The organism is Streptomyces sp. NPDC005423, from assembly GCF_040606415.1.
In the GTDB taxonomy this organism is placed as follows: Bacteria; Actinomycetota; Actinomycetes; order Streptomycetales; family Streptomycetaceae; genus Streptomyces.
Window position 1 is genome coordinate 57,107 of sequence record NZ_JBEXET010000011.1, and the last position, 113,570, is coordinate 170,676.

98 protein-coding genes, 1 tRNA gene and 3 pseudogenes (2 of these 102 running past the window's edge) are annotated in these 113,570 nt (G+C 71.8%); 48 read left to right on the forward strand and 54 right to left on the reverse strand.

The genetic code is table 11. From position 1 onward, the window contains the following. From ABZT12_RS14890 to ABZT12_RS14910, 5 genes are all read right to left on the reverse strand, one after another. Window positions 1-819 carry the 5' portion of a WYL domain-containing protein gene (locus ABZT12_RS14890; RefSeq protein WP_356382971.1) on the reverse strand. Its footprint begins 135 nt before the window's first position, so only the first 819 of its 954 coding nucleotides appear in the window; its start codon is at window positions 817-819; the stop codon falls past the left edge of the window. Window positions 820-1,015: 196 nt separating this feature from the next. Beyond that, window positions 1,016-1,387, reverse strand: coding sequence for an FKBP-type peptidyl-prolyl cis-trans isomerase (locus ABZT12_RS14895; protein WP_356382974.1), 372 nt, complete (start codon window positions 1,385-1,387; stop codon window positions 1,016-1,018). A gap of 96 nt (window positions 1,388-1,483) precedes the next feature. Continuing rightward, window positions 1,484-2,500, reverse strand: coding sequence for an FKBP-type peptidyl-prolyl cis-trans isomerase (locus tag ABZT12_RS14900; RefSeq protein ID WP_356382977.1), 1,017 nt, complete (start codon window positions 2,498-2,500; stop codon window positions 1,484-1,486). 126 nt (window positions 2,501-2,626) lie between these two features. Continuing rightward, the gene (gene pafA, locus ABZT12_RS14905) at window positions 2,627-3,988 is read right to left on the reverse strand and encodes a Pup--protein ligase (protein WP_356382980.1); all 1,362 of its coding nucleotides are present in this window, start codon (window positions 3,986-3,988) and stop codon (window positions 2,627-2,629) included. Window positions 3,989-3,997: 9 nt separating this feature from the next. Then, window positions 3,998-5,287 (reverse strand): MFS transporter, encoded by a 1,290-nt coding sequence (locus ABZT12_RS14910; protein WP_356382983.1) that lies wholly within the window; start codon window positions 5,285-5,287, stop codon window positions 3,998-4,000. A 78-nt stretch (window positions 5,288-5,365) separates the two neighbouring features. Between ABZT12_RS14910 and ABZT12_RS14915 the strand changes: the two genes are divergently transcribed. After that, on the forward strand, window positions 5,366-6,382 hold the full coding sequence (locus ABZT12_RS14915; protein WP_356382986.1) for a LacI family DNA-binding transcriptional regulator: 1,017 nt from the start codon (window positions 5,366-5,368) through the stop codon (window positions 6,380-6,382). Window positions 6,383-6,439: 57 nt separating this feature from the next. Here the strand turns inward: ABZT12_RS14915 and prcA are convergent, their stop codons facing one another. The 6 genes and pseudogenes from prcA to arc form a co-directional block, all read right to left on the reverse strand. Further along, window positions 6,440-7,225: a proteasome subunit alpha gene (gene prcA, locus ABZT12_RS14920; RefSeq protein ID WP_356382989.1), complete on the reverse strand. Its 786-nt coding sequence runs from the start codon at window positions 7,223-7,225 to the stop codon at window positions 6,440-6,442. 70 nt (window positions 7,226-7,295) lie between these two features. Then, complete coding sequence (gene prcB / locus ABZT12_RS14925; protein WP_356382992.1) at window positions 7,296-8,141, reverse strand: proteasome subunit beta; 846 nt, start codon at window positions 8,139-8,141, stop codon at window positions 7,296-7,298. After that, window positions 8,093-8,272: pseudogene (locus tag ABZT12_RS14930) on the reverse strand (endonuclease VII domain-containing protein); the annotation flags it as partial. The gene prcB and the pseudogene ABZT12_RS14930, both read right to left, overlap by 49 nt. Window positions 8,273-8,451: 179 nt before the next feature. After that, window positions 8,452-8,670, reverse strand: a complete 219-nt coding sequence (locus ABZT12_RS14935; protein WP_019066113.1) for a ubiquitin-like protein Pup — start codon at window positions 8,668-8,670, stop codon at window positions 8,452-8,454. A 155-nt stretch (window positions 8,671-8,825) separates the two neighbouring features. Beyond that, on the reverse strand, window positions 8,826-10,337 hold the full coding sequence (gene dop / locus ABZT12_RS14940; RefSeq protein WP_356382996.1) for a depupylase/deamidase Dop: 1,512 nt from the start codon (window positions 10,335-10,337) through the stop codon (window positions 8,826-8,828). A 234-nt stretch (window positions 10,338-10,571) separates the two neighbouring features. Continuing rightward, window positions 10,572-12,338 carry a proteasome ATPase gene (arc, locus tag ABZT12_RS14945; protein ID WP_356382999.1) on the reverse strand — a complete coding sequence of 589 codons (1,767 nt, stop codon included), beginning with the start codon at window positions 12,336-12,338 and terminating at the stop codon, window positions 10,572-10,574. A 405-nt stretch (window positions 12,339-12,743) separates the two neighbouring features. On the opposite strand from arc, the gene ABZT12_RS14950 reads away from it, so the two are divergent. Beyond that, on the forward strand, window positions 12,744-13,049 hold the full coding sequence (locus ABZT12_RS14950) for a ferredoxin (protein WP_356383277.1): 306 nt from the start codon (window positions 12,744-12,746) through the stop codon (window positions 13,047-13,049). Between the two features lie 3 nt (window positions 13,050-13,052). Here ABZT12_RS14950 and ABZT12_RS14955 read toward each other — a convergent pair whose 3' ends face one another. The 3 genes from ABZT12_RS14955 to ABZT12_RS14965 form a co-directional block, all read right to left on the reverse strand. Further along, complete coding sequence (locus tag ABZT12_RS14955; protein ID WP_356383002.1) at window positions 13,053-13,637, reverse strand: hypothetical protein; 585 nt, start codon at window positions 13,635-13,637, stop codon at window positions 13,053-13,055. A 245-nt stretch (window positions 13,638-13,882) separates the two neighbouring features. Further along, window positions 13,883-14,785, reverse strand: a complete 903-nt coding sequence (locus tag ABZT12_RS14960) for a tRNA (adenine-N1)-methyltransferase (RefSeq protein ID WP_356383005.1) — start codon at window positions 14,783-14,785, stop codon at window positions 13,883-13,885. Window positions 14,786-14,888: 103 nt separating this feature from the next. Further along, window positions 14,889-16,583 carry a site-2 protease family protein gene (locus ABZT12_RS14965; protein WP_356383008.1) on the reverse strand — a complete coding sequence of 565 codons (1,695 nt, stop codon included), beginning with the start codon at window positions 16,581-16,583 and terminating at the stop codon, window positions 14,889-14,891. A gap of 178 nt (window positions 16,584-16,761) precedes the next feature. Here ABZT12_RS14965 and ABZT12_RS14970 point away from each other — a divergent pair, with 178 nt between their 5' ends. Further along, a complete protein-coding gene (locus tag ABZT12_RS14970; RefSeq protein WP_356383011.1) occupies window positions 16,762-17,817 on the forward strand; it encodes a RecB family exonuclease in 1,056 nt (351 codons plus the stop codon). Window positions 17,818-17,831: 14 nt separating this feature from the next. Further along, window positions 17,832-18,503 (forward strand): response regulator transcription factor, encoded by a 672-nt coding sequence (locus tag ABZT12_RS14975; RefSeq protein ID WP_030356234.1) that lies wholly within the window; start codon window positions 17,832-17,834, stop codon window positions 18,501-18,503. 89 nt (window positions 18,504-18,592) lie between these two features. Here the strand turns inward: ABZT12_RS14975 and ABZT12_RS14980 are convergent, their stop codons facing one another. The 3 genes from ABZT12_RS14980 to metH form a co-directional block, all read right to left on the reverse strand. Then, a complete protein-coding gene (locus ABZT12_RS14980; protein ID WP_356383015.1) occupies window positions 18,593-20,197 on the reverse strand; it encodes an ABC transporter substrate-binding protein in 1,605 nt (534 codons plus the stop codon). Window positions 20,198-20,711: 514 nt separating this feature from the next. Further along, window positions 20,712-21,410, reverse strand: coding sequence for an HAD family phosphatase (locus tag ABZT12_RS14985; protein ID WP_356383018.1), 699 nt, complete (start codon window positions 21,408-21,410; stop codon window positions 20,712-20,714). Window positions 21,411-21,524: 114 nt separating this feature from the next. Beyond that, complete coding sequence (metH, locus tag ABZT12_RS14990) at window positions 21,525-25,040, reverse strand: methionine synthase (protein WP_356383021.1); 3,516 nt, start codon at window positions 25,038-25,040, stop codon at window positions 21,525-21,527. A 333-nt stretch (window positions 25,041-25,373) separates the two neighbouring features. On the opposite strand from metH, the gene ABZT12_RS14995 reads away from it, so the two are divergent. The 4 genes from ABZT12_RS14995 to ABZT12_RS15010 all read left to right on the forward strand — a co-directional run bounded on the left by ABZT12_RS14995 (window position 25,374) and on the right by ABZT12_RS15010 (window position 30,591). Continuing rightward, a complete protein-coding gene (locus ABZT12_RS14995; protein ID WP_356383025.1) occupies window positions 25,374-26,138 on the forward strand; it encodes an IclR family transcriptional regulator in 765 nt (254 codons plus the stop codon). Window positions 26,139-26,551: 413 nt separating this feature from the next. After that, window positions 26,552-27,331 (forward strand): MIP/aquaporin family protein, encoded by a 780-nt coding sequence (locus ABZT12_RS15000; protein WP_356383027.1) that lies wholly within the window; start codon window positions 26,552-26,554, stop codon window positions 27,329-27,331. A gap of 82 nt (window positions 27,332-27,413) precedes the next feature. Continuing rightward, window positions 27,414-28,952, forward strand: coding sequence for a glycerol kinase GlpK (gene glpK, locus ABZT12_RS15005; protein ID WP_356383030.1), 1,539 nt, complete (start codon window positions 27,414-27,416; stop codon window positions 28,950-28,952). A gap of 19 nt (window positions 28,953-28,971) precedes the next feature. Continuing rightward, window positions 28,972-30,591 carry a glycerol-3-phosphate dehydrogenase/oxidase gene (locus ABZT12_RS15010; protein WP_356383033.1) on the forward strand — a complete coding sequence of 540 codons (1,620 nt, stop codon included), beginning with the start codon at window positions 28,972-28,974 and terminating at the stop codon, window positions 30,589-30,591. A 108-nt stretch (window positions 30,592-30,699) separates the two neighbouring features. On the opposite strand, the gene mtnK is transcribed toward ABZT12_RS15010, so the two are convergent. Genes mtnK through ABZT12_RS15030 form a run of 4 tightly spaced genes read right to left on the reverse strand, consistent with a single transcriptional unit; the run spans window position 30,700 to window position 35,576 of the window. After that, window positions 30,700-31,860 carry an S-methyl-5-thioribose kinase gene (gene mtnK / locus ABZT12_RS15015; RefSeq protein ID WP_356383036.1) on the reverse strand — a complete coding sequence of 387 codons (1,161 nt, stop codon included), beginning with the start codon at window positions 31,858-31,860 and terminating at the stop codon, window positions 30,700-30,702. A 15-nt stretch (window positions 31,861-31,875) separates the two neighbouring features. Continuing rightward, the gene (locus ABZT12_RS15020) at window positions 31,876-32,925 is read right to left on the reverse strand and encodes an ABC transporter permease (RefSeq protein WP_356383039.1); all 1,050 of its coding nucleotides are present in this window, start codon (window positions 32,923-32,925) and stop codon (window positions 31,876-31,878) included. Between the two features lie 37 nt (window positions 32,926-32,962). After that, entirely contained in the window at window positions 32,963-34,492 is a 1,530-nt protein-coding gene (locus ABZT12_RS15025) for a sugar ABC transporter ATP-binding protein (protein WP_356383042.1), read from the reverse strand. Further along, a complete protein-coding gene (locus ABZT12_RS15030; RefSeq protein ID WP_356383045.1) occupies window positions 34,479-35,576 on the reverse strand; it encodes a substrate-binding domain-containing protein in 1,098 nt (365 codons plus the stop codon). The genes ABZT12_RS15025 and ABZT12_RS15030 overlap by 14 nt, the downstream gene beginning before the upstream one ends. A gap of 455 nt (window positions 35,577-36,031) precedes the next feature. On the opposite strand from ABZT12_RS15030, the gene ABZT12_RS15035 reads away from it, so the two are divergent. Genes ABZT12_RS15035 through mtnB form a run of 3 tightly spaced genes read left to right on the forward strand, consistent with a single transcriptional unit; the run spans window position 36,032 to window position 37,958 of the window. Further along, window positions 36,032-36,631 carry a cupin gene (locus tag ABZT12_RS15035; RefSeq protein WP_356383048.1) on the forward strand — a complete coding sequence of 200 codons (600 nt, stop codon included), beginning with the start codon at window positions 36,032-36,034 and terminating at the stop codon, window positions 36,629-36,631. Continuing rightward, window positions 36,628-37,353, forward strand: a complete 726-nt coding sequence (gene mtnC, locus ABZT12_RS15040) for an acireductone synthase (protein ID WP_356383051.1) — start codon at window positions 36,628-36,630, stop codon at window positions 37,351-37,353. The genes ABZT12_RS15035 and mtnC overlap by 4 nt, the downstream gene beginning before the upstream one ends. Further along, complete coding sequence (gene mtnB, locus ABZT12_RS15045; RefSeq protein ID WP_356383054.1) at window positions 37,350-37,958, forward strand: methylthioribulose 1-phosphate dehydratase; 609 nt, start codon at window positions 37,350-37,352, stop codon at window positions 37,956-37,958. The genes mtnC and mtnB overlap by 4 nt, the downstream gene beginning before the upstream one ends. 75 nt (window positions 37,959-38,033) lie before the next feature. Here the strand turns inward: mtnB and mtnA are convergent, their stop codons facing one another. Next, window positions 38,034-39,065 carry an S-methyl-5-thioribose-1-phosphate isomerase gene (mtnA, locus tag ABZT12_RS15050; protein WP_356383057.1) on the reverse strand — a complete coding sequence of 344 codons (1,032 nt, stop codon included), beginning with the start codon at window positions 39,063-39,065 and terminating at the stop codon, window positions 38,034-38,036. 201 nt (window positions 39,066-39,266) lie between these two features. Between mtnA and ABZT12_RS15055 the strand changes: the two genes are divergently transcribed. After that, a complete protein-coding gene (locus ABZT12_RS15055; protein WP_356383060.1) occupies window positions 39,267-39,938 on the forward strand; it encodes a FadR/GntR family transcriptional regulator in 672 nt (223 codons plus the stop codon). Between the two features lie 196 nt (window positions 39,939-40,134). Beyond that, entirely contained in the window at window positions 40,135-41,166 is a 1,032-nt protein-coding gene (locus ABZT12_RS15060; protein ID WP_356383063.1) for a PAC2 family protein, read from the forward strand. Between the two features lie 79 nt (window positions 41,167-41,245). Here the strand turns inward: ABZT12_RS15060 and mshC are convergent, their stop codons facing one another. The 4 genes from mshC to ABZT12_RS15080 all read right to left on the reverse strand — a co-directional run bounded on the left by mshC (window position 41,246) and on the right by ABZT12_RS15080 (window position 44,772). Then, window positions 41,246-42,475, reverse strand: coding sequence for a cysteine--1-D-myo-inosityl 2-amino-2-deoxy-alpha-D-glucopyranoside ligase (gene mshC / locus ABZT12_RS15065; protein WP_356383066.1), 1,230 nt, complete (start codon window positions 42,473-42,475; stop codon window positions 41,246-41,248). Between the two features lie 94 nt (window positions 42,476-42,569). Next, window positions 42,570-43,400: an SCO1664 family protein gene (locus ABZT12_RS15070; protein WP_356383069.1), complete on the reverse strand. Its 831-nt coding sequence runs from the start codon at window positions 43,398-43,400 to the stop codon at window positions 42,570-42,572. Then, a complete protein-coding gene (locus ABZT12_RS15075) occupies window positions 43,364-43,954 on the reverse strand; it encodes a DUF3090 domain-containing protein (RefSeq protein ID WP_356383072.1) in 591 nt (196 codons plus the stop codon). The genes ABZT12_RS15070 and ABZT12_RS15075 overlap by 37 nt, the downstream gene beginning before the upstream one ends. Window positions 43,955-44,085: 131 nt before the next feature. Further along, entirely contained in the window at window positions 44,086-44,772 is a 687-nt protein-coding gene (locus ABZT12_RS15080; protein ID WP_356383075.1) for a histidine phosphatase family protein, read from the reverse strand. Between the two features lie 61 nt (window positions 44,773-44,833). Here ABZT12_RS15080 and corA point away from each other — a divergent pair, with 61 nt between their 5' ends. Continuing rightward, window positions 44,834-45,832 carry a magnesium/cobalt transporter CorA gene (gene corA / locus ABZT12_RS15085; RefSeq protein WP_356383077.1) on the forward strand — a complete coding sequence of 333 codons (999 nt, stop codon included), beginning with the start codon at window positions 44,834-44,836 and terminating at the stop codon, window positions 45,830-45,832. Window positions 45,833-45,995: 163 nt separating this feature from the next. Here the strand turns inward: corA and ABZT12_RS15090 are convergent, their stop codons facing one another. Then, complete coding sequence (locus ABZT12_RS15090) at window positions 45,996-47,051, reverse strand: LLM class F420-dependent oxidoreductase (RefSeq protein WP_356383081.1); 1,056 nt, start codon at window positions 47,049-47,051, stop codon at window positions 45,996-45,998. A 186-nt stretch (window positions 47,052-47,237) separates the two neighbouring features. Between ABZT12_RS15090 and ABZT12_RS15095 the strand changes: the two genes are divergently transcribed. Then, window positions 47,238-48,221 (forward strand): aldo/keto reductase, encoded by a 984-nt coding sequence (locus tag ABZT12_RS15095; RefSeq protein ID WP_356383084.1) that lies wholly within the window; start codon window positions 47,238-47,240, stop codon window positions 48,219-48,221. Further along, entirely contained in the window at window positions 48,218-50,443 is a 2,226-nt protein-coding gene (locus ABZT12_RS15100; RefSeq protein WP_356383087.1) for a helix-hairpin-helix domain-containing protein, read from the forward strand. The genes ABZT12_RS15095 and ABZT12_RS15100 overlap by 4 nt, the downstream gene beginning before the upstream one ends. Window positions 50,444-50,526: 83 nt before the next feature. Here the strand turns inward: ABZT12_RS15100 and ABZT12_RS15105 are convergent, their stop codons facing one another. Beyond that, window positions 50,527-51,228, reverse strand: coding sequence for a hypothetical protein (locus tag ABZT12_RS15105; RefSeq protein WP_356383090.1), 702 nt, complete (start codon window positions 51,226-51,228; stop codon window positions 50,527-50,529). A gap of 47 nt (window positions 51,229-51,275) precedes the next feature. Between ABZT12_RS15105 and ABZT12_RS15110 the strand changes: the two genes are divergently transcribed. Then, window positions 51,276-51,464: a DUF5703 family protein gene (locus tag ABZT12_RS15110; RefSeq protein WP_005485166.1), complete on the forward strand. Its 189-nt coding sequence runs from the start codon at window positions 51,276-51,278 to the stop codon at window positions 51,462-51,464. Window positions 51,465-51,531: 67 nt separating this feature from the next. Here the strand turns inward: ABZT12_RS15110 and ABZT12_RS15115 are convergent, their stop codons facing one another. The 3 genes from ABZT12_RS15115 to ABZT12_RS15125 all read right to left on the reverse strand — a co-directional run bounded on the left by ABZT12_RS15115 (window position 51,532) and on the right by ABZT12_RS15125 (window position 54,330). Then, entirely contained in the window at window positions 51,532-52,437 is a 906-nt protein-coding gene (locus ABZT12_RS15115) for a chaplin (RefSeq protein WP_356383093.1), read from the reverse strand. Window positions 52,438-52,601: 164 nt separating this feature from the next. Next, complete coding sequence (gene chpH / locus ABZT12_RS15120; protein WP_356383096.1) at window positions 52,602-52,835, reverse strand: chaplin ChpH; 234 nt, start codon at window positions 52,833-52,835, stop codon at window positions 52,602-52,604. A gap of 169 nt (window positions 52,836-53,004) precedes the next feature. Further along, window positions 53,005-54,330: a M20/M25/M40 family metallo-hydrolase gene (locus tag ABZT12_RS15125; protein ID WP_356383098.1), complete on the reverse strand. Its 1,326-nt coding sequence runs from the start codon at window positions 54,328-54,330 to the stop codon at window positions 53,005-53,007. Window positions 54,331-54,602: 272 nt separating this feature from the next. Here ABZT12_RS15125 and ABZT12_RS15130 point away from each other — a divergent pair. From ABZT12_RS15130 to ABZT12_RS15145, 4 genes are all read left to right on the forward strand, one after another. Then, a tRNA-Leu gene (locus ABZT12_RS15130) sits at window positions 54,603-54,687 on the forward strand. 280 nt (window positions 54,688-54,967) lie between these two features. Further along, window positions 54,968-58,834, forward strand: coding sequence for a Pls/PosA family non-ribosomal peptide synthetase (locus ABZT12_RS15135; RefSeq protein WP_356383101.1), 3,867 nt, complete (start codon window positions 54,968-54,970; stop codon window positions 58,832-58,834). An 88-nt stretch (window positions 58,835-58,922) separates the two neighbouring features. Further along, window positions 58,923-60,266: a M1 family metallopeptidase gene (locus tag ABZT12_RS15140; protein ID WP_356383104.1), complete on the forward strand. Its 1,344-nt coding sequence runs from the start codon at window positions 58,923-58,925 to the stop codon at window positions 60,264-60,266. Between the two features lie 31 nt (window positions 60,267-60,297). Next, the gene (locus ABZT12_RS15145; protein ID WP_356383107.1) at window positions 60,298-60,672 is read left to right on the forward strand and encodes a YchJ family metal-binding protein; all 375 of its coding nucleotides are present in this window, start codon (window positions 60,298-60,300) and stop codon (window positions 60,670-60,672) included. 12 nt (window positions 60,673-60,684) lie between these two features. Here ABZT12_RS15145 and ABZT12_RS15150 read toward each other — a convergent pair whose 3' ends face one another. Then, window positions 60,685-61,386: a FadR/GntR family transcriptional regulator gene (locus ABZT12_RS15150; RefSeq protein ID WP_356383110.1), complete on the reverse strand. Its 702-nt coding sequence runs from the start codon at window positions 61,384-61,386 to the stop codon at window positions 60,685-60,687. 158 nt (window positions 61,387-61,544) lie between these two features. On the opposite strand from ABZT12_RS15150, the gene ABZT12_RS15155 reads away from it, so the two are divergent. Continuing rightward, complete coding sequence (locus ABZT12_RS15155; RefSeq protein WP_356383280.1) at window positions 61,545-62,036, forward strand: gluconokinase; 492 nt, start codon at window positions 61,545-61,547, stop codon at window positions 62,034-62,036. A 53-nt stretch (window positions 62,037-62,089) separates the two neighbouring features. Further along, window positions 62,090-63,487 (forward strand): gluconate:H+ symporter, encoded by a 1,398-nt coding sequence (locus tag ABZT12_RS15160; RefSeq protein WP_356383112.1) that lies wholly within the window; start codon window positions 62,090-62,092, stop codon window positions 63,485-63,487. 36 nt (window positions 63,488-63,523) lie between these two features. Here the strand turns inward: ABZT12_RS15160 and ABZT12_RS15165 are convergent, their stop codons facing one another. The 3 genes from ABZT12_RS15165 to ABZT12_RS15175 form a co-directional block, all read right to left on the reverse strand. After that, window positions 63,524-64,150, reverse strand: a complete 627-nt coding sequence (locus tag ABZT12_RS15165) for a cytochrome b/b6 domain-containing protein (RefSeq protein ID WP_356383115.1) — start codon at window positions 64,148-64,150, stop codon at window positions 63,524-63,526. Next, window positions 64,134-64,859: a molybdopterin-dependent oxidoreductase gene (locus tag ABZT12_RS15170; RefSeq protein ID WP_356383118.1), complete on the reverse strand. Its 726-nt coding sequence runs from the start codon at window positions 64,857-64,859 to the stop codon at window positions 64,134-64,136. Before ABZT12_RS15170 ends, ABZT12_RS15165 begins: the two co-directional genes overlap by 17 nt. Before the next feature lie 73 nt (window positions 64,860-64,932). After that, window positions 64,933-65,895: a hypothetical protein gene (locus ABZT12_RS15175; protein WP_356383120.1), complete on the reverse strand. Its 963-nt coding sequence runs from the start codon at window positions 65,893-65,895 to the stop codon at window positions 64,933-64,935. A gap of 432 nt (window positions 65,896-66,327) precedes the next feature. On the opposite strand from ABZT12_RS15175, the gene ABZT12_RS15180 reads away from it, so the two are divergent. The 6 genes from ABZT12_RS15180 (at window position 66,328) to ABZT12_RS15205 (ending at window position 70,917) form a co-directional block, all read left to right on the forward strand. Next, window positions 66,328-67,221, forward strand: a complete 894-nt coding sequence (locus ABZT12_RS15180; protein WP_356383123.1) for a DMT family transporter — start codon at window positions 66,328-66,330, stop codon at window positions 67,219-67,221. Between the two features lie 28 nt (window positions 67,222-67,249). Continuing rightward, entirely contained in the window at window positions 67,250-67,759 is a 510-nt protein-coding gene (locus ABZT12_RS15185; RefSeq protein ID WP_356383126.1) for an NUDIX domain-containing protein, read from the forward strand. A 44-nt stretch (window positions 67,760-67,803) separates the two neighbouring features. After that, window positions 67,804-68,196, forward strand: a complete 393-nt coding sequence (locus ABZT12_RS15190; RefSeq protein WP_356383128.1) for a DUF202 domain-containing protein — start codon at window positions 67,804-67,806, stop codon at window positions 68,194-68,196. Further along, a complete protein-coding gene (locus tag ABZT12_RS15195) occupies window positions 68,193-68,540 on the forward strand; it encodes a DUF202 domain-containing protein (RefSeq protein WP_356383131.1) in 348 nt (115 codons plus the stop codon). The genes ABZT12_RS15190 and ABZT12_RS15195 overlap by 4 nt, the downstream gene beginning before the upstream one ends. A 124-nt stretch (window positions 68,541-68,664) precedes the next feature. Then, window positions 68,665-69,687 (forward strand): phosphotransferase family protein, encoded by a 1,023-nt coding sequence (locus ABZT12_RS15200; protein WP_356383134.1) that lies wholly within the window; start codon window positions 68,665-68,667, stop codon window positions 69,685-69,687. 6 nt (window positions 69,688-69,693) lie between these two features. Next, a complete protein-coding gene (locus tag ABZT12_RS15205; protein ID WP_356383137.1) occupies window positions 69,694-70,917 on the forward strand; it encodes an acyl-CoA dehydrogenase family protein in 1,224 nt (407 codons plus the stop codon). Window positions 70,918-71,049: 132 nt separating this feature from the next. Here the strand turns inward: ABZT12_RS15205 and ABZT12_RS15210 are convergent, their stop codons facing one another. The 3 genes from ABZT12_RS15210 to ABZT12_RS15220 are packed head-to-tail and all read right to left on the reverse strand — an operon-like array spanning window position 71,050 to window position 74,098. Beyond that, window positions 71,050-71,643 carry a TetR/AcrR family transcriptional regulator gene (locus ABZT12_RS15210; protein ID WP_356383140.1) on the reverse strand — a complete coding sequence of 198 codons (594 nt, stop codon included), beginning with the start codon at window positions 71,641-71,643 and terminating at the stop codon, window positions 71,050-71,052. A 26-nt stretch (window positions 71,644-71,669) separates the two neighbouring features. Further along, entirely contained in the window at window positions 71,670-73,337 is a 1,668-nt protein-coding gene (locus ABZT12_RS15215) for an AMP-binding protein (RefSeq protein ID WP_356383143.1), read from the reverse strand. Next, window positions 73,334-74,098: an SDR family oxidoreductase gene (locus ABZT12_RS15220; RefSeq protein WP_356383146.1), complete on the reverse strand. Its 765-nt coding sequence runs from the start codon at window positions 74,096-74,098 to the stop codon at window positions 73,334-73,336. The genes ABZT12_RS15215 and ABZT12_RS15220 overlap by 4 nt, the downstream gene beginning before the upstream one ends. Before the next feature lie 263 nt (window positions 74,099-74,361). On the opposite strand from ABZT12_RS15220, the gene ABZT12_RS15225 reads away from it, so the two are divergent. After that, on the forward strand, window positions 74,362-75,687 hold the full coding sequence (locus tag ABZT12_RS15225) for a serine-threonine protein kinase (protein WP_356383149.1): 1,326 nt from the start codon (window positions 74,362-74,364) through the stop codon (window positions 75,685-75,687). Here ABZT12_RS15225 and ABZT12_RS15230 read toward each other — a convergent pair. Beyond that, window positions 75,676-78,459: a penicillin acylase family protein gene (locus tag ABZT12_RS15230; RefSeq protein ID WP_356383152.1), complete on the reverse strand. Its 2,784-nt coding sequence runs from the start codon at window positions 78,457-78,459 to the stop codon at window positions 75,676-75,678. The genes ABZT12_RS15225 and ABZT12_RS15230 overlap by 12 nt on opposite strands. Window positions 78,460-78,681: 222 nt before the next feature. On the opposite strand from ABZT12_RS15230, the gene ABZT12_RS15235 reads away from it, so the two are divergent. Then, window positions 78,682-79,284: a hypothetical protein gene (locus ABZT12_RS15235; RefSeq protein WP_356383155.1), complete on the forward strand. Its 603-nt coding sequence runs from the start codon at window positions 78,682-78,684 to the stop codon at window positions 79,282-79,284. Window positions 79,285-79,501: 217 nt separating this feature from the next. Then, a complete protein-coding gene (locus ABZT12_RS15240; RefSeq protein WP_356383158.1) occupies window positions 79,502-80,569 on the forward strand; it encodes an RNA ligase (ATP) in 1,068 nt (355 codons plus the stop codon). On the opposite strand, the gene soxR is transcribed toward ABZT12_RS15240, so the two are convergent. After that, complete coding sequence (gene soxR, locus ABZT12_RS15245) at window positions 80,523-81,053, reverse strand: redox-sensitive transcriptional activator SoxR (protein ID WP_356383161.1); 531 nt, start codon at window positions 81,051-81,053, stop codon at window positions 80,523-80,525. The genes ABZT12_RS15240 and soxR overlap by 47 nt on opposite strands. A gap of 125 nt (window positions 81,054-81,178) precedes the next feature. Here soxR and ABZT12_RS15250 point away from each other — a divergent pair, with 125 nt between their 5' ends. Beyond that, entirely contained in the window at window positions 81,179-81,640 is a 462-nt protein-coding gene (locus ABZT12_RS15250; RefSeq protein ID WP_356383164.1) for a MaoC family dehydratase, read from the forward strand. Window positions 81,641-81,666: 26 nt separating this feature from the next. On the opposite strand, the gene ABZT12_RS15255 is transcribed toward ABZT12_RS15250, so the two are convergent. From ABZT12_RS15255 to ABZT12_RS15265, 3 genes are all read right to left on the reverse strand, one after another. Continuing rightward, a complete protein-coding gene (locus tag ABZT12_RS15255; RefSeq protein WP_356383167.1) occupies window positions 81,667-82,290 on the reverse strand; it encodes a TetR/AcrR family transcriptional regulator in 624 nt (207 codons plus the stop codon). A gap of 113 nt (window positions 82,291-82,403) precedes the next feature. Then, on the reverse strand, window positions 82,404-82,691 hold the full coding sequence (locus tag ABZT12_RS15260) for a YiaA/YiaB family inner membrane protein (RefSeq protein WP_356383170.1): 288 nt from the start codon (window positions 82,689-82,691) through the stop codon (window positions 82,404-82,406). A gap of 90 nt (window positions 82,692-82,781) precedes the next feature. Continuing rightward, window positions 82,782-83,933, reverse strand: a complete 1,152-nt coding sequence (locus ABZT12_RS15265; RefSeq protein WP_356383173.1) for an acyl-CoA dehydrogenase family protein — start codon at window positions 83,931-83,933, stop codon at window positions 82,782-82,784. A gap of 94 nt (window positions 83,934-84,027) precedes the next feature. Here ABZT12_RS15265 and ABZT12_RS15270 point away from each other — a divergent pair, with 94 nt between their 5' ends. Together ABZT12_RS15270 and ABZT12_RS15275 are read left to right on the forward strand one after the other, a co-directional pair. Next, window positions 84,028-84,669 carry a TetR/AcrR family transcriptional regulator gene (locus ABZT12_RS15270; RefSeq protein ID WP_356383176.1) on the forward strand — a complete coding sequence of 214 codons (642 nt, stop codon included), beginning with the start codon at window positions 84,028-84,030 and terminating at the stop codon, window positions 84,667-84,669. Between the two features lie 311 nt (window positions 84,670-84,980). Continuing rightward, complete coding sequence (locus ABZT12_RS15275) at window positions 84,981-85,907, forward strand: DMT family transporter (protein ID WP_356383179.1); 927 nt, start codon at window positions 84,981-84,983, stop codon at window positions 85,905-85,907. Window positions 85,908-85,917: 10 nt separating this feature from the next. On the opposite strand, the gene ABZT12_RS15280 is transcribed toward ABZT12_RS15275, so the two are convergent. From ABZT12_RS15280 to ABZT12_RS15310, 7 genes and pseudogenes are all read right to left on the reverse strand, one after another. Beyond that, entirely contained in the window at window positions 85,918-87,000 is a 1,083-nt protein-coding gene (locus ABZT12_RS15280) for a Zn-dependent alcohol dehydrogenase (protein ID WP_356383182.1), read from the reverse strand. 18 nt (window positions 87,001-87,018) lie between these two features. Then, window positions 87,019-88,407, reverse strand: a complete 1,389-nt coding sequence (locus ABZT12_RS15285) for an aldehyde dehydrogenase family protein (protein ID WP_356383185.1) — start codon at window positions 88,405-88,407, stop codon at window positions 87,019-87,021. A 98-nt stretch (window positions 88,408-88,505) separates the two neighbouring features. Next, the gene (locus ABZT12_RS15290) at window positions 88,506-88,970 is read right to left on the reverse strand and encodes a DUF3574 domain-containing protein (protein WP_356383188.1); all 465 of its coding nucleotides are present in this window, start codon (window positions 88,968-88,970) and stop codon (window positions 88,506-88,508) included. Between the two features lie 20 nt (window positions 88,971-88,990). Further along, window positions 88,991-89,935, reverse strand: a pseudogene (locus ABZT12_RS15295) (ABC transporter ATP-binding protein); the annotation flags it as partial. A gap of 210 nt (window positions 89,936-90,145) precedes the next feature. Then, window positions 90,146-92,392, reverse strand: a complete 2,247-nt coding sequence (locus tag ABZT12_RS15300; protein WP_356383191.1) for a molybdopterin oxidoreductase family protein — start codon at window positions 92,390-92,392, stop codon at window positions 90,146-90,148. Window positions 92,393-92,490: 98 nt separating this feature from the next. After that, window positions 92,491-93,108: a TetR/AcrR family transcriptional regulator gene (locus tag ABZT12_RS15305; protein ID WP_356383194.1), complete on the reverse strand. Its 618-nt coding sequence runs from the start codon at window positions 93,106-93,108 to the stop codon at window positions 92,491-92,493. Window positions 93,109-93,172: 64 nt separating this feature from the next. Continuing rightward, window positions 93,173-93,724 (reverse strand): hypothetical protein, encoded by a 552-nt coding sequence (locus ABZT12_RS15310; protein ID WP_356383197.1) that lies wholly within the window; start codon window positions 93,722-93,724, stop codon window positions 93,173-93,175. A gap of 170 nt (window positions 93,725-93,894) precedes the next feature. Between ABZT12_RS15310 and hmgA the strand changes: the two genes are divergently transcribed. The 4 genes and pseudogenes from hmgA to ABZT12_RS15330 form a co-directional block, all read left to right on the forward strand. Next, window positions 93,895-95,280 carry a homogentisate 1,2-dioxygenase gene (gene hmgA, locus ABZT12_RS15315; RefSeq protein WP_356383200.1) on the forward strand — a complete coding sequence of 462 codons (1,386 nt, stop codon included), beginning with the start codon at window positions 93,895-93,897 and terminating at the stop codon, window positions 95,278-95,280. 59 nt (window positions 95,281-95,339) lie between these two features. Further along, the gene (locus ABZT12_RS15320; protein WP_356383203.1) at window positions 95,340-96,092 is read left to right on the forward strand and encodes a GntR family transcriptional regulator; all 753 of its coding nucleotides are present in this window, start codon (window positions 95,340-95,342) and stop codon (window positions 96,090-96,092) included. Window positions 96,093-96,104: 12 nt separating this feature from the next. After that, a complete protein-coding gene (locus ABZT12_RS15325) occupies window positions 96,105-97,280 on the forward strand; it encodes a type ISP restriction/modification enzyme (RefSeq protein ID WP_356383206.1) in 1,176 nt (391 codons plus the stop codon). Between the two features lie 67 nt (window positions 97,281-97,347). Continuing rightward, window positions 97,348-97,606 (forward strand): annotated as a pseudogene (locus ABZT12_RS15330) (CoA transferase); the annotation flags it as partial. Between the two features lie 43 nt (window positions 97,607-97,649). Here the strand turns inward: ABZT12_RS15330 and ABZT12_RS15335 are convergent. The 3 genes from ABZT12_RS15335 to ABZT12_RS15345 all read right to left on the reverse strand — a co-directional run bounded on the left by ABZT12_RS15335 (window position 97,650) and on the right by ABZT12_RS15345 (window position 99,476). After that, a complete protein-coding gene (locus tag ABZT12_RS15335; RefSeq protein ID WP_356383209.1) occupies window positions 97,650-97,916 on the reverse strand; it encodes a hypothetical protein in 267 nt (88 codons plus the stop codon). A gap of 127 nt (window positions 97,917-98,043) precedes the next feature. Further along, window positions 98,044-98,874, reverse strand: coding sequence for an anti-sigma factor (locus ABZT12_RS15340; RefSeq protein ID WP_356383212.1), 831 nt, complete (start codon window positions 98,872-98,874; stop codon window positions 98,044-98,046). Then, the gene (locus ABZT12_RS15345; RefSeq protein ID WP_356383215.1) at window positions 98,871-99,476 is read right to left on the reverse strand and encodes a sigma-70 family RNA polymerase sigma factor; all 606 of its coding nucleotides are present in this window, start codon (window positions 99,474-99,476) and stop codon (window positions 98,871-98,873) included. Before ABZT12_RS15345 ends, ABZT12_RS15340 begins: the two co-directional genes overlap by 4 nt. A gap of 166 nt (window positions 99,477-99,642) precedes the next feature. Here ABZT12_RS15345 and ABZT12_RS15350 point away from each other — a divergent pair, with 166 nt between their 5' ends. The 4 genes from ABZT12_RS15350 (at window position 99,643) to ABZT12_RS15365 (ending at window position 106,232) form a co-directional block, all read left to right on the forward strand. Then, a complete protein-coding gene (locus ABZT12_RS15350) occupies window positions 99,643-101,184 on the forward strand; it encodes a DUF4331 family protein (RefSeq protein WP_356383218.1) in 1,542 nt (513 codons plus the stop codon). A gap of 120 nt (window positions 101,185-101,304) precedes the next feature. After that, a complete protein-coding gene (locus tag ABZT12_RS15355; RefSeq protein ID WP_356383221.1) occupies window positions 101,305-102,930 on the forward strand; it encodes a hypothetical protein in 1,626 nt (541 codons plus the stop codon). Further along, on the forward strand, window positions 102,927-104,573 hold the full coding sequence (locus ABZT12_RS15360) for a sulfite exporter TauE/SafE family protein (protein ID WP_356383224.1): 1,647 nt from the start codon (window positions 102,927-102,929) through the stop codon (window positions 104,571-104,573). Before ABZT12_RS15355 ends, ABZT12_RS15360 begins: the two co-directional genes overlap by 4 nt. Window positions 104,574-104,618: 45 nt before the next feature. Then, window positions 104,619-106,232, forward strand: a complete 1,614-nt coding sequence (locus ABZT12_RS15365; protein WP_356383226.1) for a serine/threonine-protein kinase — start codon at window positions 104,619-104,621, stop codon at window positions 106,230-106,232. Window positions 106,233-106,236: 4 nt separating this feature from the next. Here ABZT12_RS15365 and ABZT12_RS15370 read toward each other — a convergent pair whose 3' ends face one another. After that, complete coding sequence (locus ABZT12_RS15370; RefSeq protein ID WP_356383229.1) at window positions 106,237-107,043, reverse strand: SGNH/GDSL hydrolase family protein; 807 nt, start codon at window positions 107,041-107,043, stop codon at window positions 106,237-106,239. A 330-nt stretch (window positions 107,044-107,373) separates the two neighbouring features. Here ABZT12_RS15370 and ABZT12_RS15375 point away from each other — a divergent pair, with 330 nt between their 5' ends. From ABZT12_RS15375 to ABZT12_RS15395, 5 genes are all read left to right on the forward strand, one after another. Beyond that, complete coding sequence (locus ABZT12_RS15375) at window positions 107,374-107,676, forward strand: hypothetical protein (RefSeq protein ID WP_356383232.1); 303 nt, start codon at window positions 107,374-107,376, stop codon at window positions 107,674-107,676. Window positions 107,677-108,044: 368 nt separating this feature from the next. Further along, complete coding sequence (locus ABZT12_RS15380) at window positions 108,045-108,863, forward strand: glycosyltransferase family 2 protein (RefSeq protein WP_356383235.1); 819 nt, start codon at window positions 108,045-108,047, stop codon at window positions 108,861-108,863. Continuing rightward, window positions 108,860-109,852: a glycosyltransferase family 2 protein gene (locus ABZT12_RS15385; protein WP_356383237.1), complete on the forward strand. Its 993-nt coding sequence runs from the start codon at window positions 108,860-108,862 to the stop codon at window positions 109,850-109,852. The genes ABZT12_RS15380 and ABZT12_RS15385 overlap by 4 nt, the downstream gene beginning before the upstream one ends. Before the next feature lie 19 nt (window positions 109,853-109,871). Beyond that, the gene (locus tag ABZT12_RS15390) at window positions 109,872-110,645 is read left to right on the forward strand and encodes a polysaccharide deacetylase family protein (protein WP_356383283.1); all 774 of its coding nucleotides are present in this window, start codon (window positions 109,872-109,874) and stop codon (window positions 110,643-110,645) included. Next, a protein-coding gene (locus tag ABZT12_RS15395; RefSeq protein WP_356383239.1) for a lipopolysaccharide biosynthesis protein crosses the window boundary here: on the forward strand, window positions 110,638-113,570 show its 5' portion. It continues 808 nt past the right edge of the window; 2,933 of the gene's 3,741 nt are visible here — the first part of the coding sequence; its start codon is at window positions 110,638-110,640; its stop codon lies off the right edge, out of view. Before ABZT12_RS15390 ends, ABZT12_RS15395 begins: the two co-directional genes overlap by 8 nt.

Below are 113,570 nucleotides of genomic sequence, written 5' to 3' on the forward strand. Positions count from 1 at the left end.
CCAGCCGTCGCCGAGTTCCCGGACCGCCGTGGACTTCGCCCGCAGCGGATATCCGGCGCCCTTGCGCAGCCGGATCAGCGCTGAGCGGTCGGCGCTCTCCCCCGCCCAGCCGGCGACGGTCTCGCGCACGGTGACCACGTCGGGCACCTCCGCGGTGAACCGGCCACCGCGGGAGCGCACCTTGCCGGTGATCCGGGAGAGCCGGAAGACCCGCTCGGCGCCCCGGTCGCGGTCCCAGCCGGCGAGGTACCAGTGGCCGCGCCAGCACTCCAGCGCCCACGGCTCGACGGTGCGCGGCTCGGGGCGGACGGCGGCGGCCTTGCGGTAGTCGAAGACGACGGGCCGGCGGTCGCGGCAGGCGAGCATCAGCGGTTCGAACGAGGCCTCGTGCACCGGAATGCGCGGCTCCAGGGCGCCGTGCCACTCGTAGGGGTCGACGTCCTCCGGCATGCCGGCCGCGCGCAGCTTCTGCAGCGCGCCGCTGGCGGCCCCGGCGAGCCGGGCCTGCTGCCAGACCTTGGCGGCGAGACCGAGGGCGGCGGCCTCCTCGGCGTCGAGGGTGACGGGCGGCAGACGGTTGCTGTCGCGGCGGGCGAGATAGCCGACCTCGCCGTCGAGGTTCTCCACCGTCTCGATGACCAGGCCGAGTTCGCGCAGGTCGTCCTTGTCCCGCTCGAACATCCGGTTGAAGGAGTCGTCGGACCCCGCTTCCAGATAGGCCTCGATGGATTCACGCAGCTCGCGCTTGCTGAGCGGCCGCCGGGTCCCCAGCAGACACAGCGCCAGGTTCATCAGCCGCTCAGCCTTGGCAATGGCCATCGACGCCCTTCGCCTTCCCTATGGTGCTTCCGACCGATGACCGTACCGCCCCGCGGCGCGGTGACAAAAGCCGAGGGCCCACGCCTGGACAGGCATGGGCCCCGGATGATCGGGTCCGGTCACGTCCCGTACGCGACCGTACGGCGGCCGGACCCCGGTCGAACCTCTCCGGCGTCCTCCGACGTCGGTACGACGATCAGACGGCGACCAGGTCGCAGACGAAGATCAGCGTCTCACCGGGGCCGATGGTGCCGCCGGCCCCGCGCTCGCCGTAGGCGAGGTGGGAGGGGATGATCAGCTGGCGCCGGCCGCCGACCTTCATCCCCTGCACGCCCTGGTCCCAGCCGGCGATGACCTGGCCGACGCCCAGCTGGAACTTGAGCGGCGTGCCGCGGTTCCAGGACGCGTCGAACTCCTCGCCGGTGGAGAAGGCCACGCCCACGTAGTGGACGGAGACCGTGTCGCCCGCCTTGGCGACCGGTCCGTCACCCTCCCAGATGTCCTTGATGTCAAGGTCCTTCGGGGGCTCGCCGCCGGGGAAGTCGATCTCGGGCTTCTCGATGCTCACGTCTCTAGCTCCTGCGTGTGTACGACAAGGCAACCCCGACAGTCTCGCATCCCGCCCGCACTCGCGCCCGCGCCAGGCCGCTTCCCCCCTCGGGCGTCACATCGCCGCCAGGATGTCGACGGAGAAGACCAGGGTGTCACCCTTCTTGATCGCCCCGCCGGTCGGCGGCTTGTCGCCGTAGGCCAGGGCCGGGGGCGCGACGATCAGGACGCGGCTGCCGACCTTCTTGCCGGTGACGCCCTGCGCCAGCCCCTTGACGATCGACTCCATCTGCGAGATCGCGAACTGGCTCAGCCGCTTCTGGGTGTACGTCGACTCGAACTCCTTGCCGGTGTTCCAGACCACGCCCTTGAACTGGCACAGGATCGTCTGGGACGCCTTGACGACGGCACCGTCGCCCTCCAGGACGTACTCCGACACCAGCTTCTTCGGCGGGTCCGACTTGGGGGGGACCGTGATCTTGGGGGACTTGCCGTCGGTGTTGGTGCCGACCGTGGGCAGCGCGGTGTCGGTCTGCGCGACCTTGCTGCCCTTGGCGGAGCTGCTGGTGTTGAAGGCGGCCTGTACGTCGATGACGAAGACCAACGTGTCGGTGCCCTTGATGCCCGCCTGGCTGTTGCCCGAGGTGCCGTAGCCCCAGGTCGGCGGGATCGCCATCTCGACCCGGCTGCCGACCTTCTTGCCGGCCAGGCCGTAGCGCCATCCATCGATGATGCTGCCCTGGGCGAGCTGGATGAGCAGCGGCGCCTTGCGGTCGTAGGAGTTGTCGAAGACCTTGGCGGAGGACCAGATCTGGCCGAGGTAGTTGGCCTGGATGAAGTCGTTCTCCGCGACGCTCTGGCCGCTGCCCGCGATGACCGTCTTGACGGCGAGGTTCTTGGACGGGTCGCCCGTGCCCTTGGCGACGGTCGGCTTCTGGTCGAACCTGGTACCCGCGGTGATGGCCGGCACCGGACCGTCGACGATCTTCGGCGGTGGCGGCGCGGACGAGGCCGCGGCGGAGGGCGACGCGCTGTCGCTCGGCTTGCTCGACGAGTCGGACGAGCCGTCGCCGCAGCCGGCGATCGTGACCAGTCCTGCGGGAACGGCGAGAAGAAGGGAGCGTCGGCGCACGGTGGGGGCCTCGTATCGGTCGATCTTGATGATGGCGTGCGCGCAACTCTACGGCGTGCGAAGGGCGCCGTACGGGAAACGTACGGCGCCCGTGTTGCGGCCCGAAAGCACCTTCGGGCGCGTCGCTCACATTCCGGCGATCAGTTTCTCCACCCGGTCGTCCACGGAGCGGAACGGGTCCTTGCACAACACCGTGCGCTGGGCCTGGTCGTTGAGCTTGAGGTGGACCCAGTCGACGGTGAAGTCCCGGCGCTGTTCCTGCGCGCGGCGGATGAAGTCGCCGCGCAGCCGGGCCCGAGTGGTCTGCGGGGGCACGGACTTGCCCTCGAAGATCTTCAAGTCGTTGCAGATACGGGCGGCTTGGCCCTTTCTCTCCAGCAGGTAGTAAAGGCCCCTACGGCGGTGGATGTCGTGGTAGGCGAGGTCTATCTGCGCGACCCTCGGGTGGGACATGGTCATGTTGTGCTTGGCCCGGTACCGCTCGATGAGCTGGTACTTCATCACCCAGTCGATCTCGGTGCCGATCCGGTCGAGGTCCTCGGCCTCGATCGCGTCGAGCGTGCGGCCCCACAGCTCCAGGACCTGTTCGACGGTGCCGGTACGGATGCCGCGGCGCTCGCAGAAGTCCACGGCCTTCTCGTAGTACTCGCGCTGCACGTCCAGCGCGGAGGCCTCGCGGCCGCTGGCGAGGCGCACCTTGCGCCGGCCGGTGAGGTCGTGGCTGACCTCGCGGATCGCCCGGATCGGGTTCTCCAGCGTCAGGTCGCGCATCACCGTGCCCGCCTCGATCATGCGCAGCACCAGGTCGGTGGCGCCGACCTTGAGCAGCATGGTCGTCTCGGACATGTTGGAGTCGCCCACGATGACGTGCAGGCGGCGGTAGCGCTCGGCGTCGGCGTGCGGTTCGTCACGGGTGTTGATGATGGGCCGGGAACGCGTCGTCGCCGAGGAGACGCCCTCCCAGATGTGTTCGGCGCGCTGGCTGACGCAGTACACGGCGCCGCGCGGCGTCTGGAGCACCTTGCCCGCGCCGCAGAGCAGCTGACGCGTGACCAGGAACGGGATGAGGATGTCCGCGAGCCGGGAGAACTCGCCGTGCCGTGCCACCAGATAGTTCTCGTGGCAGCCGTACGAGTTGCCCGCAGAGTCGGTGTTGTTCTTGAAGAGGTAGACGTCGCCCGCGATTCCCTCCTCGTGCAGGCGTCGTTCGGCGTCCACCAGGAGTCCTTCGAGAATGCGCTCGCCGGCTTTGTCGTGGGTGACCAGTTCGGTCACGTTGTCACATTCGGGGGTCGCGTATTCCGGATGTGAGCCCACGTCGAGATAGAGCCGGGCGCCGTTTCGCAGAAAGACATTGCTGCTGCGGCCCCATGACACGACACGGCGGAAGAGGTACCGAGCCACCTCGTCGGGAGACAGCCGTCGCTGTCCCCTGAACGTACACGTGACGCCGTACTCGTTCTCCAGCCCGAAAATGCGGCGGTCCATGACTGAACATTACGCCCGATCCCCTGTGCTGAAACGGGGTTCGACGGCACGGTTTGGATCATTTTCCGATGAAGCCGCAATCACCGCGGCCCCGGCGGGAGCTGCGAGGACCCGCCCGGTGGCCAGCAGAACCAGCAGCGAGACGGCGCCCGCGGCGCCCGGTACGGCGAAGCCCCACAGGGCGCCGCCCGCCTGGACGACCGGCCCGGCGAGGCCCGTTCCGACCGACGCGCCGACCGTGAACGTCGTGACGAGCCAGGAGAAGGCCTCGGTGACCGTGCCCTTGGGCGCGTGCCGGTCGACGATGATGAACGCGCAGGCGATGGCGGGCGCGAGGAAGACTCCGGCGAGCACGGTGAGCAGCACCATGGCGACCGCGCCCGGCATGAGGGTCAGGGGCAGGTAACACACCGCCAGCAGCGCGACCAGCAACCGCAGTCGCCGCTCGGGCTCCCCGCTCCACCGGCGTGCCCCGTAGACGGCGCCGCCGATGAGCGCGCCCAGTCCGATGGCCGCCATCAGCCAGCCGTACACCGCGGCGCCGCCGTGGTCGTCCGCGTACGGCACGGAGGCCACCGTGATGGAGCCGAGCGCGATGCCGACGAAGAAGAACGCGCCGAGCAGCGCGAGCAGTCCGGGCGAGCGCAGGGCGCCGAGCCAGTGCGCCTCGCGCGGGGCCGAGCGCCACGCGCGCGAGGGCGGGGAGAGCACCACGGAGAGCGCGCCGAGGACCCCGACGACGTTCAGGACGAGCAGCGCGACCCGGGCGGACCACAGCGCTGCGCACAGGGTCACGAGCAACGGGCCGACGGTGAACATGACTTCCTGGGCGACGGCGTCCATGGCGTAGGCGGTGTGCACCTGTTCCTCACCGCGCAGCACCCCGGGCCACAGGGCGCGCAGTCCGCCCTCCAGGGGCGGGGTGAAGAGCCCGGCGGCGGCCACGGCGGCGTAGGCGAGCGGCAGCGGGCCGGTGCCGCCGAAGGCGAAGACGCTCATCGCGAGGGCCGACAGCAGGGCGGCGGGCAGCTGGACTCGCGGCTGTCCGTGGAGGTCGACGAGCCGCCCGAGCAGGGGCTGTCCGACGGCGTTGGCGACTCCGTAGACGGCCGCCAGGGCTCCGGCGAGGCTGTACGTGCCGCCGTCGGCGCGGATGAACAGGACGATCGCGATGGCGGCGGTGGCGTTCGGCAGCCGCCCCACCAGCGTGCCGACGAGCAGCCGGGCGGCGTGCCTCGCCCTGAGGATCTCCAGGTATCCCACGGCTCTTGTCCCGCCCTCCCCCTCACCGTGACGCATGAGGTTTTACGTATAACTGGTCCGTCCATACGTACCATGTGCGCTGTTCGCGAGTCCATACGAAGGAGCAGGCCGACGGTGGCACCTGGCAGCACCCGCCCCACCAGCCGTGACGTGGCCCAGGCCGCCGGGGTCTCGCAGGCCGCGGTCTCCCTGGTACTGGGCGACAAGTGGCGCGGCCGGGTCTCCGCGCCCACCGCGGAACGCGTCCGCGCAGCCGCCCGCGACCTGGGCTACCGCCCCAACCTGGCCGCCCGCAACCTCCGTCTGGGCCGCACCCGTACCGTCCTGCTCGTCGTCCCGGCACTGACCACCGAGTTCTTCGCGGGCGTCTACACCGGCGCGGCCCGGGTGGCCGCCGAACACGGCTTCGGAGTGGTGCTCTACCCCTCCCCCGAGGGCGTCGGCCCGGCCCGGGATCCCTTCGCGTCGGCCCAGGCGGCCCTGGACGGGGTGCTGGCCTCCTCGATGGCCGCCGACGCCCTCAGCGCGATCCGGGGCGACCAGCTGCCCCTGGTGATGCTGGACAGCGACCCGGCGGGCAGTCTGGGCGCGGCGACGGTGAACCTGGACATCGCGGACGGCGTACGGCAGGTCGCCGACCATCTGCTGGGCCTCGGCCACCGCCGGTTCCTGCACCTCGGGGCGGACGTGCCGTCCTGGACCTTCGAGGTACGCGCGCGTGCTCTGGCCGCACGGGTCGGCGCGGTCGCGGACACCTCGATCCGTACGGTGCGGGCGCCGATCTCGATCGCCGGCGCGGTGGCCGCCGCCGGGGCCGCGCTCGGCGCCCCGGGTCCCCGGCCCACCGCCGTGGTCTGCGACGACGACCAGCTCGCCGCCGGCGCCTGCAAGGCGGCCCGCCGGCTGGGTCTGCGAGTCCCCGACGACCTCTCCGTCACCGGCCTGGACGACCTCGCGCTGGCCACCGCCGTCGACCCCGAGCTGACCACCGTCCGCCTGGACGCCGAGCTCTTCGGCGAGCGCGGGATGCGGGCCCTGCTGGCGGTCCTGGAGGGCCGTACGCCCGAAGGCGGGGACATCCCGGTCGAACTGGTCGTACGGGGCTCCACGGCACCCCCGGGCGCCTCCTGACGCACCTGTGCCCCGGCCGGGGTGCGGCCGGGGCACATCAGGCACGGGACCCGGGGGCTACTCGGGCAGGTCGTTCTCGTCGATCTCGTCGGCCCCGCCGGTCGTCTCCGGTTCCTCGGCGCTCTCCGCCTCGGTGGACGCGCCGTCCGCCGCCAGCAGCCGGGAGAGCTGCGGGCCGAGGATGCGCTTGAACTTGCGGGCCTGGGGGCGCGTGCGGTCCAGCACCGCGACCTCCAGACGCTCCGCGGGGATCTCCCGCTCGGTGCCGTTGGTGTCGCGGGACAGGGCCTGCACGGCCAGCCTGAGCGCCTCGGCCAGCGACATGCCGTCGCGGTGGCGCTGGTCGAGGTAGGTGTTGATCGTCTCGGCGTTGCCGCCGACCGCGACCGACCCGTGTTCGTCCACGATCGACCCGTCGTGCGGCAGCCGGTAGATCTGGTCGCCGTCGGACGTCTCGCCGACCTCCGCGACCACCAGTTCCACCTCGTACGGCTTCTCGGCCGCGCTGGAGAAGATCGTGCCGAGCGTCTGGGCGTAGACGTTGGCGAGACCGCGGGCGGTCACGTCGTCCCGGTCGTAGGTGTAACCGCGCAGGTCGGCGTAGCGCACGCCGCCGATCCGGAGGTTCTCGTACTCGTTGTACTTGCCGGCGGCCGCGAAGCCGATCCGGTCGTAGATCTCGCTGAACTTGTGCAGCGCGCGGGACGGGTTCTCGCCGACGAAGACGATGCCGTCGGCGTACTGGATCACGACCAGGCTGCGGCCGCGGGCGATGCCCTTGCGTGCGTACTCCGCCCGGTCGGCCATGGCCTGCTGGGGTGAGACATAGAACGGCGTCGACACCGGTTATCCGTCCCTCTCTGCTGATTTCCGTCGAATTCCGGGGATCACCTGGATCAAGAGCGGGCCGCCGTTACAGCAGCGCGGCCCGGGGACCGTCCGGCTGCTCCAGGCGGCGGGCCAGGATCGAGCGGGCGATCTCGGCGGACTCCTGGTCGCCCAGCCGGCGGAAGCCGCTGTCGGTGATCACGGTGACGATCGGGTAGATCCGGCGGGCGACGTCGGGACCGCCGGTCGCCGAGTCGTCGTCCGCGGCGTCGTAGAGGGCCTGGATGACGAGGGTCGTGGCCTCGTCCTCGGTCAGGCCGTCGTGGAAGAGCTTCTTCATGGCGCCGCGCGCGAAGATCGAGCCGGAGCCGGTGGCCGCGTAGCCGTGCTCCTCGGAACGGCCGCCCGTCACGTCGTAGGAGAAGATGCGGCCCTTGCCGCGGTCCACGTCGAACCCGGCGAAGAGCGGGACCACGGCCAGGCCCTGCATGGCCATGCCGAGGTTGGAACGGATCATGGTGGAGAGGCGGTTCGCCTTGCCCTCCAGGGAGAGCTGGGCGCCCTCGACCTTCTCGAAGTGCTCCAGCTCCAGTTGGAAGAGCTTGACCATCTCCACGGCCAGGCCCGCGGTGCCGGCGATGCCCACCGCCGAGTACTCGTCGGCCGGGAAGACCTTCTCGATGTCGCGCTGGGCGATCACGTTGCCCATGGTGGCCCGGCGGTCACCGGCGAGCACGACACCGCCGGGGAAGGTGACGGCCACGATGGTGGTGCCGTGCGGCGCCTCGATCACGCCGGTGGTCGGCGGCAACTGACGGTTGCCCGGCAGGATTTCCGGCTGGTGCTCCGACAGGAAGTCCATGAAGGACGACGACCCGGGCGTCAGGAAGGCAGCTGGCAGACGCCCGGTGCTACGAGTATTGGCTTCCACGACGATCCCTCCAAGTAGGCGGCAGCCCGACGAACAGCGTCGGGATCATCTCCCAACTTGCCGATGGCCGAATTGCAGTTGACGCACAGTACGCCACGGACCCTACCCGTCTCATGGCAGTGATCCACATGGAATGCGCGGCACTTTCGGGCCCGCGCTCCCGGCAGGGGCCCGAAGCCCCGCACCCGTCCAACGGTCGGCTGCGAAGGCCGCTCGCGGCTCGTCCCGCCCGGGCCGCGAGCAGCGCTCCACACCGTCCTCGCCGAGTGACCCGCACACCCCTGCCGGCGCCTTCAGCCGACGGGAGAGGTCACTGCCCGCCCTTTTGCACGAAGGAGCGCACGAAGTCCTCGGCGTTCTCCTCCAGGACGTCGTCGATCTCGTCCAGAACGGAGTCCACGTCGTCGCTGAGCTTCTCGTGGCGCTCCTTGAGGTCGTCCGTGGCCTGCGCTTCCTCCGCCTGCTCCTCGACCTCCTCCGTGGAGCGCGTCGCCTTCTGCTGGCCGCCGCCGGTGTCCTTGGTCGCCATAACCCTCACCCCGCTCGGTTCGACGTTCTTGATCAGACCCTACTTGCGGGGACTGACATCGGCCCCGCAGTTCATCCAACGTACGGCGGCCACCTCGATGATTCCCGTTCGCCGCACGATCCACCCGGTCCGGCGGCCGCGGCCGCCGGCCTCCGTCAGCCGCCCGACAAGACCCTGACCAGGTCTTCCGCGGTGCGACAGCGGTCCAGGAGCGCCTTGACGTGATTACGCGTTCCGCGAAGCGGTTCCAGGGTTGGAACCCGCTGCAGGGAGTCCCGGCCCGGCAGATCGAAGATCACCGAGTCCCAGGACGCCGCCGCCACGTCGTCCGCGTACTGCTCAAGACACCGGCCCCGGAAGTACGCCCGGGTGTCCTCCGGCGGCTTCGTACGGGCCCGCTCGACGTCCTCCTCGGCCAGCAGGCGCTTGATGCGACCGCGGGCCACCAGACGGTTGTAGAGGCCCTTCTCGGCCCTGACGTCCGCGTACTGGAGGTCCACCAGGTGCAGCCGGGCCGCGTCCCAGTCGAGGTCGTCGCGGCGCCGGTAGCCCTCCATCAGCTGCCGCTTGGCGACCCAGTCCAGCTCGCCCGCGAGGCTCATCGGGTCGTTCTCCAGCCGGTTGAGAGTGTCCTCCCAGCGGGCCAGGACGTCCTTGGTCTGGTCGTCGGCGTCGGCGCCGTAGCGCTCTTCCACGTACTTGCGCGACAGCTCGAAGTACTCCATCTGCAACTGGACCGCGGTGAGTGTCCGGCCGCTGCGGAGGGTGACCAGGCGCTTGAGCGTCGGGTCGTGGGAGACCTGGTGCAAGGTGCGCACCGGCTGGTCGACGACCAGGTCGACGGCGATGAAGCCGTCCTCGATCATGGACAGGACCAGCGCGGTCGTGCCGAGCTTGAGGTAGGTCGAGATCTCCGAGAGGTTCGCGTCACCGATGATCACGTGCAGCCGGCGGTACTTCTCGGCGTCCGCGTGCGGTTCGTCGCGGGTGTTGATGATGGGGCGCTTGAGCGTGGTCTCCAGGCCGACCTCGACCTCGAAGTAGTCGGCGCGCTGGCTGAGCTGGAAGCCGTGCTCGTGCCCGTCCTGGCCGATACCGACCCGGCCCGCCCCGGTGACGACCTGGCGCGAGACGAAGAACGGCGTCAGATGGCGCACGATGTCCGAGAAGGGGGTCTCCCGCTTCATCAGGTAGTTCTCGTGCGTCCCGTAGGAGGCGCCCTTGTTGTCGGTGTTGTTCTTGTAGAGGTGGATCGGCTGGGCGCCGGGCAGCTGGGCCGCCCGTTCCGCCGCCTCCGCCATGATGCGTTCGCCGGCCTTGTCCCACAGCACCGCGTCCCACGGGTTGGTGACCTCGGGAGAGCTGTACTCCGGGTGCGCGTGGTCGACGTAGAGCCGCGCGCCGTTGGTGAGGATGACGTTGGCCAGGCCGATGTCCTCGTCGGTGAGCTGGGTGGAGTCGGCGACCTCACGGGCCAGGTCGAAGCCGCGCGCGTCCCGGAGCGGATTCTCCTCCTCGAAGTCCCAGCGGGCCCGCCGGGCCCGGTGCATCGCCGCTGCGTAGGCGTTGACGATCTGGGACGAGGTGAGCATGGCATTGGCGTTCGGGTGGCCGGGCACGGAGATCCCGTACTCCGTCTCGATGCCCATTACTCGCCGTACGGTCATGCGGCCCTCCTTGCCCGGCTGCGCCCTCGGTCGGGGACGCTGCTCAAGTACCGCTGGTGCTCCGGTGCGTGTGCGGTGCCCGTCCCCGCACTGCGCGACTCGGCGGTACCGAAGAGCCTAGAACGCCTCTGCGCTGGTGGGGAGATCATTTGCGTCATTGCCTCGCTCCAGCCGTGGCCTGAAAAACAGTCGGCTGCGGGTACCCGTCGAGGGCACCCGCAGCCGCCCCGCCTTTTACAGGTATTGACCGGTGTTCGCCACCGTGTCGATGGAGCGTCCGGTGTCGGCGCCCTGCTTTCCGGTGATGAGCGTACGGATGTAGACGATCCGCTCGCCCTTCTTTCCGGAGATCCGGGCCCAGTCGTCCGGGTTGGTCGTGTTGGGCAGGTCCTCGTTCTCCTTGAACTCGTCCACGCAGGCCTGGAGGAGGTGCGAGACGCGGATGCCCTTCTGCTGGTGGTCGAGGAAGTCCTTGATCGCCATCTTCTTGGCCCGGCCCACGATGTTCTCGATCATGGCGCCGGAGTTGAAGTCCTTGAAATACAGGACTTCCTTGTCACCGTTGGCGTAGGTGACCTCCAGGAAGCGGTTCTCCTCGGATTCCGTGTACATGTGTTCCACGGCCGTCTGGATCATGCTCTGGACGGTGGTGGTCTTGTCGCCGCTGTGCTCGCCGACGTCGTCGGGGTGGAGCGGGAGGCGCTCGGTGAGGTACTTGCCGAAGATGTCCTTCGCGGCCTCCGCGTCCGGACGCTCGATCTTGATCTTCACGTCCAGGCGGCCGGGGCGCAGGATGGCCGGGTCGATCATGTCCTCGCGGTTCGAGGCACCGATCACGACCACGTTCTGCAGGCCCTCCACACCGTCGATCTCGGCGAGCAGCTGGGGGACGATGGTGTTCTCCACGTCCGAGCTGACACCGGAGCCTCGGGTGCGGAAGAGCGACTCCATCTCGTCGAAGAAGACGATGACGGGCGTGCCCTCACTGGCCTTCTCACGGGCCCGCTGGAAGACCAGGCGGATCTGCCGCTCGGTCTCACCGACGTACTTGTTGAGCAGCTCGGGACCCTTGATGTTCAGGAAGAAGCTCTTGCCGGTGGCCTGTCCGGTCACCTCGGCGACCTTCTTGGCCAGGGAGTTGGCCACGGCCTTGGCGATGAGCGTCTTTCCGCATCCGGGCGGCCCGTACAGCAGGACGCCCTTGGGCGGACGGAGTTCGTGCTCCTTGAAGAGGTCCGGGTAGAGGTACGGCAGCTCGACCGCGTCGCGGATCATCTCGATCTGGCCGCCCAGACCGCCGATCTGCTCGTAGCCGATGTCGGGGACCTCTTCGAGGACGAGTTCCTCGACCTCGCTCTTCGGTACGACCTCGTAGACGTAGCCGGAGCGGGGTTCGAGCAGCAGGGCGTCGCCGGGGCGGATGGTGATGTCCAGCAGCGGCTCGGCGAGCCGCACCACCCGCTCCTCGTCGGTGTGCCCCACCACGAGGGCGCGCTCGCCGTCCTCGAGGATCTCCTTGAGGGTGACGATGTCGCCGACGCTCTCGTACTCCATGGCCTCGACCACGTTGAGAGCTTCGTTGAGCATCACTTCCTGGCCACGCCTGAGCTCTTCGAGCTCGACGCTCGGGCTGACGTTCACCCGGAGTTTGCGGCCGCCGGTGAAGATGTCCGCGGTGCCGTCCTCGTTCGCGGTGAGGAAGACACCGAAGCCGGCCGGCGGCTGCGCGAGCCGGTCGACCTCTTCTTTGAGGGCCACGATCTGGTCGCGGGCCTCACGGAGAGTGTTGGCGAGTCGCTCGTTCTGGGTGGACACGCCGGCCAGACTGGTCTGCAGCTCGACAATCCGCTCTTCGAGAATCCTCGTGTGTCGCGGAGAGTCGGCGAGCTTGCGTCGCAGGACGGCGATCTCCTGCTCAAGATAGGCAATCTGCCCGGCGGGGTCTTCGGACCCTCGTCCCGGGCGGATGCCGCGGTTCATGTCGTCGTCGTGGGCTGCCACGGTCCTCACCTCCTCCAAGGGGAGCTGGACGCTTCCAGACCCTACCTGGGTGGGTGTCGATTGAAACCCCTAGATCACAAAGACTGTCAAGGTGTGTCGTCGGTCACCCTGCGCTCTCCCTCACGCCGTGTGGATACCCACTCAACGCGATTCAGAAGCCGACTGTTCCGACGCCGGGTTGGGCAAACACCTCCGCAGGCGACGCGAGTTGTGGGTTCGACCGCCCACCGGGGTGCGGCGGACCGGGTCCGGGCACCCCTGACGGAGCGTATCCACGCACCCCTTGCGCTGTCCGGACTTCGCTCGTGCGCGCTCTCCGAGGACCGGGGGGATACCGGTCGAAGCCGGCGGGAAAACGGACGGAGGTAGGGTCGATGTGTCCAACACCCGGCGGAGGCAGGAGAGATCACCGTGCAGCAAGAGGCCGTGGCCGACGGCGAGGCGCTGGAGGTCTGGATCGACCAGGATCTCTGTACCGGCGACGGCATCTGCGCGCAGTACGCGCCCGAGGTCTTCGAGCTGGACATCGACGGGCTGGCGTACGTGAAGGGCCCCGAGGACGCGCTCCTCCAGGACCCGGGGGCGACGACGCCGGTACCGCTGACGCTCCTGACCGACGTCGTGGACTCCGCCAAGGAGTGTCCCGGCGACTGCATCCATGTGCGCCGGGTCTCCGACCGCGTCGAGGTGTTCGGCCCCGACGCGGACTGAGCCTCAGACGCTCTGCGCCGCCGCGGGTGCGGAGCGGACGAACGCGCCGTTCCGCCACCGCCACTGGGCGCTGTCCTTCACGTCCGGACAGCAACTGGGCACGTCGGTCGTCGAGTAGCCGAGCAGGGTCGCCCGCACCGCGCCGTCGCGCACCGTGAAGTCGGTGACCGTCTCCCGGGCCTTGGGGCCGACCAGGGTGGCGACGACCCGCGGTTTCCTCGCGCCCACCGCCTGGGTCAGCACGTAGACCGCGTCGGGCGGTGTGCCCATGCCCGCGTCGCAGTGGACCACGGCCACCGTCTCCGGTCTGCCGTCACCGTCGAGGTCGCCGGACGCCTGCCGCTGGACCACCGCCTTCACCGGGCCGCAGTCGAGGGGGAAAGCCACGCCCGTGGTGGCGGGTGCCGCGGCGGTCACCGGGGCCGACTTCGTCTCGGGGCCCGTCGCCTGGGCGGCGCGCGCCGAACCCGGTTGCAGGACCGAGGAGAGTGCCACCACGCCGGCCACAGCGGTCGCGGTGGCGACCCAGTGGATGGGGCGGGTGTGCGGAGGTGCCAGTTCCAGTTCCGGGACGGCGGATTGCTGCACTAGGAGTGTCTCCTGTGAGGGCTGTGCCGGGGGGATGGCCTGCATGGTGCCACACGTCACAGGGCGAGGGAACTCCGGGGTCCGGGGTCGTCGCCGGGACCGCGCGGAATGTGCCACTACGTCAGCTGTGACGGCTCGGCCGCGACCACCGGCGCCGCCAACACCCGGAAAGCGTGGCCGAGTTCCCGAGGTTGTCCGGGAACTCGGCCACGCTGTGCGTACGTTGGGTGCGGCACGGGGCCGCGCTAGCGACCGGCGCCGCCGTCGGCGTTGGGGCCGTCGTAGTCCTCGCCGTAGGCGCCCTTGGAGGGGCGGCGGCGGCGCATGGGCGGCTCGACGCCGTCCGCGAGGCGGCGGGCGGTGAGGAGGAAACCGGTGTGGCCGATCATCCGGTGGTCCGGGCGGACGGCCAGGCCCTCGACGTGCCAGTTGCGGACCATCGACTCCCAGGCGGTCGGCTCGTTGAAGCAGCCGATCTCCCGGATGGACTCGACGGTCCGGGCGAGCTGGGTGGTGGTCGCCACGTAGCAGCAGAGGATGCCGCCGGGGACCAGCGCCTTGCGGACGGCCTCCAGGCACTCCCAGGGGGCCAGCATGTCGAGGACGACGCGGTCGACGTCGGCGTCGGCCAGGTTGTCCTGGAGGTCACCGACGGTGAGCTGCCAGGCGGGGTGCGGGCCGCCGAAGTAGCGCTCCACGTTCTGCCGGGCGATCTCGGCGAAGTCCTCGCGGCGCTCGTAGGAGTGCAGCATGCCCTCGTCGCCGACGGCGCGCAGCAGGAAGCTGCTGAGCGAGCCGGAGCCCACGCCCGCCTCCACGACGCGGGCGCCGGGGAAGATGTCGGCGAAGGCCAGGATCTGCCCCGCGTCCTTGGGGTAGACCACGGCGGCGCCGCGGGGCATGGACAGGACGTAGTCGGGGAGCAGGGGGCGCAGCGCGAGATAGGCGACGTTCCCCGTGGTGCGGACAACGCTGCCTTCGGGAGCGCCGATCAGCTCGTCGTGCGGGAAGGAACCCTTGTGGGTGTGGAAGTTCTTCCCCGCTTCGAGCGTGAACGTGTAGTGGCGGCCCTTGGGGTCGGTCAGCTGAACCTGGTCCCCGACCTTGAAGGGCCCGCGCCTGCGGGCGGCACCGGTCGGTTCGGACATGTGACCAGCCTACCGGCAGCCGAGAGGCCCGCCGACCACGCGCGCGTGGTGCGCGAGAGGCCCTGGGTGTGCGGGTCCGCGCCGGTGGGCGGGGTCGCCTCCGCTACGCCGAGGCGGGCCGGGCCATGGCCTTCACGAAGGCGCGTTCCACGTCGGCCGCGGACAGGACCCCGTAGATCTCGCCGGTCTCCTCGACCACCAGGTACTCGGTGGCGGGGGTCGCGCGCAGGACGTCCAGGAGGTCCTCCCCGGCGAGTTCGGCCGAGACGCGCATCCCCTCGGTGAGGTCCTGGGCGAGGCCGCTGACCGCGACCCACGGGCGGCGGTGTTCCGGTACGCCGACGATCGCGGCCTCGCGGACCAGGGAGAGGGGCTCTCCCTCGGCGTCCACCACGACCAGGGCGCGGGCTCCGGCGGCGTTGGCGCGGCGCAGGGCCTCCGACAGGGGGGTGCTGGTCTCGACGGGTACCGCGCGCCGGGTGAGGTTGCGGGCGCGCAGCTCCGGGAGGTGCTCGCGCAGGCGGGCCATGCGCAGGCTGTTGCCGGCGCCGGTCCAGATGATCGCGGCGAGGATCGCCGCCAGCAGGGCGTCCGTGACCGTGTCCATGCCGCTGACGTGCGCGGAGTCGGGGCCGAGGGCGCCGGACTGGGTGAGCAGCGGGAGGCCGATCAGCACGGAGACGGCGAGCGCGCGGCCGACCCAGGCGGCGGCGATGGTGCCGGTCATCGGCCGGCCGGTGATCTTCCAGACGACGGCGCGGAGCATACGGCCGCCGTCGAGGGGCAGGCCGGGCAGGAAATTGAAGACGGCCACGATGAGGTTGGAGATCATCAGGCCGGCGAGCAGCACGCCGGGCACCGTGCCGGGCTCCACGGGCTGCAAGGCGAGGTAGAAGATGCCCGCGAGGATCAGCGAGAGCAGCGGGCCGACGAAGGCGAGCACGAACTCGCGGCCGGGTGTCTCGGCCTCCTTCTCGATCTCGGAGACCCCGCCGAAGAACTGGAGCTGGATGCGCCGCACCGGGAGTTTGAAGCGGAGGGCGGCGACCGTGTGGGCGAGTTCGTGGATCAGTACGGAGGCATAGAAGGCGACCGCGAAGAACAGCGACACCAGGTAGCGGGCGGCGCCGAGTTCGGGCAGCACACGGTCGAGCTGGCCGCCGAACACCCAGGTGATCAGGGCGGCCACGAGGAACCAGCTGGGCGCGACGTAGACGGGCACCCCGAAGGGACGCCCCATCAGGAGACCGCCACCGGGGTCCTTCGGCCGCTTGGGCGGGCGCCCCTTGGCGATGCCGGCATCCGCGTGGGCGCGGTCCGGGGCCCGGTCGCCGTCGGGCGAGGCGTGTGGGTGGGAGGGGGCGGCGGGGGTGGTGTGGGCCGGGGTGCGGTGGTGCGCGGGGGCGTCGGACGGCTGCTGGGCCGGGGAGGGCTCTGCCGCGGGGTTCGGGGCGTCGGCGGGGTCCGAGGCGTCGGCCGCTTCGGGGTGGCCGGCGGCTTTCGGGTGGTCCGCCGGTTCCGGGTTGTTGGCCGACGGTTCCGATCTGCCGTCCGACGGTTCGGGCTTGTCGGCCGACGGTTCGGCGTTGCCGGCCGCCGGTTCCGGGCTGCGCTCCGCCCGCGCGGGGGGCGTCGGCTCGGGGGGCTCGGTCGTCCGCTCGGTGGTGTCGGTGGTGTCGGTGGGCGTTTCGGGGTCGGGGGGCTGGGGGCCGGTGACCGGGGCCGTAGGGCCTGCGGGGTGCTCGGCCGGCTTGTCGTTGCCGGACCGCGGCTGCCCGCTCCCGCCGCTCTCGTCCACGGTGTCCCCTCGTTCGAAGCGTCCCCCGCGCCTGCCGGGCGGAGGGGTCTCGGGTCGATGGTATGCGGCGGTCGGGGCGCGTTCCGCCCCGGCACCCCCCGCGTTTCCCGGGCCGTCGCGCGAGACGGGGGGCGGTGGGCGGGGTCACTGTCAGTGGCGGGCCGTAAGGTCTGTCGTCATGGAGACGAGCACCGAGGGCGTCACGGCGGCCCTGGACGACGCGGGCGCGAGCGCCGGTACGGGGGCACCGGCCACCCCGGGGGCGGAAACGGCCGTTGACGCCGTGGCGGGCCCGGAGGCTGTGGCGGTCGCGGAGCCGGAGGCTGCCGAGGCCGCCGGGGCGGCGCCCCTCGCGGAGAGCGCGGTCGGCGCCGGCCGGGTACCGCGGGCGCCCACCTCCCTGTCGCCCTCGCGGGCCGGGGACTTCATGCAGTGTCCGTTGCTGTACCGGTTCCGGGTGATCGACCGGCTGCCGGAGAAGCCGAGTGAGGCCGCGACCCGGGGGACGCTGGTGCACGCGGTGTTGGAGCGGCTCTTCGACGCTCCGGCGGCGGAGCGCACGCCGCCGCACGCCAAGTCGCTGATCCCCGGGCAGTGGGACCGGCTGCGGGAGAGCCGGCCGGAGGTCGTGGAACTGTTCGCCGACGATCCGGAGGGCGAGCGGCTGACGCGCTGGCTGGGCGAGGCGGAGCGGCTGGTGGAGCGGTGGTTCTCGCTGGAGGACCCGACCCGGCTGGAGCCGGCCGAGCGCGAGCTGTCCGTCGAGACCGAGCTGGACTCCGGGCTGCGGCTGCGCGGGATCATCGACCGGGTCGACGTGGCGCCCACCGGCGAGGTGCGGATCGTCGACTACAAGACCGGCAAGGCGCCGCGCCCCGAGTACGCCGAGGGCGCGCTCTTCCAGATGAAGTTCTACGCGCTGGTGGTCTGGCGGCTGAAGCGGGTCGTTCCCCGGCGGCTCCAGCTCGTGTACCTGGGCAGCGGGGACGTGCTGACGTACGACCCGGTCGTCGCCGATCTGGAGCGGGTCGAGCGCAAACTGCTCGCCCTGTGGGAGGCGATCCGGCTGGCCACCGAGACGGGCGAGTGGCGGCCGCGGCCGACCAAGCTGTGCGGCTGGTGCGATCACCAGGCGGTCTGCCCGGAGTTCGGCGGTACTCCCCCGCCCTATCCGCTGCCGGTCGGGGCGGCCGGGTCCGGCGGCGTCGAGCAGGGCAGAATGGGGCCGGACTAGCGAAGGAGACTTACGTGGCCATCCGCGTCCTACTCGTCGACGACCAGCCGCTGTTGCGTACCGGCTTCCGGATGATTCTGGAGGCCGAGCAGGACATCGCGGTCGTCGGTGAGGCCGGAGACGGCCTGCAGGCGCTCGACCAGGTGCGTGCGTTGCAGCCCGATGTGGTGCTGATGGACATCCGGATGCCTCGGATGGACGGGGTCGAGGCGACCCGGCAGATCACCGGGCCGGGGCGGGACGGGCCGGCCAAGGTGCTGGTGCTGACCACCTTCGACCTCGACGAGTACGTGGTGGAGGCGTTGCGCGCCGGCGCCAGCGGCTTCCTGCTGAAGGACGCCCCGGCCAACGAACTGGTGCAGGCGATCCGCGTGGTGGCCGCCGGTGAGGCCATGCTGGCACCGAGCATCACCCGCCGGCTGCTCGACAAGTACGCCGGGCATCTGCCGTCCGGCGACGAACCCGTGCCGGACACGCTGCACACGCTGACGGATCGCGAGGTGGAGGTGCTCAAGCTGGTGGCGCGCGGGCTGTCCAACGCCGAGATAGCCGCCGACCTCTTCGTCAGCGAGACCACCGTGAAGACACACGTGGGGCATGTCCTCACCAAGCTGGGGCTGCGTGACCGGGTGCAGGCCGCGGTGTACGCGTACGAGAGCGGTCTGGTGCGTCCCGGCGCGCAGTAGCGGCCGCAGCCGAGCGCGCGTACGACAGTGGGGCCCCTTCCGAGCGGAAGGGGCCCCACTGTCGTGCCGGCCGCACGCGGGCCGGTCGGTCAGCTCACGCCGCGGCCGAGCTCCCAGAGCTGGAGCGTCGAGGAGGAGTTGAGCGCGTACGCCGAGCCCGTGATGTCGTCACGCGCGGCCACGTACTGCTTCCCCTGCCAGAGCGGGATCACCGGAACATCGCGGGCGACGAGGTCCTGGATCGCGGTCAGGCTCTTCGCCGCGGCGAGCCGGTCGTCCTCGCGGCGGGACTCGGGGATCAGCGTGTTGCGGATGTCGGAGTTGACGTACGGCAACCCGAGGAAGTTGTTCTTGTCGAGGAAGGGCGCGAGGTAGTTGTCGGCGTCGGGGAAGTCGGGGAACCAGCCCATGCCGTAGACGTCGTACGTGCCCTTCTGCTCGGCCGGGCGGAACGTCGACCAGGCCGTGCCCTTGATGTTGACGTCGAAGAGGCCGCTGGCGTTGAGCTGCTTCTGCAGCTGCTGGAACTCCTGCGCGGTGGCCGAGCCGTAGTGGTCGGTCGTGTAGTGCAGGGTCAGCTTCACCGGGGTGGTGATGCCGGCCTTGCTCATCGTGGTCCTGGCCTTGCTGACGCTCGGGTCCCCGTACTTGTTGAAGAACGAGTTGGAGTGACCGGTGATGGTCGCCGGGACCAGGGAGTACAGCGGCTCGGCCTCGGTGCCGTAGACCTTGGAGACGAGTTCGCCGCGGTTGATGATCTGGGCCATCGCCTGGCGTACCGCCGCGCTCTTCACGCTCGCGGCGTCGGTGTTGAAGGCGAGGTAGCGGATCTCCAGGCCGGGCATCTCGACGAGGTCGATCTTGCCGGTGCCGGAGGAGTCGCTGAGCTTCTGGATCTGCTGCGGCGACATGGTGCGCGTCATCACGTCGATGTCGCCCTTGGTGAGCGCGGCGCCCATGGCGTCCGCGTCCGCGAAGGAGCGCATCACGACCTTGTCGTTGTTCACCTTCAGAATCCCCTTGTAATTGGGGTTCTTGGCGAAGGTGGCCGACGTGAGCTCGTCGTTCTTCACGCTCGACTGGAACGTGTACGGCCCGGACCCGTCGATGTCGAAGCCGTCGCGCAGCTTGTCCTTGGCGTAGTCGCTCGGGTTCACGATGCCCGCGACCGGCGTGGACAGCTTGTACGGGAAGGTCGCGTCGGCCGTCTTCAGATGGAAGATGACCTCGCGGTCGCCCTGCGTCTCGATGGTGTCGACGGTGGACATCAGGGCGAAGACACCACTGTCGGCCTTGATGCGCATGGCGCGGTCGATGGAGTACTTCACATCGGCCGCGGTGATCTTGTCGCCGCTGGCGAACTTCAGTCCGTCGCGCAGGGTGCAGGCGTAGCGCTCTTTGCCGGTGTCGGTGAAACCGCACTTCTCGGCCGCCTCGGGGACCGGGTTGCCCTCGCCCTTGGGCTGGGTCAGCAGCGTCTGCACGGTCTGGCGCAGGATGTTCCAGGTGCCGACGTCGTAGGCGTAGGCGGGGTCGAGCGGCGCCGGAGCTTCCTTCGTGGCCGTGAACCGGTCCGTGGTGCCGACGGTGATCGCATCGCCGCCAGAGCTCCCGCTGCCGGACCCACCGCAGGCGGCGAGCACCGGCGCGAGCAGACCGGCCACGGCCGGCAGCACCAAAGTCTTGCGGTTCATGCTCGAGTTTCTCCAGAGCTGTTTCGAGTCCGTGTATCCCACATGCAGGGGTGTCGCCGGGGATCACGGGGGTAAGGGCGATGTTCTCGCGTTGAGATTAGTCCGCACCCGCTCGGGGGTTCGCAACCCCTGCCGCCCAGTTCCCATCACACAGCGAAACCGGCTGTGGACGGACCGAAAACCCGACAGCGGAAGGATTAGTGCACGCTTTCACCAATCGGGACACAAGGGCACCGCGGAGACCCCCGAAATGGGGTGAACAGCACAGCTTGCCACCGATGTCGACCCCCGTGCGCGTGGCGAACCTCACACACTCAACTCGGGCGGGAAGTACCGGAATTCGGCCATGCGACAGGTTTCCCATTCTTTTCCCGTCGCCTCCCGTCGCTTCCCGTCCGTGAGTTGGCGACGAGTCAGATGACGCGCGGCGAGCAATCCGTGATCGTTCCTCGTCAATGCGTGATCACTCCGCGTCGATCCGCCTTCGATCCGCCTTCGATACGCCTTCGGTCCGTCATCGGTCCGTCACCAGGCCGCGCAGAAAAGCCAGGTCGACGTGGTCCAACGACGGCACGACGGTGCGGCCGGCGGCCGGCGCGATGGACGCCACCGACGGCACCGCCACCACCTGGCAGCCGGCCGCCTCCGCGGCGGCCACTCCGGTCGCGGTGTCCTCGACGACCGCGCACCGGGCCGGGTCCGCCCCCAGCCGGGCGGCGGCCAGCAGATACGGGTCGGGGTGCGGCTTGGTGCGCGCCACCTCGTCACCGGCCACCGACAGCGTGAAGTGGTGGGGACCGAGCACGGAGAGCACCCGGTCGATGATCCGCCGGTGGGAGGCGGAGACCAGCGCCGTGGGGATCCGGTGGGCGGAGAGCTCGGCCAGCAGCCGGGCGGCGCCCGGCATCAGCGGCAGCGAGTGCGCGATGCGCTTCTCGAACCCCGCGTTGAGCAGCACGGACAGTTCGGCGAGGGTGATGGCCGCGCCGGTGGCCTCGATCAGGAACCCCGCGCTGCGGGTCATGGGGCCGCCGACCACGACATGGCGCCATGCCTCGTCCAGGGTGTGCCCGAGGGCGGCGAAGACCTCGGCCTCGACCTCCCACCAGAAGCCCTCGGTGTCCACCAGGGTGCCGTCCATGTCGAGGAGTACGGCCTGGAGGGCGGAGCCTTCGGCCGTACGTGTTCCGAGCGCGGGGACCGTACTGGTCATCCGGGCGCACCTCCTTGAGGGACGATCAGGCCGGCCGCCCCTGCTGCACAGAGGGCGACCGGCCTGCGATGGACCGACAAGTGTACGACTTATCCGATCAGTGTGCTCGTCCGTTCAGCGCGCGTTGAAGTACTTCGCCTCCGGGTGGTGGATCACGATCGCGTCGGTTGACTGCTCGGGGTGCAGCTGGAACTCCTCGGAGAGGTGGACACCGATGCGCTCCGGTTCCAGGAGTGCGGCGATCTTGGCTCGGTCCTCCAGGTCGGGGCAGGCGCCGTAGCCGAGGGAGAAGCGGGCGCCCCGGTACTTGAGGGCGAACATGTCCTCGACCCGGTTCGGGTCCTCGCCGGCGAAGCCCAGCTCGGAGCGGACGCGCGCGTGCCAGTACTCGGCGAGCGCCTCGGCCAACTGCACGGAGAGGCCGTGCAGTTCGAGGTAGTCGCGGTAGGAGTTGGACTCGAAGAGCTTGGCGGTCTCCGTGCCGATCCGGGAACCGACGGTGACGATCTGGAAGCCGACCACGTCGGTCTCGCCGGACTCCTCCGGGCGGAAGAAGTCGGCCAGGCACAGCCGTCGGCCGCGGCGCTGGCGCGGGAAGGTGAAGCGGGTCCGCTCGTTGCCCTGGTCGTCCAGGACGATCAAGTCGTCGTCCTTGGAGACGCAGGGGAAGTAGCCATAGACCACGGCCGCTTCGAGGAGGTTCTCGGTCTGGAGCCGGTCCAGCAGCCCGCGCAGCCGGGGTCGGCCCTCGCGCTCGACGAGCTCCTCGTACGTCGGTCCGTCACCGGCGCGGGCCTGCTTCAGACCCCACTGGCCCTTGAAGAGCGCGCCCTCGTCGAGCCAGCTCGCGTACTCCTTGAGCGGGATGCCCTTGATGACCCGGGTGCCCCGGAAGGGCGGCTCGGGGACCGGGTTGTCGGTCGCGGTGTCGGAGCGGACGTGCCCCTCCTCGGGGCGCTCCTCCGTCTGGACCGCGGCGGCCGGCCGCACCCGGCGCTGCTTGAGGTCGGGCAGCTTCGCGCCGGGCACGCCCCGCTTGACGCCGATCAGCGCGTCCATCAGGCGCAGGCCCTCGAACGCATCGCGGGCGTACCGGACTTCGCCCTCGTAGATCTCGTGCAGGTCCTGCTCGACGTAGGCCCGCGTGAGCGCGGCGCCACCGAGGATGACCGGGTAGTCGGCGGCCAGCTTGCGCTGGTTGAGCTCCTCCAGGTTCTCCTTCATGATCACCGTGGACTTGACCAGGAGGCCGGACATGCCGATGACGTCGGCGCGGTGCTCCGCGGCGGCTTCCAGGATCGCGGAGACCGGCTGCTTGATGCCGAGGTTGACGACGTTGTAGCCGTTGTTGGACAGGATGATGTCGACGAGGTTCTTGCCGATGTCGTGGACGTCGCCGCGCACGGTGGCCAGCACGATGGTGCCCTTGCCCTCCGCGTCCGACTTCTCCATGTGCGGTTCGAGGTAGGCGACCGCGGTCTTCATGACCTCGGCGGACTGGAGCACGAACGGCAGCTGCATCTGGCCGGAACCGAACAGTTCGCCGACGACCTTCATCCCGTCCAGGAGCGTCTCGTTGACGATGTCGAGGGCGGGGCGGGACTCCAACGCCTCGGCGAGGTCGGCCTCCAGGCCGTTCTTCTCGCCGTCGATGATGCGGCGCTTGAGGCGCTCGTCCAGCGGGAGGGCGGCCAACTCCTCGGCCCGGCCCGCCTTCAGGGACTTGGTGGTGGCTCCCTCGAAGAGGGCCATCAGCTTCTGCAGCGGGTCGTAGCCCTCGGCTCGGCGGTCGTAGATGAGGTCGAGGGCGGTGGTGACCTGCTCGTCGTCGAAGCGGGCGATCGGCAGGATCTTCGAGGCGTGCACGATGGCCGAGTCGAGGCCCGCCTTGACGCACTCGTCGAGGAAGACGGAGTTGAGCAGGACGCGGGCGGCCGGGTTGAGGCCGAAAGAGATGTTCGACAGGCCCAGCGTGGTCTGTACGTCGGGGCGGCGGCGCTTGAGTTCGCGGATCGCCTCGATGGTGGCGACGCCGTCCTTGCGGGACTCCTCCTGACCGGTACAGATGGTGAAGGTCAGGGTGTCGATGAGGATGTCCGACTCCAGGACGCCCCAGTTGGCCGTCAGGTCCTCGATGAGCCGTTCGGCGATGGCGACCTTGGTCTCGACGGTGCGGGCCTGGCCCTCCTCGTCGATGGTCAGCGCGATCAGCGCGGCGCCGTGCTCCCGGGCGAGCTCCGTGACCTTGGCGAAGCGGGACTCCGGGCCGTCGCCGTCCTCGTAGTTGACGGAGTTGATGACGGCGCGACCGCCGAGCTTCTCCAACCCGGCCCGGAGTACCGGGACTTCGGTGGAGTCGAGGACGATCGGCAGGGTGGAGGCGGTGGCGAAACGGCCGGCCAGCTCCTCCATGTCGGCGACACCGTCGCGGCCGACGTAGTCCACGCAGAGGTCGAGCATGTGCGCGCCCTCGCGGATCTGGTCGCGGGCCATCTCCACGCAGTCGTCCCAGCGGCCGGCGAGCATGGCGTCGCGGAACTTCTTCGAGCCGTTGGCGTTGGTGCGCTCGCCGATCGCCAGGTACGCGGTGTCCTGCCGGAACGGGACGGTCTGGTAGAGCGAGGCGGCGCCGGGCTCGGGCTGGGGGTGGCGTTCCACGGGGCTCGACTCGCGGACCCGCTCGACGAGCCGGCGCAGGTGTTCGGGGGTGGTGCCGCAGCAGCCGCCGACCAGATTGAGGCCGTAGTCGCGGACGAAGGTCTCCTGCGCGTCCGCCAGGCCCTCGGGGTCGAGCGGGAAGTGGGCGCCGTCCTTGGTGAGGATGGGCAGGCCCGCGTTGGGCATGCACAGCAGCGGGGTGCGGGAGTGGCGGGCCAGATAGCGCAGGTGCTCGCTCATCTCGGCGGGGCCGGTCGAGCAGTTGAGCCCGATCATGTCGATGCCGAGGGGTTCCAGCGCGGTCAGCGCGGCGCCGATCTCCGAGCCGAGCAGCATGGTGCCGGTCGTCTCGAAGGCCATCGAGACCAGCAGCGGTACGTCGGTGCCGGTCGCCTCCATCGCGCGGCGGGCGCCCAGCACGGAGGACTTGGTCTGGAGCAGGTCCTGGGTGGTCTCCACGATCAGGGCGTCCGCGCCGCCGGCGAGGAGGCCCTCGGCGTTCGCCTGGAAGCCGTCGCGCAGGGTGCGGTAGCCGATGTGGCCGAGGGTGGGGAGCTTGGTGCCGGGGCCCATCGAGCCGAGCACCCAGCGCTGGCGGCCGTCGCGGGCGCCGAAGTCGTCGGCGGTCTCGCGGGCGATGCGGGCGCCGGCCTCGGAGAGCGCGTGGACGCGGTCGGCGATGTCGTACTCGGCCAGCGCGGAGTGGTTGGCGCCGAAGGTGTTGGTCTCGACGCAGTCGACGCCCGTGCCGAAGTACTCCTCGTGGACGGAGCGGACGATGTCGGGGCGGGTGAGGTTGAGGATCTCGTTGCAGCCTTCGAGGTCCTCGAAGTCGTCGAGCGTGGGCTCCTGGGCCTGGAGCATGGTGCCCATCGCTCCGTCGGCGACCACCACGCGGGTGGCGAGGGCCTCTCGGAGCGCGGACACTCGGGTCCGGCTGTCGGCGGAAGGGGTCAGTGGCGACGAGGCCATGGAGGGGCTCCCTGGAGTGCGACGGCTGTCGGCTTTGCGGCTACCAGAGGAACCTCTCACGGATACTCCCCTGGAGCACGCCCGTCCGCCAGCGTAACGGGGCGGGGGCCCGGATGCCGGGGACGTCCACGGGACGGACGAGGATGGGGGGCACGGCACGTCCACCGCGGTTTCGCGTCAACTGGGGTAAGAGGTGTCGACCGACTATTAGCGAGAGGTCGGCATCGACCGGTAGTGTTCGACATTGCCGAACGGTGGCAGCGGCGTACCGCGCCGTGGGCCGAAAGACGGCGCTGAGCGTCGTCGATCGAAGGGGACGGAGGCAGCACGGCGATGGCACGGAACATCCAGTCGCTCGAACGGGCGGCCGCGATGCTGCGCCTGCTCGGGGGCGGCGAGCGGCGGCTCGGCCTCTCGGACATCGCCTCCTCTCTGGGCCTCGCCAAGGGCACGGCCCACGGCATCCTGCGCACCCTCCAGGCGGAGGGTTTCGTCGAGCAGGACGACGCCTCGGGGCGCTACCAGCTGGGCGCCGAACTACTGCGGCTGGGCACCACCTACCTCGACGTGCACGAGTTGCGGGCGCGCGCCCTGGTGTGGACGGACGACCTGGCCCGCTCCAGCGGCGAGAGCGTGCACCTGGGGGTGCTGCACCTCCAGGGCGTGCTGATCGTGCACCACGTCTTCCGCCCCGACGACAGCCGGCAGGTCCTGGAGATCGGCGCCATGCAGCCGCTGCACTCCACCGCCCTGGGCAAAGTGCTGTCGGCGTACGACCCGGTCGCGCACAGCGAGGCGCTGGAGGCCGACCGCAAGCCGTTCACGGAGCGGACCGTCTCCGAGCTCGCCGACTTCGAGCACGTGCTGGACGTGACGCGCGCGCGTGGGTACGCCGCCGACGTGGAGGAGACCTGGGAGGGCGTCGCGTCCATCGCCGCGCCGATCCACGACCGGCGGCACATGCCGGTGGGCGCGGTCGACATCACCGGGGCCGTCGAGCGGGTCTGCCGGGACGGCGAACTGCGCCCGGAGCTGATCGCGGCCGTCCGGGACTGTGCCCGAGCCGTCTCGCGGGACCTGGGCGCCGGGCGGTTCTGAGGGACCGCCGAGCCCCGGCGCCGCACTCCCGGGATTCCGGGCCCCCTGCTGTCACGACCGGAACACCGAAGCGGCGTTCCGGGACAAGTCGTATTCTTATGTGACATGACTGGCCAAAGTGTCAGATCACCACAGACCGTGTGTCCGGGTCGACGTCCCGGGCACGGGCCGCGAGATCGACAGCTCACCGCGATCAATAACGATCGAGTTTTCGATAACAGCACTCTTGACGTGCCCGTAACGCCGGAGCGAGACTCGCGTCCATCGGTCGACATTGTCGAACACCTACCGGCAATACGCGTTAGAGTGTGACAACGCCACAGGCCGACCATTCGCTCTCACTCCCGAGAGCGCTCGACCCCCGGTGGGACCCGGGGTTCGGCTTCCCTGGACGAAGGACAAAGGAGTCGCGGGTGTCCAGCTCCGACATCTTCATCGGCGAGACCATCGGTACCGCCATTCTCATCCTGCTCGGCGGTGGCGTCTGCGCCGCCGTCACGCTGAAGGCCTCCAAGGCCCGGAACGCCGGCTGGCTGGCCATCGCCTTCGGGTGGGGTTTTGCCGTACTGACCGCCGTCTACATTTCCGGCCCGCTTTCCGGGGCCCACCTGAACCCGGCCGTGACCCTCGCGCTCACGATCAAGGACGGTGGCTGGGGCAACCTCCCCATCTACTGGGGCGGCCAGCTGCTCGGCGCCATGATCGGCGCGGCACTGGTCTGGGTGGCCTACTACGGCCAGTTCCAGCTCCACCTCACCGACGCGGAGATCATCGGCGAGCCGGTGGCCAAGGCCGTCGTCGCCGAGGAGAAGGGCGCGGGCCCGGTCCTGGGCATCTTCTCCACCGGTCCGGAGATCCGTAACGTGTGGCAGAACCTCGCCACCGAGATCATCGGCACCTTCGTGCTCATCATCGCCGTCCTCACCGAGGGCCTCAACGCCAAGGGCACCGGCCTCGGCGTCCTCGGCGGTCTGATCACCGCCCTGGTGGTCGTCTCCATCGGTCTGTCGCTCGGTGGCCCGACCGGATACGCGATCAACCCGGCCCGTGACCTCGGTCCGCGCATCGTGCACGCGCTCCTGCCTCTGCCCAACAAGGGCGGCTCCGACTGGAGCTACGCCTGGATCCCGGTGGTCGGTCCGCTGATCGGCGGCGCCATCGCGGCAGGCCTCTACAACGTCGCCTTCGCCTGAGCCGACCGGAGCCTCACCGCTCAAGGACTCATGCGCACCGCGCCGTAAGACAGCCCTCCATCCACGGACTCAGGAGCACACAGTGACCGACGCGCACACCGCCGGACCGTTCATCGCGGCCATCGACCAGGGCACGACCTCCAGCCGCTGCATCGTCTTCGACCGGGACGGCCGGATCGTCTCCGTCGACCAGAAGGAGCACGAGCAGATCTTCCCGAAGCCGGGCTGGGTCGAGCACGATGCCAAGGAGATCTGGACCAACGTCGAGGAGGTCGTCGCCTCCGCCATCGAGAAGGCCGGCATCACCCGCGACGACATCAAGGCCATCGGCATCACCAACCAGCGTGAGACCACGCTGCTGTGGGACAAGAACACCGGTGAGCCCGTCCACAACGCCATCGTCTGGCAGGACACCCGCACCGACGCGCTCTGCAAGGAGCTCGGCCGCAACGTCGGCCAGGACCGCTTCCGCCGACAGACCGGGCTGCCGCTCGCGTCGTACTTCGCCGGACCCAAGGCCCGCTGGCTGCTGGACAACGTCGAGGGGCTGCGCGAGCGCGCCGAGGCCGGGGACATCCTCTTCGGCACCATGGACAGCTGGGTCATCTGGAACCTGACGGGCGGTGTGAACGGCGGCAAGCACGTCACCGACGTCACCAACGCCTCCCGCACCATGCTGATGAACCTGCACACCATGGAGTGGGACGAGAGCATCGCCGAGTCCATCGGCGTCCCGATGAACATGCTGCCCGAGATCCGCTCCTCGGCCGAGATCTACGGCGAGGTCACCGGCGGCCGTCTCGGCGACGTGCTCGGCGGCATCCCGGTCGCCTCGGCGCTCGGCGACCAGCAGGCGGCGCTGTTCGGCCAGACCTGTTTCGCCGAGGGCGAGGCGAAGTCGACGTACGGCACCGGCACCTTCCTGCTGATGAACACCGGTGAGAAGCCGGTCAACTCGTACAACGGCCTGCTCACCACGGTCGGTTACCGCATCGGCGACCAGAAGGCGGTCTACGCCCTGGAGGGCTCGATCGCCGTCACCGGTTCGCTGGTGCAGTGGATGCGCGACCAGATGGGCCTGATCTCCACCGCCGCCGAGATCGAGACCCTCGCGCTCTCGGTCGAGGACAACGGCGGCGCCTACTTCGTACCGGCCTTCTCCGGTCTGTTCGCCCCGTACTGGCGCTCCGACGCCCGCGGTGTGATCGCCGGCCTGACCCGGTACGTCACCAAGGCGCACCTCGCGCGCGCCGTCCTGGAGGCCACGGCCTGGCAGACCCGTGAGATCACCGACGCCATGACGAAGGACTCCGGCGTCGAGCTCGCGGCGATCAAGGTCGACGGCGGCATGACCTCCAACAACCTGCTGATGCAGACGCTCTCGGACTTCGTGGACGCCCCCGTGGTGCGCCCGATGGTCGCCGAGACCACCTGCCTCGGCGCCGCCTACGCCGCCGGCCTCGCCGTCGGCTTCTGGACCAGCACCGACGACCTGCGCGCCAACTGGCGCCGGGCCGCCGAGTGGACCCCCAACATGGACGCGGAGAAGCGCGACCGTGAGTACAAGAGCTGGCTCAAGGCCGTGGAGCGGACCATGGGCTGGCTCGAAGACGAAAACTGACGAGGAGTAAGAACCCCACATGACCAGTCAGTCCACCCTGCAGTCCGTACCTGCCCTCGGTACGCACCCGGCCTCCGGCTCGAACCCGAGCCGGGCCGAGACCCGGGAGCAGCTCTCCAAGGCGACGTACGACCTCCTCGTCATCGGCGGCGGCATCCTGGGCATCTCCACCGCCTGGCACGCCGCGCAGTCCGGGCTGCGGGTGGCCCTGGTCGACGCCGGCGACTTCGCCGGCGCCACCTCTTCCGCCTCCTCCAAGCTGCTCCACGGCGGTCTGCGCTATCTGCAGACCGGCGCGGTGAAGCTGGTGGCGGAGAACCACTTCGAGCGCCGTGCGGTCTCCCGTCAGGTGGCTCCCCACCTGGCGAACCCGCTCACCTTCTACCTCCCCGTGTACAAGGGCGGGCCGCACGGCGCGGCGAAGCTCGGGGCGGGCGTCTTCGCCTACTCCGCGCTCTCCGCGTTCGGCGACGGCGTCGGCCACCTCCTCTCCCCGGCCAAGGCCGCGCAGGACGTGCCCGAGCTGCGCACCGAGAACCTCAAGGCCGTGGCCGTCTACGGCGACGACCAGATGAACGACGCGCGCATGGCGCTGATGACGGTCCGCGCGTCCGTCGAGGCGGGCGCGGTCGTCCTCAACCACGCCGAGGTCACCGGCCTGCGCTTCACCAAGGGCCGGGTGACCGGCGCGGAGCTGCGCGACCGCACCTCCGGGGACGAGTTCGGGGTGAGCGCCCGGCTGGTGCTCAACGCGACCGGCCCCTGGGTCGACCACCTGCGCAGGATGGAGGACCCGAACGCGGCCCCCTCGATCCGCCTCTCCAAGGGCGCGCACCTGGTCCTGAAGCGCACCTCCCCCTGGAAGGCCGCGCTCGCCACCCCCATCGACAAGTACCGGATCACCTTCGCCCTCCCGTGGGAGGACATGCTGCTGCTCGGCACCACCGACGAGGAGTTCGAGGGCGACCCGGCGGATGTCGCGGTCACCGAGAAGGACATAGCGCAGATCCTGGACGAGGCCGCGTTCTCGGTCCGGGACCAGCAGCTCTCGCGCGACCTGATCACGTACTCCTTCGCGGGTCTGCGGGTGCTGCCCGGCGGCCCCGGTGACACGGCGAAGGCCAAGCGCGAGACCGTGGTCACGGAAGGCAGCGGCGGAATGCTCTCCGTCGCGGGCGGCAAGTGGACCACCTTCCGGCACATCGGCCGTACGGTCATGCAGAAGCTGGAGGCGCTGCCGGGCCACCCGCTCGGCGAGGGCGTCGAGCCGATCTCCTCGCTGCCGAAGAAGCTGCCGCTGCCGGGTGTCGCCAACCCGCGCGCGGTCGCCCACCGGCTGCTGGTCGACAACCCGGCGACCGGCCCGCGCATGGCGGCGGACACCGCGAAGCACCTGGCGACGCATTACGGTTCGCTCGCCTTCGACATCGCCCGGCTCGCCAACGAGAACGCCGAACTGGGCGAGCGCGTCCACCCCGACGCCCCCGAGATCTGGGCGCAGGTCGTCTACGCCCGCGACCACGAGTGGGCCGAGACCCAGGACGACGTCCTGCGCCGCCGTACGACCCTGACCATCCGCGGCCTGGCCACGGACGAGATCCGGGCGAAGGTCCAGGACGTGCTCGACAAGAAGAAGTAGTCGCCACGACTCCGGTCGTCACGACGACCGAGGGGCGGCTCCACGTCGGTGGAGCCGCCCCTCGGTCGTCGTCCGCGAGGTGGACCCACGGGTCCGCCCCGGTTTCGGTCAGGTCAGCGCCCGTACCGCCTCCGGGGACGCCAACTCCGCGCGCCGCACGATGAGTTCGCGGCCGAGCAGCAGGGAGCGCCGGGAGGCGGGGACCGGGTCGGGGAGGGTGGTCAGGTCGGTGAGGTGGGCGAAGCCGATGACGCGGCGGACGATCTCCGCGCCGGCGAAGCCGAGGGACTCGGTCCAGACGCGGCGCAGGAAGCGGTCGAGGTAGGCGTCGTCGAAGAAGGTGTCGACGCGGGTCGGCCACAGCCGGCGGAACTGGGCCTCGAACGCCCGCCAGGAGAGGCCGAGTTGGTCGGCGTGGTCGGTCAGGGTGCCGAGCGCGCGGGCCCGTTCGGCGGAGACCAGCGTGTTGGCCCAGTAGAGGCCGAGGTCGAAGCCGATCGGCCCGGTGAAGGAGAACTCGGGGTCGAAGACCCGTACCACCGGGGTGCCTTCGCGCTCGCCGACCATGACGCTGCCGGTGTGCAGGTCGCCGTGGAGCAGGGCCTGGGCGCTGGTCATGAAGAGATGGCGGAGGTCGGCCACCTCGGTCCGCAGCCGTGTGTCCGCGCGGAGTTCGGCGGCGAGGTCGGACAGATCGGGGTGCCAGTGGTTGTGTTCGTGCTCGACGTACGGCTCGGAGAGGACCACGTCCTCCGTGATCTTGCACAGCTCCGGGCTCACCGACGCCGCGACCAGGGCCTTGCGGTCGGCGGACTCCATCCCGAAGTCGCTGGTCGCGAAGGCCAGTTGGGCGACGAACTCGCCGATGCGGACCGAGGTGTCCGGACCGTAGGAGGCGCCCTCGTTGAGGACTGTGCGCAGCACCTCCAGGTCGGACATGTCCTCCATGACGAGGGCGTGGTTCTCGCCGTCGTAGCCGTGGATCGCCGGGATCTTGTCGGGGGCGACCCGGGCGACCTGCTCGTACGCGCGGGCCTCCGCGTCGGCGCGCTCGGGGCTCATCGGCCAGGACGGGCCGGCCACCCGTACCCAGGGCAGCGCCTGCTTGACGGCGAGGCTTCGGGTGCCGTCAACGCTCGCGGCCAGGAACACCCGGTTCATGTTGCCGTCGGAGACCTCGCGGACCCGGATCTCGCCGGCGTCGTCCCAGTGTCCGCGCTCGCGCAGGTACGCGGGGATGGAGTCGGTCTCCAGGATGCGGTAACCCATCGGCTCTGAACTCCCTTATGCGGTACGGCGCTTGGACAGCGTGAAACTGAAGACCAGGGCGAGGATGAGGACCGCGCCCTCGACCACGTCCTGGGTGTAGTAGGGCAGGCCCTTGATGGTCAGACCGGTGGTGATGATGCCGATCAGCACGGCGCCCAGGGCCGTGCCCCAGACGTTGGGGCGGCCCCGGCCCAGCACCGAGGTGCCGACCAGTGCGACGGCCACCGCTTCGAGGAGCTGGCTGGTGCCGGCGCTGACGTCGCCCTGGCCGATCCGGGAGGCGAGGATCAGGCCGCCGACGGAGGCCAGGACGCCGGACAGGACGTAGGCGAGGGCCCGGTAGGCGCCGACGCGGATGCCGGCCAGCCGGGAGGCCTCTGGGTTGGCGCCGATGGCGTAGAGGACGCGGCCCCAGCGGGTGCGGGCGAGGAACACCCAGGCGACGACGGTCAGCGCGCCGAAGATCAGCACCGAGACGGGGATGCCGAGGACGGTGCCCCGGTCGATGCGCAGGAAGCCGTCGGTGAACCGGCCGGGCGCGGTGCTGCCGTCGGACTGGGTCATGCCGGCGGAGATGGACTGGCCGTCGACCAGGATGAGTTTGGTGCCCTGGATGACGAACATGGTGCCGAGCGTGGCGAGCATGTCCGGGATCTTCAGGACGACGATCAGCAGCGCGTTCAGCAGTCCGGCGAGCGCGCCCGCCGCGATCACCGCGAGGATCGCGACCGAGCCGACCTGGTTGTACGTCACCATCGTCTTGGCGGCGACGGTGACGCCGAGCCCGGCGACCGCGCCGACGGACATGTCCATTCCGCCGACGGCCATGGTGAGGGTGACGCCGAGGCCGAGGATCGCGGCGACGGAGACGTACCGCAGGGTGTCGAGGAGGGTCGCGGACTCGCGGAAGGACGGCTCGCTCAGCGCGAAGTACGCGAAGAGCGCGACGGTCACGAAGATGAAGCCGTACTTGATGACCGCGTTCTGGACGCGCGGGCCGAGGTCGGCGCCGGGGCGGGGGGCCGCCCCCTGGGTGGGGACCTCGGTGCTCTGGGTGGTGGTCATGGCGTACTTCCTGCCGTGGCGTCGGGCGGGGCGGGCGTCACACGGACGCCGAGATGGTCTGGATGACGCGGTCGCGCTCCGCGTCCTCGCCGTACGCGTCGAGGTGCACCTCGCCGGCCGCCAGGACGACGACCCGGTCGGCGACCTCCAGGACCTCGTCCACGTCGGCGGAGAGGACGAGGACGGCGGCGCCCTCGGTGGCCAGGGCGCGGGCGCGGCGGCCGATGTCGCGCCGGGCGCCGATGTCCACGCCTCGGAACGGTTCGTCCAGGATGAGGACACGGGGTGTCCGGGCGAGCCAGCGGCCCACGACCACCTTCTGCTGGTTGCCGCCGGAGAGCTCCTCGACCGTGCTGTGCTCGTCACGGGCGACGACACCGAGCGCCTCGATGGTGGAGCGGCCGAGGGCGTCCTCCTTGGCGGTGTTCACCAGCCCGGCCGTGGCAAGGGACGTGAGGAACGGCAGCGAGATGTTCTGGGCCACCGACCAGCCGGGGACCAGGGCGTCGGCGTGCCGGTCCTCGGGGACGAGGTGGACGCCGGCGCGGATCGCGTCGGCGGGGCGGCGCGGCCGGTACGGCTCGCCGTCCAGCTCGACCGCGCCGGTCGCGAACGGTTCGGCGCCGAACAGACCGCGCGCCAGCTCGGTCTTGCCGGCACCCACCAGGCCGACGAGGCCGGTGACTTCACCGGCGCGCAGGTCGAGGTCCAGGGGCGCGCGTCCCTCGAAGAGGCGGACGCCGCGCAGGGCGAGGACGGTCGGCCCGTGCTCGCCGGTGTGCTGCGGGCGGGCGCTCGTCGCCTCGTGGGCCTGGGCGAGCATCGCGCGCAGGGCGCTGTCCCAGTCGAACGGCTTGGCCTGGTCCTCGGTGAGACGGCCGTCCCGCAGGACGACCAGCCGGTCGGCGAGCGCGTCGATCTCGCCGAGGCGGTGGGAGACGTAGAGGACGGCGATGCCGTCGTCGCGCATCCGCTCGACGAGGGCGAAGAGCCGCCGCGCCTCGGCCGCGGAGAGCGCCGAGGTCGGTTCGTCGAGGACGAGCAGCCGCGGGCGGGTCGCCAGGGCACGGGCGAGGATGAGCAACTGACGGTCGGAGATGCCGAGTTCGGTGACGTCGCGACGGAGCACCGCGTCGCTCCAGTCGAGTCCGAGGGCGGCCTGGATCTCCCGGGCGCGGGCCAGCAGGCGGCGGCCGTTGAGGAGCGGGTTGCCGCGGCGCCGGGCCAGCTCCTCGAAGACCAGGTTCTCGGCGACGCTCAGGCCGGGCACGATGCCCTCGCCGATCCGCTGGTGGACCGTCTGGATGCCCAACTGCCGGGCGGCGAGCGGCGACTGGAGAGCGGCGGGCTCCCCCGCGACCCGCACCTCCCCGCCGTGGCCGGCGTGCACGCCCGAAAGGATCTTGATCAGCGTGGACTTGCCGGCGCCGTTCGCGCCGAGCAGCGCGACCACGCTGCCCGGGGCGATGTCGAGCGAGACGGAGGAGAGCACCGTCTTGCCGGCGAAGGCCATGCTGACGTCATGGAGACTGACGGCGGCGTCGACGGCCTTGTCAGTGGGCGACATTGGGGATCCAGTCCGCGGTGCTGACCTTGGAGAGGTTCAGCGCCGGCAGCGCCGTGCGCAGCTGGTCCATGTTCTCGATCTTGTTCTTGCGCAGGAAGTCCTGGGTGATGGCGACCGCCGGGAAGTCGACCGAGGTCTTGTTCAGCTGCCCGGCCAGCTCCAGGGCGGCCGTACGGACGACGGCGGCGCCGACCGCCGAGGGATCGGTACCGGCGGTGGCGACCCACGGGCTGTTCGCGGCGGTCATGTTCTGGATGTCGGCGTTGGAGACATCGGCGCCGAAGACCTTGACCTTGCTCTGGAGCTTCTTGTTCTGCACGGCGAGGACGGTGCCCTTGGCCAGTTCGTCGTAGGGCGCGAAGACGCCGGCGACGTCGGAGTGCTGGGTGAGCGCGGCGGAGACCAGCGGCACGTTGTCGGTGGCCGTGGAGTCGGTGACCTTGCCGACCTTGAACTGCTGCTTCCAGCCGTTGGTGTCGAGCGCGGACTTCCAGACGGAGTTGCGCTTGTCCAGGGCCGCGTAGCCGGCCACGTTGACGTAGCCGACCTTGGCGTTCTTGCCGACCGTCTTGGCCATCACGCCGAGCACGGCCCGCGCCATGCTGGCGTCGTCCTGCTCGGTGCTGACGACGGACTTGTTGGTCTGGTCGACGTCGTAGACGACGACCTTGATGCCCTTCTTCACCGCCTGGTCGATCTCGGGCTGGATCGTGGAGGGGAAGCCGTGGTCGATGATGATCGCCTGTGCGCCGGAGTTGATCGCCGAGGACAGGTCGGTGGCCTGCTTGGCGTTGTCGGCCTGGGCGTCGTACACGGTCAGGTCGACGCCGAGCGCCTTGGCCTGCGCCTTGGCGCCGTTGCCCCACTGCTCGAAGTAGTCGCCGGCACCGCTCTGCCGTACCAGGGCCACCTTGACCGTGCCCTTGCTGAAGGGGGCGGGCTTCTTGCCGGTGGCCGCCGAGGCCGAGGCGGCGGTGGTGTCGGTGCTCTTCGAGGCGTCCGTGGACTGGGAGCAGCCCGCCAGGAGGAGGGCGGAGGCGGAGGCGAGCGAGAGCGCGGCGAGCGGGACACGGGCACGGGACATGAGGGGCTCCAGGTACGGGGTACTGCCGAGAGGGTGAAGGACGGAGTCTTGGTCCGGAGCCGAGGGGCGGGAACGCGCCACTGTCCGCGGGGTGGACGGGTGCCGAACGCCCGGGAGAGCGGGGCGTGCCGGGGGCTCCGGGTGTGGTCAGCGACAGCTGGCTGTGGTCGACCGGAGCAAGTCCACGTACAGCCGCCGCACGAGCAGCAGCGTCTTCATACGCAGATCATGTGAATGATTTCAGCCATCGGTCAAAGGGATGGACACCAATTCTCAGCTGGTGAGACAACGACTACGTCACATCCGGGCGGCGCACGGCGGCGGTTACCATCACAAGACCGGCCGCCGACGCCCCGCCGCCGCCCTCCCCCTCCCCCCCTTGCCCTCCCACCGGTCCGTGGACCCGTCTCGGCATACGGACACGGACACCCCTCCCGACGTTCGGAGTTGCTCCCATGACGCTGCTGACCACCTGGTCCGAGTCCGGCCCCGAGACCCTCGTGCGCCGCACCGCCGACCCCGCCGAGATCGGCGCCGCGCTCGCTCCGCTGGGCGTGCGCTACGAGCGGTGGCCGGTCCGCAAGGACGTCCCGGCCGACGCCGACAGCGAGACCGTCTTCGCCGCCTACGGCCCGGAGATCGAGAAGCTGAACGCCGAGGAGGGGTTCACCACCGTCGACGTCCTCGGGCTGCACCCGAGCGACGACCCGGAGTACCCGCTCAGGGCGAAGGCCGCGCGGGAGAAGTTCCTCCAGGAGCACACGCACGACGACGATGACGAGGTCCGCTTCTTCGTCTCCGGGTCCGGCATCTTCTATCTGCACGTGAACGGCGAGGTGCACGCCGTCTACTGCGAGAAGGGCGACCTGCTGGGCGTCCCGCGCGGCACCACGCACTGGTTCGACATGGGTACCAGGCCCGCCTTCACGGCGATCCGCTTCTTCCACGAGGAGGACGGCTGGATCGGCAGCTTCACCGGCTCCCCGATCGCCGCCCGCTTCCCGGACTACGACACGATCGACGCGGGCTACCGGCGGGACAGGGCCACCGCGTGAGTCGGCGCTTCGACGTGGACGCCGTGGTGCTCGACATCGAGGGCACCACGAGCGCCACGGGTTTCGTCGTCGACGTCCTCTACCCGTACTCCCGCGCGCGGTTCGGGGCGCTCCTCACCGAGCGGAGCGACGATCCGACGGTGGCCCGCGCGATCGCGCAGATCCGCGAGGCGACCGGCGACCCGGACGCCGACGCCGTACGGATCGAGCGGACCCTCGGCGGCTGGCTCGACGAGGACGTCAAGGCCACCCCGCTCAAGACCCTCCAGGGCGTCATCTGGGCCGAGGGCTTCGCCCGCGGCGACCTGGTCTCGCACTTCTACGACGACGTCGTACCGGCCCTGCGCGCCTGGCACGCGGCGGGAGTGCGGCTCTACGTGTACTCGTCCGGGTCCGTCGCCGCGCAGCGGGCGTGGTTCGCCGCCACCCCGGAGGGCGATCTGCTGCCGCTCGTCTCCGGGCTCTACGACACCGAGAACGCGGGGCCCAAGCAGGAGCCGGAGTCGTACCGCCGGATCGCGGCGGCGACCGGATGCGAGCCGTCCCGGCTGCTCTTCCTCTCCGACCGGCCCGGCGAACTGGACGCGGCGACGGCGGCCGGCTGGCACGCCGTCGGCGTGGCGCGCCCCGGGGAGCCGTACTTCGAGCAGGGCGTCGGCGACCACCCCCGGGCGGGCACGTTCGACGAGATCAGCATCACCAGTTCAAGGAGGACCGCGTGACCGCCGAGACCACCGCACCCGACCTGGCGGCGGCGGGAGCCGTCCTCGCCGCCGAGTCCGCCAGGTTCGCCTCGTTCGGGTGGATGCGGGGCACCTCCGGGAACCTGTCCGTGGTGCTCTCCCGCTCCCCGCTGCGGCTGGCCGTGACGGCGAGCGGGCACGACAAGGGTGAACTGACCCCGGCGGACGTGGTGCTGGTGGACGGGAAGGGCGCCGCGGTGGGCGAGGGCCGGCCGTCCGCCGAGGCCGAACTGCACGCGCGCGTCGCCGCGTTGACCGGCGCGGGCGCCGTCGTCCACGTGCACACCGTGGCGTCGGTGGCGATGGGCCGGCGCGAGCCGGGCGGCATCGTCTTCCGGGACGTCGAGATGCTCAAGGGGGTCGGCCAGCCCGCGCACGACGTCGAGGTGACCCTGCCGGTGATCGCCAACAGCCAGGACATGAAGGTGCTCGGGGACCGGCTGGAGGCGGCGCGCGATCCCCGGATGCCGGCGGTCGTCGTGGCCGGGCACGGGCTGTACGTGTGGGGCGCGGATCCGCGCCAGGCCCGGCATCACACCGAAGTCGTCGAGTGGCTGCTGGAGTTGGAGCTGGCCCAGCGCTGAACCGGCCGGCGACGACGGAAGGGGACCCCGGGCCGGGCGGGCCGTCGGAGGTCCCCTTTTGTCGTTCCGGGGCGGCTACTTCAGCCGCTCGCCGGGGAGTTCGCCCGCCGACACCTCAAGGACGCCCCGTTCCGTCACCAGGCCCGTGACCAGGCGCCCCGGTGTCACGTCGAACGCCGGGTTGTGGCCGCGCGACGCGGCCGGCGCGGTGCGGACGCCGGACCACTCCAACACCTCGTCCCCGGCGCGCAGTTCGATGTGGATGTCGTCGCCGGTCGCGGTCGCGAGGTCCACCGTGGTGGTGGGCGCGGCCACCAGGAACGGGATGCCCGCGTACGCGCAGGCCAGGGCTATGCCCACCGTGCCGACCTTGTTGGCGGTGTCGCCGTTGGCCGCGATCCGGTCGGCGCCGACGATCGCCGCGTCGACCTCGCCGCGCAGGATCGTGCCGGCGGCGGCGGCGTCCGCCTGCACCAGGTGCGGGATGCCCTCCTGGACCAGCTCCCAGGCCGTCAGCCGCGCTCCCTGGAGCAGCGGGCGCGTCTCGTCGGCGTACACGGTCTCCACCAGGCCGCGCGTGTGCAGTTCGCGGACGACGCCGAGGGCGGTGCCCCAACCGGCGGTCGCCAGCGCGCCGGTGTTGCAGTGCGTCAAGAGCCTCAACGGCCGTCCGGCGCCCACCCTTTGCAGCAGCCAGTCGGCGCCGTGGACGCCCATCGCGCGGTTGGCGGCGACATCCTCGCGCTGGACGGCGACGGCCTCTTCGAGGACCGCGTCGAGTCCCTCGTCGAAGCGGGTCATCACCCGGTCCACGCAGACCATGAGGTTGACCGCGGTGGGGCGGGCCGCGCGGATCCGTGCGACGGCGGCGCGCACGTCACCGTCCGTCCAGCCCTCCCGCTCACCCTGGAGCAGGGCGAGCGCCACACCGTAGGCGCCGGCCGCCCCGATCGCGGGCGCGCCGCGCACCACGAGGCGCTGGATCGCGTCGACCAGGGTGTCCACATCCTGGACGTCGAGCGTGTCGGTGCGCTGCGGAAGCAGGGTCTGGTCGATGAGCGCGATGCCGCTCCCGGTCCAGTCGACGGCGCGCAGTTCCTGGGACATAACGGGAGACTCCTGGTGTTCCGGTGGTGCTCGCCACCGTACATGACCTGGCCGAACCAGCGTTCGAGAGCGTCGGGCAGGTGTCCGGGGACGGGGCTGCCGGTGGCGCTTGTCCAGCCTGGGATTCCTGCCCCGTTCAGCCCACTGAACCGCCATAATGTGGACCGAGACATCGGATGTCTGAAATGAGGGAGACCGGCGATGGCAGTCACCGACGAGGCGATCGAGAAGATCAAGGGAATGATCGTCTCCGGCGCGCTGCGCCCCGGCGACCGGTTGCCCAAGGAGAGCGAGCTGGCGGCCGAACTCGGACTCTCCCGCAACTCCCTGCGTGAGGCCGTCCGCGCGCTGTCGCTGATCCGCATCCTCGACGTACGCCAGGGCGACGGCACGTACGTCACCAGCCTGGACCCCCAACTCCTGCTGGAGGCGCTGAGTTTCGTCGTCGACTTCCACCGGGACGACACGGTCCTGGAGTTCCTCGCGGTGCGGCGCATCCTGGAGCCGGCCGCCACGGCGATGGCGGCCTCCCGGATCGACGAGCACCAACTGGACCTGCTGACCGCTCAGTTGGACGCGCTCGGCGGCGCCCCCTCGGTGGAGGAACTGGTCGCCTGCGACCTGGAGTTCCACCGGGGCATCGTGCGCGGCTCCGGCAACTCGGTGCTCTGCTCGCTCCTCGACGGCCTCTCCGGACCCACCACCCGGGCCCGGATCTGGCGCGGCCTGACCCAGGAGGACGCGGTCAGCCGCACCCTGCGCGAGCACCGGGCGATCCTGGGCGCCCTGCGCGACCGGGACGCGGAGGCGGCACGGTCGTGGGCGACGGTGCACATCGCGAGCGTGGAGCAGTGGCTGCGTTCGACCCTGTGACCGACGGGGAAGCGGCCCGCCGCCCCGTGACGGTGCGCGCCGGGGCGGGGCCGCACGGTGTCGCGATCTTGTGTGTTCGACCGCCCCGGACGGGGCAGGCATGGGTTCACTCCCCCGTTCGAGGGGGCTGCGGACGCCCCCGCCGGACGCCGTAAGGTTGGGACGTACGCGAGGGCGAATCGGAAGGAGGCGCTGGGTGATCGAGCTGGAGGGGGTTCCCGAGCTGATCGACCCAGTGATGGTGGCCGCGTTCGAGGGCTGGAACGACGCCGGCGACGCCGCCTCCACCGCGGTCGCGCACCTGGACAAGGAGTGGAAGGGCGAGGTGTTCGCAGCGCTGGACGCCGAGGACTACTACGACTTCCAGGTGAACCGGCCCACGGTGTGGATCGAGGCCGGGGTGCGGAAGATCACCTGGCCCACCACCCGTCTCTCGGTGGTCCGGGTCGGCGGCGACAAGCCGCGCGACCTCGTGCTCGTCCGCGGTATCGAACCGTCCATGCGCTGGCGCTCCTTCTGCAACGAACTGCTCGGCTTCGCGCACGAGCTGGGCGTGGAGCTGGTGGTCATCCTGGGCGCCCTGCTCGGCGACACCCCGCACACCCGCCCGGTCCCGATCAGCGGCACCACCTCCGACGCGGACCTCGCGCAGCGGATGGACCTGGAGGAGACCAAGTACGAGGGCCCCACCGGGATCGTCGGCATCCTCCAGGAGGCGTGCACGCACGCCGGCGTACCGGCCGTGTCGCTCTGGGCGGCGGTGCCGCACTACGTGTCGCAGCCGCCCAACCCGAAGGCCACCCTGGCGCTGCTGAACCGCCTGGAGGACCTGATCGACGTGCGGATCCCGCTGGGCGAGCTGCCCGAGGACGCGCGCGCCTGGCAGGTCGGCGTGGACCAGCTGGCGGCCGAGGACAGCGAGGTCGCCGAGTACGTCCAGACGCTGGAGGAGGCCCGGGACACCGCGGAGCTGCCGGAGGCGTCGGGCGAGGCGATCGCCCGCGAGTTCGAGCGGTACCTGCGCCGGCGCGACGGCGGCGGCAGCCCGCCCGGCGGCCACGCCACCGCGGACGGCAGCGACAGCTCGTCGTATCTGCGGGACAACCCCGGCGGCCGTACGAAGCCGCCGAAACCGCCCAAGGCGGAGACGGAGACCGAGAGCGGCCCCGACACCGACACGGGGACAGGTGGCCCGGACCCGGACGACGGGGAGTCGTCGGAGGGCTGAACGGCCGGGACGAGCGGTACGGGTAAGGGCGGTGCGCCGAAGCGCACCGCCCTTACCCGTCACCAGCCGGGACGCGCGACTAGAGCGCCACGCCCAGCAGCGCGTCCACCGCACGGGACACGATGCCGGGGGCGCCCTCGTCACCGCCGCCGTCCGCCTCCTGGCGGGCCGCCCAGCGGTCGACGGCGGCGAGCGCGGCCGGGGCGTCCAGGTCGTCGGCGAGGGCCGCGCGGATCTCCTCCACGAGCGCCTCGGCGGACGGGCCGTCGGGCCGGGAGACCGCCGCCCGCCAGCGGCCGAGCCGCGCCACCGCGTCCGCCAGGACCTGGTCGGTCCACTCCCAGTCGGAGCGGTAGTGGTGCGAGAGGAGCGCGAGCCGGATCGCGGCCGGGTCGACGCCGTCGCGCCGCAGGGCGGAGACGAAGACCAGGTTGCCCTTGGACTTCGACATCTTCTCGCCGTCCAGGCCGACCATGCCGGCGTGGACGTACGCCTTGGCCATGGGGAACTCGCCGGTCAGCACCTGGGCGTGCGAGGCGCCCATCTCGTGGTGCGGGAAAGCGAGGTCGGAGCCGCCGCCCTGCACGTCGAAGCCCATGCCGAGGTGGTCGAGGGCGATGGCCACGCACTCGATGTGCCAGCCGGGCCGGCCGCGGCCGAGCGAGCCGCCGTCCCAGCTCGGCTCGCCCTCCCGGGCGGCCATCCACAACATCGGGTCCAGCGGGTTCTTCTTGCCGGGCCGGTCCGGGTCGCCGCCACGCTCGGCGGAGAGCAGCCGCATCGCGGCCGTGTCCAGGCGCGACACCTCGCCGAAGTGGGGGTCGGACTCGACGGAGAAGTAGACGTCACCTTCGAGTTCGTAGGCGGCGCCCGCGTCCCGGAGACGCTCGACGAGCGGCACGATGCCGGGTATCGCCTCGACCGCGCCGATGTAGTGCTGCGGCGGCAGCATGCGCAGGGCGGTCATGTCCTCGCGGAAGAGGGTCGTCTCCCGGTCGGCGAGGGCCGCCCAGTCGAGGCCGTCCCGCTCGGCGCGCTCCAGCAGCGGATCGTCGACGTCCGTGACGTTCTGGACGTAGTGCACCTGCCGCTTGGTGTCGAGCCATACGCGCTGTACGAGGTCGAACGCGTTGTAGGTCGCCGCGTGACCCATGTGGGTCGCGTCGTACGGGGTGATGCCGCAGACGTAGATACGGGCGACCGGTCCGGGGTCCAGGGTCACGGGACCGCCGGTCGCGGTGGAGTGGAGCCGGAGGTCGCGGCCCTTGCCGGGCAGAGCGGGGACCTCGGAAGCGGGCCAGGCATACATGATGACGAGCCTAACCGGACGGTTGCTCCGTATACGAACCGGACCGGGCCGGATGGCCGACAAGGCACTCTTGCGTGATCTCGGCCACCGTGCTCTACACGGGCGGCCACGGGATCGCCGGCCACTCCCCGCTCGGCTCGGGATGCTTCCCCGAGGCGAGCAGGTCGTCGACGCGCGCGCGGGTGGCCTCGACCTCCGCGGCGGTGATCAGCGGGGACAGGGCCGCGGCCAGGGCGCCGCCGGCCGCCAGTCCCTCCCCGAGTCCCTGAAGCACCTCGACGGCCTCCGGGGTGAGCGGCTCCCCGGCCCAGCCCCACAGCAGGGTGCGCAGCTTGTTCTCGGTGTTGAAGGTCACTCCGTGATCGATGCCGTAGAGACGGCCGTCGTCGGTGGGCAGCAGGTGGCCGCCCTTGCGGTCGGCGTTGTTGATGACCGCGTCGAGGACGGCGAGCCGGCGCAGCCGTTCGTCGTCGGCGTGCACCAGGAGGGCCGTCTTCCCCTCACCCACATCGGCGAACCCGATGGCCTTCCAGCCGGCCGCCGGCTCCTCGGCGTCGACGAGCGCGAGGAGTTCGGCACCGGCGCTCGCCTCGATCCACAACTGGCACATGCCCTCGCCGTAGGGCCCCTCGCGCAGCACGGTGGGCGGCACCAGACCCCAGCCGGTGGCCCGGGAGACCTCGTACGCGGCGACCTCGCGCTGGGCGAGCGTCCCGTCCGGGAAGTCCCACAGGGGCCGCTCCCCCGCGACGGGTTTGTAGACGCAGGACAGCTCGCCGCCGTCGTGCGCGACCGTGCAGAAGAGCGCCGCGTTGGACGCGTCACGGATGCGTCCGCGGACCGTCAACTCGCCCTCGGCGAGCGCCCGCGGCAGGAGGTCGGCGGAGGTCACGCTCCGCGGCGGTATCCGTTCTGGCGCGGACATACGTGTCCTTCCGGGTCGAGCGGGAGGCTGCACAAGGGGCAGGGCGGGCGGCCCGCGTTGACGACGTCCAGGGCCCGCTTGGCGAAGGCGCGGGCCTGGGAGCCGGTGAGCCGGACCCGCAGCATCGGGGGTCCGTTCTCCTCGTCCTGGAGCAGCCGCTCCTCGGCCTCGGCGAGGTCCTCCTCGGACTCCGCGTCCAGCTCCACGAGAGCCTGCGCCTCGACGATCATGCGCTGCTCCTCGCCGTCCCAGGCGAGGGCCATGGTGCCGACGCGGAACTCCTCCTCGATGGGGGTGTTCAGCGGGCGGGTGTCGGAGATCTCGTTGGGGGTGACGGCGGGCACGGCCGCGTTGCCGCCGCTGCGCCGTACGACCTCGTCCAGAAGCTCGTCCATGCGCTCGGCGAGCGCGGCGACCTGGGTCTTCTCCAGGGCCACGCTGGTCACCCGGGGGCCGGACGTGGCCTGGAGGAAGAACGTACGGCGCCCGGGCAGTCCGACCGTGCCGGCCACGAAACGCTCCGGCGGGTCGTAGAGGAACACCTGACGGGACACGTCCTGTCTCCATGGGGAATCGTGGGGAATATCGTGAGATCGGCTTCGGGACCGGCCGAGCGCACCGGCCCGCGTCCGCCGCGGGCAAGTACGGCGCTACTGCGACCGCTTCACCCTACTGCGGCCGACGATCACGGTGCGCCCGCGCCGCCACCGACCGGGGCGTCCCCGGCGGGCGCTTCCTCGCGCGGGGCGAGGGAGGCGAAGTCACCGGTGTCCCCGAGCCGGACGAGAAAGGGCCGCAGACGGGTGTAACGGATCGCGGTGATGGAACACGGTTCTACGGAGATCCGCTGGAAGAGGTCGAGATGAAGTCCGAGTGCGTCGGCGACGAGCGACTTGATGATGTCGCCGTGCGAGCACATCAGGTAGACGGCGTCGGCGCCGTGATCGCGCTCCACGCGCGCGTTCCACTCCCGTACCGCCTCGGCGGCGCGGGTCTGCATGGCGCGCATCGACTCACCGCCGGGGAACGCGGCGGCCGTGGGGTGCGCCTGGACGACCTCCATCAGCGGCTCGTCCGAGAGTTCGGCGAGCTTGCGCCCGGACCAGTCGCCGTAGTCGCACTCCCCGATCCGCTCCTCGGTGTGCGGGCGGAGCGCGGGGCGGGCTTCGAGGAGGGGCCGTACGGTCTCCTCGCAGCGTTGCAGGGGACTGGTGACGACCTCGGCGAGGGGCAGTCCGGCGAGCCGGCCGGGCAGTGCGGCGGCCTGGGCCGTCCCGCGCTCGTCGAGGGCGACACCGGGCGTCCGGCCGGCGAGCAGTCCCGCCGTGTTGGCGGTGGAGCGTCCGTGCCGGACGAGGATCAACGTGGGCATGCCACCAAGGGTAGGCGCACCGGGAAACGCGGCTCCGGCCGCACGGAAGAGGACACGCACCGTGATCGTCGACTACGCCATCTACCGCGACGGGCGCCGCACGGAGGGGCCCGAGGACTTCTCCGACGCCCTGGCACTGTGCCGGCGGGGGACCGACGCCTTCGTCTGGATAGGGCTGTACGAGCCGACGGAGAAGGAGTTCGACCTGGTCGCGGAGGAGTTCGCGCTGCATCCGCTGGCCGTCGAGGACGCGTTGAAGGCGCATCAGCGGCCCAAGCTGGAGGTGTACGACGACTCGCTGTTCATGGTCCTCAAGCCGGTGGGGTACGAGACGAAGAGCGACGTCGTCTCCTCCGGCGAGGTCATGGTCTTCCTGGGCGACTCCTTCGTGGTGACCGTGCGGCACGGCGAGGAGGCGCCCCTGGCGGCCGTACGGCGCCGGCTGGAGGCGGACCACGACATGCTCCGGCAGGGGCCCACGACGGTGCTGTACGCGATCGCCGACACCGTGGTCGACCACTACGTGGATGTCGCCGGTGAACTCCAGACCGACCTGGAGGAGCTGGAGGCGGCGGTGTTCTCGCCGACCGGTGGCGGCTCACGGGACACGGCCTCGCGCATCTACGCCTTCAAACGGCAGATCCTGGAGTTCCGCCGGGCCACGGGTCCGCTGGCGCAGCCGGTGGGGCGGCTGTCGGGCATCGGTGCCTTCGGCGACCGGGTGCCGTTCGTGCAGGAGACCTCACGGCCGTTCTTCCGGGACGTCAACGACCACCTGACCCGGGTGAACGAGTCCGTGGAGGGCCTGGACCGGCTCGTCTCGGACATCCTGTCGGCGCACCTGGCTCAGACCAGCGTCCGGCAGAACGACGACATGCGGAAGATCTCCGGCTGGGCGGCGATGGCGGCGGTCCCCACCATGATCGCGGGGATCTACGGCATGAACTTCGACCACATGCCGGAGCTGCACTGGCAGTGGGGGTACCCGGCGGTGATCGCGGTGATGGCCGTCCTGGAGGTGCTGCTGTACCGGACGTTCAAGCGGCGCGGCTGGCTCTGACCGGAGCCCTCCCGGGCGGCTCCGCCGAAAGGATGACCCACCAGGTCGGAGCGGGGGCGTAACCGGGCGCTCCCCGGCGCGTTGTGCTCCGTGACGGCCGTGGCGGGGAAGACCCCCGAGCCCCCACCACGGCCGTGAAAACCTCCTCCGGGGCGCCCCCGGGTCACGCGAGTCCGGCGCGCTCCAGGGCCTCGGTGCCGGCGCGGAGCGCGGCGAGCCGCTCGTCGAGCGTGAAGCCCGCCGGGGCCAGGGTCAGGGTGGTGACCCCGGCAGCCGCGTAAGCCGTCATCCGCTCCGCGATCCGCTCCACGGAACCGAGCAGCGTGGTCTGGTCGATCAGCTGGTGCGGGATGGCGGCGGCGGCGCCCTCCTTGTCGCCGGACAGGTACTTGTCCTGGATCTCGGCGGCCTCCTTCTCGTACCCCATGCGCTGGGCGAGCTGGTTGTAGAAGTTCTGCTTGCGGCTGCCCATGCCGCCGACGTAGAGCGCGGTGTACGGGCGGAAGGTGTCGGCGAGCGCGGCCACGTCCTTGTCGGCGCCCAGGGCGAGCGGGAGCGTGGGGCAGACGTCGAATCCGTCGAGGGTCTTCCCGGCCTTCTCGCGGCCGGCCCGCAGGTACTGGAGCGCGGTGTCCTGGAGGTGGTCGGCGGAAGGGAAGATGAGCAGCGCGCCGTCGGCGATCTCGCCCGTCTGCTCCAGGTTCTTCGGGCCGATCGCCGCGATGTAGAGCGGGATGTGCTCGCGCTCCGGGTGCACGGTCAGCTTGAGGGGCTTGCCCGGGCCGCCGGGCAGCGGCAGCGTCCAGTGCGCGCCGTCGTACGACAGCCGCTCACGGGTCATCGCCTTGCGGACGATCTCCACGTACTCACGCGTGCGTGCCAGCGGCTTGTCGAACTTGACGCCGTACCAGCCCTCGGAGACCTGCGGGCCCGAGACGCCGAGGCCTAGGCGGAACCGGCCGCCGGAGAGCGAGTCGAGGGTGGCGGCGGTCATCGCGGTCATCGCGGGCTGCCGGGCCGGGATCTGGAAGATGGCCGAGCCGACGTCGATGCGCTCGGTCTGCGCGGCCACCCAGGAGAGGACGGTCGCCGCGTCGGAGCCGTAGGCCTCGGCGGCCCAGCACACGGCGTAGCCGAGCCGGTCGGCCTCCTTGGCCACGGCGAGATTGTCCGCGTCCATTCCGGCACCCCAGTAGCCGAGGTTGATCCCGAGCTGCATGGCAGACCCCTTACCCATCAGTAACGTCGCTGTCGTGCCGACCCTAGCGCGAGGCGCCCCCGGCGGACAGGACGGGTGCCGGTGAGCGGTGACGGAGCGTGCCGGGCGCACACACCCGGCTTCCTGCGGAAATACGTTATCCACAGGCCCCCACACCACAGGTTCAGGCCAGTAATCTCGGCGTTCATGGAGCAGAGGCATCTCGGCCGTACAGGCCTTCGTGTGTCCCGGATCGGGCTCGGCACCCTCACCTGGGGCCGGGACACCGACGAGCATGACGCCGCGGACCTGTTGAAGGCGTTCTGGGAGGCGGGCGGCACCCTCGTCGACACGGCCGACGTGTACGGCGACGGGCAGGCCGAGTATCTGCTGGGACAGCTCATGGAAGGGCTGGTCCCCCGCCGTGACCTGGTGATCTCGACCAAGGCGGGCAGCGTGCCCGACCCGGAGCGGCGCTTCGACGGCTCGCGCGGCCATCTCCTCTCCGCCCTGGACGCCTCACTGGCCCGGCTCGGCACCGAGTACGTCGACGTCTGGCACATCCACGCCTACGACCCCGGCACCCCGCTGGAGGAGACCCTCCAGGCCCTCGACCTGGCCGTCAGCAGCGGTCGGGCGCGCTATGCCGGGATCGCCAACTTCTGCGGCTGGCAGCTGGCCAAGGCGGCGACCTGGCAGCTGGCGGCGCCGGGCACCAGGACCCGGCTGGCCAGCACCCAGCTGGAGTACTCGCTGCTCCAGCGGGGCGTCGAGCGCGAGGTGCTGCCGGCCGCGCTCGACCTGGGCGTCGGACTGCTGCCCTCCTCACCGCTCGGCCGCGGTGTGCTGACGGGGAAGTACCGGCACTCCACACCCGCCGACTCCCGGGGGGCCTCGGAGCACATGGCGCCGTTCGTCGCGCCCTACCTCGACGACACCGCGACCCGCATCGTGGACGCGGTCACGACCGCGGCGGACGGGCTCGCGGTGACCCCGCTCCAGGTGGCCCTCGCCTGGGTCCGCGACCGGCCCGGGGTGACCGCGCCGATCGTCGGCGCGCGCAACGCGCAGCAGCTCAGGGCCGCGTTGTCAGTGGAGGCCCTTAGTCTTCCTGACGAGATCTGCCGGGCGCTCGACGATGTGTCGGCGCCCCTGCACCGCTATCCCGATCACGACTGGAGCACGCTGTGAGCACGGACCCGGAGACCACGGACCAGGCCGAGCCGGCCGTGCCGGAAACCCCGGCCGAGGACACGGGCACCGGCACGGAGACGGCCGGTGCCACCGAGCCCACGGAGGGCGCGGACGGCGCGGACAGCGCGGAGACGGAGGGTACGGCCGCCGAGGGCAAGGGTGACGGTGCGGCCGCCTCTCCCGAACTGTCCGCCGCCGAGGCCGAGTTGGCGGCGCAGCGGCTGGAGCGGGAGCGGATCGAGCGGCGGAAGGCGGAGAAGGCGGGACCCATCGCCGCCGGCACCAAGCTCAGCGGGACGGCCGCCGACCTGCTCGCCGCGGTCCGCGCGGTGGAGAGCGGGGAGAAGCCCGTGGCCACCGCGTTCACCGGGCCGGAGCCCGCCCCGCGCCGCGCCGCCGTCGCCGAACCGCCGCGCCGGCCACAGCCCGTGGCGCCGGAGCCCGGCGCCCCCGCCGCCGGGACCGTGGAGGCCGTACGGCGGGTGCTCGCCGACGGGGGTGCGCCCGATTCGCTCGCGGCCCAGGCCGCGGCGGTGCTCGGTGACGGGGCGGACGAGCAACTGCGCGCGGATCCTTGGCTGTTGCTGCGGGTCGCGGGGGTACGGCCCGAGCCGGCCGACGGGTTCGCGCGGGCGCTGCTCGGGCCGGAGTGCGCGCCGGACGACGAGCGGCGCGGCCGGGCGCTCACCGTCTGGCTGCTGGAGCAGGCGGCGCTGGCCGGGCACACGGCGCTGGAGGCACCCGCGCTCACCGAAGCGCTCGCCCAGCGGGGCGTGCCCGACCCGGACGCGGCGACCCAGTCCGCGATCGCGGAGGGCGAAGTGCTGGTGTTCCAGGACGCGTTGGACGAACCCGCGGTCGCGGTGCAGCGCGCCGACGACGAGGCCGAGGAGGAGCGCCCGGTCCGCGTCCTGATCGGTCTGGAGCGGTACGCGCTGGCCGAGGAGAGCCTCGCCGACGGACTGGCCCGGCTGATCAACTCGGTACCGAAGGAGGAGGACGGTCCGGCGCAGGGGTGGGAGCGGGCCGGCTCCGCCCCCGGGTCGGCCGGCGAGCTGATCCGCGCGGTCGCGGGCCACGGCCTGGTGCTCCACACCGGCGGTGAGGCGTCCCTGGAGGAGCCCGCCGCGCTGCTGCACGCGGCGGCCGGCCTCGGCCTGCGGGTCTGGGCCGCCGCGCACAGCCCGGTCGGCAGGGACCGGTTCGCCGCCCTGCTGACCCGGTCCGCGCCGCCCGACGGGGCCGGTCGGGCGCCCGGTGCCCCCACCGCCGTGACCGTGGCCGGGCTGCTGTCCCACGCCGAGGGCCCGGGGCGGGACGCGGACGGCGCCCTGGACCTGGACGTCCTCGTCGTGCTCGACGCGCCCCAACTGGACGTCGAGACGGCCGCCCTGGTCACCGAGTCGCTGCCGGACGGCGCCCGGCTGGTGCTGGCCGGTGACCCGGCGGTGCTCTGGTCCGCGGGCCCCGGGCGGGTCTTCGCCGACCTCCTCGCGGCCCGGGCCGGCCCGCAGGTCGCCTCACGGCGGCCGGACCCCGGTCCCGTGGGGGAGCTGGTCTCGGGCATCGGCATCGGTGAGCTGAACCAGGTGGAGGCGCCCGGCAAGGAGGTCGTGATCGTGCCGGTGCGGGACGCGGGCGAGGCCGTGCACCGGACCGTGCAGCTCGTCGCCGACTCGGTGCCCCGGGTGATCGGCGTCCCCGCCGAGCAGACCGTGGTGATCACCCCGGGCCACGGCGGCGCGGCCGGTACCCGGGTGCTCAACGCGGCGCTCAAGGAGCGGCTCAACCCCGGTCCCGGCCGCTTCGGCGGCTTCGACCCGGGCGACCGGATCGCGTACTCCCCCGCGCCGGGCCGTACGGTTCCCGGCCAGGTGGTGAAGGCGGACGCCGAGGGGCTGCACCTGTCGTGCTCCGGCGCCCCCGTCGTCGTACCCAAGGAGCGGGTGGAGCACTCCGTACGGCACGGGTGGGCGCTCACCGCGCATCAGGCGGTGGGGGCCCGGTGGCCGGCGGTGGTCGCCGTGCTGCCCGGGGACGCGGCGCAGGCACTCAGCCGGCCCTGGGTCTACACGGCGTTCGGCCGGGCCGACCGTCATCTGTCCGTGGTCCACGGCGTCGACCAGGCGCTGCCCCGGGCCGTCGCCGAGATCCCGGCCAAGCCGCGCACGACACGGTTGCCCGTCCTGCTGAGGCCCCAGGTCCCGGCCGCGGGCTGACCCGGTCGCGGGCCGGACGCGGGCGGACACGGCGGCGGCGGTCGCGGAGGACCATCCCTCCGCGGCCGCCGCCGTCGCCGTTCTCAGCGATCCGCGTCCAGCGGCTCCAGATCCTCGTCCTCGATCGCGTCCTCGATCTCGTCCTCGGTGTCATCCGGCTCGTCGTCGATGTCCTCGTCGATCTCGTCGTCGAAGACCGCGCTGACGTCGAACCGGCAGACGACCCGCTGCGGATCGACCTGGTCGAAGGGTGCCTCCAGCCACTCGCCGGGCTCGGGCGCCTCGTCCGAGGCGATCACCCACAGCGTGGAGTCGCCCTCCTCCAGGCCGAACTCCTTGTGCCGGGAGGCGATCTCGTCCGCCTCGAACTCCCCGAACAGAATGCCCAGCGCACCGTGGATCGTCCCGGAGGCCTCGGTACCCGTGCCCTCGTCCTCGGCGGCCTCGACCCGCTGCGCCTGCGCCAGCAGCCGCTGGGGCTCCGCCACGGCGTAGTCGCGGCGGATCAGCACGCTCAGCGCGTTCGGCTCCTCGGGGCCCGTGTAGGGCGGCAGGGAGTCGTCCGTACCGGGGATTTCGAAAGGGGTGACCTCGTCATAGCGGTCGTAGAGCAGCTCGTCGTAGACCTCGGCGGCCGCGGCGAGCTGGTTGAACGCCTCGTAGACGGCGGGGTCGTCCTCCCCGGACCGGCGTTCGACCGCGGCCAGGTGGCGGTCGAGCGCGGTCTTGACCGCCTCGGCGGCGGCGCGTACCTCGGCAGCGGTGGGCTGCGCAGCATCAGACATAGGGCAGACGCTATCCGTACCGGGCCGCTGCCCGCACAATAGATGCGATGCCGGAATACGAATTCGTCGACGTGTACGTGCCGCGCGGGGTCTCCCGCAAGGACGCCACACGCCTGCTGACAGACCACGCCGAGTACGGACACTGGGAGTTGGACCGACTGAGCCTGCTGCGCGACGGCAGTCGCCGGGTACGGCTGCGCCGGCGGATCATCCGCCAGGTACGGGCCACCTGGTGAGCTGAGAAGGGTGGAAACGGAAGGGGCCCCGCCGGTGCGGGGCCCCTTCCGTCGCGTGCCTCCCGCCCTACGCCGAGGCCCGCGCCCTGCGGTACAGCACGGTGCCGGCGAGCAGCGAACCGCCGCCCAGCGACAGCACGACTGCCATCGGCAGGTCGCTGCCGGTGTGCGCGAGCTGCGCGCCGTCCGCGGACGGCGCACCGGCCTGGCTCACCCGCGAGGACCCCGCCGGCGTCCGGCCGCCGGGGGCGTGCGGGGTGCCGGGGTGAGCGGGGGTGCCCGGGTGGTGCGGGGTGCCGGGGTGACCGGGCGTCCCGGGGTGACCCGGGGTGCCGGGCGTCCCCGGGTGCTGCCCGTGTCCACCGCCCGGATGCGTGCCGTGGTGACCGCCGCCGCCGTGCTGACCGCTCCCCGGGGGCGTCCCGTACCCCCCGCCGCCGTACCCGCCGCCGTGGGGGCCCTGGGCGTTGACGCAGTCGTTGCCGGTGGTGGAGTTGCCGATCCCGATCACGTCGGCGCTGTTGCCGCAGGCGTTCACCGGGACGTCCATCGGCACCTGCACGTGGTTGCCGGATCCGACGCCGGGCGAGCCACCGGCGTGACCGCCGGCGTGCGCGCCTCCCGAGCCCCCGTGTCCGCCCCGGCCGCCGGAGTCGCCGTACCCGCCGGAGTCGCCGTAGCCCCCGGAGTCGCCGTGCCGTCCGGTGGAGCCGTGGGCGCCGGTCGAGCCGCCCTGGTTCGCGCACGCGTTGCCCACCGCCGGATTGAGGATCCCGACGACGTTGACGGTGTTGCCGCAGAGATTGACCGGGATGTGCACCGGTGCCTGCACGGTGTTGCCGGACAGCGCGCCGGGCGAGTCCGAGGTGAATCCGCTCGCGCCGGAGTCGGCGTGGGCGTAGCCGCCCGCCGCGGCGAGCACTCCGGTCGCCGCCGCCACGGTCATCAAGCCCTTGCGTGTGGCCTGTCGCATGGTTCTGTTCCCCCTGCCTTCACTACCTGATTCGGATTCCCCGTGCTGGGCGGCGGTGAGCCGCCGCGCGTGCAGCGCGGAAAGAACCGTCGGCCCCGGAGCGCGTGGCGCGCGTTCCGGGGCCGACGGCGTCAATGGTGTCGACACCCCTCAGAAGGAGTGCGTCACCTGTTGACGCAGGTGTTGCCGAAGGCGGGGTTCAGCAGGCCGATCACCGAGATCGTGTTGCCGCACACGTTCACCGGGACGTGCACGGGAACCTGGACGACGTTGCCGGAAGCGACACCCGGGGAGTGCACCGCGGCACCCTGGGCACCGGCGTCGGCGACGGCCAGACCCGCACCCGCGAGAACCAGACCACCGGTGGCAGCCGCAGCGGCGACGATCTTCTTGATCATTATTTCCTCCTAGTTGGCAAACGCGATCGCGTGTTGCCGATCGCATACCTGTAACGAGGAGGGAGTAATGGAGCTACGAGCTTATGAGCACATTCACCCTTCTCAGTCGCCCCCGTACGCGCGGTCGAATGCGCCCGACACGTCGCGTCACTCCCCGCCGACGCGGGTGTCAGGACGCGTCGATGAAACGGTCGAGCACCCGCACGCCGAACTTCAGCCCCTCCACCGGGACCCGCTCGTCGACGCCGTGGAACATGCCCGCGAAGTCCAGCTCCGGCGGCAGCTTCAGCGGCGCGAAACCGAAGCCCCGGATGCCCAGGTCGTCGAAGGACTTGGCGTCCGTGCCGCCGGAGAGCATGTACGGGATCGCCTTCGCGGTCGGGTCCTCGGCGAGCAGCGACGACTGCATGGCCTCCACCAGCGCCCCGTCGAAGGAGGTCTCCAGGGCCTTGTCGGAGTGCACGTCCTCGCGCCTCACCTTGGGGCCGAGGATGCGGTCGAGGTCGGCGAGGAACTCCTCCTCGTGCCCGGGCAGGAACCGCCCGTCGATGTTGGCGGTGGCCTCGCCCGGGATGACGTTGACCTTGTATCCGGCGTTCAGCTGCGTGGGGTTGGCGGTGTTGCTCAGGGTCGCGCCGATGAGCTTGGCGATCCCGCCGAGCCGGGCCAGGGTCGCCTCCATGTCCTCGGGGTCGAGCGGCGTGCCGAGCGCGTCGCCGAGTTCGTCGAGGAAGGCCCGGGTCGTCTTGGTGACGCGCACCGGGAACCTGTGCCGGCCCACCCGCGCGACGGCCTCGGACAGCTCGGTGATCGCGTTGTCGCGGTGGATCATCGATCCGTGCCCGGCGGTGCCGGCCACCGTGAGCTTCATCCAGTGCATGCCCTTCTCGGCCGTCTGGATCAGATAGAGCCGGCGCTGCTCGCTCACCGTGAACGAGAAGCCGCCGACCTCGCTGATCGCCTCGGTGACGCCCTCGAAGAGGTCCGGGTGGTTGTCGACGAGGTGCCGCGCCCCGTACGTGCCGCCCGCCTCCTCGTCCGCGAGGAAGGCGACCACGATGTCGCGCGGGGGCCTGCGTCCGCTGCGCAGCCGGTCGCGGACGACCGCGAGGGTCATCGCGTCCATGTCCTTCATGTCGACGGCGCCCCGCCCCCACACACACCCGTCGGCGACCTCGCCGGAGAAGGGGTGGTGGGTCCAGTCCGCCGCGTTCGCCGGTACGACGTCGAGGTGGCCGTGGATGAGGAGCGCGGGCCTGGACGGGTCCGCGCCCTCGATCCGGGCGACCGTGGAGGCGCGTCCGGGGTGCGACTCGAAGATCCGCGGTTCGAGGCCCACCTCGGCGAGCTGTCCGGCGACGTACTCGGCCGCCTCGCGCTCGCCGGGGCCCGAGTGGTCGCCGTAGTTGCTGGTGTCGATCCGGATCAGCTCGCGGCAGAGGTCCACGACCTCGTCCTCGCCGGTGACGCCCTTGGCCGTGTCCGTGTCGCTCACGCTGATTCCTCCCGCTGTCCCTGCTGGTGGTCCACCTTCATCCTCTCTCTCCGGCCGCTCGCGCCCAAGGCCGGTCCCGGCCCGTCACGCGCCGTTCACGCGGGATGGCGGCGGGAGGCCGTCCGGACCGAAGCGGCTGGGCGGCGGAAGACCGACGGGAGGACGGCCGGAGGGGAGCGGGAGGTGTGGGAACCGGGGTGATCGGCCACCCCTGGAAGCCTGGTAATGTTTCCTTCGTCGCCGCGGGGGAAACCACGCGCGACAGACACCTTGTCCGGGTGGCGGAATGGCAGACGCGCTAGCTTGAGGTGCTAGTGCCCTTTATCGGGCGTGGGGGTTCAAGTCCCCCCTCGGACACATCGGACGGCGAGGGCCGCGACCAGCACTGGTCGCGGCCCTCGCCGGTTCTGTGGGGGATGTCTCGTCGGGTTCGAAGATCACCAGGTCAGAGCGGTGCAGGGTGGTCACTGAGCGCCCTCGACCGGCTGCCAGGAGTGGCCGCCGGCAGGGGCGCGGCCTAGCGTCGTACTAAAATTTCCGGCTTGTTACGGAACGGAGCTGGAGCCGGACAACCCCAGGCAGACCTGCGGGCCCGCCAGCACCCCGGAGGCTTCCGGGTTCACCACGCGAGGACCGGATGGCAGCCATACACGAGAGCAGCGCTCTCGGTCTGCTCGACGAAGAGATCCGCACCCAGTTCGGCGACACCGCTCGTTTCTCCGCGGGACCCGCCGCCTCTCCCCGCACGCTCGTCGACATCTTCGACGCCTCCGTGCGGTCCTGGCCCGACGAACTCGCCCTGGACGACGGCACCGCGCGGCTGACCTACCGGGCGTTGGCCGCCGAGGTCGAGGGGCTGCGCCGGCGGCTCGGCGAGGCGGGGGTCGGCCTGGGCGACCGGGTCGGCGTGCGCGTGCCGTCGGGCACCAACGACCTCTATGTCGCGATCCTCGCCGTGCTGGCCGCCGGCGCCGCCTACGTGCCGGTGGACGCCGAGGACCCGGACGAGCGGGCCGAGCTGGTCTTCGGGGAGGCGGGGGTGCGGGCCGTCGTGGGCGCCGGGCACGAGCTGACCGTGCACGGGCGGGCCGAGGTGCCGGCGGCGCGGCCCGGGGCCGGGCACGACGCGTGGATCATCTTCACCTCCGGTTCGACGGGCAGGCCGAAGGGTGTCGCCGTCAGCCACCGCAGCGCGGCGGCCTTCGTGGACGCGGAGGCGGCGCTGTTCCTCGCCGAGGATCCCGTCGGTCCGGGTGACAGGGTCATGGCGGGGCTGTCGGTCGCGTTCGACGCCTCCTGCGAGGAGATGTGGCTGGCCTGGCGCTACGGCGCCTGCCTGGTGCCGGTGCCGCGCTCGCAGGTGCGCAGCGGTGCCGACCTCGGCCCCTGGCTCGTCGACCAGGAGATCAGCGTCGTGTCGACCGTGCCGACGCTGGCCGCGCTGTGGGAGCCCGAGGCGCTCACCGACGTACGGCTGCTGATCTTCGGCGGGGAGGCCTGCCCGCCCGAGCTGGTGCAGCGGCTGGTCACCGAGGGGCGCGAGGTCTGGAACACGTACGGGCCGACCGAGGCGACCGTCGTGGCCTGTGCGTCGCTGATGACCGGTGCCGAGCCGATCCGCATCGGGCTGCCGCTGAACGGCTGGGAGCTGGCCGTCGTCGACGAGGCCGGGATGCCGGTGCCGATGGGCGGCAGTGGGCAGCTGGTGATCGGCGGGGTCGGGCTCGCCCGGTATCTCGACGCCGAGAAGGACGCGGAGAAGTACGCGCCGCTGGAGTCGCTGGGCTGGGAGCGCGCGTACCGCAGTGGTGACCTGGTCAGGGCGGAGCCCGAGGGGCTGGTCTTCCTCGGGCGGGCCGACGAGCAGATCAAGCTCGGCGGGCGCCGGATCGAGCTGGGCGAGGTCGACGCGGCCCTCCAGGCGCTGCCCGGTGTGGCCGGCGCCGCCGCCGCCGTACGGACCGCGCGCAGCGGCAACCAGTTGCTCGTCGGCTATGTCGTCACCCAGGAGGGCTGGGACCAGGCCGCCGCCGTCGAGCGGCTGCGCGCCGAACTGCCCGCCGCCCTCGTGCCGTTGATCGCGCCGGTGGCGGAGCTGCCGACCCGTACCTCCGGCAAGGTCGACCGCGCCGCACTGCCCTGGCCGCTGGAGAACCTGGAGACCGGCGGTGCCAGGGAACAGCTCTACGGCACCGAGGCGTGGCTGGCGGAGCAGTGGGCCGAGGTGCTCGGCATCCCCGTGAGCGGGGCGTCCGACGACTTCTTCGCGATCGGCGGCGGCAGTCTGGCCGCCGCACAGCTCACCTCGCGGCTGCGCACCCGCTACCCGAGCGCCGCCGTCCTCGACATCTACCAGCGGCCGACCCTGCGCAAGCTGGCCCGCCATCTGGAGGCTTCGGCGCAGGACGACGGCACGGCCCGGCTGGTCGCGCCGGTGCCGACGCGCGCCAAGGTGATCCAACTCCTCGCGCTGGTACCGCTGTTCACGCTGCTCGGGCTGCGCTGGACGGTGGCGCTGACCGCGCTCGGGAACGTGCTGTCCGGCTGCTCCTGGCTGCCCACCGCCTCCTGGTGGCTGGTCGGCGCGGGCGCGCTGCTGCTGTTCAGCCCCCCGGGACGGCTCGCGATCGCGGCGGGCGGGGCGCGGCTGCTGCTGCGCGGGGTGAAGCCGGGACGGTACGCACGCGGCGGCGGGGTCCATCTGCGGCTGTGGGCGGCCGAGCGGCTGGCCGAGGTCAGCGGGGCGACCTCGCTGACCGGGTCCTGGCTGGAGCGGTACGCGCGGGCGCTCGGCGCCAGGATCGGTCCTGACGTCGATCTGCACTCGCTGCCGCCGGTGACCGGCATGCTCAGGCTGGGCCGGGGTGCCGCCGTCGAGTCCGAGGTGGACCTGTCGGGGTACTGGCTGGACGGCGACCGGCTGGAGATCGGGCCGGTCCGGGTCGGCGCGCACGCCGTGGTCGGCACCCGCAGCATGCTCTTCCCCGGCGCCCGGGTGGGCAAGCGGGCGGAGGTGGCGCCCGGTTCGGCGGTCACCGGCACGGTGCCGACCGGGCAGCGCTGGGCGGGCGCGCCCGCGGTCAAGCTCGGCAAGGCCAAGCGCAACTGGCCCGAGCAGCGCCCGCGGCGGGGCACGTACTGGCGGGTGGTGTACGGCCTGACGGGTTTCGCGCTGACCCTGCTGCCGGTGGTCGCCGGGGCGATCGCGCTGCTGGTCACCGGCGCGTTCGTGGCGCCCGGTGACGGACTGGGCGAGGCCCTGGGCGGTGCCCTGGCCGCGCTGGTCCCGGCGACGCTCGCCTTCGGGCTGGTGTACGCGCTGCTGATCCTGGCCGGTGTGCGGCTGCTGAGTCTGGGGCTGCGGGAGGGGACGCACCCCACGCACAGCCGGATCGGCTGGCAGGCGTGGACCGTGACCCAGCTGATGGACCGCTCGCGGGAGACGCTGTTCCCGCTCTACGCCGGGCTGGTGACGCCGGTGTGGCTGCGGCTGCTCGGGATGCGGATCGGGCGCGGGGCCGAGGTGTCCACCGTGCTGGCGCTGCCGAGTCTGACGACGGTCGGCGAGGGCGCGTTCCTGGCCGACGACACGTTGACCGCGCCGTACGAGCTGGGTGGCGGCTGGATGCGGATCGGGCGGGCCGAGATCGGGCGGCGGGCGTTCCTCGGGAACTCGGGGATGACCGCGCCGGGACGGAGCGTGCCGGACGGCGGCCTGGTCGGGGTGCTGTCCGCGACGCCGAAGAAGGCGAAGAAGGGCACGTCGTATCTGGGGCTGCCGCCGGTGAAGCTGCCGCGCAGCACGAGCGGCGGGGACCAGAGCCGGACGTACGACCCGCCGGCCCGGCTGCTGTGGGCGCGCGGGCTGGTGGAGCTGTGCCGGATCGTGCCGGTGTTCTGCTCGGCGGCGCTGGCCGTGCTGACGGTGGCGGCGCTCTGCGCGGTGGGGGTCTGGGCTCCGCTGCTGTCCGGGCTGGTGCTGCTGGCGGCCGGCGCGGCGGCCGGGCTGGTGTCGATCACGGCGAAGTGGCTGCTCGTGGGGCGGCACCGGGCCGGTGAGCATCCGCTGTGGAGCGGCTTCGTGTGGCGCAACGAGCTGGCGGACACCTTCGTCGAGGTGGTGGCGGTGCCGTGGCTGGCCGGTTCGGTGCCGGGTACGCCGGTGCTGACGGCGTGGCTGCGCGGGCTCGGCGCCCGGATCGGCAAGGGCGTCTGGGTGGAGAGCTACTGGCTGCCGGAGACGGACCTGGTGACGCTGGCCGACGGGGCCACCGTGAACCGGGGCTCCGTGCTCCAGACACACCTCTTCCACGACCGGATCCTGCGGACGGATACTGTGGTCCTCCGTGAGGGCGCGACGCTGGGCCCTGGCGGAATCGTCCTGCCCGGCAGCGTGATCGGGGCCCGCACCACGCTGGGTCCCGCGTCGCTCGTCATGGCGGGGGAGTCCGTCCCCGACGACACCCGCTGGCTGGGCAATCCCATCGAGGCATGGCGGTCCTGACAGCGGGCACCCGCGTCGCGGGGCGGTGCACCGGCACGTGGTACGACCAGCACAGCGTACGAGCACAGCGCAGGGAGCAGACGCACCAGTGACCGTTCAGCAGACGGCGGGTCCGGACCCGTACTTCCCGGCCAACGGCGACGCCCGTTACCGGGTGCACCGCTACGAGCTCGCGCTGGACTACCGCCCGGGGCCCAACCGTCTCTCCGGAACGGCACGCATCAACGCCATAGCGGGGCGCGCCCCGCTCGCCGAATTCCAGCTGAACCTGGCCGACTTCAAGATCGGCCGGGTGCGGGTGGACGGCCGGCAGCCGCAGTACACGCACCGCGGCGGCCGGCTGCGGCTCCGTCCGGCCAAGCCGTTGCGGGCCGGGACCGCGTTCACCGTGGAGGTGCACTGGTCGGGCAATCCCAGCCCGGTGCCGAGCCCCTGGGGCGGGATCGGCTGGGAGGAACTGACGGACGGGGCGCTGGTGGCGAGCCAGCCGGTCGGGGCGCCGTCCTGGTACCCGTGCAACGACCGGCCCGCCGACAAGGCCTCGTACCACCTCTCGGTCACCACGCCGTCGTCGTACGCGGTGGTGGCGGGCGGCCGGCTGCTCACCCGTACCACCAGGGCGTCGACGACGACATGGGTGTACGAGCAGGCCGCGCCGACGTCGAGTTATCTGGTGGGGCTGTCGATCGGCAAGTACGAGACGGTGCTGCTGGGCGACCCCGGCCTCGGCGGAGTGCCGCAGCACGGGCACATCCCGGCGCAGCTGCTCCCGGAGTTCTCCCGGGACTTCGCCCGGCAGCCCGCGATGATGGAGCTGTTCCAGGAGCTGTTCGGGCCCTACCCGTTCGACGAGTACGCGGTGGTGGTGACCGAGGAGGACCTCGATGTGCCGGTCGAGGCACAGGGGTTGTCGCTGTTCGGCGCCAACCACGTGGACGGGGCGCGGAGTTCGGAGCGGCTGGTCGCGCACGAGCTGGCGCACCAGTGGTTCGGCAACAGCGTGTCGATCGCGGACTGGCGGCACATCTGGCTGAACGAGGGCTTCGCCAAGTACGCGGAGTGGCTGTGGTCGGAGCGCTCGGGCGGCCGGACGGCTCATCAACTCGCCGCCGCCGCCCACCGGTTCCTCTCCTCGCTGCCGCAGGATCTGCGGCTCGCCGACCCGGGGCGCAAGTCGATGTTCGACGATCGTCTCTACGAGCGCGGCGGTCTCACCGTGCACGCGGTGCGCTGCGCGCTCGGTGACATCGCGTTCTTCCGGATGCTGCGGGCCTGGGCGGGGCTGAACCGCAACGGGTCGGTGACCACCACGACGTTCACCGCCCACGCGGCCCGGTTCACGACCGAGCCGCTGGACGACCTGTTCGACGCCTGGGTGCACGGCGCCGCGCTGCCGCCGATGCCGTCGGCGGAGAGCGGCACAGCGGTCTGAGCGGCCGGCCGCGGCGGGCACAATGGCGCTCATGAGCACGCGTTCCTGCCCCTGCGGTCTCGCCGGGCCCTACGAGAAGTGCTGCGGCCGGTACCACTCCGGCGCCGCCGCGCCCACCGCCGAGGCGCTGATGCGGTCGCGCTACGCCGCCTTCGTGCGGGGGGACGAGGGGTATCTGCTGCGGACCTGGCATCCGCGGACGCGGCCCGCACGGCTCGGTCTCGACCCGGGGACGCGGTGGACCGGCCTGGAGATCCTCGGTACGGCCGACGGGTCCGCGTTCCACACCACGGGGACCGTGACCTTCCGGGCGTCCTACCGGGGCGGCTCGCTGCACGAGCGGAGCCGGTTCGAGCGGGTCGGCGGGGCGTGGGTGTACGTGGACGGGGAGTTCCTCGACGACTGAGGCGGCCGGGCGCTACGGCGCCAGGATGTCCAGTTCGTGCAGGGCGCCCACGGTGATCTCCCGGGTCAGTTCCTCGGCGCGCGGTCCGTCGCCGGCGCGGACCGCCTCGGCGACCTGGACGTGCAGGGTGACGGCGGCCGGGTCGGGGTCGTCGAACATGACCTCGTGATGGGTGCGGCCGGCCAGCACCTCGGCGACGACATCGCCGATGCGGGCGAACATCTCGTTGCCGGAGGCGTTGAGGATCACCCGGTGGAAGGCGACGTCGTGGACGAGGTACGCCTCCAGCCGGTGCCCGCGCGAGTTGGCCACCATGCCCAGCGCGCACTCGGTCAGCTCGGCGCACTGCTCCGCCGTGGCGTACTTCGCGGCCAGGCCGGCCGCGACCGGTTCGATCGCCGAGCGCAGCACGGTCAGTGAGCGGAGCTGGTGCGGGCGGTCGGCGCCGGCCAGCCGCCAGCGGATGACCTGGGGGTCGTAGACGTTCCACTCGGCCTTGGGGCGGACCGTGACGCCCACCCGGCGGCGGGACTCGACGAGGTGCATGGACTCCAGCACCCGGACCGCCTCGCGCATCACCGAGCGCGAGACCGCGAAGTCCTGGGCCAGTTCGTCGGTGCGCAGGACGCTGCCCGGCGGGTGGTCGCCCGCCGTGATCGCGGGTCCGAGGGCGTCGAGTACGCGGCCGTGCAGCCCGCGGCCCGGTGTGGTCATGCACTCAGAGTACGGGGCGGGTCACAGGCATAAAAGTCAGACTTATTCATCACAGACTCTTGAATTCGTCGTACCTAATGGGTTTCAGTGTCGTCTACATCAGGTGTCGCCGAAGACAGTGAGGAACCGTGGAGACCACCCCCCATGTCGTCGTGGTCATGGGCGTCGCGGGCACCGGGAAGACCACCATCGGTCCCCTGCTCGCCGCCCGGCTCGGCGTTCCCTACGCCGAGGGCGACGACTTCCACCCGCAGCCCAACATCGCCAAGATGTCGGCGGGCGTCCCGCTCACCGACGACGACCGGTGGCCCTGGCTGGACGCCATCGGCTCCTGGGCGCACGCGCGGGCCGGGCTCGGCGGAGTGGTCAGCTGCTCGGCGCTGAAGCGGTCCTACCGCGACCGGCTGCGGGCCGCGGCCCCCGGGGTCGTCTTCGTCCATCTGACCGGTGACCGCGCGCTCATCGAGGGCCGGATGGCGCACCGGCGGGGGCACTTCATGCCGACCGCGCTGCTCGACTCCCAGTTCGCCACGCTCCAGCCACTGGCCGTGGACGAGGCGGGGGTCGCGGTGGACGTCACCGGCGGCCCCGAGGAGATCACCGCCCGCGCCACGGCGGCGCTCGCGCGCCTCCCCGAGCCCACCGGCTGACCTCCGCGTCACCCCTCCCCCATCCCCACCCCCGTACCTGCAAGGGAACTTCCGTGACCAGACTCAGTGTCGAGACGCTGGCGGCGGACACGGTCGCGCCGATCACCTCGGCCGGCCACGCCCAGCTGGGCATCGCCGTACTGGCGGGCATCGCCGTCATCGTGCTGCTCATCACCCGGTTCAAGCTGCACGCCTTCCTGGCACTGACCATCGGGTCGCTGGCGCTCGGCGCGTTCGCCGGGGCGCCGCTGGACAAGGTGATCACCAGCTTCTCCGCCGGACTCGGCTCCACCGTGGCCGGTGTCGGCGTGCTGATCGCGCTCGGCGCGATCCTCGGCAAGCTGCTCGCCGACTCGGGCGGCGCCGACCAGATCGTCGACACCATCCTCGCCAAGGCGGGTCCCCGGTCGATGCCGTGGGCGATGGTGCTGATCGCCTCCGTGATCGGGCTGCCGCTCTTCTTCGAGGTCGGCATCGTGCTGCTCATCCCGGTGGTCCTGATGGTCGCCAGGCGCGGCAACTACTCACTGATGCGCATCGGCATCCCGGCGCTCGCGGGCCTGTCCGTGATGCACGGCCTGATCCCGCCGCACCCCGGCCCGCTGGTCGCCGTGGACGCGGTCAAGGCCAACCTCGGGGTGACGCTGGCGCTCGGTGTCCTCGTCGCCGTGCCGACGGTGATCATCGCCGGGCCGCTGTTCTCCCGGGTCGCGGCCCGCTGGGTGGACGTGCCGGCCCCCGAACGGATGCTTCCGGACCGCGCCTCCGAGGAACTGGAGCACCGCCCCGGCTTCGGCGCCACCCTCACCACCATCCTGCTGCCGGTCGTACTGATGCTCTCCAAGGCGCTGGTGGACATCGTCGTGGACGACCCCGCCAACACCGCGCAGCGCGTCTTCGACGTGATCGGCTCGCCGCTCATCGCGCTGCTGGTCGCGGTCCTCGTCGGCATCTTCACGCTGGGCCGGCCGGCCGGGTTCACCAAGGAGCGGATCTCGCGGACCGTCGAGAAGGGCCTGATGCCGATCGCGGGCATCATGCTGATCGTCGGCGCGGGCGGCGGCTTCAAGCAGACCCTGATCGACTGCGGAGTCGGCCAGATGATCCTGGACATCTCCAAGGACTGGTCGATACCGGCGCTGCTGCTGGCCTGGCTGATCGCGGTGGCGATCCGGCTGGCGACCGGGTCGGCGACGGTCGCCACCATCTCGGCGGCCGGTCTCGTCGCCCCGCTGGCGGCCGACATGTCGACGGCCCACACCGCCCTGCTGGTGCTGGCGATCGGCGCCGGCTCGGTCTTCTTCAGCCATGTCAACGACGCCGGGTTCTGGCTGGTGAAGGAGTACTTCGGCCTGAGCGTCGGCCAGACCGTCAGGACCTGGTCCCTGATGGAGACGATCATCTCCGTCGTCGCGGGCGGCCTGATCCTCCTCCTGTCACTGGTGATCTAGGGCGGCCGGGGGCGGGCGACCGTACCGCCCCCGGCCCTACGGCTTCCACAGCCGGTGCTCGCGCTCGGCCCACTCCCGGCTGACCGACCCCGTGCGCAGCCCCTTCCGAGCCTCGGGGTCGCCGAGCGCCATGCCGATGTGGCCGGCGAGGACGATACCGACGGTGAGGGCGAGCCAGTCGTGGACGAAGGTCGCGCTGGTGCGCCACATGAGCGGGGTGAGGTGGGTGAACCACATGATCAGCCCCGTGCCGAGCATGACGAGCGCGGCACCGGCGATCCAGGCCGCGTAGATCTTCTGCCCGGCGTTGAACTTGGCCGCCGGCCGGACCGAGCGGCGCTTGTCGCGGCGCAGGGCCGCGCGCAGCCAGACCCGGTCGTGCGGGCCGAAGCGGTTGAGGTGGCCGAGGGTGGCTCGGAAGCCGCGGGAGGCCAGCCCGGCCAGGACGGGCACCGGCAGGGCGAGGCCGGCCAGTTCGTGGACACGGACGACGAGGGCGCGGCGGCCGACGAGTTCGGCGAACTGCGGGATGTAGAGGAAGGCGGCCGTGACGACGCAGACGCCCATCAGCGCGGCCGTGGTGCGGTGCACCCAGCGGTCCGTGGAGCCGAAGCGGCGGACGCGGGCCTCGGCGGGGGCGGGGGTGTCAGTTCGTAGGGGCATCGCCGCGTCCGTTCGACTTGCCGACCCAGGCGTCGACGTCGTAGCCGCGGTCCTCCCAGTAGCCGGGGCGCACGTCCTCGGTGACGGTGATGCCGGAGAGCCACTTGGCGGACTTGTAGAAGTACATGGGGGCCACGTAGAGGCGGACCGGGCCGCCGTGGTCGTAGGTGAGGTCCTTGTCCTGCATGCGCAGGGCGACCAGGATGTCGGAGCGGCGCGCCTGGTCGAGGGTGAGGCTCTCCGTGTAGGCGCCGTCGAAGCAGGTGAAGCGGACCGCCCCGGCCTTGGCGCGCACTCCCGCGGCGTCCAGCAGCCGGGACAGCCGCACCCCTTCGAAGGGGGTTTTCGGGACCCGCCAGCCGGTGACGCACTGGACGTCCTTGACCAGCCGGGTCTGCGGCAGGGCGCGCAGGTCGGCGAGGGTGTAGGAGGACGGGCGGTCGACCAGACCGCCGATGGTCAGCCGGTAGTTCTCGGCGTTCTTGTGCGGCACGGAGGAGGTGACCGAGTAGTAGCGGAAGCCGCCGCCGTTGGGGAGCAGTCCGGTCAGTCCGGTGGGGTCCTTGCCGGACACGGCGCCGAGGAAGCCCTCCATGCCGCGTTGCAGGGCGGGCGCGGCGACCACGCCGAGGGCGCCCAGGCCCAGGGTTCCGAGGAGGACGCGGCGGCCGATCGGCCGTCCCTCCGCCTCAGCTGGTTCAGGGTTCACCCATCCATTCGAACACCTTCGGCCCCCGCGCGGCCAGCGATCCCGGGAGCCGTCAGAATTCCGTAACCAGTTCTTACGTGCGTCCGCCGAGCGCCCTCTCGCGGGCCGCGCGGAAGGCGGTGAGCGGTTCGCGGTCGGGGTAGCACCAGGGAGCCGGGGTCGGATGGTCACCGATGCGGTGGAAGAGGGCGGCGGCCTCGGCGCCCCGGCCCTCGCAGAACGTCGCGTGGGCAAGGAAGTTGAGGTCGACCAGACGCCGCGGATGCCCCTCGTGCTCCCACTCCAGCCACCAGTCGAACGCGGCCTTCATGACCTGCCGGGCCCGGCGGCCGACCCAGTGGCCGGAGCCGTGCGGGTCGGGGGGCTCCTGCCCGGCGGCGGCCAGGACGCGGTAGCGCTCGGTGTGCGCGACGACGGGGAGGATGGCGAGCGGGGAGTCGGCGGGGGCCTGTTCAGCGGCCCAGTGGGCGAAGTCGTACACCTCGTGGAGCGGGTCGAGCCCGGCGGTGGCGCGGCGCTCGGCGAGCCGGGCGACCATCAGGTGGTGGGCGTGGTGGTGGTCGGCGTGGCGGTGGCGGACCTCGTCGAAGAGTCGGACGACCTCCTCCTCGGGGCCGAGGGTCCGCTCCAGTAAGAGCAGTGCGAGCCACGGGGTGGGGTCGGCGGGGGCGAGGGCCGCCGCCGTGCGGCAGGCCTCGCGGGCGCGGGCCGGTTTCTCCTTCCCCCGCAGCGCGCGCTGCACCAGGGCGGCGGCGAGCAGCACGGAGCCGTTCGCGGAGCCGGGTTCGGCGAGCAGCCAGTCGCGGGCCCAGGCGACGGTGTAGGGCTCCTGGGCGAGGACGGTGACCCGGTGGGCGCGGGCGTCCCAGTCGTCGCCGGTGTGGGCGAGCAGTCCGCGCACCGCCTGCCACCGCCCCTGTGCCAACGCGGCCCGGGCGGCGACGAGTTCGACGTCGTCGAGGGCGGCGTCGAAGGCGCCGGCGGGACGGCCTGGACGTCTGCGGCCACGGCCTGGGTGGAGCGGGGGTGGAGACACCGCGGAAGTTCCTCACGATACGCACGCGACGCGGTTCGGTCATCGGCACGCCATCGGCCGATCACTCACAGCAAACCCTCAGTCAATACTTCACGTCAAGTAGCGCACAGCTGTTACACGCGTCAACTACCTTTACAAGAGAGGGACTTGAGTCACACTGACCCCTCCGTCGAGGTGCCCGGACGCCGGGTCGCGGGGTTCGGGTGTGGCGTACGCCATGGCGCCCGACCGGGCGGGCACGCACGATGGGGTCACGGTTCCGCCGCCGCCACCGTTCGCGTCGCGGCCTTGTTCCGGCCGCGTTCCGGCCGTCGGGCGTCGGGGCCGCGTCCACTGCCCGGTTCCGGGTACTCCCAGGGGCACGCCGGGTCCTGGGACGCTACAGTCGGCCCAACGCATCCGTGTCCCGGCCCCACGATCGAGGTACACAGCGTGTCGGTACTGGTTCTGATTCTCGCCGTGAGTGCGGCCTGCTGCCTCGGCTTCGGGTTCGTGCTCCAGCAGAACGTGGCCCAGCGGGCACCCCTGAGCGACTTCCTCTCCCCCCGGCTGCTGCTCGACCTCATGCGGGTGCCGCGCTGGCTGGGCGGGATCGGGCTGATGGTCGCCGGCATGGTGCTCGGCGCGGTCGCGCTGGGCCGCGGCGAGGTCTCCCTGGTGGAACCCCTGCTGGCGACCAACCTGCTCTTCGCCCTGGCGCTCTCCCGCAAGCAGACCAGACAACCGCTGGGCCGCCAGGGCTGGGCGGGTCTCGCGCTCCTCGCGGGCGGGGTGACCACCTTCATCGTCGCGGGCGAGCCGCGCGGCGGGACGGCGGTGACCGACCCGTTCCGGCACTGGCTGATCATCGGCGTGATGGTGGGCCTGGCGCTGCTGCTCACGACGTACGCCAAGCGCTCCCGGCTCAGCTCGGCACCCGTACTGCTCTCCCTGGCGGCCGGTCTGCTCTACGGCGTGCAGGACGCGCTGACCCGGATCAGCGGCACCCGCTTCTCCGCGGGCGGCCTCGGCGAAGTGATCACCGGCTGGCAGCCCTACGGCGTGCTGGCGCTCGGCGTGACCGGCCTGATCCTGGTGCAGAGCGCCTTCGAGACCGCCCCGCTGCGCATGTCCCTCCCCGCCCTGACCGCCGCCCAGCCGCTGGCCGGCATCATCTGCGGCGTCGGTTTCCTCGGCGACCGGCTGCGCACCGACACGGGCGCGCTGGCCTGGGAGTCGACCGGCCTGGCGGCGATCGTCGCGGGCATCGTGCTGCTCGGGCTGCACCCCGCGATGCCCCGCGGCACCGCGCACCGCGAACCGGCCCGGGACCTCCAGCCCCGCTGACCGCCCAGGTCCCTGCTTGGATGGGGTCATGAGCGCTGCTGACGAGATCCTCGACGTCGTCGACGAGCGGGACCGGGTCACCGGCCAGGCTCCCCGCGGCCAGGTCTACGCCCAGGGACTGCGCCACCGCGCCGTCTTCGTCCAGGCCCGCGACGGCGCGGGCCGCGTCTTCGTCCACCGCCGCACCCCGACGAAGCTGGTCTTCCCCTCCCTCTACGACATGTTCGTCGGCGGAGTCGTCGGCACGGGCGAGTCCTACGACGACGCGGCCCTGCGGGAGGCGCGGGAGGAACTCGGCGTCCCGGGCCTCCCCCGCCCCGCCTTCCTCTTCAAGTTCCTCTACGACGACGGGGCCGGCCGCACCTGGTGGTCGGCGGTGTACGAGGTCCACTGCGAGCTCCCGGTCGACCCCCAGACGGAGGAGGTCGACTGGCACGACTTCCTGTCCGAGGCGGAGATCGAGCGGCGGCTCACGGAGTGGGAGTGGGTGCCGGACGGTCTAACGGCGTACCGGCGGCTGCGGGGGCTGCGGGGCTGACCGGGCGTACGCCCCGGTGGGAAGCGGCCGGATACAGTCACCGAGTGATCGAATTCGTGCGGAACGTCCGGCTGTGGTTCGCGCCCCGGGAGATCCGCGAAGAGGGCGGCACCCCGGACTACCGGTTCTCGCTGGCGAACGAGCGCACCTTCCTGGCCTGGCTGCGCACCGCCCTGGCGCTGATCGGCGGCGGCTTCGCGGTCGACCAGTTCCTGCCGGACCTGCGCTGGGCCTGGCGGGTCGGTATGGCCCTCGCCCTGCTCGCGGCGGGCGTGCTGTGCTCCCTGCGCGCGGTCAACCACTGGGTGCGCTGCGAGCGGGCGATGCGGCGGGGCGAGGACCTGCCGGTGTCCCGCTTCCCGGCGCTGCTGGGCATCGCCGTGGCGGTCGTGGCGGTGGCGATGGTGGTCGTCGTACTCGCCGGGTGGGCGGGGTGACCACGCACCGGGCGCAGGACGGTGACAACGGCGCGAACGGCGACCGTGATCCCGGCCTCCAGCCCGAGCGGACCCGGCTCGCCTGGCGGCGCACGACGCTGTCGAGCACGGTGGCCGCCGTACTCGCCGTCAAGACCGCCCTGCACGGGGGCCCCGAGCCCGGGGGGCTGGCCGTCTGCGCCCTGTGCTGCGCGCTCTGGCTGGCGTTCCTGGCCCTCGCCCACCACCGGATCCGCGCCCTCGCCGGCGCCGGCCGGCCCCCCGCGCTCGCGCCCCGGCAGGCCACGGCCGCGGTGCTCTGCACGGTGGCGGTCGCGGTCTGCGCGGCGGCGCTGGTGTTCTGACCGGCGCGGGCGGGGCGGTCGGCCGGGGTGGCGCCGGTCACGCGGCGGTTCTCCCACTGGACGGGCATACCGACTGGTCGGCATGATGAGGGGCGTCCTGTCCGCCCCTTCGTAGGAGCGCCGTATGAGCCCCGACCATCCGCCCGGACTCGATCTCGACCGGCTGCGCGGCCTGCTCGACCGCGAGCACCCCGGCCTGGTGACCGGTGCCCTGTCCGGCCGGCTGATCGAGGGCGGACGGTCGAACCTCACCTACGCGGTGACGGACGGTACCGCGAAATGGGTGGTACGGCGGCCCCCGCTCGGCCATGTGCTGGCCACCGCGCACGACATGAGGCGCGAACACCGGGTGATCAGCGCCCTGCATCCGACGCAGGTGCCGGTGCCGCGCCCGGTGCTGCTCTGCGCGGACGAGGAGGTGCTCGGAGCGCCGTTCTACGTCATGGAGTTCGTGCCGGGCACGCCGTACCGCACCGCCGGCCAGCTCGCCCCGCTCGGCCCGGAGCGGATCCGCGACGCGGTGCTCTCCCTCGTCGACACGCTCGTCGAACTGCACGCGGTGGACCCGGCCGAGGTGGGGCTCGCCGACTTCGGCCGGCCCGAGGGCTTCCTCGACCGTCAACTGCGGCGCTGGGGCAAGCAGTTGGACGCCTCCCGCAACCGCGAGCTGGCCGGGGTGGACGAGCTGCACGCGGCGCTCGGCCGGGCGCTGCCGCGGTCGCCCGCGCCGGCGGTCGTGCACGGCGACTACCGGCTCGACAACGTGCTGATCGGTGACGACGACCGGATCAACGCCATCCTCGACTGGGAAATGTCGACGCTCGGCGATCCGCTGACCGACCTGGGCCTGCTGGTGATGTACAGCATTCCCTTGGTGCTGCCCAACTCCCCTATTTCCACGACCGCTTCGGCCGCCGGGCACCCCACGCCCGGCGAGCTGGTCGAGCGGTACGCCGAGCGTTCCGGGCGGGACGTGTCGGCGGTCTCCTGGTACACGGCGTTCGCCTGGTTCAAGCTCGCCGTGATCCTGGAGGGCATCCACTACCGCTACACGCTGGGCCAGACCGTCGGACCCGGCTTCGACCGCATCGGCGAACTCGTCCCCGTCTTCATCGAGCACGGCCTGACCACCCTTCAGGAAGGCTGACCCGTCATGGACTTCGCATACGACGCCCGCACCGAGGAACTGCGCGCCCGGCTCCTGGCCTTCATGGACGAGTACGTGTATCCGGCCGAGCCGGTCGCCGAGGAGCAGCGCGCCCGGCTCGCCTCGCCGTGGGACACCCCGGCCGTGGTCGGGGAGTTGAAGGCCGAGGCTCGTCGGCAGGGCCTGTGGAACCTCTTCCTGCCGGACGCCGAGCACGGCGCCGGGCTGACCAACCTCCAGTACGCGCCGCTCGCCGAAATCACCGGCCGCTCACCGCACTTGGCGCCCACCGCGCTCAACTGCGCGGCGCCGGACACCGGCAACATGGAGGTGCTGGCCCAGTTCGGCGACGAGCGGCAGAAGAAGCAGTGGCTGGAGCCGCTGCTGGCCGGAGAGATCCGCTCGGCGTTCGCGATGACCGAGCCGGAGGTGGCCTCCTCGGACGCCACCAACATCACCACGCGCATCGAGCGGGCCGCCGAGGGCGCCGACGAGTACGTCGTCACCGGACGCAAGTGGTACATCTCCGGCGCGATGAACCCGGACTGCAAGATCTTCATCGTGATGGGCAAGACCGACCCGGACGGCGCCGACCTCCGCCGCCAGCAGTCCATGGTCCTCGTCCCGCGCGACACCCCGGGTGTCAGGGTCGAGCGCGCCATGCGGGTCTTCGGCTACGAGGACCACTCGCACGGCGGCCACGCGGAGGTCGTCTTCGACCACGCGCGCGTGCCGGTCACCAATCTGGTCGGCGAGGAGGGCGGCGGCTTCGCCATCGCGCAGGCGCGGCTCGGTCCGGGCCGTATCCACCACTGCATGCGGCTGATCGGCATGGCCGAGCGGGCGATCGAGCTGATGTGCCGCCGGGCCGTCGCCCGGACGGCCTTCGGCAAGGCACTGGCCCAGCAGGGCGTCGTCCACAACTGGATCGCGGACGCCCGGGTCGCCGTGGAGCAGCTGCGGCTCCTCGTCCTGAAGACGGCCTGGATGATGGACACCGTCGGCAACCGGGGTGCCCACACCGAGATCCAGGCCATCAAGATCGCCACGCCCCGCACGGTCGTCGGCATCCTCGACCGGGCGATCCAGCTGCACGGCGCGGGCGGGGTGAGCCAGGACTTCCCGCTGGCCGAGCTCTACGCGAGCGCCCGCACCCTGATGCTCGCCGACGGCCCGGACGAGGTGCACCAACGCTCCCTGGCGCGCCGGGAGTTGAAGCAGTACCTGTAGCACGTACGGGACCGGGTGCGGGCGTCGGGCCGCCCGCACCCGGTCCCGCCTCGCGCGTCGCTCCGGCCGCCGGCCCGGCCGCGCCGGCCACAACTACGGCCACAACTACGGCTACGGCTACGGCTGCTACTACTACGGTCGCAGGGCTCGCAGCAGCAGGTCGGCGAGGTGTTCGGCGACCTCCTGCGGGGTGAGCGGGCCGTCGGGGCGGTACCAGGTCGACAGGTGGTGGACCGAACCGAAGTGGTAGTCCACGACGAGATCGGCGGGGGTCGCCGTGGAGAACACGCCCTCCCTCTGCCCCTCTTCGATCAGGGCGCGGAACCGCTCGTGATAGCGCCGGCGCTCCGCGCGGACCTGCTTGTTCTTCTCCGGGCTGAGATGGTGCATGGACCGGAAGAAGATCATCGCGTCGTCGAGGTTGTCGATCGTCGTCACGACGACGTCCGCGGCGGCGGCGCGCACCCGCTTCTCGATCGGTTCGTCGGCGCCCGCGAGCACGTCGAGGCGCTCCTGCTGGACGCGGAGCACGCGCGCGTAGACCTCGTGCAGGAGGTCGTCCTTGGAGCCGAAGTAGTGGTACAGCGCCCCCTTGGTGACGCCGGCCGCCTCGACGATCTCCTGCACCGAGGTGCGGTCGTAGCCCTGTTCGGCGAAGAGCCGGGTGGCGGCGGCGAGAAGCCGTTGCGGGACGGGCGTACCGTCGCCGTCCGTCGTCCTGGGCACTGCCGCCACCTGCCTTTCCTGGATGTTCACTCGCTCTGGTGCGACCGGGTACGCAGTTCCCGTCTGAGGATCTTCCCACTGGCCGTCTTGGGCAGTTCGGGCAGGATCTCCACCTGGCGCGGGTACTTATAGGCGGCCAGTCTCTCCTTGCAGTACACCGCGAGCGCGTCCGGGTCCGTGTCGGCGCCCGGCCGGAGGCTGATGTACGCCTTGACCGTCTCGCCGCGGTAGCCGTCGGGCACCCCGACGACGGCGGCCTCGCGCACCGCCGGGTGGGTGTAGAGCACGTCCTCGACCTCACGCGGCCACACCTTGAAGCCGGACGCGTTGATCATGTCCTTCTTGCGGTCGACGACGTACAGCCAGCCCTGCGGGTCCATGAACCCGATGTCCCCGGTGCGCAGTTCGCCGTCCGGGAAGGTCTCGGCGGTGGCGTCGGGGCGGCCCCAGTACCCGGGCACGACCTGCGGACCGCGGACGAGGATCTCGCCCTGCTCGCCGACGGGCACCTCGGCGCCCCGGTCGTCGACGATCCGTACGACGGTGTCGGGTCCCGGCACCCCCACGGCCAGCGTCCCGGAGCCCGGGTCGACGGGCGCCTCCAGGCTGGGCGGCACGGAGGCGCAGGGGGCGGTGCACTCGGTGAGGCCGTAGCCGTTGCGGATGTACGGCCCGAACCCGGCCCGGAACTTCTCCACCAGGGCGGGCGGCAGCGGTGCGCCGCCGGAGGAGATGTTCCGGAAGGACGCGAAGTGCTCGCGGGTGACGGCCGGATGGGCGGCGAGTGCCATGAACGCGGTCGACGGGCCGACGGTGTAGTGCGGCTGGTGCTCGGTGAACGCGTCCAGGACGACACCGCCCTCGAAGCGGTAGACCAGGACGAGCGTTCCGGCGCTGACGAGACAGGCGCCGAGCTGGCACACCATGCCGGTGATGTGGAAGAGCGGGGCCAGCGCGAAGTACACCGGCGCCTCGGGCAGCGCGAGCCCGGTCCGCTGCCGTTCGGCGTTGTACATGATGTTGCCGTGGGTGTTGGTGGCGCCCTTGGGGGTGCCGCTCGTCCCCGACGTGTAGCTGATCAGCGCGGTGCCGGACGGGACCGGGTCGCGGCCCTCGGGTGCCTTGTGGCCCTGGCGCGCGACGGTGACGAGGTCGTCGGCGTCCGCGGCCCGCGGCAGCCGCTCGAAGGCGAGCACGCGCGCGTCGCCGCGGGTCTGGAAGTCCAGCTCGGAGGCGGTGAGCACGATCCGCACCGGCGATCCGGCGGCCGTGTCGCGCAGGTACGACTCCCAGGCGCGGTCGGAGCAGATCAGCGCGGCCACCTCGCCGTCCCGCAGGACGTGGGTGACCTCCCCCGACTTGTACATGGGGTTGACCGGGACGACGATCGCGCCCGCCTTCCACGCGCCGAGCAGCGCGAGCACGAAGTGCGGGGAGTTCTGGAGCAGGATCGCCACCCGGTCGCCGCGCTCCAGGCCGCGGGCGGCGAGGTGGCCGGCGACGGAGTCGCTCAGCTCGTCGACCTCGCGGTAGCCGAGCCGGCCGTCGAAGTAGGTGAGGAAGGTGCGGTCGGGGCTCTCCGCGGCGACCCGGCGCAGGCTGTGCACCAGGGAGTCCTCGGGGGTGACCGGCCCGCGCTGCGCCTCGTTCAGGAGGGCCAGCCAGGGGCGGGCCGCGTACCCGGATCCGGTCACGACTCCGTCTCCCACTTCTGCTGGAGGTGGTTCATGTTGGTCAGCCAGCGGTCCGGGTCGGAGGCCCTGAGCTGGTAGTACCCGGCGACCTCGGGGTGCGGCAGGATCAGGAAGCGGTCCTCCTCGATCCCCTTCAGCAGGGCGTCCGCGACGGCCTCGGGCTCGATCGCGGTCGGCTGGAGCACCAGGTCGCCCGCGCTGCCCGTGGCGGCCAGCATGTCGGTGCGCACACCCTGCGGACAGATCGCGTGGACCTTGATCCCCCGGTGCCGGTACGTCAGCGACAGCCACTCGGCGAAGGCGTACGCGCCGTGCTTGGTGACGCTGTAGGGCGCGGCGCCGATCATGGTGAGCAGTCCGGCGGCCGACACGGTGGAGACGAAACGGCCGGCGCCGCGCTCCAGCCAGCCGGGGATCAGCTCCTCGGCGGCCCGGACGTGCGCCATCACGTTCACGTCCCAGGCCCGCGCCCAGACCTCCTCGCCGGCCGCTTCCGTGCCGCCGGACCCGAGCCCGGCGTTGGCGCAGTACACGTCGACCGTGCCGCCGAGGGCCTCCCGCGCCGCACCGACGATCGTGGAGGCGTCCCCCGGTACGGCGATCCCGCCGATCTCCTCGGCGACGGCCCGCGCCCGGCCGGCGTCCAGGTCGTTGACGACGACCCGGGCTCCCTCCGAGGCGAACCGGCGGGCCAGCGCGGCTCCGATGCCGCCTCCGGCTCCGGTGACGACCACTCCCGCATCCTGCACGGCTTCCACCATCGGTCTCCTTCGACGCGGCTCGGCTCGGCTCTGCGCGGCCAGACTAACCGGTCGGTATGCGAAGAAGGAAGGCCGGTCGTGACCCCGGAACGGGCCGGCGGGAGGCGGAGGGAGGCATTCACATTCGATAGTGACTCTGCGTGTTCAATGACTACAGAGGGGCATAACCCCTGTACCGAAGTGGCGCGCCCCACGGCCAACCGTGGCCGACAGCAGGACATTTCGCCCTCATCGCGCCGCTTCGGGGGACGAGGAGGCCCGTCGTGGCGGAGCAGTCGATGAGTGTACGGCCGTACTGGGAGCTGACGTTCGACGCGGAGGGGAACGTGGACCGCGGGGAGCGGGAGCGGCTGTTCGCCGGGGTGGCGCGGGAAGGGGTGCGCGATCTCCTGGTCTTCGCACACGGCTGGAACGCCGACCGCGCGACCGCGACCCGGCTCTACGACCGCTTCTTCGCACCCCTGCCCGCCCTCGCGCCGGGCGCCGCGCTGGGGTACGTGGGCGTCGTCTGGCCGTCGATGCGCTTCCCGGACGAGCCGGTCCCGGACTTCACCCCCTCGGCGACCGCCGCGCCGTCCGCCCGGCCCGCACTGGACACCGGGACCCGGCACGCGCTGCTGGAGACGTTCCCCGGCCGGGCGGAGGTGCTCGACCGGATGGGCCACCTGCTGGACGAACGCCCCAGGCAGAGGGCCGAGTTGGCGCGGTTCGGCGAACTGGTGCGGCAGTTCGTCGAGGTCGGGCCACGGGAGCCGTTCGCGGCGGACCTCTCGGCGGAGGGCGAGCCCTGGATGTTCTCCGCACCCCCCGAGACCGTCTGCGACGAGTTGGCGCGGGCGCTCGACGGGCTCGCCTCCCCGGGCGGCACGCCGGGCTTCTCCCTCCCCGACCCGTGGGACGGCGCCCGTGAACTGCTGCGCCAGGCCGCGTACTTCGCGATCAAGCGGCGCGCGGGGACCGTCGGGGAGCACGGGCTCGGCCTGGCGCTCGGCCAACTCGCCCTGTCCGCACCGCGGTTACGGGTGCATCTGGTGGGGCACAGCTTCGGCGCGCGGCTGGTGGCGTTCGCGTTGGCCGGGCTGCCGGAGGGAGTGCGGCCGGTGAAGTCGGTGACGCTGCTCCAAGGGGCGTTCTCGCACTACGCGTTCGCGGCCTGTCTGCCCGAGGAACCGGGTACGGGCGGGGTGCTGCGGGGACGCCAGAACCGGATCGACGGTCCGCTGGTGTGCTGCTACTCGCACTTCGACTCGGCGCTCGGCACGATCTATCCGCTGGTCTCGTGCCTCTCGGACGACTGCCGGTCACTGGCCGGCTCGGGCCTCGGCGGGCTGCTGGGCCCCAAGTGGGGGGCGCTGGGCCACGACGGGGTGCGAGGGGTGCCGGGAACGGTGGAGGTGACGCTCGCCGAGGCGCTCGCCACCCGGTTGCCCGACTCGGGCTGTGTGAACGTGGACGCCGCTTCGGTGGTCCGGCGCGGCGGCGCGCCGGCCGGGGCGCACAGCGACATCCTGCACCCCGAACTCGCCCGGGTGGTGCTGGCGGCGGGCCGGATCGCCCGGCCCGCCGCCGCGCCGACGTCACCGGTGTGACGTGTACTCCACCACCTGCTGGAAGGTGGGCCGGTTCTGCCAGCTGATGTTGGAGTGCTTGATACCGCCGAGGGTGCGCTGCACGATCGAGTCGGCGCACCACTGGTCGCCCGCCGAGCAGAGGGTGTCCCCGGGGTAGACCTGGGCCGCCGTCCGGCCGGCCGCGGTCTTCAGGGTGTTGATCAGCATGGTCCGGCAGTCGGTGAGGCTGCCGCCGCCGCAGTACTTCTGGTCGAGGCCGCCCCGCACGGACTGCCCCAGCACCGCCCTGATGTCCTTGTCCACATAACTCCACCAGCCGTACTGGAAGGAGCTGCCCGCATGGGAACCGGTCGGACCGTGCGCGGCCGACGGCGACTCGTCGACCGTCAGGTTGGCGGTGAAGGCCGTGTACAGGTCGCTGCCGAGGCCGGGCTGGAACTCGCCCTGCACCAGCAGCGGCCACCACGCGTCCAGGACGCGGATGGCGTCGGCGTTGGCGTAGGTCTTCGAACCGGCCGCGGTCTCGGTGCGTTTGGCGCCGGCCGTGACCCACGCCGACAGCTTGGCGACCGCCGCCGCCGCGGTGGAGTCGGTCACCGTCGAGCTGTTGATCACCTGGAGCAGTTCGGGCAGTACGTCCTCGGCCCGCAGATCGGCGAGGGCCGCGTCCGCCATCGCCTTGACCAGTGCCGTACGGGTCACCCCGCCGGCCGCGACCAGTTTCTTCACCCGGTCGTCGAGGAGGTCGCCGCGGTGGACCGAGCCGTCGCCCCAGGAGGCGGTGGTGTAGTCGTCGGCCTGTTTGTTGTTCCAGGAGACGTAGTAGTCCTGGTCGATGGAGTTGGGGTGGGCGGAGGCCGGTGTGTGGTCGGAGGTGTTGGTGGTGGGGTTCCAGTTCTTCCACTCGTAGGCCGCCTGGCCCCAGACCGGGAACTCGGCGTCGACGCCGGTCGCGCGGACCGGGTTGTCACCGCTGTTGTAGTACGCGGTGTGCTGGGAGTCGGCGTAGAACCAGTTGAAGGTGAAGTTGATGTGCTGCACGGCGCTCTCGAAGGTCTGCGGACTCTTCACGTAGTCCGGGTCGTTGAGCATCTGGAAGCCGATGATCGAGTCGACCTCGTGCAGGTACGACGAGCGCAGGGTCGTGTAGGCGACCTTCTTGCCGCCGACGGTCGCCCTGTATTCGACCGGGCCGTACTTCGTTCTCCAGACCTTCATCGTGTAGGAACCGGCCGCGGTGCCGTCGGCGGTGGTCGGCTTCCAGGAGTTGGCCTGCTGGATCTGGTCCATCGCCGTGCAGGTGCCGTGGAAGAGGTAGTGGTAGTCGTCCTGGCAGAGTTCGACGGCGTAGGTGTCGATGATGTCCTGGCCGGAGGTGGTCGCGCTCCACGAGTAGTCCTGGCCGCGGCCGAGTTCGACGTACATGCTCAGCCCCGCGAAGGAGGCCCCGCGGGCGCTGATGCCCGGTCCCTGGATCTCCTGGAGCATGAGGAGCTGCGGCGCGAAGTAACCGGTCTGCGGACCGAACACGGCGATCGGGTGGCCGCTGGCGGTGTACTTGCCGCTCACCACAAGGGCGTTGGACATCCCGCGTTTCGCGGAGGTCAGCGTGGTCGCGGCGGCCGTTGTGGAGGCGGTGGTGGCGGCGGCGATGGCTCCGCTGCCGGTGCGGTCGTAGACCAGCGGTTCCTGGGTCACCGAGCCGGCGTCCGGAAGGGCCTCGCCCTGCGCGCTCGCGGGCTTGGTGGCGTACGGGAAGCTCTCGCCGTTGTGGACGGTGACGGCGGCCTCGGGGTCGTTTCGCTCGCGGAAGGACTCCCAGACCCTGGTGCCCTCCTCGACGCCGTACTTGGACTGGGCGGCGATCAGCGACAGCGCGTTGTTGACCTCGCCGCCGCCGCCGGAGCCGAAGAGGGTGCCGATGACGGAGGCGAGCGCGACCAGGTCGGTGATCTTGAAGTGGTCGATCGTGCCGGCGTTGGTGATCGAGTCCTTGTGGCCGGTGAGGACGTACTCGCCGGGGAAGTAACGGCCGCTGTCGGAGGCGTCGATGTAGGAGTTGATGCCGTCCAGGTAGGCGTTGGCGTCGGTCAGCGCCTGCTGGCCGCGGGTGCCGTTGTTGGCGACGGCGCTGTCGATCTGGGTCTGCAGGTCGGCTTCGCTGTACGGGGCGTTGCGGTAGAACTCCTGCTCAAGGCCCTGGTTGGCGGGCGCGCCGCCCGCGAAGGTGGTCAACTGGCCGCGTCCCACATGCCGGAAGACGTCCATCAGCCAGAGCCGGTCCTCGGCGGCGGCGTACCCGGCGCCGAACTCGGTGCCGTACCGCGTGGTGCCTGTGATGTGCGGCACACCGCTCTTCTTGTCGCGGACGATCGACACGTCGGTTCGGCCGGCCGGCTTCTCGGTGGAGGCGACCTGGTCGGAGGCGACCCCGAAAGAGGCGTCGTTGAAGAAGTTGTTGATCTTCGCGTCGGTCAGCGTGGAGGCCCCGGTGGCGAGGTTGGCATAGGGCCCGAGCTGGTCCTCCGCGTGCGAGGGCTGGGTGCCGAAGGCCTGGTTGAGGAGGACCTGGGCGAGGGTGGCGTTGCCGTTCTCGCCGGGCGGCAATATGTCCGAACACTGGCCGCCGCAGTAGTCGTTCGATGCCGTGGCGTCGGCGGCCACCGCCTGGGCGAGCGGGGACAGCAGGGCGGCGACGAGAGCACAGACGGATGCGGTCTTCAGGAACCCCGGGAATCCCCCGGGAGTTCTCAGTCTGTCGAGCACGTTACGTGGGGTGCGCCGAGGCATGGCAGCTCCTACCGACGGGGGTGGGCCGGACGTTACCGCCGGTATCCCCGAGATTGAAGATGAACATGCGTCACTTTTTGGAGTCGGGTGGATCGGCTTATGGGGAGCCATCGGAAATTCGATGGAGCCGAATCGCTTGTCGATACGTCTATTCGGCGACGTCCGTACGACGACGCCGAGGTGACCGAAGTACAGGTGCAGGTGTGACGGAGGTGCAGGGCGATGGCCGGTTTCCGGAGTCTGGCGAGACAGGTGCGAGATCCCCGGTGCGATCTGGCGCTTCGGCGCTACTCACTGCGCAAGTGCCTTGAGCGGTTCGCCCCTTACGGGCACCGCGCGACCTGGGACCATCTCTGCTCCCGGGCCGGGTTCGGTACTGAGGACCGCTCCCCCGACCCGGCGCGGCTCGTGGCCGCACTGGAGGAGTTGGAGGAGGCCCGTTCGGTCTGGCTCGCCTACGAGGCGGAGTTCGCGGAGCGCCGCAAGAAGGAGAAGCACGACGGCCTGCGCCGCCCGGGCAGTGTCGACGACTGGCACCGGCTGACCTGGGGCGGCTTCGGGGTCGCCTGGTGCGACGACCCGCGCGTCCACCCGCACGGACCGATGGCCGAGGTGCTGCGACGGCTGATCGCCGCTCTGGAGCGCGAACCGGGCTCGGTCTGCCCGGCGTGCGGCGGGGAGCGCCTCCGATGGAAGTACGGCCTGGCCCATGAGCCGTCGTCGGGCCCGGTCTGCGCCGACTGCGGAATCCTCGTCCCGCGCCCGGTGCTGACAACAGACGCCCTGGCCTACGCCAGGCGGGGGCCGCTGCTGATGTCGGCGTAGCCGACCGGGGGTGCGCCGGGGATGCCGCACCCCCTCTGTTCCCCGGTCCGGCCATTGGCCGGTGCACCGGGTCCCCTGTTCCGCGCCCGGCACCCGGCGGGCCGGGGACGACGACGCTAGCAGGCGTTAATTGCCTGTCTCCACCCCTTTCCCGTCGGGAGAGTTGGGGGCGAATGGACCGCTCATGAGCACGCGGTCCGTGAGCCGAGGAGCCCCGATGTCGACGCTGCGCGTCACCGCCGAAGTGCTGACCGTCCACGAGCATCCGAACGCCGACGCGCTCGAACTGGCCCAGGTGGGCCTGTACCGGGCGGTCGTGGCGAAGGGCGCGTACCGCACCGGTGAGACCGCCGTCTACATCCCGGAGCAGGCCGTGCTCCCGGCCGGTCTGATCGAGGAGTTGGGGCTCACCGGACGCCTCGCGGGCAGCGGCGCGGACCGGGTCAGGGCGGTGCGGTTGCGCGGTGAGCTGTCCCAGGGCATCGTCTGCCGGCCGAGGGCCCTCGCCGACGTGGACCTGGGGCGGGCCGCCGCCGAGGGCACCGACTTCGCGGACCGGCTCGGCATCACCAAGTGGGTGCCGCCGATCCCGCCCACGATGAACGGCGACGTCGAGGCCGCGCCGGACCTGCTGCCCTGGGTGGACATCGAGAACATCCAGCGCTTCCCCGACATCTTCACGGCGGGCGAGGACGTGGTCCTGACCGAGAAGCTGCACGGCTCCGCCTGTCTGCTGACGTACTTCGCCGAGGACGGCCGCGTCCAGGTCTCCTCGAAGGGCTTCGGCGCCAAGTCCCTTGCCCTGAGGGAGGATCCGCGCAACCTGTACTGGCGCGCGGTCCGCGGCCACGGCGTCCCCGAAGCCGCCGCCCGGCTCGCCGAGCGCCTCGGCGCGCGCCGCGTCGGGATCTACGGCGAGGTCTACGGCGCGGGCGTACAGGACCTCGCCTACGGCGCCGACGGCCGCCGCTCCACCCTCGGCTACGCCGTGTTCGACGTCCGAGCCGACCTCGACGGCACGCTCCACTGGCTGGATTCCGCCCAACTCCTGGACGGGGTACTGCCGTTGGTGCCCCGGCTGTTCCGGGGTCCGTACGACATCGACCGCGTACTGGAGTGCGCGAGCGGGCGCGAGACGGTGTCCGGGCGGGAGCTGCATCTGCGCGAGGGCGTGGTGATCCGGACGGCGGTGGAGCGGTACAGCCCGGTGACCGGCGGCCGGGCGATAGCCAAGGCGGTCAGTCCGGCGTATCTGACGCGGAAGGGCGGTACGGAGTACGAGTGAGCGGGGCGGGGGCCGCGGCAGGCCCCCGCCCCGCCCGCGTCGACAGCCGTGATCCCGACTGCTGTTCACCGAAGACGTCGTCGGGGTTGGACAGTACGCAGGTGGCGAGGGACAGGCAGCCGCAGGCGATGCAGTCGGTGAGGTGGTCGCGGAGGCGGTTGAGCTGATGGATGCGTTCGTCGAGTTCGGAGCGCCAGGCCTCGGAGAGACGGGCCCAGTCCTCCCGGGTGGGGGTGCGCTCCTCGGGGAGTTCGGCGAGCGCCTCGCGGATGGTGGCGAGGGGGATGCCGACGCGTTGGGCGGCCCGCACGAAGGCGACCCGGCGCAGAGTGTCACGCGTGTAGCGGCGCTGGTTGCCCGCGGTGCGGCGGCTGCTGATCAGCCCCTTGGCCTCGTAGAAATGCAGGGCCGAGACGGCGACACCGCTGCGCGCGGCGAGCCGGCCCACCGTGAGTTCGTGGATCTGCTCGGGAATCTGGGGCACCTCCGCAACCCTACCGACCGCGACCCGCCGGGTCCCGGTTCCGGTCCGTTGACAGGCGCCCCGCGGCCGACCATGCTAAGCAGTTGCTTAGACAGATGACGCAGGATGACGCGAGAGGCCGGGACATGGCAGAGCCGAGGATCTTCACCTCCGTCGACGAGCTGAAGGCGGCGGTCGGCGAGCAGTTGGGGCACACCGACTGGCTGGAGATCGACCAGAAGCGGATCGATCTCTTCGCGGAGGCGACGGGCGACCACCAGTGGATCCACGTCGACCCCGAGAAGGCGGCCGCCGGCCCCTTCGGCACCACCATCGCGCACGGCTATCTGACGCTGTCCCTGCTGCCGCTCTTCGGGCCGCAGCTGATCAGGGTCGAGGGCGTCCGGATGGGCGTCAACTACGGGGCGAACAAGGTCCGTTTCCCCGCCCCGGTCCCGGTCGACTCCCGGCTGCGGGCCACCGCGACGATCACCGGGGCCGACGACGTGCCGGGAGGCGTACAGGTCACCGTCGCCTTCACGGTGGAGCGCGACGGCGGCGACAAGCCGGTCTGCGTGGCCGAGTCGGTGTCGCGCTACTACCTCTGACACCCCCAACAGCCCGCGCCCAGCGGCTACTTGGCCCCCACCATCCGCAGGACGAGGTCGGCGTAGAGCGCGCCGACCTCTTCGGGTGTCCGGGGCCCGTCGAGACTGAACCAGCGGGCCACGTCGATGCAGAGCGAGAGGACGGCGAGGGTCGTGCCCCGCACGTCCAGGACGTCGAACTCCCCGGCCGCCACACCGTCCTCGATGATCCCGCGCACCTCGGCGTCGACCTGCCGTCGCAGCGCGAGGATCTCGGCGCGGGCGTCCGGGCCGAGCGAGTCGAGTTCGTACTGCACGACCCGCGCGGTGGTACGGCCGCCGGCGTGCCAGCCGACGAAGGAGCTGACGGCGTCGGCCAGCCGCTCGGCCGCGCCGCCCTCGCGCCGGGCCGCCGTGCGCAGGATCTCCAGGGCCTTCTCGTGGCCGATCCTGCTGATCCGGTGGAGAAGTTCTTCCTTGGTCTTGTAGTGGATGTAGAGCGCGGCCGGGCTCATCCCGGCGCGGCCGGCGATGTCCCGGGTGGTCGTCGCGTGGTAGCCGCGCTCGGCGAAGGCCTCCACGGCGGCCACGAGCAGCCGCCTGGCCGCGTCAGGCGTGACCTCGCCCCACGGCTGCGGCTCGCCGCCGGCCGTCTCCTCCGCCGTACTCATCGCTCGTAAGCCCCTCTCGGATGACAGGAGCTCCACCATACCGCCGAAGCTGAGCGGGCGCTTAGAGTGCCCGCTCAGGGCTGCCCGCGGGAGCCGGGGGCCGGCGGCGGGGGTCAGAGCTTCTCGAAGGGGTCGTGCTCGGCGAGGAGTTTCTCCAGCCGTGCCTGGTCGACCCGGCTGACGATCTGCCCGGCCTCCTGGCGGTCCCGGACCACCTTCGCCAGGGTGAAGGCGGAGGTGACCAGGTACAGGACGGCGATGCCGAGGAAGGCCCGTACCCAGGCGTCGGCGTGCAGCCGGAGGATGCCCATGGCGGTGGCCCCGAGGGCGATCGCGAACGAGGCGACGGCCTGGCCGTGATAGGCGGCCGTGGTCTGCTGTTTGACCGGTGTGTCACTCATGGGTCCACCATGCGGCGGACGCGGCAGGCGCCGCATCCGTCGGGATACTCAGCTCGCGTACTCAGCTCGGCCGCTCGGTGACGGCGGGGCTCAGAACGCCGAAATCCCGGTCAGGGCACGCCCGATGAGCAGTTTCTGGATCTGGCTGGTGCCCTCGTAGAGGGTCATCACGCGGGCGTCGCGCAGCAGTTTCCCGGCCGGGTACTCGTCGATGTAGCCGTAGCCGCCGAAGACCTGGAGGGCGTTGTTGGCGGCGCGGACGGCCGCCTCCGAGGCGAACAGCTTGGCCTTGGAGGACTCGGTGGCGAAGGGCAGCCCGCGGTCGATCAGGTCGGCGACCCGCCAGGTCAGCAGCCGGGCCGCGTCCACGTCGACGGCGATGTCGCTGAGCAGCTCCTGGACCAGCTGGTGGTGGGCGATGCTCTTCCCGAACTGCTCGCGCTCGCCCGCGTACCGCACCGCCACGTCCAGGGCGGCCTGGGCGATGCCCACGCAGCCCGCCGCCACCGACATCCGCCCCTTGGCCAGGGCCGACATCGCGACGGAGAAACCCTTGCCCTCCGGTCCCAGCATCGCCGAGGCAGGCACGCGGACGTCCTCCAGCACCAGTTCGGCGGTGGCCTGGCCGCGCAGGCCGAGCTTGCCGTGGATGGTGCGGCGGGTCAGGCCCGGGGTGTCGGTGGGCACGAGGAAGGCGGAGACGCCGTGGTGGCCGGGGGCGTCCGTGGAGCGGGCGAAGAGCAGGACCACGTCGGCCCAGGTGCCGTTGGTGATGAACATCTTGGTGCCGTTGACGACGTAGCCGTCACCGTCGCGGACCGCCCAGGTGGCGAGGTTGCCCGCGTCGGATCCGGTGCCGGGCTCGGTGAGGCCGAAGCAGCCGAGGTACGCGCCGGAGGTCAGCCCCGGCAGCCAGTGCCGCTTCTGCTCCTCGTTCCCCCAGCCGGCGATCGACTTGGCGACCAGCCCGAGGGAGACGGAGACGATGCCGCGCACGGAGGAGTCCCCGCGGCCGAGCTCCTCGGTGACCAGGCAGTACGAGAGATGGTCGCCGCCCGAGCCGCCGTACTCCTCGTCGACGGTCAGCCCCAGGAAGCCGACCTCGCCGAGCTTCTTGACGATGCCCCGGTCGACCTCCTCGGCGCGGTCCCAGGCGATGACGTGCGGCGCGATCTCCCGGGCCACGAAGTCCGCGGCGAGCCGCCGTACGGCCTCCTGCTCCTCGCTGAGCCCCAGGTTCATGACGCCTCACCCCAAGTCGAAAGCCGTACGGGATAGAACCGCGCCCTTAAATTAGCACTGCTAGTTTACGTCGCGCAGCCCTACTATGTGCGCCATGGCCCGACCGCGCAAGCCCCTCCTCAGCACCGACCGCATCGTCGAGACAGCCCGCGCGCTCGTGGACGCGGAGGGGCTGGCGGCCGTCTCCACCCGCCGGCTCGCCGGCCGGCTGGGGGTCAGCGGGCCCTCGCTCTACAACCACTTCCGGACCAAGGACCAGATCCTGGAGGCGGTCGCGGACTCGGTGAGCGCGCAGGTCGACCTGTCGATGTTCGAGGACGTCCGGGACTGGCGGACGGCGCTGCACGACTGGGCCGTCTCCTATCGCGCCGCCCTGCGCGACCACCCCAACATCGTGCCCGTCCTCGCCACCGGCCCCGGCCGCCGCCCGGCCGGCCTGCGCCTCGCCGACGCGGTCTACGGCGCGATGGTCGACGCGGGCTGGCCGCCGGCCCAGGCCACCTCCATCGGCGCGCTGATGCGCTACTTCATCATGGGCTCGGCGCTCGGCTCCTTCGCCGGTGGTTTCGTCGACGACCAGAGCGCCTACGACCCCGCCGACTACCCCCACCTCGGACAGGCCCACCTCCTCGCCGACCAGCAGGAGAAGATCGACGAGCGGGCCTTCGAGACCGGGCTCACCGCGCTGCTCGACGGGCTGGCGCACCAGTACGAGCAGGTCGGCCGGGCCGGCTGAGACGTCGCGGGGGGCCGGAGCGTCCGTGCCGCATGCTGGAACCATGGCCACCGGGCGTTCCCGCGTGCCGCCCGGCGCCGCCCGACGGCGGGACGCGGACCGCGAGTGAGCCGGCGCGGTGCGCGGGGGCCGCCCTCCTCCACGCTCGGCGAACGCCTGCGAGAGCCGGCCGGTGCCAGGGTCCGGGGAACGAGCGCCGGCCGAACTGCCGCGCACGGACGGGGCGTTGCTCCGTCGCCGTGGAGCCGCGACGGTCCCGTCCGAAATCCGCCAGCCCTTTCCCCGCGCCCTCCCTAACGTCAAGGAGCATGATGAACACCTCCCGGACCCGGCTGCTCGCCGCCGGTGCCACCTGCGTCACCGTGGTCCTGTGGGCCTCTGCCTTCGTCTCGATCCGCAGCGCGGGCGACGCCTACTCGCCGGGCGCCCTCGCGCTGGGGCGGCTGCTGGCGGGCGGTCTCGTGCTCGGGGTGCTGTGTGCCGTGCGGCGGGAGGGGTGGCCGCCGCGTGCCGCCTGGCGCGGGATCGCGATGTCCGGGGTGCTCTGGTTCGGCTTCTACATGGTCGTCCTGAACTGGGGCGAGCAGCAGGTCGACGCCGGTACGGCCGCCTTGGTCGTCAACACGGGCCCGCTGCTGATCGCTCTCCTCGGCGCCCGGCTGCTCGGTGACGCGATGCCGCCGCGGCTGCTGGCGGGCATGGCGGTGTCGTTCGCCGGTGCGGTGACCGTGGGGCTGTCGATGTCGGGCGGCGGCGGTTCGTCGGTGCTCGGAGTGGTGCTGTGCCTGCTCGCGGCCGTCGCCTACGCGGGCGGGGTCGTGGCCCAGAAGCCCGCGCTGAGCCGTGCGAGCGCGCTCCAGGCGACGACCTTCGGGTGTCTGATCGGGGCGATGTGCTGCCTGCCCTTCCTCGGACAGCTTCTCCACCAGGCGGCCGACGCGCCCATCGCGGCCACCCTCAACATGGTCTATCTGGGCGTGTTCCCGACCGCGCTCGCCTTCACCACCTGGGCGTACGCCCTCGCCCGTACGACCGCGAGCCGCATGGGCGCCACCACGTACGCGGTGCCCGCGCTGGTGGTCCTGATGTCGTGGCTCGCGCTCGGTGAGGTACCGGGAGTGCTCACACTGGCGGGCGGGGTGCTCTGCCTGGCGGGGGTGGCGGTGTCGCGGTCTCGTTCCCGCAACCGGGCGGAGCGGGCCGCGGACCCGGCGCCGCAGCCCGAACAGGTGCCGTAGGGGAGGGAGTTCAGAACACCACCAGGGCCCGGCCGCCCTTTCCGGCGACCATGTTCGCGAAGGCGTCCGGGATGCCGTCGAGACCGATCCGCTCCGTCACCAGCGCGCCGAGGTCCAGCCGGCCCGCCCGGACGTGGTCGGCGAGCACCGGCAGGTCCTTCGCCGGGTCGGCGTTGCCGTAGACGCAGCCGGAGAGGGTGCGGCCCCAGTGGAAGAGTTCGAGGGCGTTGAAGGTGATCAGCTGGTCCTTGCCGCCGATGCCGACGACCGTGGTGCGGCCACCGCGGCGGGTGGACTCCCAGGCGGTGCGGATGGTGACGGCTCGGCCGGCGCACTCGACGGCGACGTCGACCCCCTGTTTCCCGGTCAGGGCGCGGATCTCGCGGGCCGTGTTCTCGGAGGCGACGACGTAGTCGGTGGCCCCGGCGGCGCGGGCCAGCTCCTCCTTCGCGGGGGAGACGTCGACGGCGACGATCCGCTCGGCGCCCGCGATCCGGGCCGCCTGGAGGGTGGCGAGGCCGACCCCGCCGACGCCGAACACCGCGACCGTCTCGCCGGCCCGGACCCGCGCCGAGTGGTGGACGGCGCCGTAGCCGGTGAGGACCGCGCAGCCGAGGAGGGCCGCGTCGGTGAGCGGGACGCCCTCCGGGGCGGGCAGTACGCAAGCGGCGGGCACCACGGTCTCCTCGGCGAACGCGGCGACGTTCAGACCCGGGTGGAGATCGCTGCCGTCGGAGGCGCGGTGGGCGTAGACGTCGGCGGCGCCGTTCAGGGCGTTGGCGCAGAGCCACACCTCGCCGAGCGTGCAGGCATGGCAACTCCCGCAGGACGGGGCCCAGTTGAGGACGACGGTGGAGCCCGGTGAGACATGGGTGACGCCTTCGCCCACGGCGACGACCGTGCCCGCGCCCTCGTGGCCGAGGACCGCCGGGACCGGCACCCGCATGGTGCCGTCGGAGAGGGACAGGTCGGAGTGGCAGACGCCGGCGGCGGCGAGCCGGATCCGGACCCGGCCGGGACCGGGGTCGGGCAGGTCGATCTCGGTGATCTCCAGCGGGGCGCCCACGGCGGGCAGGACGGCGGCGCGGACCATGCGCGTGCTCCTCGGGGTCTAGAACTGGAGGGACTTGGTCTGGAGGTACTCGGAGAGGCCGTGCGCGCCGAGTTCGCGGCCGACGCCGGACTGCTTGTAACCCCCGAACGGGGCACGGGGGTTGAAGCGTCCGCCGTTGATGTCGACCTGCCCGGTCTCCAGCCGGCGGGCGAAGGCGACCGCCTCGCCCTCCTCGCCGGCCCAGACGGCACCCGCGAGGCCGTAGACCGTGCCGTTGGCGATGCGGACGGCGTCGTCCTCGTCCTCGTAGCGGATGACGGAGAGGACCGGGCCGAAGATCTCCTCCTGGGCGATCGTCATGCCGGGGGTGACCTCGGCGAAGACGGTCGGGCTGACGAAGTAGCCCTGTGCGCGCGGGGGTTGGGGGCCGCCCGCGACCAGCCTGGCGCCCTCCTCGATCCCCTTCTCGATGTAACCGCGCACCCGGGCCCGCTGCTTGGCGTTGACCACCGGGCCGATGCGGTCGCCGTACTTGGCGGCGGCGGTCGCTGCGAGGTCGACGGCCTGGTCGTACTGGTCGCGGTGGACCAGCATCCGGGTCCACGCGCTGCACGTCTGGCCGGAGTTGGACATCACGTTGGCGACGCCCACGTGGACGGCCTTGGCGAGGTCGGCGCTGGGCAGGATCACGTTGGCGGACTTGCCGCCGAGTTCCAGGGCGACCTTCCTGACGGCGGCGCCGGCGGTGGCGCCGATCCGCCGGCCCACGGCCGTCGAGCCGGTGAAGGAGACCAGGTCGACCCCCGGGTGCTCGGCGAGGGCCTGGCCCGCGACCGGTCCGAGGCCGGTGACGAGGTTGAAGACACCGGCCGGGACGCCCGCCTCGGCGACCGCCTCCGCGAACAGCTGGGCTGTCATCGGGGTGTCCTCGGCGGGCTTGAGCACCACCGTGCAGCCCGCGGCGAGCGCCGGGGCGACCTTGGCGACGATCTGGTGGAGGGGGTAGTTCCAGGGGGTGATCGCGCCGACCACACCAATCGGCTCGTGGTAGACGGTCGAGTTGCCGACCTTCTCCTCGAAGGGGTGGGTCGCGGCCAGCTCGGCGTAGGAGCCCGCGACCGCGATCGGCACCCCCGCGTGGACCGCCTGCGAGAAGGCGAGCGGGGAGCCGAGTTCGGCGGTGACCGTCTCGGCGATCTCGTCCTTGCGGGCCACGAGCACGTCCCGCAGCGCGGTGAGCCGGGCGGCCCGCTCGGCGGGCGGGGTGGCGGCCCAGCCCGGGAGGGCGGCACGCGCGGCCCGTACGGCGGTGTCGACGTCCTCGGCGCCGCCGGCCGGGACCCGGCCGATCACCTGCTCGTCGACCGGGTTCACGACGTCGATGACCTCCCCGCTCGCGGCGGGGCGCCAGGCGCCGTCGATGTACAGACCGTCGTGTGCCTTCATCGTGCTTCCTCCCGGGCGTGACCGCGTCGTCCGCCACACAAACTAGCGGTGTTAGTTTTCCGGCGCCAGGGATCGCCGGAACCGGACGCCGGTCCGGGTCAGAAGTCGGCCCTGGCGCGGTCGTCCACCCTGCCCACCGATTCCTGGGCGAAGGCCTTCTCGTAGGCGCGGCGGACCCGCTCGATCCTGCGGTCGCGGACGGCCGCCTGCTTCACCGGATACAGCAGGATCAGCTGGTACGACCGCTCCTTCTCGATGGTGCCGGTGGTGTCCCTCCACTGTCCGCGCCCGGTCAGCACGGTGAGCCCGCCGGGGAAGCCGGGCGTGACCTCCTTGTCGACGAAGTCGCCGAACTGCCGCTCGGTGACGGCCGGTCCGCCGTCCGGCCGCTCGGTACCGAAGAAGAGCCGCGTCTCGACGTACTCCGTGCCGCGCGTCGGCGCCGGTGCCGACTCCTGGGCCGGGGGACGGGCGCCGAGGTGGGCGTACGCGGCGGGGGCGGCGGTCAGCAGGACGCCGGCCAGCGCGAAGGCCGCCCGGTCTCGGGTGATATGTACAGTCATGGGCCCATCCGTACCGGCTGTCACTCCTCCAGGTCGGGCAGCCGCGCCGGTGACGGGCAGATGCGTTCGCCGTGCTGGTCGAAGACGAACAGATGGGCGATGTCGACCAGCAGCGGCACCTGCATGCCGTGCCGCAGCCGGAGGTCGGGGGTGGTCCGCACGACCAGGTCCCCGGGCAGCCGCCCCTCGGGCGGCGCCGGCTCGGCAGCCGCGTCCCCGGGGCGGTCGAGGACGACGACCGGCCCGGCCCGCAGCACTCCCGCCCGCTCCCGCAGCCGCTCGATGACGCTTCCCTCCCTCCGTCGGCGCCGGACCGGACGGGCGGGACGCGGGGCCTCCAGGTCGGGTACGACGGCGGGGCGGGAGCCGGTGTCGAAGTGCGCGAGGACCTCGTGCCCCTGGAACTCCACGTGCCGCACCAGACCGCTGAGCACCACCTCACCGGGCCGGCGCGCGGCGGGTCCGGCGATCCGCACGGCCTCCGAGCGCAGCCCGACGATGACCTCGCGGCCCTGCTGGACCCGGAGCAACCGGTGGTCCAGGCAGAGGGGTTCGGGCAGCCGCAGGAACTGCTTGCCGAGGCTGATCGTCATCGCGCCGTCCAGTGGGGCCCGGACCACTCCGCGCAGAAGGTTGATGCGCGGGGTGCCGATGAACGCGGCGACGAACACGTTGCGGGGCAGCCCGTAGACCGCGCGCGGAGTGCCGACCTGCTGGAGGACTCCGCCGCGCAGTACGGCCACCCGGTCGCCGAGCGACATCGCCTCGGCCTGGTCGTGCGTGACGTAGACCGTGGTCACGCCCAACTTCCGTGTGAGGGTGGAGATTTCGGCGCGCAGGTGGTTGCGGAGCTTGGCGTCGAGGTGGGAGAGCGGCTCGTCCATCAGGAAGGCGGAGGGGTGGCAGGCGATGGCCCGGCCCATCGCGACGCGCTGGCGTTCGCCGCCGGAGAGCTGGCCGGGGAGGACTTGCTCACCTGGTGCAGGGAGATGGCGCGTGTCATGGCAGATGCCCCCCGGGGGCTCACTGGACGCCGGTGCCCGGCGGTCGGAACGCCTCGTGCGGGTCACGAGGCCTGTGAGTCACGGAAGTCAACGGACGGTGCGCGCCCGGGGGAAGAGACCGGACGGGATCGGACGCTCCGGTCCCGGTCGGGCGGAAACGGACGACCGGGTTCAGGAGGCGGGGGGTGCGGTGAGCGCGGCGACCTCCACGGGCACGCCGTTGAGGACCGCGTTGCCCGACAGCGGGTCGAGCAGACTGCCGTCGAGGAGCTGGTTGACGTTGACACCGGGGTCGGCGGAGGCGTGGCCGAGCCGGGTGCCGGGCCGGTCGTGGCCCCAGCCGTGCGGCAGGCTCACCACCCCGCGCCGGACGGCGTCGGTGACCTCGGCCGGCACGGTCACCTCTCCCCCGGCGCCCTTCACCCGCACCGGCTCCGCGTCGCGCACGCCCAGCCGTGCCGCGTCCTCGGGGTGGATGTGCAGGGTGCAGCGGTTGGAACCGCCGGTCAGCGCGGGCACGTTGTGCATCCAGCTGTTGTTGGAGCGCAGGTGCCGGCGGCCGACCAGGACCAGACCGTCGCGGCGCTCGTCCCTCGCCTGCCGGAGGCGGGGCAGGTCGCCCGCGATCGGCTCCGGCAGCAGCTCGACCTTGCCGCTCCTGGTCTTCAGCGGCTGCGGCAGCCGCGGCTTCAGCGGTCCGAGGTCGATGCCGTGCGGCCGGGCGAGCAGCCGCTCCAGGGTCAGCCCGTCGGGCCGTGCGCCGAAGCCGTCGCCGTAGGGGCCGAGGCGCAGCATCAGGTCGAGCCGCCGCTCCGGGCCGGTGTCGCCGGTGAGCCGCGCGGACAGCTCGCGCGGGTCCCGGCCGTGCACGGGCGAGTGCGGGTCCGCGACGGCCTTGGCGAGCGTCTGGTCGAGGACCATGGTGTCGACGGCGGCCGGGTCGGTGCCGTGCATGCCGGTCGCGGCGAGGACCAGCCGGGCCAGGATCTCGGTCTCGGCCATCCGGCCCGGCTCCAGCGGGACGGCGGGGCGGGTGTAGCGGACCTGGTTGCGGATGGCGAGGGTGTTGAACGCGAAGTCGTGGTGCGGGCTCTGGGCGGGCGGGGGCGGCGGCAGGACGACGTCGGCGTGGCGCGCGGTCTCGTTGAGGTACGGGTCGACGCTGACCATGAAGTCCAGTCCGTCCAGCGCCTTGTCGAGGCGGGCGCCGTCGGGTGCGGAGAGCACGGGGTTGGCGGCGACGGCGATGAGCGCCCGGATCGGCTCGCCCTCGGCGGTGACGGTGTCGATCTCCTCGGCGAGCGCGGAGAGCGGCAACTCGCCCTTGGCTTCCGGGTGTTGGCTGACCCGCGAGTGCCAGCGCCCGAGGGCGAAGCCGCGGCCGGGTCCGGCGGGCCGGGGTGTCCGGTCGGTGGCGGCCTGCGGGAAGAGGGCGCCGCCGGGCCGGTCCAGGTTGCCGGTGAGGATGTTCAGGACGTCGACGAGCCAGCTGGCCAGGGTCCCGTGCGGGACGGTGCAGCTGCCGATCCGGCCGTAGACGGCGGCGGTCGGCGCGGCGGCCAGTTCGCGGGCGAGGGCGCGCGTCTGCGAGGCGTCCACGTCACAGGCGTCGGCGACCGCCTCGGGGGTGAAGTCCCTTACGGCCGCACGGAGTTCATCGACGCCCTCGACGTGCGGCGCCAACTCGCCCAGGTCCACCAGCCCTTCGTCGAAGAGGACGTGGGTCATGGCGGCGAGCAGCAGCGCGTCGGTGCCGGGGCGGATGGCGATGTGCCGGTCGGCGAGTTTGGCGGTGCGGGTACGGCGCGGGTCGATCACGGTGAGGGTGCCGCCGCGCGCCTTGAGAGCCTTGAGCCGGCCGGGGAAGTCGGGGGCGGTGCACAGACTCCCGTTGGATTCCAGGGGGTTGGCGCCGATGAGGAGGAGGTGGCTGGTGTGGTCGAGGTCCGGCACCGGGATCGCGTTGGCGTCGCCGTAGAGGAGTCCGCTGGAGACGTGTTTGGGCATCTGGTCGACCGTGGAGGCGGTGAAGACGCTGCGGGTGCCGAGGGCGCCGAGCAGGAGGGTGGGGTAGAGGGCGCCGGCCATGGTGTGCACGTTGGGGTTGCCGAGGACGACGCCGACGGCGTGCGGGCCGTACCGTTCGACGACCGGGCGCAGGCCGGCCGCCACCGCGTCGAACGCCTCCTCCCAGGTGGCCTCGCGCAGTTCGCCGTCCCGGCGGACGAGCGGGGTGCGCAGCCGGTCGGGATCGCCGTCCACGGCGCCGAAGGCGGCGCCCTTGGGGCAGATGAACCCGCGGCTGAACACATCGTCGCGGTCGCCCCGGGCGCCGGTCACCTGGGTGCCCTCGATGGTCAGGGTCAGGCCACAGGTGGCCTCGCACAGCGGGCAGATACGCAGGGCGGTGCGGGACACGGGTCCTCCCGGGGGCGGCGGCATTGCCTGTCCCGGTGAGCATACCGACCGGTATGGACGGTGGCGAGGGGAGGGCCCGCCGCGGATCCCGGAACCCGTCAGTCCAACACCCGCGCCAGATACGCCCGCAGCAGCTCCCGCGTCTCCGCGATGATCTTCTCGTCACCCTCCGGAGCGACCCGGAAGGCCAGGTGGACCAGGGTGTCGGCGGTCTCCACCGCGATCAGGAAGGTGCGCCGCATGTCGTCGTCGGGCTCGCCCTCGAAGTAGTCGGAGAGGAGGGCGGAGAGCCGGTCGGCGACCCGACGGTTGGGTTCGGCGTGGCCCGAGCCGACCGGTATCTGGTTGCCGAAGTCGACGAGGGAGAAGCCGGGCGCGGTGCGCTTCATCGCGAGGTACTCGTCGAGGACGGCGTCCATGGCGGCCCGCCAGCCCGCCGCGCCGGTCTCCTTGAGCCGCTCGGTGACGCGCTCCGTGTAACGCTCCAGATTGCGCTGGGCGAGGGCGTCGGCCATCGCGCGCTTGTTGCCGAAGAAGCGGTAGACCGAGCCGATGGGCACCCCGGCGCGCTGGGCCACGGCACGCGTGCTCAGCGCGTCGTAGCCCACTTCGTCGAGCAGGTCGGCGCAGGCGTCGAGGATTCTGGTCAGCCGTTCGGCACTGCGCCGCTGGACGGGCGCACGACGGAGCGAAGTCGCTTGGGACACGGGCTTCATGATGCCTTTCCGTCGCGGTCCGGTGCAGCTCGCCCCTCAGTACGGAACCGGGTGCCCGATGCACTCATCGACCGGTTCCGGCTCCCGTTCCGCTTCCGTCCGGCGTGGCCTGCGACTCCGACGCGGTGATGTCCGCCGTGCTCTGGACCGGCTTGCCGTGCACGGCCCACACCGTGCCGTCGTCGGCGTAGAGGCGCGCGGTGACGTGGTGGGTGCCGTGCGGCACCAGGGCACCCGGCAGGTCGTACTCGGAGGCGCGAAGCCGGGCGACGACCGTGCGGCCGTCCACGAGCAGCCGGACGGTGCCGCGGCCGGCCACCGCCTTCGGCGCCGTGCCGGCGGGCGAGAGACGGAAGCCGTGGACGGTCAGCCGGACGTCCCAGTCGGCTGCGGCGGTCACCGGTGCCACCTCGATACCGATCTCCGGCGCGCTCTTCTCGTCCACTTCACGGTAGTGCCGTCCTCCCTCGTCCGTGTCTTCCAGCACCTTGCCCACGGGCGAGGCCGACGGGCCGTTGTCCCGCCCGTGTGCCTCGCCCGAGCCACAGCCCGCCGATCCGGCCGATAACAGCGCACAGACCGCGAGCACGGCGGGAAGTCCGCGCGTCCACGACATGCCGGGGAGCCTAGGACACCGGTCTGACAGCGCGGATCCCCCTCAGGTCGGGTTCCGCGTCACCGGCTGGGAGGAGACCGGGTCCGCCCCCGGTGGGAGGCGGCCCTCTTGCGCGCGCGAAAACGTAATCCTACGGTGAACCATAGGAATCGAATCGCAAGGGAGCGATCATGACCGTTGGGGGCACCTTCCGCGCAGGCGGATCCGAGCCAGGGGAGGCGCGGAAGACCGCCGAGGGACTGACTCATCTCCACGGCTTCGGCAACGAGCACAGTTCGGAGGCGGAGCCGGGCGCCCTGCCCGAGGGCCGCAACGCCCCGCAGCGCGCCCCCCTCGGCCTCTACGCGGAGCAGCTCAGCGGTACGGCGTTCACCGAGCCGCGGGCGCACAACCGCCGCTCCTGGCTCTACCGGATCCGCCCCTCGGCCGCCCACCCCGCCTTCGTCCGCGCCGACAACGGCGGGGTGCGCACGGCCCCCTTCACGGAGTCGGTGCCCGACCCCAACCGGCTGCGCTGGAACCCGCTGCCCGAACCCGCGCCCGGCACCGACTTCCTGGCCGGTCTGTGGACCCTCGGCGGCAACGGTGACGCCACCCGGCGCACCGGCATGGCGGTCCACCTCTACCGCGCCAACTCCTCGATGGAGCGCGTCTTCAGCGACGCGGACGGCGAGCTGCTGATCGTCCCGGAGCGCGGCGGGCTGCTGCTGCGGACCGAGTTCGGGCTGCTCCAAGTGGAGCCGGGACACGTGGCGTTGGTCCCTCGCGGGGTGCGTTTCCGGGTGGAGCTGCTCGACACCGCGCCCGACGACGGCCGGAGCCAGGCCGCCCGCGGCTACGTGTGCGAGAACTACGGGGCGCCGTTCCAGCTTCCCGACCTCGGTCCGATCGGCGCCAACGGCCTTGCCAACGCCCGGGACTTCCGGGCCCCGGTCGCCGCCTACGAGGACGTCGAGGGCCCCGTCGAGGTGGTGAACAAGTTCTGCGGCAACCTCTGGACGGCCGTCTACGACCACTCGCCGCTCGACGTCGTCGCCTGGCACGGCAACCACGTGCCGTACGCCTACGACCTGCGCCGGTTCAACGTGCTCGGCAGCATCAGCTACGACCACCCCGACCCGTCGATCTTCACGGTGCTGACCTCGCCGAGCGACACCCCGGGGCTGGCCGGCGTGGACTTCGTGGCGTTCGTCCCGCGCTGGCTGGTGGGCGAGGACACCTTCCGGCCGCCGTACTTCCACCGCAACGTGATGAGCGAGTACATGGGGCTGATCGAGGGCGCGTACGACGCGAAGACGGCGGGACCGGGGGGCTTCGTGCCGGGCGGCGGTTCGCTGCACAACATGTTGTCGGCGCACGGGCCGGACCGGGAGACGTTCGAGCGGGCCAGCGCGGCCGAGCTGCGGCCGCAGAAGGTCGACGACGGGCTGGCGTTCATGTTCGAGACGCGCTGGCCGGTGACGGCGACGGCCCAGGCGGCGACGGCCGCGCATCTGCAACAGGGCTACGACGACGTCTGGCAGGGCCTCCAGCGCCACTTCCGCCCCTCGCGATGACCGCCCCCACCGGCCCCCGCCCCTTGCACGGTCCCTCCCCTACCGGTACGGATGGCCCCGTGACCTCCTTCGCCCCGGACTCGATCGTCCTCAACCGCAAGCTGCCGCTCTGGTACCAGGTGTCGCAGTCCCTGCGCGCCTCGATACTCGGCCGCTCGCCCCGGGACCCGCTGCGGCTGCCCACCGAGGAACGACTGGCCGAGCACTACGGCGTGAGCGTCCTGACGATGCGGCAGGCGCTGAAGGAGCTGGAGGAGGAGGGGCTGATCAGCCGGCACCGGCGGCGCGGCACGTTCATCGAGCCCGATGTGCGCAGGGGCTCCCCCGTACGGCTGTTGGGCTCGGTGGACGCGATCGTGGCCCAGCAGTCCGGCATGACGGCCGAGCTGCTCGGCCACGGCAGCGCGCCGGTGCCGCCCGGACTCGCCGAGCACTTCCCGGATCTGGCCGAGGTGGCGACGTACCACCGGCTGCGCAGTGACGAGAAGACCGGCGAGCCCACCAACCACGCCCGCAACCACCTCCGTCCCGAACTGGCCGCCCGCGTCGACCTGGACGACCTGGTGCGCTGGCCGATGACGAAGGTGCTGCGGGACGTCGTGGGCGCGGACATCAGCCGCATCACGGACACCGTGGAGGCCCGGCTCGCCGACCCGGAGACCGCGCGACTGCTCCAAGTCCCCTTGCTGAGCCCGATCCTGCACTACACGGGCGTCACCTACGACGGCCGGGGCCGGGTGCTGGACGTGGCCGTCATCCACTACCGCGGCGACCGGTTCTCCTTCACGGTCACCCTCGACGCGGCCACCTGACACCGTCGTACGATGCCCAGCGTGACGCACGACGACGCGCCGCTCCTGGCGGACCTCATGCCGTGGTCCGTCGCACCGCCGCGGCCGGGCCGGGGGTGGCCGACGGCGCCGGACGAGGCGTCCCTGAAAGCCCGCTGGGATGCCCTCATGAAGGCCGAAGGCCCCGCCCGCGAGGCGCTGTTCGTGCCGACCCGCTCGCGCACGCTGCACTCGGCGGTCGGCCAGCTGCCGGGCGGCCCGAGCGGCACCGGCAGGCTGGCGCGCGCCGGCGGCCCCTGCCCCGAGCCCGTCCGGGTACTGGCCGCGCCCTTCGACGAACAGTGGCTCATCCCCGACCACCGCCTGATCGACGCGGCCCGCCCGGAGTTGTGGCGGGTGGCGGACGCACGGCAGATCTTCGCCGTGGAGACACCGGCTGCCCCGGGCGCCACCGGCCCGCTCCTCCTCGCCTCCGCGCTGCTGCCCCTGTTCCGCCCCGGCCGCGTCCGCCCCCTCTACCGCCGCCCCGGTGCCGCCGAACCGAACCTGGCGCCGGGCCTGTTGGCCCACCTGGCCACCCGGCTGGGCGGCTCACCGGAACCGGTGGACCTCCTCGCCTGGACGGTGGCGACCGTACGCCCCGGCCCGGCCGGGCTCGCCGTGCCGCTCACCGCCGACGCCGAACTCTGGGCGCGTGGCCTGGACTTGGGCCACCGCCTGCTCTGGCTGCTGCGCCGCGACGGCGACCGCCCCAGACTCCCCGGCGGCCGGCGCCCCTACGTCCGCGCTCCCCTGCCGCCCCGCCCGCTCACCGTCCTCTACGACCGTGACGAGGAGACCCTCCACCTCGACGAGGGCCGTGTCGCACCGGTCCCGCCCGAGGCGTGGGACTTCGAGGTGAGCGGAGTACGCGTCCTGGAAGGGTGGTTCGCGGCGCGGATGACGGAGGCGGAGCCCGGCACGCTGGCGGCGATCCGTCCGGCCGACTGGCCGCAGGCGTGGACGTCGGAGCTGCTGGAGCTGATCACCGTGCTGGCACTGCTGGCCGAACTCGGTCCGAGGCGGGCGGAGTTGACGGTCACCGCCCAGGTCACCGCGGCCGAGCTGCGCGGGGCGGGCGTCCTGCCGGTCCCGGACGCGGCGCGCCGGCCGGCCTCCGTCCTCGACCACCACGAGGAGGGCCCGGAAGGGCAGTTCGCGCTGCTGTAGTGCCGTGGCACCCGTGCCGGTCGGGGTCGAAGGCGTCCATGACACCCGGCCGGGCGCGGAGCCCGGCGCCCGGTGGGAGGGGGGCATTGCCTGCGCGCGGCTGAGAGACCTGACGGAACCGGCGGCCGGGGGTCGGTGGCGGACGGCGGTAACGCCGGCCGGGCCGCCGCGTGGACTGCTGTCCCCGTCAGCTTGCCGGGCGGCGGGGGCGAGGCTCGGACGGAGAGGTGCCCGCGCTCGGGGCGCACACCGTTGTGGTGCCGCGTGCCGTGGGAATGACGGACGGCGAGATCGCGGCACCGCGCCGGGACGGTGCGGCGGCCTGAGCGCGGGGTCCCGGGTAACTCCCCGGGAACGCCTGGGACTTGCTCAGCGTCCGCCGAACAGCGAACGGCGCAGCCTGCGCAGCGGCGCGAAGAGCTTGACCCGGCTCACTCGGGTTCCCCTGGCACTGCGTTCCTGCGTGGCGTCACGCGAGGTCAGCTCACGCATCAGCAACGTCGCCTCGGCCGTCTCGCGCTGCGGGACGGCGGGGCCGCCCAGCACCGAGAGATGACGGTCGAGGCGCGAACTGGTCGCGCTGCTACCGCACGTGATCGCAGGGACCCTTGCCCTGCTGCGCACTATCTGTTCCATGTCACTCCCCACCCGTACGAGTCCACCCGGCCCGGGCAGGCTAACCCTATCGTCCCATCCAGGCACGCGTGTATCGCGGTCACAGGATTAACCCTTCCCCGTAAGGGTGTTGACGACGCCTCTTCGATCACTCTCCGAATCCAACCGATTTCAGGGCGAGTTGGACAACGGGCTGGGTAGTGGGCTGCTCAGAGCCCCCGCCGGGCTCGACCGTCACGGCGAGTGACGTCGCCGCCTTGTCCAGTCCGGTCGCGACCAGGGGCGTGTCGCCCTTGAAAAGCCCGAGGGAGCGCGGTTGCACATGGGGGCGCATCAGCCACAGTTGATGCACTCGCCCGCTCGGCAGCGCTCCGTATCCGCTCAGGGTGACGACCGCGCGCCCCTCCGACGCGGAGGCGATCACCCCGATGTCCCGGCCCTGGCTGTCGGCCCCGGTGGTCGCGCGGGCGTCGGGAGCGGCGAGAACGTGGGCGATCTCACGCGCCTGGCTCCGCTCCGCGGCCAGGGTGTCCTGGGTCCGGTTGGCCTCCACCGCGAACAGGGAGGCGACGACGAGTGCGGCGGCGGCCGTCGCGGTGGCGAACGGCACGAACAGGGGGCGTCCCCGGGGCGTACGGGAGCGCGACGGCGGCGGCTGGGTGCCCCACACGTGTGCGGGCAGCCGCGGCGCGCGCTCCCGCTCCCGCGCCTGTTCCCGCGCCGGCCCGGGCTCCTGCGGAGTCGTCCGTACGGCGGCCAGCACCCGGTCGCGCAGGGCGGCCGGCGGCGGTGCGGCCGTCGACCAGGCGAGCCGCACCGCGTCCTCGCTCAGCGCCCGCACCTCGGCGCCGCAGCGGTCGCACTTCCTCAAGTGCCGCTCGAAGCGGCGTCGTTCGTCGGGTTCGAGCGCGTCCAGCGCGTAGGGCGCGGCCAGCGAGTGCGGGTCGTCGCTGCGCAGCAGCCGGTCCAGAATGCTCACGCGGCACTTCCCAGGCAGTCGCGCAGCCGGGTGAGTCCGTCACGCATACGGGTCTTGACCGTGCCGAGCGGCAGGGAGAGCCGCTCGGCCACCTCACGGTAGGTGTAGCCGTCGTAATAGGCGAGCGTGACGGACTGGCGCTGGAGGGCGGTGAGCCGGTCCAGGCAGCGGCGCACCCACTCGCGTTCGAGGCCGGCCTCGACCTCCTCGGTGACCTGGTCGAAGGCGGGGTGGTGCGCGCGCCGCGCCTCGCGCTGCTCGCGTTCGCCGGCCGCGCGGGCGCTGCGCACCCGGTCGACGGCCCGGCGGTGGGCGAGCGTCAGTACCCAGGAGAGGGCGCTGCCCCGGCCGGGGTCGAACCGGGCGGCGGAGCGCCAGAGTTCGAGCAGCACCTCCTGGGACACCTCCTCGGACTGCGCCGGGTCGCGCACCACCCGGCGCACCAGCCCGAACACCGGCCCGGACACCATCCCGTAGAGCTGCTCGAAGGCCTGCTGGTCGCCTCCGGCCACCTGCACCAGGAGTTCGTCAGCCTTCACCGCTCCCGCACTTTTCGACCGCACGCGGCCCGTCCCCTCGTCGCATCCCGTCACACGAGGCATGCGCACCAGGCGTGCCTCCGCATGGAGTTACGGATCAGCGGACACAAAACGCGGGTCAGAGGGCGGATTGGGGCGCACAAAAAAAGTTTTCAGGTTCGACCAATCCGCCCCCGCGCCGGCTCCGAATCTCCGTCCGTCAGGCAAGTTGGCACTGAGGACGGACGGCATGACACCTATCTCCAGGAGCGGTGCGGGACGCAGGAACCTCGCGGCCCTCATATGCGGTGCGCTGGCCGCCGGGGCGCTCGCAGCCGCCGGTGTGACCGCGCTGGAACCGGGAGTGGCCGCGGCCTCCTCCCACCGGGAGGCTCCCCTGATCTCGGGGACCCCGCAGTACGACAACACGGACCTGTACGCGTTCGTCAGTCCGGACAAGCCGGACACCACGACGATCGTGGCGAACTGGATCCCCTTCGAGGAGCCGGCCGGCGGCCCGAACTTCTACCAGTTCGCCGACGACGCCCAGTACGACCTGCACGTCGACAACAACGGTGACGCGCTGGACGACATCATCTTCCGCTACACCTTCAGCACCCAGACGAAGAACAAGAACACCTTCCTCTACAACACGGGCCCGGTCACCAGCCTGACCGACCCCGACCTCAACATCACGCAGTCGTACGACATCGACCTCATCAAGCTGAAGAAGGGCAAGGCGGTCTACAAGACCAAGGTCGCCGACGACATCCCGGTGGCCCCCTCGGACGTCGGCAAGGCGTCGATGCCGGACTACGCCAAGCTGCGCGCGCAGGCGGTCCACAAGACCGCGAATGGCGGCGCGACCTTCGCCGGCCAGGCCGACGACCCGTTCTTCGCCGACCTGCGCGTCTTCGACCTGCTGTACGGCGGCAACCTCAGCGAGGTCGGCAACGACACGCTCAAGGGCTACAACGTCAACACGGTCGCCCTCCAGGTGCCGAACGACCTGATCCGGCAGTCGGCGAGCCGTCCGACCGTCGGCATCTACTCGACGACCCAGCGCAAGAACGCGCAGGGCTACTACACGCAGGTCTCGCGCCTGGGCAACCCGCTGGTCAACGAGGTCGTCAACCCGCAGAAGGACAAGGACAAGTTCAACGCGTCCGCGCCCAAGGACGACGGGCAGTTCCTGAAGAACGTGACCAACCCCGAGCTGCCGAAGCTCATCGAGCAGATCTACAAGATCAAGGCGCCGAGCGAGCCGCGCAACGACCTCGTCGACGTGTTCCTCAAGGGCGTGAAGGGCCTCAACCAGGAGCAGCCGTACGTGACGCCGTCGGAGATGCTGCGCCTCAACACGTCGATCAAGCCGGCCGCCCACCCCAAGCGGCTCGGTGTCCTGGACGGCGACAACGCGGGCTTCCCCAACGGGCGCCGGCTCACCGACGACGTGATCGACTCCGCGCTCCAGGTCATGGAGGGTGAACTGGTCGGTTCCAAGAACGACTTGGGTGACGCGGTCGACAAGAACGACAAGGGCTTCGAGAAGTACTTCCCGTACGTGGCCGAGCCCACCTCCGGCTCGCGCGGCGCGCTCGCCAAGGGCACGACCAGCGGCTCCGACGTCAAGAACCAGCTGGGCGACGCGTTGCAGCCGGCGGGCTCCTCGGGCGGCACCGACAACATGATGCTGATCGTCGCGTCGGCGGCCTCGGGCGTGGCCGGAGTCCTGTTGATCGGCGCCGGCCTCGCGTGGTGGCGCCGCCGGACGCACCACCGCGCTTACTGATTCCCCCAGACCGGCGCGGCCCGCACACGCCCCCACGGTGCGGGCCGCGTCGCCCCTTTCAGGTGCAACTCCCTTGAGCAGTACGGCGATCGAGCCACCCCAGGCGATGGAGGAACCGGCATGACCCCGCGCAAGAACGACGACGTCCCGGCGGGCGACCCCGAGGAGACCCCACCGCTCCGGGAGCACGACGCCGCCTCCCACGCACCTGACACCGAACCCACCGACAACGCCGACAACTCTGACAAAGCCGATGGCGCCGACGTCACCACCGGCACCGACGGCGCCACGGCCGGGACCCACGAAACCCACGCAGCGCCGGACGCCACCGACGCCACCGACGCCACCGACGCCACCGACGCCACCGACGCCACCGACGAGGAACGCATCGCCGCCGTGCGTCGGGTCGCCGCTGCCGGGCGGCGCTGGCGGACGGTCCAACTCGTAGGTTGCGCGGCCATGTTGGCGGTGGCGATGACCGCGGGGGCCATCGCGTTCGGGGCGGCGCGCGGCGGTGGCGGCGCGGCGGTCGCCGCCTCCACCGGGGCCGTCTCGCCCGAGCTGCTGGCGAGCGGCAGCCTGGACGTGAGCATCGCCGCGCTCCAGGCACATCTGCGGGGCCAGCCCAAGGACCACGACGGCTGGGCAACGCTCGGCCTCGCCTATGTGGAGCAGGCCAGGACCAAGGGCGACCCGTCCCGGTACCCGCAGGCACAGGCCGCGTTGGGCCGGTCGCTGAAGATCGCGCCGGACAACGAACAGGCCCTCGCCGGAAGCGCCGCGCTCGCCGCCGCCCGGCACGAGTTCAAGGAAGCGCTCACCTACGCGGACCGGGTCCTGAAGCAGAACCCGTACAGCGAACGCGCCCTGTGCTCGCGTATCGACGCACTCGTCGAACTGGGGCGCTACTCCGACGCGTCGAAGGCCGCCGACCTCGCCGACACCCGCAAACCCGGCATCCCGGTCTTCACCCGGTACGCCTACGTCCATGAGCTGCGCGGCGACGTCACCACGGCCCGGCGCGTCCTGGCACGCGCCCTCTCCACCGCCACCTCCCCCGGGGACATCGCCTACGTGGCCGCCGCACTCGGTCAACTCGCCTGGAACCAGGGCGACTACAAGACCGCCCTCAACGACTACGGCCGCGCGCTGACCGCCGACGAGAACTACCTCCCCGCCCTGGAGGGCCGCGCCCGCGCCCAGGCGGCCCTGGGCGACCGCGCCGCGGCCCTCAAGGGCATGGAACTGGTCGTCTCCCGCTACCCGCTTCCCCAACCCCTGGTCGAGTTGGGCGAGTTGTACGAGAGCCGGGGCGCCGCCGGGGACAGGGCGAAGGCCGAGGACCAGTACGCCCTCGTCGACGCCTGGATCGCCCTCGCCCGCGCCAACGGCGTCAACGCCGACCTCGACACCGCGCTGGCCGCCGCCGACCACGGCGACGCGAAGTCGGCCCTGCGGGCGGCCCGCGCCGAGTGGGCCCGCCGGCACACCGTGCACACGGCGGACGCCCTCGCCTGGGCCCTGCACGTCAACGGCCTCGACCAGGAGGCCCTGCCCTACGCCCGACGGGCCACGGCCACCGGCTACCACAACGCTTCGTTCCTCTACCACCGCGGCACGATCGAACTCGCCACGGGCCACCGCGCCGACGGCCGAGCCCACCTGTCGGCGGCCTTGAAGCTGAACCCCGGCTTCTCGCCGCTGGGGGCGAGCAAGGCCCGCAGGGCGCTGGAGGCGGCCAAGTGAGCCTCCACCGCCGTCCGTTCACCCGAGCCGCCGCTCTCCTCGTGGCCGTCGGCGCCCTCCTGCTCGTCCCCGCGACGGCGGCGAGCGCCCACCCCCTCGGCAACTTCACCGTCAACCGCTACGACGGACTCGTCGTCGCCCCCGGCCAACTCCGCGTCCGTCATGTCGAGGACCTCGCCGAGATCCCGGCGACCCAGGCGAAGCCGGACATCCGGCGCCTGGGCATGGCCGAGTGGGCCCGGCAGCGCTGTGCCGAGGCCGCCCGGGGCAGCGAGGTCACCATCGACGGCCACACGGTCGCCCTGACCGCCGGCCGCGGCACCGCGCACCTGCGGCCCGGACAGGCCGGGCTCAACACCCTGCGGGTGGAGTGCGCTTCGACCGCTCCGCTCCCCAAGGGCCGTACCGCGACCGTGGGTTTTCACAGCGCGGGCGTCACCACCGGGCCCGGCTGGCGGGAGATCACCGCGCGCGGCGACCGCATGACGCTCACCGCCTCGGACGTACCGAAGTCCTCGGTGTCGCACGAACTCACCGTCTATCCCAAGCAGTTGCTCTCCTCCCCCGCCGACACCGCGACCGCCGCCCTGCGCGTCCGCCCCGGCGGCCCGGCTCTCGTCCAGGACGAGTCGGACGCACCCGGTGCCGCCGTGCTGCCACGTGGCGCCGACCGCTGGACACAGGCGCTGAACACCCTGGTGGCCCGCCACGACCTGACCGTCGGCTTCGCCGCCCTGGCCCTGCTGATCGCGGTCGCCCTCGGCGCGCTGCACGCGCTGGCTCCCGGCCACGGCAAGACCCTGATGGCCGCGACCGCCGCCGCGCGGGGCGGCCGGGCCCGGCTGAAGGACGTCCTGCCGCTGGCCGCCTCGGTCACCGTCACCCACACCCTGGGCGTGGTCGCCCTCGGCCTGCTGGTCACCGCGGGTTCCGCGGCGACCCCCTCGGTGATCGCCTGGCTCGGCCTCGCCAGCGGTGTCCTGGTGCTCTTCGCCGGCTCCAACCTCGTACGCCGGGCGTGGCTCAACCGCCCACGACCACAAGCGCGTTCACACGATCACGGCCACGACCACCATCACGGACACGGCCACGAGACCGTCGAGCGGGCACCCGAGCGCCCGCTCGTCCTGGTCGCCGCCCACGCCGAAGGTCCGTCCCCCCGAGCGGAACCCCACACCCACCACCCGCACCCGCACGACCACGACCACGACCACACACATGACCATGACCACGACCACGACCACCGTCACGCCGTGGAGCACACCCACGGCGGCTTCACGCACTCGCACTCCACCGCCCCGACCCTGCGCGGCACGCTCCTTCTCGGCTTCGCCGGGGGGCTCGTGCCCAGTCCGTCCGCGGTCGTCGTGCTGGTCGGGGCCGCCGCGCTGGGCCAGGCCTGGTTCGGTCTGCTGCTGGTCGTCGCGTACGGCGTGGGGCTGGCGCTCACGCTCACGGCGGCCGGATTCGCCGTCGTCAAGCTGGGTACGGGAATGAACCGGATGCTGGACCGGCGTCCGCGCTGGACCGTCCACCCCATGGCCGTCCTGGTCCGCCGGGCCGCCCCGCTGGGGTCAGCGCTCGTCGTCGTGGCCCTCGGGGCCGGTCTGGTACTCAAGGGGGCGGCATCCGCACTCGGCTGAGCTACGTTTGTGGAGAATGCGCCCGGCTGCGAACGGGGGGTACCCATGTCCGAAGAACCGGGCACTGACCGTGTGATCGCGGGCCGCTACCGGCTCCTGTCCCCGCTCGGCGAGGGGGGTATGGGCACCGTGTGGCGGGCCCGCGACGAGGTGCTGCACCGCGAGGTCGCCGTCAAGGAGGTGCGCGCGCCCGCCGGGCTGGCCTCCGGTGACGTCGAGCGGATGTACGCGCGGCTGGAGCGCGAGGCGTGGGCGGCGGCGCGGGTCGCCAACCGCAACGTCGTCACCGTGTACGACGTGGCGACCGACGGCGGCCGCCCGTGGATCGTCATGGAACTCGTCCGGGGTGTGTCCCTGGCCGATGTCCTGGACGCCGAGGGCCCGTTGAGCCCGCAGCGGGCCGCGTACGTCGGCGCCGAGGTGCTCGCCGCGCTGCGGGCCGCGCACGCCGCCGGGGTGCTGCACCGCGATGTGAAACCCGCCAACGTGCTGCTCTCCAACGACGACCGGGTCGTCCTCACCGACTTCGGCATCGCCACCGTCGAGGGAAGTTCCGCGCTCACGATGACCGGCGAGGTGATCGGTTCACCCGAATTCCTGGCGCCGGAACGGGCGTTGGGGCGCACCCCGGGTTTCGAGTCCGACCTGTGGTCCCTGGGCGTCCTGCTGTACGCGTCCGTGGAGGGCAACTCGCCCTTCCGGCAGAACACTCCGCTCAGCACCCTGCGCGCGATCGTCGACGAGGAGCTGCCCGCCCCGCGCCTGGCCGGTCCGCTGACCCCGGTCATCGTGGGGCTGCTGCGGAAGGACCCGGCGGAACGGCTCCCCGCCGAGCAGGCGGAACGGGACCTGCGGCTGGTCGCCGCCGGAGGCGACCCGCGCGCGGACCCCACCCGGACGGTGCCGTACGGAGCGGGGACCGCCCGCCTCCCCCAGAACGCCTACCGCCCGGACACCCACCCCCAGGGGGGCGGCTACGCGCAGGGGCAGCCGACGGCACCGACGACCGGGTCCGAGCCGCACGGCGGCCGGCGTACGGCCGTCGTGCTGGTCGCCGGGGTGGCCGCGCTCGCGCTGGCCATCGCCGGGCTGACGTACGCGCTGATGAACAGCGGCGGCGGGGACGGGAACCGGGCCGCGCACACCGCCACCAGTAGCAGCAGCGCCGACACGCGTGCGGGGGGCGGCGGTTCGCCGAGTGCGGAGAAGAGCGCCGAGCCGAGTGACAGTGCCTCCCCGAGTGCGAGCGGCAGCGCCTCGGCCTCCGCGTCGGCGCAGTCCGTGCACGCCACCGTGAGCGGCTCCGGTACCGACTACTCGGGTGCCTGTCCGCCGCCGGACGCGCAGGCCCCGGCGTTCACCGCGACGATCACGGTGGGACGGCTGCCTGCCGAGGTCTCCTACCGGTGGGTGACGAAGGACGGCATGCTCTCGGACGCCGGCTGGAAGACGCTCACGTTCCCGTCCGGGGGCGCCAGGTCCCAGCAGGACAAGGTGCGTCTGACGACGTATGCGAGCGGTGGGAAGGTCGAGAGCGAGATCAGTGTGGAGGTGCGCGGTCCGGTGCGGACGACGTCCAACTCGGTCCCGTTCTCGGTGAACTGCGAGGCGGAGACCCCGTCGGACGGGGCCTCCGCCTCGCCTTCGCCGTCGCAGTGAGGGGTCAGGCCACGCTGGTGAAGACGGGCAGATAGCCGCCCGAGTGGCCGGTGGCGGTGGGGTGGTACGACTCGCCGATGTCGAGCAGGTTGAGGCTGTGCAGCCAGGAGCTGCCGGAGCAGAGTTCGTGTCCGGTGAAGCCGGTGCGTACGTCGCCGAAGGTGAATCCGTGGTCGGCGGCGCGCTTGGCGATGGCGCTGTCCAGGTAGTCGGCCGCCCCGTTGATCGCGGAGCGCTTGGCCGCGGAGAGGCCGACGCAGACGGTGCCGAGCTGGTAGAAGCGGGGGTAGCCGAGCACTACCACGTGGGCGGCGGGGGCCTTGGCGCGGATCGCCGAGTAGACGGTGTCGAGGTTGCCGGGCAGCGTCGAGTCGACGTACGCCTTCGCGGTGGCGATGCGGGAGAGACAGGCGCTGTCGGACTGAAGGACACAGGTCGTCATGACGTCGGAGAAGCCGGCGTCGTTGCCGCCGACGGAGACCGAGACGAGGGCGGTGGACGAGGTGAGCGGGGTCAGTTGGCTCGCCAGAACATCACTCGTTCGGGCGCCGGAGCAAGCGGTGAAGTCGAACGTCGAGGGTGAGTGGGCGGCGGCCCACAGGTAGGGGTACGCCTTCGTGCTGCGGTCGCAGGAACCGCTGGAACCGATGTAGCTGCCGGCGCCGACCCCGGAGGAGTAGGAGTCGCCGAGGGCCACATAGCCGCCCGTCGCGGCGAGTTGGGACGCCTGCGCCGCGACCGCCCCGGTGAGGGCGAGCGCGGCGGCCAGGAGGAGCGAGGTCACGAATGCCGTGAATCGGAAACGTCTCATGGAACCTCCCTTAGCAGGATCTCTGCCACAACTGTCGTAGCAACTACGCGCATTGACGGGAAGTGCTCATGCCAAAAGTCGTCCTGGGGAACACATGTTCACGGGTACACCTGAAGCGGTACGACCGCCCTCGCCGTCTTGACGGCTCCCGCCCGGCCGGGCCACATTGAAGTCCGGCATCCGGCGCGTCAGGGGGCAAAGTCGCCCATGCAGACCTCACGAACCACCAGAGCTTCCACGGACGGCGCCGAGCGTGCGCGGTCAGGACCGGGGAGGGACCTGACACCACTGCTCGCGGGCGCGGCAGTCGCCGTGGGAGGGTTCGGTGCGGTGCTCGCGCTCATCGACTCGGGGTCGTTTCTGCGGGGCCCGTTCGCCCTGTTCTTTCTGTTCGCGTCGCCGGCGGCGGCAATCGCCGTGGCACTGCGTGGACTTGATCCCTTCGGCCGCTTTCTCACCTCGGTGGCGGGCGCGGTCGTCGTCGACATGCTGGTGGCCCAGGGAATGCTGGCGGCGCATCGCTGGTCGGTCGAGAGCGGAATCATCGCGGTCGCCGTGATCAGCGTCCTGATTCCGCTGCCGATTCTGGTGCGGCATATGCACCGGCGCACAACGGCTGACAAATTTCCGTAACGGTCAAACCAACAAAAACGTGAGGCCTCGTTCCAGGCCTTGCCATACAGGTTGATTCGTCAATACCGTCGTACATCTCACCCGCACTGGTCCATCATCGAGCGGCTCAAGGGGAGGGCTCAAGGACCGCGATGGCCCGGGGCGGGGCGCGGTTGGGGGGTGCCGTGCTCGGTGGCCGAACTGGTGGCCGGGCCGGGCCGCGCGGTCGGCTTCCGTCTTTTCCGGGGGCCGGTCAGCTTTGCCAGCTCACCATGCGTGCACGGGCATCCCATTCGCCGTGCCGTCCGTGAGAACCCCCCTTTCGAACCGGAGCACAAAGCCGGGCCGCCCAGGGGCGGGCGGCCCACCGGACGAGAGGGATCAGACTCGTGAGTTCCGTCATGCGCCCAGCCACATCGGGCCAAGATCCGTTGATGTCGACCGCATTCCGACCCATCTCCTCTCACCTGGCGATCACGCCACCGGTGAGCGTGGTCATTCCCGCCATGAACGAGGCGGAGAATCTTCCCTACGTCTTCAAGACACTTCCCGACTGGATACACGAAGTGGTTCTTGTGGACGGCAATTCCAGTGACGACACCGTCGAAGTGGCGCGCGGGCTCTGGCCCGGCGTGAAGGTCGTCGGACAGCGGGGCAAAGGCAAGGGGGATGCCCTGATCACCGGCTTCGAGGCGTGCAGCGGCGACATCATCGTGATGGTCGACGCGGACGGCTCGGCCGACGGCCACGAGATCGTCAGCTACGTCTCCGCCCTCGTTTCGGGCGCGGACTTCGCCAAAGGCTCCCGCTTCGCCAACGGCGGCGGCACCGACGACATGACCTTCATCCGCAAGCTCGGCAACTGGGCGCTCTGCACGGTCGTCAACCGCAAGTTCGGCGCCCGCTACACCGACCTCTGCTACGGGTACAACGCGTTCTGGCGGCACTGCCTCGACAAGATCGAACTCGACTGCACCGGCTTCGAGATCGAGACCCTGATCAACATCCGGGTGGTCAAGGCCGGCCTCAGAGTCCAGGAGATCCCCAGCCACGAGTACCTCCGCATCCACGGCACCAGCAATCTGCGCGCCGTGCGGGACGGGCTCCGGGTGCTCCGGGTCATCCTCAAGGAGCGCTCCAACCGGCGTGAGCTGCGCCGCCGTTCGCACTCCCCGATGCTCGACTCGGTGCGGGGAGAGGTGTCTTGAGCGGTCCCGACATCTCCGTCGTGATCTGCGTCTACACCGAGGACCGCTGGGAGGACATCCTCGCGGCGGTCTCCTCGGTGCGGGGCCAGTCCCGGCCCGCCCTGGAGACGCTCCTCGTCGTCGACCACAACCCCGCGCTGCTCGCCCGGCTCTCCGGGGAGTTCGAGGAGACCGGCGGGGTGCGGGTGCTCGCCAACGCGGGTCCCCGCGGCCTCTCCGCGGGCCGCAACACCGGCATCGCCGCCTCGCACGGCGCGGTCGTCGCCTTCCTCGACGACGACGCGGTCGCCGAGCGCGACTGGCTGCGCCGCTTCGCCGAGGCGTACACGGACCCCCGGGTGATGGCCGTCGGCGGCCGTACGGAGCCGATCTGGGCGTCGGGCCGGCGCCCCGCCTGGTTCCCCGAGGAGTTCGACTGGGTGGTGGGCTGCACCTACCGGGGCCTGCCCCCGGGCCGGGTCCGGGTCCGCAACGTCCTGGGCGGCAACGCCTCGTTCCGTCGTACGGCGTTCGAGGCGGCGGGCGGTTTCGCCACCGGGATCGGACGCGACGGCGACCGGCGCCCGCTGGGCTGCGAGGAGACGGAACTCTGCATCCGTCTCAGCCGCGCCAGACCGGAGGCGATCCTGCTCATCGACGACCGGGCGGTGATCCACCACCGGGTGCCGCGGGCCCGCGAGCACTTCCGGTACTTCCGCGCCCGTACCTACGCCGAGGGTCTGTCGAAGGCGCTGGTGGCACGAAGTGTCGGCGCGGGCAAGGGACTTGAGTCCGAACGCCGGTACACGGCCCGGGTGCTGCCCGCCGGGGTGGCGCGCGGGGTGCGGGACGCCGTGCTCGCCCGGCCGGGCGGTGCGGGGCGGGCCGGCGCGATCGTCGCCGGGGTGCTCACGGCGGCCGGCGGCTATGTGGTGGGCAGCGTCAACGCCCGCCGGGGTGGCGCCGCCTTCGCGGTGGCGCGGATCGAGGGAGGCGGCCGTGCCCGATGACGGACCCGTGCCGATCCTCATGTACCACTCGGTCGCCACGTCGCCGAACGACGCCACCCGCGCCCTGTCCGTCACACCGGAGGCGTTCGCGGAACAGATGGCGCTCCTCGCCGGTCTCGGCCGCACACCCGTCGACACGGCGGCGCTGGCGGCCCGTTGGCGGACCGGGAAGCCGCTGCCCGAGCGCCCGGTCCTGATCACCTTCGACGACGGCTACGAGGGTGTGCACCGGCACGCCCTGCCCGTGCTCGCCCAACACGGCTTCGCGGCCACGCTGTTCGTGTCGACGGGCTGGCTCCGGGGCGAACACGACACCGGGGGCGGCCTGGACACCATGCTCGACTGGGACCAGGTGCGCGAACTCGCGGGCGCGGGCGTCGAGATCGGCGGACACAGCCACACCCATCCGCAGCTCGACCAGCTCGACGACGACACCCTGCGGGCCGAGCTGGTCCGCTGCAAGGAGATCGTCACCGGTCAACTCGGCGCCGTACCCGCCTCGTTCGCGTACCCGTACGGCTACTCCAGCCGCCGGGTGCGCCGGGCGGTGCGGGAGGCCGGGTTCGCCCAGGCGCTCGCCGTCGGCAACGCACTCGCGCGCCGCCGGCAGGGACCGTACGCGCTGCGGCGGGTGACGGTGCGGTGCGGCACGGGGACCGAGGAGTTCGAGCGGCTCGTGGCGGGCCGCGCGATCGGCCGCGCCTTCGCCGGGGACCGCCTCCTCACCCAGGGGTACGCCGTGGTCCGCAGAGCCCGACAGGTCTGCCGGAAGGCGATCCGTTCCCGTGGCTGACACGACGACCACCACCCAGGCCGCACCACCCGCGACGGAGGCGTCCCGGCCGGCCGGGCGCCGGCTGCGCCTGCCCGGCCGTCGCAGACCGGCCCCCGGCGGCAGTCCGCTCTTCCGCAACGCCTACGCCCTGATGCTCAACACCGGTATCTCCGCGGTGCTCGGGCTCGGCTACTGGCTGATCGCCGCCCACTACTACTCCGCCTCCGCGGTCGGCCAGGGTTCGGCCGCGATCGCCGCGATGAAGTTCCTCGCCGGGCTCACCGCGGTCACCCTGACCGGTGCGCTGGCCCGCTTCATCCCCGTCGCCGGACGGGCCACCGGACGGCTCATCTTCCGTACCTACGCGGGCAGTTCGGTGCTCGTCGCGGTCGGGGCCGGGGTCTTCCTGCTGACGCTGGACGCGTGGGGACCGTCGTACCGCTTCCTGCACGGGCCGCTGCCCGCGGCCGGCTTCGTCGTCGCCGTCGTCGCCTGGAACCTGCTCACCCTCCAGGACGGGGTGCTGACCGGACTGCGCAGCGCGCCCTGGGTGCCGGTCGGCAACACCGTGTTCTCCGCGGTGAAGCTCGCCCTTCTCGTCGCGCTCGCCACGACGCTCGCCACGAGCGGTGTCTTCGCCGCCTGGGTCGCCGCGATCGCCACCTCCGTGGTGCCGCTGGGCTGGCTGGTCTTCCGGCGGCTGGTGCCCCGGCATGTGCGGGCGACCGAGGACCGGACCAGCCCGCCGACGCTGAAGGAGATCGGACGGTTCCTGGCCGGCGACTACACCGGCTCGCTCTTCTCGCTCGCCGTGGTCTACCTGGTCCCCGTGATCGTGGCCTCGCAGATCAGCTCCGTCGACAACGCGTACTTCTACATCGCCTCCACGACAGGCGGCACCGTCAACCTGCTCGCCATCAACATGGGCGCCTCCCTGACCGTCGAGGGCTCGCACGACCCGGCGCGGCTGGCCGCCAACACGCGGGCCGCGCTCCGGCGGATGGCACGGATCATGCTCCCGGTCTGCGGAGCGCTGTTCCTGGGGGCGCCGTTCATCCTGCGCGTCTTCGGCGCGGGCTACGCGCACGCCGCCACCCCGCTGCTGCGCTGCTACGCCGTCGGCGCGCTGCTGCGGGTCGTCACGGAGACGTACTTCGCGGTGCTGCGCGCCCAGAGCCGGACGGCCGGACTCGCCTGGATGCAGGGGCTGTTGTGCCTGCTCGTGCTCGGTCTGACGTTGCTGCTGCTGCCCCGCACGGGACTGACCGGCGCGGGCGTCGCGGAGATCTCCAGCCTCGCGGTGCTCGTGGCCATCGCCGCGCCCAGGCTGTACCGGACGCTCAGAACCGGACCGCCCGCCGAACTCCCGGCGGAGACGGCACCCGACGGGGACCTCGCCGACCTGGGGACGCGCGAGGTCCCCGTCGCGGCCCGCCGCCGCGGCCCCGCCTGGGCGCTCGACACCGACACGGTCGCCCTCGGTGTCCACCTCGACTTCGACCATGTGGAGCGCCGGCCCGACGTACGTCCGGGCCCCGGCACCCCGCCCGCCGGCATCCCCGTGGTGGCCGCCGGAACGGCCGCCGAAAACGAGCGGACCCGGGCGCTCGGAGTGCGACGGCCGGAGACCGTGCCGGATCAGGAACCGGAGGAGGCACCGGCACAGCCGCGGGAGAAGGAGGTGCCGGAGGCCGAAGTGCCGCCGCCCGGACGCCCGTTGCCGCTGTGTGAGCGGCTGAAGCCGACCCGGCCCGGAGTGGCGCTGGGCTGCCTGCTCGCCGCCGCGCTGCTGCTGTACTGGGTACCGGCGCTACGGCTCGGCGAGTCCGGCCTGGACCGGATGGGCGGGCTCGGGCTGGTCTCGGTCCTGCCGCCGGCGACGCTCGCCGGGGCGGCGCTGCTGATCGTGGTGTTCGCCGCGCTGCTCCGGCCGGCCCGCGAGCACCGGGCGCTGCTGCTGGTCACGCTGGTCGCGACGGTGGTGTCCCTGCACGCGCTGCCCGCGGTGATCGAACCCGAGCCGCGCTTCCCGACGGCCTGGCAGCATCTCGGGTTCATCGACTACATCGACCGCACCGGTTCGGCCGTACCCGACCTGGACGCGCGCTGGAGCTGGCCCGGCTTCTTCGCGGTGGCCGCGTTCGCCGGCCGGGCGTGCGGGGTCACCGACTGGACCGAGGTGATCCGCTGGTGGCCCACCGCCATCCAACTCGCTTACCTGGCCCCGATGTTCCTGCTCGTCCGGTCGCTGCGGGCGAGCTGGCGCGCCAAGTGGGCGGGGATCTGGGTCTTCGTGCTCAGCGGCTGGGTGGGCCAGGACTACTTCTCGCCGCAGGGCTTCACCTACCTCCTCTATCTGGTGTTCGTGGCGGTGCTGCTGGTCTGGTTCCGGGCGCCCCGGATGCTCTGGGCGAGGACCCGGCCCGGCGAGGCGGAGGCCGAACCGCTCGACCGGCGGCAACGGACCGTGCTGCTCATGGTCGTGGCCGGGCTGTTCACGGCGACCGTACCGGCCCATCAGCTCACGCCGTTCGTGATGCTCGGCGTGGTGACGGCGCTGGTCCTGCTCGGCCGCTGTGAACTGCGCGGTCTGCCCGTCCTGTTCGGCGTGCTGGTCGTGGTCTGGCTCGGCTGGCCGGCGGAGCCGTACTGGTCCGGGCACTTCAACGACCTCTTCGGCGGGGTCGGGGGCGTCGGCAGCAATGTCTCCACCTCCGTCTCCGGCCGTATCCAGGGCGGCAGTCCGGCGCACAAGCTGGTCCTCTACACCCGTGTCCTGCTGGCCGCCGGCATCATGGCCGCCGCCTGCTGGGGCTGGTGGCGCCGACGCGTCCACCGCTACCGCGAGCGCTCCCTGCCGGTCCTCACCTTCGTCCCGTTCCTGGGCTTCGGCATGCAGTCGTACGGCGGCGAAATGGCCCTGCGGGTCTTCATGTTCGCCGT

Excerpts from the sequence above, each read along its gene's own strand:
- pafA (WP_356382980.1), bottom strand. The coding sequence starts at position 3,988 with ATGGACCGCCGCATTTTCGGGCTGGAGAACGAGTACGGCGTCACGTGT.
- ABZT12_RS14910 (WP_356382983.1), bottom strand. The coding sequence starts at position 5,287 with ATGCGTCACGGTGAGGGGGAGGGCGGGACAAGAGCCGTGGGATACCTG.
- ABZT12_RS14935 (WP_019066113.1), bottom strand. The coding sequence starts at position 8,670 with ATGGCGACCAAGGACACCGGCGGCGGCCAGCAGAAGGCGACGCGCTCC.
- dop (WP_356382996.1), bottom strand. The coding sequence starts at position 10,337 with ATGACCGTACGGCGAGTAATGGGCATCGAGACGGAGTACGGGATCTCC.
- ABZT12_RS14960 (WP_356383005.1), bottom strand. The coding sequence starts at position 14,785 with ATGTCCGAACCGACCGGTGCCGCCCGCAGGCGCGGGCCCTTCAAGGTC.
- ABZT12_RS14970 (WP_356383011.1), top strand. The coding sequence starts at position 16,762 with ATGGAGACGAGCACCGAGGGCGTCACGGCGGCCCTGGACGACGCGGGC.
- ABZT12_RS14980 (WP_356383015.1), bottom strand. The coding sequence starts at position 20,197 with ATGAACCGCAAGACTTTGGTGCTGCCGGCCGTGGCCGGTCTGCTCGCG.
- ABZT12_RS14985 (WP_356383018.1), bottom strand. The coding sequence starts at position 21,410 with ATGACCAGTACGGTCCCCGCGCTCGGAACACGTACGGCCGAAGGCTCC.
- metH (WP_356383021.1), bottom strand. The coding sequence starts at position 25,040 with ATGGCCTCGTCGCCACTGACCCCTTCCGCCGACAGCCGGACCCGAGTG.
- ABZT12_RS14995 (WP_356383025.1), top strand. The coding sequence starts at position 25,374 with ATGGCACGGAACATCCAGTCGCTCGAACGGGCGGCCGCGATGCTGCGC.
- ABZT12_RS15010 (WP_356383033.1), top strand. The coding sequence starts at position 28,972 with ATGACCAGTCAGTCCACCCTGCAGTCCGTACCTGCCCTCGGTACGCAC.
- mtnK (WP_356383036.1), bottom strand. The coding sequence starts at position 31,860 with ATGGGTTACCGCATCCTGGAGACCGACTCCATCCCCGCGTACCTGCGC.
- ABZT12_RS15020 (WP_356383039.1), bottom strand. The coding sequence starts at position 32,925 with ATGACCACCACCCAGAGCACCGAGGTCCCCACCCAGGGGGCGGCCCCC.
- ABZT12_RS15025 (WP_356383042.1), bottom strand. The coding sequence starts at position 34,492 with ATGTCGCCCACTGACAAGGCCGTCGACGCCGCCGTCAGTCTCCATGAC.
- ABZT12_RS15030 (WP_356383045.1), bottom strand. The coding sequence starts at position 35,576 with ATGTCCCGTGCCCGTGTCCCGCTCGCCGCGCTCTCGCTCGCCTCCGCC.
- ABZT12_RS15035 (WP_356383048.1), top strand. The coding sequence starts at position 36,032 with ATGACGCTGCTGACCACCTGGTCCGAGTCCGGCCCCGAGACCCTCGTG.
- mtnA (WP_356383057.1), bottom strand. The coding sequence starts at position 39,065 with ATGTCCCAGGAACTGCGCGCCGTCGACTGGACCGGGAGCGGCATCGCG.
- ABZT12_RS15055 (WP_356383060.1), top strand. The coding sequence starts at position 39,267 with ATGGCAGTCACCGACGAGGCGATCGAGAAGATCAAGGGAATGATCGTC.
- mshC (WP_356383066.1), bottom strand. The coding sequence starts at position 42,475 with ATGTATGCCTGGCCCGCTTCCGAGGTCCCCGCTCTGCCCGGCAAGGGC.
- ABZT12_RS15070 (WP_356383069.1), bottom strand. The coding sequence starts at position 43,400 with ATGTCCGCGCCAGAACGGATACCGCCGCGGAGCGTGACCTCCGCCGAC.
- ABZT12_RS15080 (WP_356383075.1), bottom strand. The coding sequence starts at position 44,772 with ATGCCCACGTTGATCCTCGTCCGGCACGGACGCTCCACCGCCAACACG.
- ABZT12_RS15090 (WP_356383081.1), bottom strand. The coding sequence starts at position 47,051 with ATGCAGCTCGGGATCAACCTCGGCTACTGGGGTGCCGGAATGGACGCG.
- ABZT12_RS15095 (WP_356383084.1), top strand. The coding sequence starts at position 47,238 with ATGGAGCAGAGGCATCTCGGCCGTACAGGCCTTCGTGTGTCCCGGATC.
- ABZT12_RS15105 (WP_356383090.1), bottom strand. The coding sequence starts at position 51,228 with ATGTCTGATGCTGCGCAGCCCACCGCTGCCGAGGTACGCGCCGCCGCC.
- ABZT12_RS15110 (WP_005485166.1), top strand. The coding sequence starts at position 51,276 with ATGCCGGAATACGAATTCGTCGACGTGTACGTGCCGCGCGGGGTCTCC.
- ABZT12_RS15115 (WP_356383093.1), bottom strand. The coding sequence starts at position 52,437 with ATGCGACAGGCCACACGCAAGGGCTTGATGACCGTGGCGGCGGCGACC.
- chpH (WP_356383096.1), bottom strand. The coding sequence starts at position 52,835 with ATGATCAAGAAGATCGTCGCCGCTGCGGCTGCCACCGGTGGTCTGGTT.
- ABZT12_RS15135 (WP_356383101.1), top strand. The coding sequence starts at position 54,968 with ATGGCAGCCATACACGAGAGCAGCGCTCTCGGTCTGCTCGACGAAGAG.
- ABZT12_RS15145 (WP_356383107.1), top strand. The coding sequence starts at position 60,298 with ATGAGCACGCGTTCCTGCCCCTGCGGTCTCGCCGGGCCCTACGAGAAG.
- ABZT12_RS15150 (WP_356383110.1), bottom strand. The coding sequence starts at position 61,386 with ATGACCACACCGGGCCGCGGGCTGCACGGCCGCGTACTCGACGCCCTC.
- ABZT12_RS15155 (WP_356383280.1), top strand. The coding sequence starts at position 61,545 with ATGGGCGTCGCGGGCACCGGGAAGACCACCATCGGTCCCCTGCTCGCC.
- ABZT12_RS15165 (WP_356383115.1), bottom strand. The coding sequence starts at position 64,150 with ATGCCCCTACGAACTGACACCCCCGCCCCCGCCGAGGCCCGCGTCCGC.
- ABZT12_RS15185 (WP_356383126.1), top strand. The coding sequence starts at position 67,250 with ATGAGCGCTGCTGACGAGATCCTCGACGTCGTCGACGAGCGGGACCGG.
- ABZT12_RS15200 (WP_356383134.1), top strand. The coding sequence starts at position 68,665 with ATGAGCCCCGACCATCCGCCCGGACTCGATCTCGACCGGCTGCGCGGC.
- ABZT12_RS15205 (WP_356383137.1), top strand. The coding sequence starts at position 69,694 with ATGGACTTCGCATACGACGCCCGCACCGAGGAACTGCGCGCCCGGCTC.
- ABZT12_RS15220 (WP_356383146.1), bottom strand. The coding sequence starts at position 74,098 with ATGGTGGAAGCCGTGCAGGATGCGGGAGTGGTCGTCACCGGAGCCGGA.
- ABZT12_RS15230 (WP_356383152.1), bottom strand. The coding sequence starts at position 78,459 with ATGCCTCGGCGCACCCCACGTAACGTGCTCGACAGACTGAGAACTCCC.
- ABZT12_RS15235 (WP_356383155.1), top strand. The coding sequence starts at position 78,682 with ATGGCCGGTTTCCGGAGTCTGGCGAGACAGGTGCGAGATCCCCGGTGC.
- ABZT12_RS15240 (WP_356383158.1), top strand. The coding sequence starts at position 79,502 with ATGTCGACGCTGCGCGTCACCGCCGAAGTGCTGACCGTCCACGAGCAT.
- ABZT12_RS15250 (WP_356383164.1), top strand. The coding sequence starts at position 81,179 with ATGGCAGAGCCGAGGATCTTCACCTCCGTCGACGAGCTGAAGGCGGCG.
- ABZT12_RS15255 (WP_356383167.1), bottom strand. The coding sequence starts at position 82,290 with ATGAGTACGGCGGAGGAGACGGCCGGCGGCGAGCCGCAGCCGTGGGGC.
- ABZT12_RS15260 (WP_356383170.1), bottom strand. The coding sequence starts at position 82,691 with ATGAGTGACACACCGGTCAAACAGCAGACCACGGCCGCCTATCACGGC.
- ABZT12_RS15265 (WP_356383173.1), bottom strand. The coding sequence starts at position 83,933 with ATGAACCTGGGGCTCAGCGAGGAGCAGGAGGCCGTACGGCGGCTCGCC.
- ABZT12_RS15270 (WP_356383176.1), top strand. The coding sequence starts at position 84,028 with ATGGCCCGACCGCGCAAGCCCCTCCTCAGCACCGACCGCATCGTCGAG.
- ABZT12_RS15275 (WP_356383179.1), top strand. The coding sequence starts at position 84,981 with ATGAACACCTCCCGGACCCGGCTGCTCGCCGCCGGTGCCACCTGCGTC.
- ABZT12_RS15280 (WP_356383182.1), bottom strand. The coding sequence starts at position 87,000 with ATGGTCCGCGCCGCCGTCCTGCCCGCCGTGGGCGCCCCGCTGGAGATC.
- ABZT12_RS15285 (WP_356383185.1), bottom strand. The coding sequence starts at position 88,407 with ATGAAGGCACACGACGGTCTGTACATCGACGGCGCCTGGCGCCCCGCC.
- ABZT12_RS15290 (WP_356383188.1), bottom strand. The coding sequence starts at position 88,970 with ATGACTGTACATATCACCCGAGACCGGGCGGCCTTCGCGCTGGCCGGC.
- ABZT12_RS15305 (WP_356383194.1), bottom strand. The coding sequence starts at position 93,108 with ATGAAGCCCGTGTCCCAAGCGACTTCGCTCCGTCGTGCGCCCGTCCAG.
- ABZT12_RS15310 (WP_356383197.1), bottom strand. The coding sequence starts at position 93,724 with ATGTCGTGGACGCGCGGACTTCCCGCCGTGCTCGCGGTCTGTGCGCTG.
- hmgA (WP_356383200.1), top strand. The coding sequence starts at position 93,895 with ATGACCGTTGGGGGCACCTTCCGCGCAGGCGGATCCGAGCCAGGGGAG.
- ABZT12_RS15325 (WP_356383206.1), top strand. The coding sequence starts at position 96,105 with ATGCCCAGCGTGACGCACGACGACGCGCCGCTCCTGGCGGACCTCATG.
- ABZT12_RS15335 (WP_356383209.1), bottom strand. The coding sequence starts at position 97,916 with ATGGAACAGATAGTGCGCAGCAGGGCAAGGGTCCCTGCGATCACGTGC.
- ABZT12_RS15345 (WP_356383215.1), bottom strand. The coding sequence starts at position 99,476 with ATGCCTCGTGTGACGGGATGCGACGAGGGGACGGGCCGCGTGCGGTCG.
- ABZT12_RS15350 (WP_356383218.1), top strand. The coding sequence starts at position 99,643 with ATGACACCTATCTCCAGGAGCGGTGCGGGACGCAGGAACCTCGCGGCC.
- ABZT12_RS15355 (WP_356383221.1), top strand. The coding sequence starts at position 101,305 with ATGACCCCGCGCAAGAACGACGACGTCCCGGCGGGCGACCCCGAGGAG.
- ABZT12_RS15365 (WP_356383226.1), top strand. The coding sequence starts at position 104,619 with ATGTCCGAAGAACCGGGCACTGACCGTGTGATCGCGGGCCGCTACCGG.
- ABZT12_RS15370 (WP_356383229.1), bottom strand. The coding sequence starts at position 107,043 with ATGAGACGTTTCCGATTCACGGCATTCGTGACCTCGCTCCTCCTGGCC.
- ABZT12_RS15390 (WP_356383283.1), top strand. The coding sequence starts at position 109,872 with ATGTACCACTCGGTCGCCACGTCGCCGAACGACGCCACCCGCGCCCTG.